This window comes from Methylobacterium sp. 142-1Y (assembly GCF_057747795.1).
Map to the genome: position 1 here is coordinate 4,130,576 of NZ_CM173224.1, position 113,985 is coordinate 4,244,560.

108 protein-coding genes and 1 tRNA gene (2 of these 109 only partly in view) are annotated in these 113,985 nt (G+C 69.7%); 61 read left to right on the top strand and 48 right to left on the bottom strand.

Annotated features, from left to right (window positions below; translation table 11 throughout):
- From tuf (AC3AOF_RS18840) to AC3AOF_RS19060, 45 genes are all read left to right on the top strand, one after another.
- A protein-coding gene (tuf, locus tag AC3AOF_RS18840; protein ID WP_048437545.1) for an elongation factor Tu crosses the window boundary here: on the top strand, positions 1-358 show its end. 833 nt of this gene lie to the left of the window's left edge; 358 of the gene's 1,191 nt are visible here — the last part of the coding sequence; the start codon falls outside the window, past its left edge; the stop codon is at positions 356-358.
- A 480-nt stretch (positions 359-838) separates the two neighbouring features.
- A tRNA-Trp gene (locus tag AC3AOF_RS18845) sits at positions 839-915 on the top strand.
- 208 nt (positions 916-1,123) lie between these two features.
- Positions 1,124-1,429, top strand: coding sequence for a preprotein translocase subunit SecE (gene secE, locus AC3AOF_RS18850; protein WP_236989409.1), 306 nt, complete (start codon positions 1,124-1,126; stop codon positions 1,427-1,429).
- Positions 1,430-1,495: 66 nt separating this feature from the next.
- Positions 1,496-2,029, top strand: coding sequence for a transcription termination/antitermination protein NusG (gene nusG, locus AC3AOF_RS18855; protein WP_109975431.1), 534 nt, complete (start codon positions 1,496-1,498; stop codon positions 2,027-2,029).
- Between the two features lie 182 nt (positions 2,030-2,211).
- On the top strand, positions 2,212-2,661 hold the full coding sequence (rplK, locus tag AC3AOF_RS18860) for a 50S ribosomal protein L11 (RefSeq protein ID WP_048430287.1): 450 nt from the start codon (positions 2,212-2,214) through the stop codon (positions 2,659-2,661).
- Positions 2,662-2,673: 12 nt separating this feature from the next.
- Positions 2,674-3,381: a 50S ribosomal protein L1 gene (gene rplA / locus AC3AOF_RS18865; RefSeq protein ID WP_048430286.1), complete on the top strand. Its 708-nt coding sequence runs from the start codon at positions 2,674-2,676 to the stop codon at positions 3,379-3,381.
- Positions 3,382-3,565: 184 nt separating this feature from the next.
- A complete protein-coding gene (locus AC3AOF_RS18870) occupies positions 3,566-5,179 on the top strand; it encodes a B12-binding domain-containing radical SAM protein (RefSeq protein WP_236989408.1) in 1,614 nt (537 codons plus the stop codon).
- Between the two features lie 584 nt (positions 5,180-5,763).
- Positions 5,764-6,297, top strand: a complete 534-nt coding sequence (rplJ, locus tag AC3AOF_RS18875) for a 50S ribosomal protein L10 (RefSeq protein ID WP_203157569.1) — start codon at positions 5,764-5,766, stop codon at positions 6,295-6,297.
- Positions 6,298-6,348: 51 nt separating this feature from the next.
- Positions 6,349-6,726 carry a 50S ribosomal protein L7/L12 gene (gene rplL / locus AC3AOF_RS18880; protein WP_236989407.1) on the top strand — a complete coding sequence of 126 codons (378 nt, stop codon included), beginning with the start codon at positions 6,349-6,351 and terminating at the stop codon, positions 6,724-6,726.
- A 355-nt stretch (positions 6,727-7,081) separates the two neighbouring features.
- Positions 7,082-11,206, top strand: coding sequence for a DNA-directed RNA polymerase subunit beta (gene rpoB, locus AC3AOF_RS18885; protein ID WP_236989406.1), 4,125 nt, complete (start codon positions 7,082-7,084; stop codon positions 11,204-11,206).
- A 135-nt stretch (positions 11,207-11,341) separates the two neighbouring features.
- A complete protein-coding gene (rpoC, locus tag AC3AOF_RS18890) occupies positions 11,342-15,547 on the top strand; it encodes a DNA-directed RNA polymerase subunit beta' (RefSeq protein WP_236989405.1) in 4,206 nt (1,401 codons plus the stop codon).
- 436 nt (positions 15,548-15,983) lie between these two features.
- Positions 15,984-16,355, top strand: a complete 372-nt coding sequence (gene rpsL / locus AC3AOF_RS18895; RefSeq protein WP_048429408.1) for a 30S ribosomal protein S12 — start codon at positions 15,984-15,986, stop codon at positions 16,353-16,355.
- Between the two features lie 119 nt (positions 16,356-16,474).
- Entirely contained in the window at positions 16,475-16,945 is a 471-nt protein-coding gene (gene rpsG / locus AC3AOF_RS18900) for a 30S ribosomal protein S7 (protein WP_048429407.1), read from the top strand.
- 58 nt (positions 16,946-17,003) lie between these two features.
- Positions 17,004-19,079 (top strand): elongation factor G, encoded by a 2,076-nt coding sequence (fusA, locus tag AC3AOF_RS18905; protein ID WP_236989404.1) that lies wholly within the window; start codon positions 17,004-17,006, stop codon positions 19,077-19,079.
- A 102-nt stretch (positions 19,080-19,181) separates the two neighbouring features.
- A complete protein-coding gene (tuf, locus tag AC3AOF_RS18910; RefSeq protein ID WP_048437545.1) occupies positions 19,182-20,372 on the top strand; it encodes an elongation factor Tu in 1,191 nt (396 codons plus the stop codon).
- Between the two features lie 80 nt (positions 20,373-20,452).
- Positions 20,453-20,761, top strand: coding sequence for a 30S ribosomal protein S10 (gene rpsJ / locus AC3AOF_RS18915; protein ID WP_048465591.1), 309 nt, complete (start codon positions 20,453-20,455; stop codon positions 20,759-20,761).
- 47 nt (positions 20,762-20,808) lie between these two features.
- Positions 20,809-21,561 (top strand): 50S ribosomal protein L3, encoded by a 753-nt coding sequence (rplC, locus tag AC3AOF_RS18920; protein WP_236989403.1) that lies wholly within the window; start codon positions 20,809-20,811, stop codon positions 21,559-21,561.
- Positions 21,561-22,181, top strand: coding sequence for a 50S ribosomal protein L4 (rplD, locus tag AC3AOF_RS18925; RefSeq protein ID WP_236989402.1), 621 nt, complete (start codon positions 21,561-21,563; stop codon positions 22,179-22,181). The genes rplC and rplD overlap by 1 nt, the downstream gene beginning before the upstream one ends.
- Positions 22,178-22,474, top strand: a complete 297-nt coding sequence (locus AC3AOF_RS18930) for a 50S ribosomal protein L23 (RefSeq protein WP_236989401.1) — start codon at positions 22,178-22,180, stop codon at positions 22,472-22,474. The genes rplD and AC3AOF_RS18930 overlap by 4 nt, the downstream gene beginning before the upstream one ends.
- 26 nt (positions 22,475-22,500) lie before the next feature.
- Positions 22,501-23,337 (top strand): 50S ribosomal protein L2, encoded by an 837-nt coding sequence (rplB, locus tag AC3AOF_RS18935; RefSeq protein ID WP_203157577.1) that lies wholly within the window; start codon positions 22,501-22,503, stop codon positions 23,335-23,337.
- A gap of 12 nt (positions 23,338-23,349) precedes the next feature.
- Positions 23,350-23,628, top strand: a complete 279-nt coding sequence (rpsS, locus tag AC3AOF_RS18940; protein ID WP_048425817.1) for a 30S ribosomal protein S19 — start codon at positions 23,350-23,352, stop codon at positions 23,626-23,628.
- Between the two features lies 1 nt (position 23,629).
- Positions 23,630-24,013, top strand: coding sequence for a 50S ribosomal protein L22 (gene rplV / locus AC3AOF_RS18945; RefSeq protein WP_048431916.1), 384 nt, complete (start codon positions 23,630-23,632; stop codon positions 24,011-24,013).
- 10 nt (positions 24,014-24,023) lie between these two features.
- Entirely contained in the window at positions 24,024-24,755 is a 732-nt protein-coding gene (gene rpsC, locus AC3AOF_RS18950) for a 30S ribosomal protein S3 (RefSeq protein WP_048431917.1), read from the top strand.
- A gap of 40 nt (positions 24,756-24,795) precedes the next feature.
- Positions 24,796-25,209 (top strand): 50S ribosomal protein L16, encoded by a 414-nt coding sequence (gene rplP / locus AC3AOF_RS18955; protein ID WP_139035992.1) that lies wholly within the window; start codon positions 24,796-24,798, stop codon positions 25,207-25,209.
- Between the two features lie 14 nt (positions 25,210-25,223).
- A complete protein-coding gene (gene rpmC / locus AC3AOF_RS18960; RefSeq protein ID WP_236989400.1) occupies positions 25,224-25,439 on the top strand; it encodes a 50S ribosomal protein L29 in 216 nt (71 codons plus the stop codon).
- Between the two features lie 14 nt (positions 25,440-25,453).
- Positions 25,454-25,708 (top strand): 30S ribosomal protein S17, encoded by a 255-nt coding sequence (gene rpsQ, locus AC3AOF_RS18965; RefSeq protein WP_139035991.1) that lies wholly within the window; start codon positions 25,454-25,456, stop codon positions 25,706-25,708.
- A 288-nt stretch (positions 25,709-25,996) separates the two neighbouring features.
- Positions 25,997-26,365 carry a 50S ribosomal protein L14 gene (gene rplN, locus AC3AOF_RS18970; protein WP_048425823.1) on the top strand — a complete coding sequence of 123 codons (369 nt, stop codon included), beginning with the start codon at positions 25,997-25,999 and terminating at the stop codon, positions 26,363-26,365.
- On the top strand, positions 26,365-26,682 hold the full coding sequence (gene rplX, locus AC3AOF_RS18975) for a 50S ribosomal protein L24 (RefSeq protein WP_236989399.1): 318 nt from the start codon (positions 26,365-26,367) through the stop codon (positions 26,680-26,682). Before rplN ends, rplX begins: the two co-directional genes overlap by 1 nt.
- Positions 26,675-27,241 (top strand): 50S ribosomal protein L5, encoded by a 567-nt coding sequence (gene rplE / locus AC3AOF_RS18980; RefSeq protein ID WP_139035990.1) that lies wholly within the window; start codon positions 26,675-26,677, stop codon positions 27,239-27,241. Before rplX ends, rplE begins: the two co-directional genes overlap by 8 nt.
- Positions 27,242-27,282: 41 nt before the next feature.
- Positions 27,283-27,588 (top strand): 30S ribosomal protein S14, encoded by a 306-nt coding sequence (gene rpsN / locus AC3AOF_RS18985; RefSeq protein ID WP_165085704.1) that lies wholly within the window; start codon positions 27,283-27,285, stop codon positions 27,586-27,588.
- A 16-nt stretch (positions 27,589-27,604) separates the two neighbouring features.
- Positions 27,605-28,000 (top strand): 30S ribosomal protein S8, encoded by a 396-nt coding sequence (gene rpsH, locus AC3AOF_RS18990; protein WP_048425827.1) that lies wholly within the window; start codon positions 27,605-27,607, stop codon positions 27,998-28,000.
- Between the two features lie 36 nt (positions 28,001-28,036).
- Positions 28,037-28,570, top strand: a complete 534-nt coding sequence (gene rplF / locus AC3AOF_RS18995) for a 50S ribosomal protein L6 (RefSeq protein WP_236989398.1) — start codon at positions 28,037-28,039, stop codon at positions 28,568-28,570.
- A 10-nt stretch (positions 28,571-28,580) separates the two neighbouring features.
- Complete coding sequence (rplR, locus tag AC3AOF_RS19000; RefSeq protein WP_048444838.1) at positions 28,581-28,943, top strand: 50S ribosomal protein L18; 363 nt, start codon at positions 28,581-28,583, stop codon at positions 28,941-28,943.
- A 156-nt stretch (positions 28,944-29,099) separates the two neighbouring features.
- Positions 29,100-29,681 (top strand): 30S ribosomal protein S5, encoded by a 582-nt coding sequence (gene rpsE / locus AC3AOF_RS19005; RefSeq protein ID WP_203157579.1) that lies wholly within the window; start codon positions 29,100-29,102, stop codon positions 29,679-29,681.
- A gap of 12 nt (positions 29,682-29,693) precedes the next feature.
- A complete protein-coding gene (gene rpmD, locus AC3AOF_RS19010; RefSeq protein WP_048431924.1) occupies positions 29,694-29,885 on the top strand; it encodes a 50S ribosomal protein L30 in 192 nt (63 codons plus the stop codon).
- 10 nt (positions 29,886-29,895) lie between these two features.
- A complete protein-coding gene (rplO, locus tag AC3AOF_RS19015) occupies positions 29,896-30,384 on the top strand; it encodes a 50S ribosomal protein L15 (protein ID WP_488346175.1) in 489 nt (162 codons plus the stop codon).
- Between the two features lie 132 nt (positions 30,385-30,516).
- Complete coding sequence (secY, locus tag AC3AOF_RS19020; protein ID WP_236989396.1) at positions 30,517-31,854, top strand: preprotein translocase subunit SecY; 1,338 nt, start codon at positions 30,517-30,519, stop codon at positions 31,852-31,854.
- A gap of 185 nt (positions 31,855-32,039) precedes the next feature.
- Positions 32,040-32,639 carry an adenylate kinase gene (locus tag AC3AOF_RS19025; RefSeq protein WP_236989395.1) on the top strand — a complete coding sequence of 200 codons (600 nt, stop codon included), beginning with the start codon at positions 32,040-32,042 and terminating at the stop codon, positions 32,637-32,639.
- A gap of 213 nt (positions 32,640-32,852) precedes the next feature.
- Positions 32,853-33,221: a 30S ribosomal protein S13 gene (gene rpsM, locus AC3AOF_RS19030; protein WP_236989394.1), complete on the top strand. Its 369-nt coding sequence runs from the start codon at positions 32,853-32,855 to the stop codon at positions 33,219-33,221.
- 141 nt (positions 33,222-33,362) lie between these two features.
- Complete coding sequence (gene rpsK, locus AC3AOF_RS19035) at positions 33,363-33,752, top strand: 30S ribosomal protein S11 (protein ID WP_015928609.1); 390 nt, start codon at positions 33,363-33,365, stop codon at positions 33,750-33,752.
- Between the two features lie 63 nt (positions 33,753-33,815).
- On the top strand, positions 33,816-34,700 hold the full coding sequence (locus AC3AOF_RS19040) for an MBL fold metallo-hydrolase (RefSeq protein ID WP_488346176.1): 885 nt from the start codon (positions 33,816-33,818) through the stop codon (positions 34,698-34,700).
- A gap of 101 nt (positions 34,701-34,801) precedes the next feature.
- A complete protein-coding gene (locus AC3AOF_RS19045; RefSeq protein ID WP_206289816.1) occupies positions 34,802-35,839 on the top strand; it encodes a DNA-directed RNA polymerase subunit alpha in 1,038 nt (345 codons plus the stop codon).
- Positions 35,840-35,982: 143 nt separating this feature from the next.
- A complete protein-coding gene (gene rplQ, locus AC3AOF_RS19050) occupies positions 35,983-36,405 on the top strand; it encodes a 50S ribosomal protein L17 (RefSeq protein WP_236989392.1) in 423 nt (140 codons plus the stop codon).
- A 129-nt stretch (positions 36,406-36,534) separates the two neighbouring features.
- Positions 36,535-36,798, top strand: a complete 264-nt coding sequence (locus AC3AOF_RS19055; protein ID WP_236989391.1) for a PepSY domain-containing protein — start codon at positions 36,535-36,537, stop codon at positions 36,796-36,798.
- Between the two features lie 98 nt (positions 36,799-36,896).
- Positions 36,897-38,168, top strand: a complete 1,272-nt coding sequence (locus AC3AOF_RS19060) for an aspartate aminotransferase type Ic (RefSeq protein WP_488346177.1) — start codon at positions 36,897-36,899, stop codon at positions 38,166-38,168.
- Between the two features lie 60 nt (positions 38,169-38,228).
- On the opposite strand, the gene AC3AOF_RS19065 is transcribed toward AC3AOF_RS19060, so the two are convergent.
- The 13 genes from AC3AOF_RS19065 to AC3AOF_RS19125 all read right to left on the bottom strand — a co-directional run bounded on the left by AC3AOF_RS19065 (position 38,229) and on the right by AC3AOF_RS19125 (position 56,670).
- On the bottom strand, positions 38,229-38,633 hold the full coding sequence (locus AC3AOF_RS19065) for a type II toxin-antitoxin system VapC family toxin (RefSeq protein ID WP_488346178.1): 405 nt from the start codon (positions 38,631-38,633) through the stop codon (positions 38,229-38,231).
- Positions 38,630-38,890 carry a prevent-host-death protein gene (locus AC3AOF_RS19070; RefSeq protein ID WP_488346179.1) on the bottom strand — a complete coding sequence of 87 codons (261 nt, stop codon included), beginning with the start codon at positions 38,888-38,890 and terminating at the stop codon, positions 38,630-38,632. Before AC3AOF_RS19070 ends, AC3AOF_RS19065 begins: the two co-directional genes overlap by 4 nt.
- Before the next feature lie 130 nt (positions 38,891-39,020).
- A complete protein-coding gene (locus AC3AOF_RS19075; RefSeq protein WP_488346180.1) occupies positions 39,021-39,959 on the bottom strand; it encodes a helix-turn-helix domain-containing protein in 939 nt (312 codons plus the stop codon).
- Between the two features lie 463 nt (positions 39,960-40,422).
- On the bottom strand, positions 40,423-43,590 hold the full coding sequence (locus tag AC3AOF_RS19080) for an efflux RND transporter permease subunit (protein ID WP_488346181.1): 3,168 nt from the start codon (positions 43,588-43,590) through the stop codon (positions 40,423-40,425).
- Positions 43,591-43,633: 43 nt separating this feature from the next.
- On the bottom strand, positions 43,634-44,827 hold the full coding sequence (locus AC3AOF_RS19085) for an efflux RND transporter periplasmic adaptor subunit (protein ID WP_488346182.1): 1,194 nt from the start codon (positions 44,825-44,827) through the stop codon (positions 43,634-43,636).
- 594 nt (positions 44,828-45,421) lie between these two features.
- Positions 45,422-47,344 carry a response regulator gene (locus tag AC3AOF_RS19090; protein WP_488346183.1) on the bottom strand — a complete coding sequence of 641 codons (1,923 nt, stop codon included), beginning with the start codon at positions 47,342-47,344 and terminating at the stop codon, positions 45,422-45,424.
- A gap of 8 nt (positions 47,345-47,352) precedes the next feature.
- Positions 47,353-49,092 (bottom strand): response regulator, encoded by a 1,740-nt coding sequence (locus AC3AOF_RS19095; RefSeq protein WP_488346184.1) that lies wholly within the window; start codon positions 49,090-49,092, stop codon positions 47,353-47,355.
- Positions 49,089-50,141, bottom strand: a complete 1,053-nt coding sequence (gene cheB / locus AC3AOF_RS19100; RefSeq protein ID WP_236992746.1) for a chemotaxis-specific protein-glutamate methyltransferase CheB — start codon at positions 50,139-50,141, stop codon at positions 49,089-49,091. The genes AC3AOF_RS19095 and cheB overlap by 4 nt, the downstream gene beginning before the upstream one ends.
- A gap of 17 nt (positions 50,142-50,158) precedes the next feature.
- Positions 50,159-52,426 carry a hybrid sensor histidine kinase/response regulator gene (locus AC3AOF_RS19105; RefSeq protein WP_488346185.1) on the bottom strand — a complete coding sequence of 756 codons (2,268 nt, stop codon included), beginning with the start codon at positions 52,424-52,426 and terminating at the stop codon, positions 50,159-50,161.
- Between the two features lie 25 nt (positions 52,427-52,451).
- Positions 52,452-54,128, bottom strand: a complete 1,677-nt coding sequence (locus tag AC3AOF_RS19110; RefSeq protein ID WP_236989381.1) for a methyl-accepting chemotaxis protein — start codon at positions 54,126-54,128, stop codon at positions 52,452-52,454.
- A gap of 31 nt (positions 54,129-54,159) precedes the next feature.
- A complete protein-coding gene (locus AC3AOF_RS19115) occupies positions 54,160-54,753 on the bottom strand; it encodes a chemotaxis protein CheW (RefSeq protein WP_488346186.1) in 594 nt (197 codons plus the stop codon).
- Positions 54,753-56,171: a CheR family methyltransferase gene (locus AC3AOF_RS19120; protein WP_488346187.1), complete on the bottom strand. Its 1,419-nt coding sequence runs from the start codon at positions 56,169-56,171 to the stop codon at positions 54,753-54,755. The genes AC3AOF_RS19115 and AC3AOF_RS19120 overlap by 1 nt, the downstream gene beginning before the upstream one ends.
- Positions 56,172-56,178: 7 nt before the next feature.
- Positions 56,179-56,670 (bottom strand): chemotaxis protein CheW, encoded by a 492-nt coding sequence (locus tag AC3AOF_RS19125; protein ID WP_488346188.1) that lies wholly within the window; start codon positions 56,668-56,670, stop codon positions 56,179-56,181.
- 228 nt (positions 56,671-56,898) lie between these two features.
- Between AC3AOF_RS19125 and AC3AOF_RS19130 the strand changes: the two genes are divergently transcribed.
- The 3 genes from AC3AOF_RS19130 to AC3AOF_RS19140 are packed head-to-tail and all read left to right on the top strand — an operon-like array spanning position 56,899 to position 58,755.
- Positions 56,899-57,573 (top strand): energy-coupling factor ABC transporter ATP-binding protein, encoded by a 675-nt coding sequence (locus AC3AOF_RS19130; RefSeq protein WP_488346189.1) that lies wholly within the window; start codon positions 56,899-56,901, stop codon positions 57,571-57,573.
- Entirely contained in the window at positions 57,570-58,178 is a 609-nt protein-coding gene (locus AC3AOF_RS19135; RefSeq protein ID WP_488346190.1) for an energy-coupling factor transporter transmembrane component T family protein, read from the top strand. Before AC3AOF_RS19130 ends, AC3AOF_RS19135 begins: the two co-directional genes overlap by 4 nt.
- A gap of 28 nt (positions 58,179-58,206) precedes the next feature.
- Positions 58,207-58,755 carry a biotin transporter BioY gene (locus AC3AOF_RS19140; RefSeq protein WP_488346191.1) on the top strand — a complete coding sequence of 183 codons (549 nt, stop codon included), beginning with the start codon at positions 58,207-58,209 and terminating at the stop codon, positions 58,753-58,755.
- 10 nt (positions 58,756-58,765) lie between these two features.
- On the opposite strand, the gene pyrE is transcribed toward AC3AOF_RS19140, so the two are convergent.
- The 4 genes from pyrE to tesB all read right to left on the bottom strand — a co-directional run bounded on the left by pyrE (position 58,766) and on the right by tesB (position 62,710).
- Entirely contained in the window at positions 58,766-59,356 is a 591-nt protein-coding gene (pyrE, locus tag AC3AOF_RS19145; RefSeq protein ID WP_488346192.1) for an orotate phosphoribosyltransferase, read from the bottom strand.
- 190 nt (positions 59,357-59,546) lie between these two features.
- Entirely contained in the window at positions 59,547-61,061 is a 1,515-nt protein-coding gene (locus tag AC3AOF_RS19150; protein ID WP_236989373.1) for an ammonium transporter, read from the bottom strand.
- Between the two features lie 177 nt (positions 61,062-61,238).
- Positions 61,239-61,577, bottom strand: a complete 339-nt coding sequence (locus AC3AOF_RS19155; protein ID WP_048450383.1) for a P-II family nitrogen regulator — start codon at positions 61,575-61,577, stop codon at positions 61,239-61,241.
- Between the two features lie 254 nt (positions 61,578-61,831).
- The gene (tesB, locus tag AC3AOF_RS19160; protein ID WP_488346193.1) at positions 61,832-62,710 is read right to left on the bottom strand and encodes an acyl-CoA thioesterase II; all 879 of its coding nucleotides are present in this window, start codon (positions 62,708-62,710) and stop codon (positions 61,832-61,834) included.
- 126 nt (positions 62,711-62,836) lie between these two features.
- Between tesB and AC3AOF_RS19165 the strand changes: the two genes are divergently transcribed.
- On the top strand, positions 62,837-64,117 hold the full coding sequence (locus AC3AOF_RS19165) for an FAD-dependent monooxygenase (protein WP_236989371.1): 1,281 nt from the start codon (positions 62,837-62,839) through the stop codon (positions 64,115-64,117).
- A 303-nt stretch (positions 64,118-64,420) separates the two neighbouring features.
- On the opposite strand, the gene AC3AOF_RS19170 is transcribed toward AC3AOF_RS19165, so the two are convergent.
- From AC3AOF_RS19170 to AC3AOF_RS19210, 9 genes are all read right to left on the bottom strand, one after another.
- Complete coding sequence (locus AC3AOF_RS19170; protein ID WP_488346194.1) at positions 64,421-65,137, bottom strand: hypothetical protein; 717 nt, start codon at positions 65,135-65,137, stop codon at positions 64,421-64,423.
- A 245-nt stretch (positions 65,138-65,382) separates the two neighbouring features.
- The gene (locus AC3AOF_RS19175; protein WP_236989370.1) at positions 65,383-66,018 is read right to left on the bottom strand and encodes a response regulator; all 636 of its coding nucleotides are present in this window, start codon (positions 66,016-66,018) and stop codon (positions 65,383-65,385) included.
- Entirely contained in the window at positions 66,015-67,463 is a 1,449-nt protein-coding gene (locus AC3AOF_RS19180; protein WP_488346195.1) for an ATP-binding protein, read from the bottom strand. The genes AC3AOF_RS19175 and AC3AOF_RS19180 overlap by 4 nt, the downstream gene beginning before the upstream one ends.
- A 184-nt stretch (positions 67,464-67,647) precedes the next feature.
- Complete coding sequence (locus AC3AOF_RS19185; RefSeq protein WP_488346196.1) at positions 67,648-70,104, bottom strand: TonB-dependent receptor; 2,457 nt, start codon at positions 70,102-70,104, stop codon at positions 67,648-67,650.
- 277 nt (positions 70,105-70,381) lie between these two features.
- Complete coding sequence (gene aat / locus AC3AOF_RS19190; RefSeq protein ID WP_488346197.1) at positions 70,382-71,044, bottom strand: leucyl/phenylalanyl-tRNA--protein transferase; 663 nt, start codon at positions 71,042-71,044, stop codon at positions 70,382-70,384.
- Between the two features lie 140 nt (positions 71,045-71,184).
- Positions 71,185-71,460 carry a hypothetical protein gene (locus AC3AOF_RS19195; RefSeq protein ID WP_236989366.1) on the bottom strand — a complete coding sequence of 92 codons (276 nt, stop codon included), beginning with the start codon at positions 71,458-71,460 and terminating at the stop codon, positions 71,185-71,187.
- 243 nt (positions 71,461-71,703) lie between these two features.
- Positions 71,704-73,059 carry an acetyl-CoA carboxylase biotin carboxylase subunit gene (gene accC, locus AC3AOF_RS19200; protein WP_236989365.1) on the bottom strand — a complete coding sequence of 452 codons (1,356 nt, stop codon included), beginning with the start codon at positions 73,057-73,059 and terminating at the stop codon, positions 71,704-71,706.
- 13 nt (positions 73,060-73,072) lie between these two features.
- Positions 73,073-73,558 (bottom strand): acetyl-CoA carboxylase biotin carboxyl carrier protein, encoded by a 486-nt coding sequence (gene accB, locus AC3AOF_RS19205; RefSeq protein WP_236989364.1) that lies wholly within the window; start codon positions 73,556-73,558, stop codon positions 73,073-73,075.
- A gap of 163 nt (positions 73,559-73,721) precedes the next feature.
- Complete coding sequence (locus AC3AOF_RS19210; protein WP_236992745.1) at positions 73,722-74,543, bottom strand: DsbA family protein; 822 nt, start codon at positions 74,541-74,543, stop codon at positions 73,722-73,724.
- 183 nt (positions 74,544-74,726) lie between these two features.
- Between AC3AOF_RS19210 and AC3AOF_RS19215 the strand changes: the two genes are divergently transcribed.
- Positions 74,727-75,893 carry an aminotransferase class I/II-fold pyridoxal phosphate-dependent enzyme gene (locus tag AC3AOF_RS19215; RefSeq protein WP_488346198.1) on the top strand — a complete coding sequence of 389 codons (1,167 nt, stop codon included), beginning with the start codon at positions 74,727-74,729 and terminating at the stop codon, positions 75,891-75,893.
- An 18-nt stretch (positions 75,894-75,911) separates the two neighbouring features.
- Entirely contained in the window at positions 75,912-76,682 is a 771-nt protein-coding gene (locus tag AC3AOF_RS19220; RefSeq protein WP_236989362.1) for a class I SAM-dependent methyltransferase, read from the top strand.
- 253 nt (positions 76,683-76,935) lie between these two features.
- Here the strand turns inward: AC3AOF_RS19220 and AC3AOF_RS19225 are convergent, their stop codons facing one another.
- The 7 genes from AC3AOF_RS19225 to AC3AOF_RS19255 all read right to left on the bottom strand — a co-directional run bounded on the left by AC3AOF_RS19225 (position 76,936) and on the right by AC3AOF_RS19255 (position 85,539).
- Positions 76,936-77,415: a VOC family protein gene (locus tag AC3AOF_RS19225; protein ID WP_488346199.1), complete on the bottom strand. Its 480-nt coding sequence runs from the start codon at positions 77,413-77,415 to the stop codon at positions 76,936-76,938.
- A gap of 62 nt (positions 77,416-77,477) precedes the next feature.
- Positions 77,478-77,942: an SRPBCC family protein gene (locus tag AC3AOF_RS19230; RefSeq protein ID WP_488346200.1), complete on the bottom strand. Its 465-nt coding sequence runs from the start codon at positions 77,940-77,942 to the stop codon at positions 77,478-77,480.
- Positions 77,943-77,996: 54 nt separating this feature from the next.
- Entirely contained in the window at positions 77,997-78,419 is a 423-nt protein-coding gene (locus AC3AOF_RS19235; RefSeq protein ID WP_236989359.1) for a VOC family protein, read from the bottom strand.
- Positions 78,420-78,528: 109 nt separating this feature from the next.
- Positions 78,529-79,800, bottom strand: coding sequence for an RNA polymerase sigma factor (locus AC3AOF_RS19240; protein WP_488346201.1), 1,272 nt, complete (start codon positions 79,798-79,800; stop codon positions 78,529-78,531).
- The gene (locus tag AC3AOF_RS19245; RefSeq protein WP_236989357.1) at positions 79,797-80,204 is read right to left on the bottom strand and encodes a YciI family protein; all 408 of its coding nucleotides are present in this window, start codon (positions 80,202-80,204) and stop codon (positions 79,797-79,799) included. Before AC3AOF_RS19245 ends, AC3AOF_RS19240 begins: the two co-directional genes overlap by 4 nt.
- 292 nt (positions 80,205-80,496) lie before the next feature.
- Complete coding sequence (locus AC3AOF_RS19250; protein ID WP_488346202.1) at positions 80,497-81,816, bottom strand: methyl-accepting chemotaxis protein; 1,320 nt, start codon at positions 81,814-81,816, stop codon at positions 80,497-80,499.
- Positions 81,817-82,167: 351 nt separating this feature from the next.
- Entirely contained in the window at positions 82,168-85,539 is a 3,372-nt protein-coding gene (locus AC3AOF_RS19255) for an Rne/Rng family ribonuclease (protein ID WP_488346203.1), read from the bottom strand.
- Between the two features lie 794 nt (positions 85,540-86,333).
- Between AC3AOF_RS19255 and AC3AOF_RS19260 the strand changes: the two genes are divergently transcribed.
- From AC3AOF_RS19260 to prfB, 5 genes are all read left to right on the top strand, one after another.
- Positions 86,334-87,659 (top strand): N-acetylmuramoyl-L-alanine amidase, encoded by a 1,326-nt coding sequence (locus AC3AOF_RS19260; RefSeq protein WP_488346204.1) that lies wholly within the window; start codon positions 86,334-86,336, stop codon positions 87,657-87,659.
- A gap of 205 nt (positions 87,660-87,864) precedes the next feature.
- Positions 87,865-90,294 (top strand): penicillin-binding protein 1A, encoded by a 2,430-nt coding sequence (locus tag AC3AOF_RS19265; protein WP_236989353.1) that lies wholly within the window; start codon positions 87,865-87,867, stop codon positions 90,292-90,294.
- A gap of 64 nt (positions 90,295-90,358) precedes the next feature.
- Positions 90,359-90,637, top strand: a complete 279-nt coding sequence (locus AC3AOF_RS19270; RefSeq protein WP_488346205.1) for an AbrB/MazE/SpoVT family DNA-binding domain-containing protein — start codon at positions 90,359-90,361, stop codon at positions 90,635-90,637.
- A gap of 74 nt (positions 90,638-90,711) precedes the next feature.
- Positions 90,712-91,008, top strand: coding sequence for a type II toxin-antitoxin system PemK/MazF family toxin (locus AC3AOF_RS19275; RefSeq protein WP_488346206.1), 297 nt, complete (start codon positions 90,712-90,714; stop codon positions 91,006-91,008).
- 78 nt (positions 91,009-91,086) lie between these two features.
- A protein-coding gene (prfB, locus tag AC3AOF_RS19280) for a peptide chain release factor 2 (RefSeq protein ID WP_236989350.1) occupies positions 91,087-92,215 on the top strand; the annotation gives its coding sequence in 2 pieces (ribosomal slippage) (positions 91,087-91,155 and positions 91,157-92,215; 1,128 coding nt in all).
- A 138-nt stretch (positions 92,216-92,353) separates the two neighbouring features.
- On the opposite strand, the gene AC3AOF_RS19285 is transcribed toward prfB, so the two are convergent.
- Positions 92,354-94,852 (bottom strand): caspase family protein, encoded by a 2,499-nt coding sequence (locus AC3AOF_RS19285; protein WP_488346207.1) that lies wholly within the window; start codon positions 94,850-94,852, stop codon positions 92,354-92,356.
- Positions 94,853-95,037: 185 nt separating this feature from the next.
- Between AC3AOF_RS19285 and AC3AOF_RS19290 the strand changes: the two genes are divergently transcribed.
- Positions 95,038-96,288 (top strand): NupC/NupG family nucleoside CNT transporter, encoded by a 1,251-nt coding sequence (locus AC3AOF_RS19290; protein ID WP_488346208.1) that lies wholly within the window; start codon positions 95,038-95,040, stop codon positions 96,286-96,288.
- Between the two features lie 162 nt (positions 96,289-96,450).
- On the opposite strand, the gene acmB is transcribed toward AC3AOF_RS19290, so the two are convergent.
- The 13 genes from acmB to AC3AOF_RS19355 form a co-directional block, all read right to left on the bottom strand.
- Positions 96,451-97,662, bottom strand: coding sequence for a methyl acetate hydrolase AcmB (gene acmB / locus AC3AOF_RS19295; protein WP_488346209.1), 1,212 nt, complete (start codon positions 97,660-97,662; stop codon positions 96,451-96,453).
- Positions 97,663-97,746: 84 nt separating this feature from the next.
- Positions 97,747-98,247 (bottom strand): hypothetical protein, encoded by a 501-nt coding sequence (locus AC3AOF_RS19300; protein ID WP_488346210.1) that lies wholly within the window; start codon positions 98,245-98,247, stop codon positions 97,747-97,749.
- Positions 98,247-98,459 carry a hypothetical protein gene (locus tag AC3AOF_RS19305; RefSeq protein ID WP_236989345.1) on the bottom strand — a complete coding sequence of 71 codons (213 nt, stop codon included), beginning with the start codon at positions 98,457-98,459 and terminating at the stop codon, positions 98,247-98,249. Before AC3AOF_RS19305 ends, AC3AOF_RS19300 begins: the two co-directional genes overlap by 1 nt.
- Before the next feature lie 21 nt (positions 98,460-98,480).
- Positions 98,481-99,482 carry a formate dehydrogenase subunit gamma gene (locus AC3AOF_RS19310; protein ID WP_488346211.1) on the bottom strand — a complete coding sequence of 334 codons (1,002 nt, stop codon included), beginning with the start codon at positions 99,480-99,482 and terminating at the stop codon, positions 98,481-98,483.
- A gap of 9 nt (positions 99,483-99,491) precedes the next feature.
- A complete protein-coding gene (gene fdh3B / locus AC3AOF_RS19315) occupies positions 99,492-100,088 on the bottom strand; it encodes a formate dehydrogenase FDH3 subunit beta (RefSeq protein WP_048465462.1) in 597 nt (198 codons plus the stop codon).
- 12 nt (positions 100,089-100,100) lie between these two features.
- The gene (locus AC3AOF_RS19320; RefSeq protein WP_488346212.1) at positions 100,101-103,043 is read right to left on the bottom strand and encodes a formate dehydrogenase subunit alpha; all 2,943 of its coding nucleotides are present in this window, start codon (positions 103,041-103,043) and stop codon (positions 100,101-100,103) included.
- Positions 103,044-103,051: 8 nt separating this feature from the next.
- On the bottom strand, positions 103,052-103,291 hold the full coding sequence (locus AC3AOF_RS19325) for a formate dehydrogenase (protein WP_488346213.1): 240 nt from the start codon (positions 103,289-103,291) through the stop codon (positions 103,052-103,054).
- Positions 103,292-103,343: 52 nt separating this feature from the next.
- Positions 103,344-103,940 carry a TorD/DmsD family molecular chaperone gene (locus AC3AOF_RS19330; protein WP_488346214.1) on the bottom strand — a complete coding sequence of 199 codons (597 nt, stop codon included), beginning with the start codon at positions 103,938-103,940 and terminating at the stop codon, positions 103,344-103,346.
- Between the two features lie 144 nt (positions 103,941-104,084).
- Complete coding sequence (locus AC3AOF_RS19335; protein ID WP_488346215.1) at positions 104,085-104,933, bottom strand: DUF3306 domain-containing protein; 849 nt, start codon at positions 104,931-104,933, stop codon at positions 104,085-104,087.
- Positions 104,930-105,439: a DUF3305 domain-containing protein gene (locus AC3AOF_RS19340; RefSeq protein WP_488346216.1), complete on the bottom strand. Its 510-nt coding sequence runs from the start codon at positions 105,437-105,439 to the stop codon at positions 104,930-104,932. The genes AC3AOF_RS19335 and AC3AOF_RS19340 overlap by 4 nt, the downstream gene beginning before the upstream one ends.
- Complete coding sequence (locus AC3AOF_RS19345; RefSeq protein ID WP_488346217.1) at positions 105,439-106,446, bottom strand: DUF6352 family protein; 1,008 nt, start codon at positions 106,444-106,446, stop codon at positions 105,439-105,441. The genes AC3AOF_RS19340 and AC3AOF_RS19345 overlap by 1 nt, the downstream gene beginning before the upstream one ends.
- 233 nt (positions 106,447-106,679) lie before the next feature.
- Positions 106,680-107,252: a DUF6505 family protein gene (locus AC3AOF_RS19350; RefSeq protein ID WP_488346218.1), complete on the bottom strand. Its 573-nt coding sequence runs from the start codon at positions 107,250-107,252 to the stop codon at positions 106,680-106,682.
- A complete protein-coding gene (locus tag AC3AOF_RS19355; protein WP_236989337.1) occupies positions 107,249-107,941 on the bottom strand; it encodes a biotin/lipoate--protein ligase family protein in 693 nt (230 codons plus the stop codon). Before AC3AOF_RS19355 ends, AC3AOF_RS19350 begins: the two co-directional genes overlap by 4 nt.
- A 186-nt stretch (positions 107,942-108,127) precedes the next feature.
- On the opposite strand from AC3AOF_RS19355, the gene AC3AOF_RS19360 reads away from it, so the two are divergent.
- Positions 108,128-110,107, top strand: a complete 1,980-nt coding sequence (locus AC3AOF_RS19360; RefSeq protein ID WP_488349018.1) for a 4Fe-4S binding protein — start codon at positions 108,128-108,130, stop codon at positions 110,105-110,107.
- 3 nt (positions 110,108-110,110) lie between these two features.
- On the opposite strand, the gene AC3AOF_RS19365 is transcribed toward AC3AOF_RS19360, so the two are convergent.
- The gene (locus AC3AOF_RS19365) at positions 110,111-111,385 is read right to left on the bottom strand and encodes a hypothetical protein (protein ID WP_488346219.1); all 1,275 of its coding nucleotides are present in this window, start codon (positions 111,383-111,385) and stop codon (positions 110,111-110,113) included.
- Between the two features lie 138 nt (positions 111,386-111,523).
- Here AC3AOF_RS19365 and AC3AOF_RS19370 point away from each other — a divergent pair, with 138 nt between their 5' ends.
- From AC3AOF_RS19370 to AC3AOF_RS19380, 3 genes are all read left to right on the top strand, one after another.
- Positions 111,524-112,786 (top strand): GTP-binding protein, encoded by a 1,263-nt coding sequence (locus AC3AOF_RS19370; RefSeq protein ID WP_488346220.1) that lies wholly within the window; start codon positions 111,524-111,526, stop codon positions 112,784-112,786.
- Positions 112,787-112,793: 7 nt separating this feature from the next.
- Positions 112,794-113,072, top strand: a complete 279-nt coding sequence (locus tag AC3AOF_RS19375; protein WP_236989334.1) for a hypothetical protein — start codon at positions 112,794-112,796, stop codon at positions 113,070-113,072.
- Between the two features lie 243 nt (positions 113,073-113,315).
- On the top strand, positions 113,316-113,985 hold the 5' portion of the coding sequence (locus tag AC3AOF_RS19380; RefSeq protein WP_488346221.1) for a molybdopterin-binding protein. Its footprint extends 515 nt past the window's final position; the window shows 670 of its 1,185 coding nt (coding positions 1-670); the start codon lies at positions 113,316-113,318; the stop codon falls past the right edge of the window.

A 113,985-nucleotide genomic window follows, 5' to 3' on the forward strand; every position in this document is an offset into this window, starting at 1 on the left:
CGTTCTCCTGCGCGGCACGAAGCGCGAGGACGTGGAGCGTGGGCAGGTGGTGTGCAAGCCGGGTTCGGTGAAGCCGCACACGAAGTTCAAGGCCGAGGCGTACATCCTGACGAAGGAGGAGGGCGGGCGCCACACACCGTTCTTCACCAACTACCGTCCTCAGTTCTACTTCCGGACGACGGACGTGACGGGCGTGTGCCAGCTTCCCGAGGGCACCGAGATGGTGATGCCGGGCGACAACGTGACGATGGACGTGACGCTGATCGTTCCGATCGCCATGGAGGAGAAGCTGCGCTTCGCCATCCGCGAGGGCGGCCGCACCGTCGGCGCCGGCGTCGTCGCCTCCATCACCGAGTAAGTCGACCGGTCCGGGGCTGCAAGGCGGCCTCGGGCTCTGAAGCGAAGGGGCGGGCGCCTGACCGGGCGCCCGCCCTTTTTCGTTGCTCGAATACGATTCGGCTCTTGGCACTTCACGTCATCTCACCCTGGATCTCATCCTGAGGTGTCAGCCCATCGAAGGTGGGCTGACCTCGAAGGAGGGCTCCAGGGATCGCAGCGGCTTCTGGAGCCCTCCTTCGAGGCCCACTGCGTGGGCACCTCAGGATGAGGTCGCTAATGGGAGACAGGTGCTGCAATCCCAGCCCGAGATGCCCGGCCAAGCCTGCTCGGGCTGTCAGGGCACCTGGCAGGCCCTGCAACGCAACCCTGCGACGCGATGGAGCCGGGCGGGACCGCGGCCACGCGCCGGGCGATCGAGCCGATGTCGCATCCTGTCGCGACATTCCGCTTGCATCGCCCCCGGCGATCCGGCTACAGAGCGGTCGCGCCGCGGCGCTGCAGGAGTGTAGCTCAACTGGTCAGAGCACCGGTCTCCAAAACCGGGGGTTGGGGGTTCGAGTCCCTCCACTCCTGCCAGAGACCGCGAGCCGACCGGAGCCTCCGCCATCACCGGCAGACCTCCGAATAACAATCCGTCCGGGACAGTCGACAAGCGCAGGCAACTGCGCTAGACGCTGCGCCCATCCCAGATCGAACAGGCGGCGAGGCGGGCCGGGGTGATCCTTCGGGTGATCCTGTAGCCCGCGTGCCGCCGTTGGTTTCGAGCGCATCGGTTGTCCGAGCCATGGCATCGAACGAAGCGACGAAGAAGATGGACCTCGGGCGCAACGCCTCCCGCAGCACCCCGCCGGCCCGCGGCGGCGCTTCTCCGACCCCGCCCGTGCGTCCGGCGCAGAAGCGCGTCGGTCCGTTCGAGTTCCTCCAGCAGGTGCGCGACGAGGGCCGGAAGGTCACCTGGCCGACCCGCAAGGAGACCCTGGTCACCACCCTGATGGTGTTCGTCATGGTGGTGGTGGCGAGCGTGTTCTTCACCGTCGTCGACCAGGTGCTGCGCTATGCGGTGACGCTGGTGCTGGGCATCGGGGCCTGATCGAGCAGAGATGACCCGGCAGATGCCGGCCCGCGACGGGGCCGCCGCCGGACTGGAGTGAACGCCGTGTCGAAGCGCTGGTACATCGTCCACGCCTATTCGAACTTCGAGAACAAGGTCGCGCAGTCGATCAAGGATCAGGCGGCGCAGCGCGGCCTGACGGAGAAGTTCGACGAGGTCATGGTCCCGACCGAGAAGGTCGTGGAGGTGCGCCGCGGCCGCAAGGTCGATGCCGAGCGCAAGTTCTTCCCCGGCTACGTGCTGGTGAAGTGCGACCTCACCGACGAGGTCTACCACCTCATCAAGAACACCCCGAAGGTCACGGGCTTCCTCGGCGCCGACAAGTCGAAGCCGGTGCCGATCCCGGATGCCGAGGCCGAGCGCATCAAGGGCCAGGTCCAGGAAGGCACCGAGCGCCCGAAGGCCTCGATCGCCTACGAGGTCGGCGAGCAGGTCCGCGTCGCGGACGGCCCCTTCGCGTCCTTCAACGGTGTCGTCGAGGAAGTCGACGAGAGCCGCTCCCGCCTCAAGGTGGCGGTCTCCATCTTCGGCCGGGCGACCCCGGTCGAGCTCGAATACGGTCAGGTCGAGAAGCTCTGATCGTACCCGGCGGATCGGTTCGGGAACCGTACGGGGCGCGGCAGCGCGCCTCGTCTTTTTACGTTCCCGAACGATCCGCCCCTCACCCGCGGAAGGCCCGCCCGGAAACGCCTCCGGGAGCCCGGGCCGCACCGCGACCTGCAACCGCCCTCATTGTTTAGGGCTATTCTGGGAGCAGTCCCATGGCGAAGAAGATCACGGGCTACGTGAAGCTTCAGGTCCCGGCCGGCGCCGCCAATCCGTCGCCGCCGATCGGTCCCGCGCTCGGTCAGCGCGGCCTCAACATCATGGAATTCTGCAAGGCCTTCAACGCGAAGACCGCGCAGATCGAGAAGGGCACCCCGATCCCGGTGATCATCACCGCGTATCAGGACCGCTCCTTCACCTTCGAGATGAAGCAGCCCCCGGTCTCCTTCTTCCTGAAGAAGGCCGCCGGCCTGAAGATCGGCAAGAAGCCGGCCTCCGGCTCGAAGACCCCCGGCAAGGGCGCGCCCGCCGGCAAGGTCTCCGAGGCGCAGATCCGCGAGATCGCCGAGAAGAAGATGCCCGACCTGAACTGCGATTCGGTCGATTCCGCCGTCGCCATGATCCGCGGCTCCGCCCGCGCGATGGGCCTCGAGATCACCGCGTAAGGGGAGGGCGACATGGCACAGACAGGCAAGCGCATCCGCGCCGCCCGCGAGGGCATCGCGGTCACCAAGCTCTATCCGCTCGACGAGGCGGTGAAGCTGATCAAGGAGCGGGCCAAGGCCAAGTTCGACGAGACCTTCGAGGTCTCGATGAATCTCGGCGTCGATCCCCGCCACGCCGACCAGATGGTCCGCGGCGTCTGCAACCTGCCGAACGGCTCCGGCCGGACCGTGCGGGTGGCGGTGTTCGCCCGCGGCCCGAAGGCCGACGAGGCGCGGGCCGCCGGTGCCGACATCGTCGGCGCCGAGGACCTGCTCGAGACGATCCAGGGCGGCACGATCGACTTCGATCGCTGCATCGCCACCCCGGACATGATGCCGCTGGTCGGCCGCCTCGGTAAGGTGCTGGGCCCGCGCGGCCTGATGCCGAACCCGAAGGTCGGCACCGTCACCATGGACGTGAAGGGCGCCGTCGCCGGCGCCAAGGGCGGCTCGGTCGAGTTCCGCGTCGAGAAGGCGGGCATCGTCCACGCCGGCATCGGCAAGGTCTCGTTCGACGAGCAGAAGATCGTCGAGAACATCCGTGCCTTCGCGGATGCCGTGGCCAAGGCGAAGCCCGCCGGTGCCAAGGGCACCTACATCCAGCGCATCGCCGTCTCCTCGACGATGGGCCCGGGCGTGAAGGTCGATCCCTCGAGCGTGCTGGTCTCCGCCGGCGCCTGAGCCGGCGCGACGGTCGCGACACCGATCTGAGGCGCCCGGTCCGGCAACGGACCGGGCGTTTCGCGTTGGGGCCGGCCCGGTCGTCTGACCCTGCGGCATCAGGGGGCCCGGCCGGCGGCCGCATTGCGCGAAAAGCTGACGCGCCGGGGCAGCCTTCCGGCGACGCTGTGCTAGATAAGGCCCCATGCGCAGCACCGTCCCGGTCTCCTCCTCGCGACGCATCCTCTGCGTCTTCCCCGCCTACACGCCCTCGTTCGGCACCTTCTCGCACGCCTATCCGCTGATGGGCGGCGTCAAGGCCTTCATGCCGCCGCAGGGGCTCCTGGTGATCGCCGCCTACATGCCGGAGGCATGGGAGGTGCGGTTCATCGACGAGAACATCGCTCGGGCCAGTCCCGAGGATTTCGCCTGGGCCGACGCGGTCTTCGTCTCGGGCATGCATATCCAGGAGGGCCAGATCCACGAGATCGGCCGCCGGGCCCATGCCGCCGGCAAGGTCGCGGTCCTCGGCGGCCCGTCCGTCTCCGGCGCGCCGGAGAAGTACCCGGATTTCGACTACCTCCATCTCGGCGAGATCGGCGACGCCACCGACCGGCTGATCCGGCGCCTCGACGAGACCGTGGCGGTGCCGGCAGAGCCCGAGCGCTTCGAGACCGCCGACCGGCTCGCGCTCTCCGACTTCCCGGCCCCGGCCTACGAGCGGGTGCCGCTCAAGCGCTACCTGATCGGCTCGCTGCAATTCTCGTCGGGCTGCCCCTATCGCTGCGAGTTCTGCGACATCCCGCAGCTCTACGGCCGCCAGCCGCGGTTGAAGACGCCCGAGCAGCTCTGCGCCGAACTCGACGCGATCGTGGCGCAGCCCGCTCACCCGGCGGTGGTCTACTTCGTCGACGACAACTTCATCGGCAACCGCAAGGCGACCCGAGAGATGCTGCCCCACCTCGTGGAGTGGCAGAAGCGGAACAACTATCCCCTGCAGTTCGCCTGCGAGGCGACGCTGAACATGGCCAAGCAGCCCGAGATCCTCGAGCTGATGCGCCAGGCCAACTTCATGACGGTGTTCGTCGGCATCGAGACCCCGGAGGCCGACGCGCTCAAGGGCATCGACAAGACCCACAACGCCGCCGTGCCGATGTACGAGGCGATCGAGACCCTGAACTCCTACGGGCTGGAGGTGACCTCGGGCATCATCCTCGGCCTCGACACCGACACCGACAAGTCCGAGCAGAACCTGATCGACTTCATCGACCGCTCGGCGATTCCGGTCCTCACCATCAACCTGCTCCAGGCCCTGCCCAAGACCCCGCTCTGGGACCGCCTGGAGCGCGAGGGCCGGCTCGTCCACGATGCCAGCCTCGAATCGAACGTGCTGTTCAAGCGACCGCACGACGACGTGGTGCGATCCTGGCGCCGGGCCATCGCCCATGCCTACTCGCCCGAGCAGCTGTTCGAGCGCTTCAAGCGCCAATGCGACGTCACCTACCCGAACCGGATCACCACGCCGACGGCCGGCAAGCTGACGCTGACCAACCTGCGCCGCGGCCTGATCCTCGGCTTCAACATCGTCACCCGGGTCGGCCTGTTCTCGGATTACCGCAAGCCGTTCTGGCGCGCGGCGGGATACGCCCTCAAGCGCGGGCAGATCGAGGCGGTGTTCAACATGGGCTTCGTCGCCCACCACCTGATCCGCTTCACCCGCGAGGCGCTGCGCGGCGAGCACAACGCCTCGTTCTACGCGGCACAGGACAAGGCCAAGGCGGAGGCCGCCGCGAGGGGAGGGGCCCGGCAGGCGGCGTGAGCCGCGACGACCACGAGTCTGGCGTGAGCCGCGAAGGTCGGGAATCCAACGGCATGACCTGGAGGGTCTGACGGGAAATCCGCCCCTGCGACCGAATTTCCTCGTGCCGGGCGAAATTTCCCCTGCCGGGGCACTTGGCAGGGCGTTTGCACGCCGCTATAGACCCGGCTCCACGTTTCCGAGATCGAAAGGATTCGGCCGACAGGCCGGTCCTGGAGAGAGGTCCCCGGGCGACCGGGTGACCAGAGTGGCCGGAAGGGCTCAGGGGGAAACCCCTCGCGCCCCGTCCGGCCATGTCCTGTCCGAGACTGCAGGCGCCGGCATCCGCCGGCTTAATCCGCAAAGCCTGCACAGACGGGGAAGACCGAGTTTCACCGCCCCCTGGCCTTACCCGGGTCAAGCGGGGCGTCGGTTTGAACCATCTCGCCCGAGGCGAGGGACCGCACGGTCCTTGGCATCGGGGGCAGGGCCGTGAAAGCGTCGTTCGGGACGCCGCGGTCTTCCTGTGAAGGCCCCGGCTCATCCTGGGCGGCAACTGCAACCGGCGGGGCCCATCCGGGTTCCGCCAACCGGAGAGAGCCAAGGTGGACAGAGCAGCAAAAGCTGATCTCGTCTCGACGCTCAACGGGGTGTTCACCAGCACCTCCGTCGTCGTCGTGGCCCACTACAAGGGCCTCACGGTCGCCGACATGCAGAAGCTGCGCTCGCAGATGAAGCAGGCCGGCGCCACCGTGAAGGTCGCGAAGAACCGCCTCGCCAACATCGCTCTCGAAGGCACGGACGTCGCCTCCATTCAGCCCCTCCTGAAGGGCCCGACCCTGCTCGCTTATTCGAGCGATCCGGTCGCGGCCGCCAAGGTGGCGGTGGACTTCGCCAAGGCCAACGAGAAGCTGGTCATCCTCGGCGGAGCCATGGGGACGACCGCCCTGAACCCGGACGGCGTGAAGGCCCTGGCCTCGCTGCCGTCCCTCGACGAACTGCGCGCCAAGATCGTGGGCCTGGTCCAGGCTCCCGCGACCAAGATCGCCCAGGTCGTCAACGCGCCGGCCGCCAAGCTCGCGCGCGTGTTCGGGGCCTATGCCAAGACCGGCGACGCCCAGACCGACGAAGCGGCCTAACGGGCTGTTCGAGACCAAACCGTTCAAACCGACAACATCAGGAAGTGAAAAATGGCTGATCTTGCCAAGCTCGTCGACGACCTGTCCTCGCTGACCGTTCTCGAGGCCGCCGAGCTCGCGAAGATGCTCGAGGAGAAGTGGGGCGTCTCGGCCGCTGCCGCCGTCGCCGTCGCTGCCGGCCCGGCCGGTGGCGCCGCTGCCGCCCCCGTCGAGGAGCAGACCGAGTTCACGGTCGTGCTCGCCGCCGCCGGCGACAAGAAGATCGAGGTCATCAAGGAGGTCCGCGCGATCACCGGCCTCGGCCTCAAGGAGGCCAAGGACCTGGTCGAGGGCGCTCCGAAGCCGATCAAGGAGGGCGTGTCCAAGGACGACGCCGCCAAGCTCAAGGCCCAGCTCGAGAAGGCCGGCGCCAAGGTCGAGCTCAAGTAAGTCGGTGGCGGGCCACCCGGCCCGCCGCGCGCTCCGGACCGGTCTCAGGCCGGTCCGGGGCCACCAGCCCGCGGGCCTCGCGCTCGCGGGCTATGGTCGCTTCAAGTGCTTCTCATGAAACTCCCGCTGCGCCGACGTGGCCACAAGCGAGCGACGACGGTGATCGGGAGTTTCATGAGAGACACTTGGCGCACCCCCTCGGGATCCGGGGTACGGATCACCATATAGGTTTTCAAGGGATGCGGGCGGCCGGTGCACGGGCGGTCCGCGCGGTGACGGCAGGTTGATGCGGGCTCGATTCGGCCAGCGTCCCACCGGGGCCGTATAAGCGGTGGATGAGGAGCGAGGTCAACCCATGGCCAACACGCTGGTCGGTCGCAAGCGCATTCGCAAGTTCTTCGGCAAGATTCGGGAAGTCGCCGAGATGCCGAACCTCATCGAGGTCCAGAAGGCGTCATACGACCAGTTCCTGATGGTGGACGAGCCCGAAGGCGGGCGCGCCGACGAGGGCCTGCAATCGGTCTTCAAGTCCGTCTTCCCGATCTCCGACTTCTCCTCGACCGCGCTCCTCGAGTTCGTCAAGTACACGTTCGAGCAGCCGAAATACGACGTCGACGAGTGCCGCCAGCGCGGCATCACCTTCGCCGCCCCGCTGAAGGTGACCCTGCGGCTGATTGTGTTCGATGTCGATCCCGATACCGGTGCCAAGTCGGTCAAGGACATCAAGGAGCAGGACGTCTACATGGGCGACATGCCCCTGATGACGGAGAACGGCACCTTCATCGTCAACGGCACCGAGCGCGTCATCGTCTCGCAGATGCACCGCTCGCCGGGCGTGTTCTTCGACCACGACAAGGGCAAGACCCACTCCTCGGGCAAGCTCCTGTTCGCGGCGCGCATCATCCCGTATCGCGGCTCCTGGCTCGACGTCGAATTCGACGCCAAGGACATCGTGCACGCCCGCATCGACCGCAAGCGCAAGATCCCCGTCACCTCGCTGCTCTTCGCGCTCGGCCTCGACGGTGAAGAGATCCTGTCGACCTTCTACAACCGCGTCACCTACGTGCGTGACGGGCACGATTGGCGCGTGCCCTACGATGCCGAGCGGCTGAAGGGCTTCAAGGCCTCGGCCGACCTGATCGACGCCGATTCGGGCGAGGTGGTGCTGGAGGCCGGCAAGAAGCTGACCGCCCGCAACGCCCGCCAGATCGCCGAGAAGGGCGTGAAGGCGCTGCGCGCCACCGACGAGGACCTGATCGGCCAGTACATCGCCGAGGACATGGTCAACTACAAGACCGGCGAGATCTACGCCGAGGCCGGCGACGAGATCAGCGAGAAGGTCCTCAAGGGCCTGACCGACGTCGGCATCGAGGAGATCCCGGTCCTCGACATCGACCACGTCAATATCGGCCCCTACATCCGCAACACGCTCGCCGTCGACAAGAACTCGGCCCGCGAGGGTGCGCTGTTCGACATCTACCGGGTGATGCGCCCGGGCGAGCCGCCGACGCTCGAGACCGCCGAGGCGATGTTCCATTCGCTGTTCTTCGACGCGGAGCGCTACGACCTCTCGGCCGTCGGCCGGGTGAAGATGAACATGCGCCTCGACCTCGACGCGGCCGACACCGTGCGGACGCTGCGGCGCGAGGACATGCTGGCGGTCGTCAAGGCGCTGGTGGATCTCCGCGACGGCAAGGGCGAGATCGACGACATCGACCATCTCGGCAACCGCCGGGTGCGTTCGGTCGGCGAGCTGATGGAGAACCAGTACCGTCTGGGTCTCCTGCGCATGGAGCGCGCCATCAAGGAGCGGATGTCGTCGGTCGACATCGACACCGTGATGCCGCAGGACCTGATCAACGCGAAGCCGGCGGCGGCCGCGGTGCGCGAGTTCTTCGGCTCGTCGCAGCTGTCGCAGTTCATGGATCAGACCAATCCGCTCTCCGAGGTGACGCACAAGCGCCGTCTCTCGGCGCTCGGCCCGGGCGGCCTGACCCGCGAGCGCGCCGGCTTCGAGGTGCGCGACGTGCACCCGACCCATTACGGCCGCATCTGCCCGATCGAGACGCCGGAAGGCCCCAACATCGGCCTGATCAACTCGCTCGCCACCTTCGCCCGGGTGAACAAGTACGGCTTCATCGAGACCCCGTTCCGCCGCGTGCGCGACGGCGTGGTCACCGACGAGGTCGCCTACCTCTCCGCCATGGAGGAGGCGAAGTACCACGTCGCCCAGGCCAACGCGCAGATGGACGAGAACCGCAAGCTCACGGAAGACCTGGTGGTCTGCCGGCGGGCGGGCGAGGTGATCGTCGTCGGCCCCGAGCGGGTCGACCTGATGGACGTGAGCCCCAAGCAGCTCGTGTCGGTCGCCGCGGCGCTGATCCCGTTCCTCGAGAACGACGACGCCAACCGCGCGCTGATGGGATCGAACATGCAGCGCCAGGCGGTGCCGCTTGTCCGCGCCGACGCGCCCTTCGTCGGCACCGGCATGGAGGCGGTGGTCGCGCGCGATTCGGGGGCCGCCATCGGCGCCCGGCGCGCCGGCGTCATCGATCAGGTCGACGCGACCCGTATCGTCATCCGCGCCACCGACGAGGCCGACGCCTCGAAGCCTGGCGTCGACATCTACCGGCTGCAGAAGTTCCAGCGCTCGAACCAGTCGACCTGCATCACCCAGAAGCCGCTCGTGCGCGTCGGCGACGTGGTGAAGAAGGGCGACATCATTGCCGACGGTCCCTCGACCGAGTTCGGCGAGCTGGCGCTCGGCCGCAACGTGCTCGTCGCGTTCATGCCGTGGAACGGCTACAACTTCGAGGACTCGATCCTGCTCTCCGAGCGGATCGTGAAGGATGACGTGTTCACCTCGATCCACATCGAGGAATTCGAGGTGATGGCCCGCGACACCAAGCTGGGTCCGGAAGAGATCACCCGCGACATCCCGAACGTCTCGGAAGAGGCGCTCAAGAACCTCGACGAGGCCGGCATCGTCTATATCGGCGCCGAGGTCCACGCGGGCGACATCCTGGTCGGCAAGATCACCCCGAAGGGCGAGAGCCCGATGACGCCGGAGGAGAAGCTCCTCCGCGCCATCTTCGGCGAGAAGGCCTCGGACGTGCGCGACACCTCGTTGCGGGTGCCGCCGGGCGTCACCGGCACGATCGTCGAGGTCCGGGTGTTCAACCGCCACGGCGTCGACAAGGACGAGCGCGCCCAGGCCATCGAGCGCGAGGAGATCGAGCGCCTCGCCAAGGACCGCGACGACGAGCAGGCGATCCTCGACCGCAACACCTATGCGCGTCTCGGCGATCTCCTGGTCGGCCAGTCGCCGGTCGCAGGCCCGAAGGGCTTCAAGAAGGAGACCCTGCTGACCCGCGAGCTGCTGGCCGACTACCCGCGCTCGCAATGGTGGCAGTTCGCCGTCGTCGAAGACCGTCTCATGACCGAGATGGAGGCGATGCAGAAGCAGTACGACGAGTCGAAGAAGCGCCTCGAGCAGCGCTTCCTCGACAAGGTCGAGAAGCTGCAGCGCGGCGACGAGCTGCCCCCCGGCGTCATGAAGATGGTCAAGGTCTTCGTGGCGGTGAAGCGCAAGATCCAGCCCGGCGACAAGATGGCGGGCCGGCACGGCAACAAGGGCGTCGTGTCGCGCATCGTCCCGATCGAGGACATGCCGTTCCTGGAGGACGGCACCCACGCCGACATCGTGCTCAACCCGCTCGGCGTGCCGAGCCGGATGAATGTCGGGCAGATCCTCGAGACCCATCTGGGCTGGGCCGCCGCGGGCCTCGGCCGTCAGGTCTCGCAGGCCGTGGATGCTTACTTGCGCACCCACGACATCGAGCCCCTGCGCGAGCGGATGAAGGCGATCTACAGCGAGTCCGAGCTGGCCGGCCTGACCGACCAGGATCTCGCCGAGGTCGGCAACAACCTGCGCCGCGGCGTCCCGATGGCCACCCCGGTGTTCAACGGCGCCAAGGAAGCCGACATCGAGACCATGCTGGAGATGGCCGGTCTCGACCGGTCGGGCCAGTCGACGCTCTATGACGGGCGCACCGGCGAGCCCTTCGACCGCAAGGTCACGGTCGGCTACATCTACATGCTGAAGCTGCACCACCTGGTGGACGACAAGATCCACGCGCGCTCGATCGGTCCGTACTCGCTCGTCACCCAGCAGCCCCTGGGCGGCAAGGCGCAGTTCGGCGGCCAGCGCTTCGGCGAGATGGAGGTGTGGGCGCTCGAGGCCTACGGCGCCGCCTACACGCTGCAGGAGATGCTGACGGTGAAGTCCGACGACGTCGCCGGCCGCACCAAGGTCTACGAGGCCATCGTGCGCGGCGACGACACCTTCGAGGCGGGCATCCCGGAGAGCTTCAACGTGCTGGTGAAGGAGATGCGGTCGCTCGGCCTCAACGTCGAGCTGCTGTCCTCCAAGCGCGCGGCGAACGACCAGCTCGAGGCGCCCCCGGAGGCGGCCGAGTAGGCTCGTCCCAAACCAACCAACTGACGACGGCGGCGGGGCCCTCTCCACGAGGGCCCCGGCCGCCGAAACCCGTTTCCCTCAGACGGCGGCCCCGGCCCGGCCCTTCGCGGCGCCCCGTCAGCCAAGGAGCAGATCATGAACCAAGAGGTCATGAATCTTTTCAACCAGCAGGCTCAGCCTCAGAGCTTCGACCAGATCAAGATCTCGATCTCGTCGCCTGAGAAGATCCTGTCCTGGTCCTACGGCGAGATCAAGAAGCCCGAGACCATCAACTATCGCACGTTCAAGCCCGAGCGTGACGGCTTGTTCTGTGCCCGGATCTTCGGGCCGATCAAGGATTACGAGTGCTTGTGCGGCAAGTACAAGCGCATGAAGTACAAGGGCGTGATCTGCGAGAAGTGCGGCGTCGAGGTCACCCTCGCGCGGGTCCGTCGCGACCGCATGGGCCATATCGAGCTCGCCGCGCCCGTCGCCCATATCTGGTTCCTGAAGTCGCTGCCGAGCCGCATCGGCCTGCTGCTCGACATGGCGCTCAAGGACCTCGAGCGCATCCTGTATTTCGAGTCCTACGTCACCATCGAGCCGGGCCTCACCCCGCTGAAGGAGCGTCAGCTCCTCTCGGAGGAGGAGTACCTGCGCGCGCAGGAGGAGTACGGCGAGGATAGCTTCACCGCCATGATCGGCGCGGAGGCGATCCGGCGCATCCTCCAGGAGCTCGACCTCGACAAGATCGCGGCCGACCTGCGCGAGGAGATCGCCACCACCACCTCCGAGCTGAAGCCCAAGAAGCTGCTGAAGCGCCTCAAGATCATCGAGGCGTTCCAGATGTCGGGCAACCGGCCCGAGTGGATGATCCTGACCGTCGTGCCGGTGATCCCGCCGGACCTGCGCCCGCTCGTCCCGCTCGACGGCGGCCGCTTCGCGACCTCGGACCTCAACGACCTCTACCGCCGCGTCATCAACCGCAACAACCGCCTCAAGCGGCTGATCGAGCTGCGCGCGCCCGACATCATCATCCGCAACGAGAAGCGGATGCTGCAGGAGGCGGTCGACGCGCTGTTCGACAACGGCCGTCGCGGCCGCGTCATCACGGGCGCCAACAAGCGCCCGCTGAAGTCGCTCGCCGATATGCTGAAGGGCAAGCAGGGCCGGTTCCGCCAGAACCTGCTCGGCAAGCGCGTCGATTATTCCGGCCGCTCGGTCATCGTGGTCGGCCCGGAGCTGAAGCTGCACCAGTGCGGGCTGCCGAAGAAGATGGCGCTCGAGCTGTTCAAGCCCTTCATCTACGCGCGCCTCGACGCCAAGGGCTTCTCGGCCACGGTGAAGCAGGCCAAGAAGCTCGTCGAGAAGGAGAAGCCGGAGGTCTGGGACATCCTGGACGAGGTGATCCGCGAGCATCCCGTGATGCTGAACCGGGCGCCGACCTTGCACCGCCTCGGTATCCAGGCGTTCGAGCCGAAGCTGATCGAGGGCAAGGCGATCCAGCTGCATCCGCTGGTCTGCGCCGCGTTCAACGCCGACTTCGACGGCGACCAGATGGCCGTGCACGTCCCGCTGTCGCTGGAGGCGCAGCTGGAAGCGCGCGTCCTGATGATGTCGACGAACAACATCCTGCATCCGGCCAACGGCGCGCCGATCATCGTGCCGTCGCAGGACATCGTGCTCGGCCTCTACTACCTGTCGATCGTCGCCGACGGCTCGCCGGGTGAGCACAAGCCGAACGATCCGAAGAACCCGATGAAGGGCGTCTTCGGCGATTTCGGGGAGCTCGAGCACGCGCTCGCGGCCCGCACGGTCACGCTGCACACCAAGATCAAGTGGCGCTGGCGCGGCCTCGATTCCGAGGGCAACGAGGTCAGCCGCATCTACGACACCACGCCGGGCCGCGTGATCCTGTCCAGCGTGCTGCCGCGCCACAAGCGCGTCCCCTTCGACGTCGTCAACAAGCTGATGACGAAGAAGGAGATCTCGGCGATGATCGACACCGTCTACCGCCATTGCGGTCAGAAGGAGTCGGTGATCTTCTGCGACCGCATCATGGGTCTCGGCTTCATCCACGCTTTCCGCGCCGGCATCTCGTTCGGCAAGGACGACATGGTGGTGCCGGACAACAAGTGGTCGATCGTCGACGAGACCCGCACGCTCGTGAAGGATTACGAGCAGCAGTACCAGGACGGTCTGATCACCCAGGGCGAGAAGTACAACAAGGTCGTGGACGCCTGGGCCAAGTGCTCCGACCGTCTCGCCGGCGAGATGATGAACCGCATCTCGTCCGTGCAGAAGGACGAGCACGGCGCCGACAAGCAGGTCAACTCGATCTACATGATGAGCCACTCGGGCGCCCGTGGCTCGCCGGCGCAGATGAAGCAACTCGCGGCGATGCGCGGTCTGATGGCCAAGCCCTCGGGCGAGATCATCGAGACCCCGATCATCTCGAACTTCAAGGAAGGCCTCGACGTTCTCGAGTACTTCAACTCGACGCACGGCGCCCGCAAGGGCCTCGCGGACACCGCGCTCAAGACCGCGAATTCCGGCTACCTGACCCGCCGCCTCGTCGACGTGGCCCAGGACGCGGTGATCCGCGAGGTGGATTGCGGCACCGAGAGCGGCATCCGGATGCGCGCGATCATCGATGCCGGCCAGGTCGTGGCCTCGCTGGCGACCCGCATCCTCGGCCGCGCCACGGCCGAGGACCTGATCGCCAATGACGGCTCGATCATCGTCGCCAAGGGTGAGACGATCGAGGAGAAGCACCTCGAGCCGATCACCAAGGCCGGCATCCAGGAGGTGAAGATCCGCTCGGTCCTGGTCTGCGCGACCCGGAACGGCGTCTGCGCCACCTGCTACGGGCGCGACCTCGCCCGCGGCACGCCCGTCAACATGGGTGAGGCCGTCGGCGTCATCGCGGCGCAGTCGATCGGCGAGCCGGGCACCCAGCTCACGATGCGCACCTTCCACATCGGCGGCGCGGCCCAGATCGCCGACTCGTCCTTCATCGAGTCGAGCTTCGAGGGCACGGTGCGGATCCGCAACCGCGGCCTCGCCCGCAACTCGGACGGCGACCTCGTCGCCATCGGCCGCAACGTGGCGGTGGTGATCGTCGGGCCGGACGGCACCGAGCGGGCGGTCCACCGTCTGCAATACGGCGCCCGCGTCCGTGTCGACGAGGGCGACGCGATCAAGCGCGGCCAGCGCATCGCCGAGTGGGATCCCTACACCCGGCCGATCCTGACCGAGATCGACGGGATCGTGGCCTACGAGGACCTGATCGACGGCCAGTCGATCACCGAGACGACCGACGAATCGACCGGCATCGCCAAGCGCGTCGTCATCGACTGGCGCGGCTCGGCGCGGACGGCGGACCTGCGTCCGGCGCTCGCGATCCACGACCAGAACGGCCGGGTGCAGAAGCTGCCGCGCGGCTCGGATGCCCGCTCGATCCTGCCGGTCGAGGCGATCATCGGCGTCGATCCGGGCACCCGGGTCAAGGCCGGCGACATCCTCGCCCGCGTCTCGACCGACAGCGCCAAGACCCGCGACATCACCGGCGGTCTGCCGCGGGTGGCGGAGCTGTTCGAGGCGCGCCGGCCGAAGGACGCGGCGATCATCGCCGAGAAGTCCGGCACGATCTCGTTCGGGCGCGACTACAAGAACAAGCGCCGCCTGAGCCTGACCCCGCATGACGGCTCCGAGCCGGTGGAGTACCTGATCCCGAAGGGCAAGCACATCCACCTGCAGGACGGCGACGTGGTCGAGCTCGGCGACTTCATCGTCGACGGCAACCCGGCGCCGCACGACATCCTGGCGATCAAGGGCGTGGAGGAGCTTGCAGCCTACCTCGTCAACGAAATCCAGGAGGTCTACCGGCTCCAGGGCGTGTCGATCAACGACAAGCACATCGAGGTCATCGTCCGGCAGATGCTGCAGAAGGTGGAGATCACCGACGGCGGCGATTCCGAGATCCTGACCGGCGACCAGATCGACCGAATGGAGCTGGCCGAGTTCAACGAGAAGCTGCTCGCCGAGGGCAAAAAGCCGATCCAGGGCGTCCCGGTCCTGCTCGGCATCACCAAGGCCTCGCTGCAGACCCGCTCGTTCATCTCGGCGGCCTCGTTCCAGGAGACCACCCGCGTCCTCACCGAGGCGGCGGTCAACGGCAAGGTCGACAACCTCGAGGGCCTGAAGGAGAACGTCATCGTCGGGTCGCTGATCCCGGCGGGCACCGGCGCAATGATCTCCGACATCAAGTCGATCGCGCGCCGCCGCGACGGGCTGATCATGGCCCAGAAGTCGGCCGAGAGCGGCGCGGCGGTCGCCGAGCACCTCCCCGCCGCCGAATAGGGCAGGGGAGTCCGGCGGGCGCCAGCGCCCGCCGACCCGACGACAAAAAAGGCCGGCGCTCCCTCGCGGGGGCGCCGGCCTTTTCGCGTAAGCAGCCAAGCTTTAAGGGAAAGTTTCTGCTTGACGATCGCGTGACGAGCCCGTAATAGCCCCTCCTACTGAACGGCTGGCCGTAGGCGACAGCTGATCGACGTGCCCCTCGTGCCTCGATCCAAGTCTCCTAAACGCGACCGAACTTCAAGCGACTGACACGTGTCAGACCGGCATGATCGCTGGGGCTCGTCCTCCGGTGGTCCTCTGCTCGCATGGCGCGCCAAAGGCTGGTTTCAGCCTGGGGCGCGATTTGCGTTGCGCTCCATTCCGGAGCGACGGTCGTTCAGACGAGATTTGAGAAACGACGGTCGCCAGGACGGCGACGCGTTGCGAGAGGAATGGCATGCCGACGATCAACCAGCTGATCGCCAATCCGCGGAAGGCGCAGAAGGCCCGCAACAAGGTGCCGGCTCTTGACGCCTGCCCGCAGAAGCGTGGCGTCTGCACCCGCGTCTACACCACGACCCCGAAGAAGCCGAACTCGGCGCTTCGTAAGGTCGCCAAGGTCCGCCTGACCAACGGCTTCGAGGTCATCGGCTACATCCCGGGCGAGGGTCACAACCTTCAGGAGCACTCCGTGGTGATGATCCGCGGCGGCCGCGTGAAGGATCTTCCGGGCGTGCGCTACCACATCCTGCGCGGCGTGCTCGATACCCAGGGCGTCAAGAACCGCAAGCAGCGTCGCTCGAAGTACGGCGCCAAGCGTCCGAAGTAAGACGACGACCGAGACGAACGATCGCCTGTCCCGCAAGGATGTCGCCGGCCCGTTGGGCTCCAGGCGGCCTGCGTTGGGGCACAACAGTTGATTTTTAGACCTTAGAGACGGAGCGAGCGATGTCCCGCCGCCACAGCGCCGAGAAGCGCGAGATCATCCCCGACGCCAAGTACGGCGACGTCGTCCTCACCAAGTTCATGAACTCGGTGATGTATGAGGGCAAGAAGTCGGTCGCCGAGACCATCGTGTACGGCGCGTTCGACATCATCGAGGCCCGCGCCAAGGCGAACCCGATCGAGGTGTTCCGCGCCGCCCTCGACAACGTCGCCCCGGCGATCGAGGTGCGTTCCCGCCGCGTCGGCGGCGCGACCTACCAGGTCCCGGTCGAGGTCCGCACCGAGCGCCGCCAGGCGCTGGCGATCCGCTGGCTGATCCAGGCCGCCCGCTCGCGCAACGACCGCACCATGGTCGAGCGCCTGTCGGCCGAGCTGCTCGACGCCGCCAACAACCGCGGCAACGCCGTAAAGAAGCGCGAGGACACCCACCGGATGGCCGAGGCCAACCGCGCGTTCTCGCACTACCGCTGGTAAAAGCCGCTTCGCCGCCGCCTTCTACAGCGCGGCGGCCCACTTCTTCAGGAGCCCCCCGATGCCCCGCACGCACGCGATCGAGGACTACCGCAACTTCGGCATCATGGCCCACATCGATGCCGGCAAGACCACGACGACCGAGCGGATCCTCTACTACACCGGCAAGTCCCACAAGATCGGCGAGGTCCATGAGGGCGCCGCCACCATGGACTGGATGGAGCAGGAGCAGGAGCGTGGCATCACGATCACCTCGGCTGCGACCACCTGCTTCTGGCGCGACAAGCGCCTGAACATCATCGACACCCCCGGCCACGTCGACTTCACCATCGAGGTGGAGCGCTCGCTCCGCGTGCTCGACGGCGCCGTCTGCGTGCTCGACGGCAACCAGGGCGTCGAGCCGCAGACCGAGACGGTGTGGCGCCAGGCCGACAAGTACGACGTGCCGCGCATCGTGTTCGTCAACAAGATGGACAAGATCGGCGCCGACTTCTTCAAGTGCGTGGCCGACATCATCGACCGCGTCGCCGGCAAGCCGGTGTGCCTGCAGCTGCCGATCGGCGCCGAGAGCTCGTTCAAGGGCGTCGTCGACCTGATCAAGATGAAGGCGATCGTGTGGTCGGGTGAGGCGCTCGGCGCCAACTACTCCGAGGAGGAGATCCCGGCTGACCTCGCCGACCAGGCTGCGGAGTACCGCACCAAGCTGGTCGAGGCTTGCGTCGAGATGGACGACGACGCCATGGCCGCCTACCTCGACGGCACCGAGCCGGACGAGGACACCATGCGCAAGCTGGTGCGGACGGCGGTGCAGCGCCGCGCCTTCCACCCGGTGATGTGCGGCTCGGCGTTCAAGAACAAGGGCGTGCAGCCCCTGCTCGACGGCGTCGTCGACTACCTGCCGTCTCCCGCCGACCGCGGCGAGATCAAGGGCATCGACTACAAGACCGAGGAAGAGGTGGTTCGCCGCCCGCTCGACTCCGATCCCTTCTCCATGCTCGCCTTCAAGATCATGGACGATCCCCACGTCGGCACGATCACCTTCTGCCGCGTGTATTCGGGTAAGGTCGATTCGGGCGCGAACGTCATCAACTCGACCCGCGACAAGAAGGAGCGGGTCGGCCGCATGCTCCTGATGCACGCGAACAACCGCGAGGACATCAAGGAGGCGTTCGCCGGTGACATCGTGGCGCTCGCGGGTCTCAAGGATACCCGCACCGGCGATACGCTGTGCGATCCGACCAAGGCCGTGATCCTCGAGAAGATGGAGTTCCCGGAGCCGGTCATCGAGATCGCCGTCGAGCCCAAGTCCAAGGCGGACCAGGAGAAGCTCGGCATCGCGCTCTCGAAGCTCGCCGCCGAGGATCCGTCCTTCCGGGTCTCCACCGACCAGGAATCGGGCCAGACCATCCTCAAGGGGATGGGCGAGCTTCACCTCGACATCAAGGTCGACATCCTGAAGCGCACCTACAAGGTCGAGGCCAATATCGGCCAGCCGCAGGTCGCGTACCGGGAGAAGCTGACGAAGCGCACCGAGATCGACTACACCCACAAGAAGCAGACCGGTGGTACCGGCCAGTTCGCGCGGGTGAAGTTCGTGGTCGAGCCGAACGAGCCGGGTGCCGGCTACGCGTTCGAGTCGAAGATCGTCGGCGGCTCGGTGCCCAAGGAGTACATCCCGGGCGTCGAGAAGGGCCTCAACAGCGTGCTGACCGCCGGTATTCTGGCGGGCTTCCCGGTGGTCGACATCAAGGTGGAGCTGGTCGACGGCGCCTACCACGAGGTCGACTCCTCGGCGCTGGCCTTCGAGATCGCTTCGCGGGCGGCGCTCCGCGAGGCCCTGCAGAAGGGCGGCTCGGTCCTGCTCGAGCCGGTGATGAAGGTCGAGGTCGTGACCCCGGAGGACTATACCGGTTCGGTCATCGGCGACCTGAATTCCCGCCGCGGCCAGATCCAGGGCCAGGACATGCGCGGCAACGCGAACGTCATCAACGCGATGGTGCCGCTCGCCAACATGTTCGGCTACGTGAACCAGCTGCGTTCCTTCACCCAAGGGCGCGCGAACTTCACGATGCAGTTCGACCACTACGAAGAGGTCCCGCGCGGCGAGGCCGAGAAGGTGGTTGCCAAGTACGCTTGATGAGTTGGGCCCGATATCGGGCTTGCTCCTAGCTTCGGTGCCCGCCATGGCGGGTGCCCCTCAAGACTAAACCGCACGCATTCGATCGACGGAGTTTTGGCGATGGCCAAGGAAAAGTTTTCGCGGACGAAGCCGCACTGCAACATCGGCACCATCGGTCACGTTGACCATGGCAAGACCTCGCTGACCGCGGCGATCACGAAGGTCCTGGCCGAGTCTGGCGGCGCGACGTTCACGGCGTACGACCAGATCGACAAGGCGCCGGAGGAGAAGGCGCGCGGCATCACGATCTCGACGGCGCACGTCGAGTACGAGACCCCGAACCGGCACTACGCGCACGTCGACTGCCCCGGGCACGCCGACTACGTGAAGAACATGATCACGGGTGCGGCGCAGATGGACGGCGCGATCCTGGTGGTGTCGGCGGCCGACGGCCCGATGCCGCAGACCCGCGAGCACATCCTTCTGGCGCGCCAGGTCGGCGTTCCTGCGCTGGTTGTGTTCATGAACAAGGTCGACATGGTCGACGATCCGGAGCTCCTCGAGCTGGTCGAGCTGGAGGTGCGCGAGCTTCTCTCGAAGTACGACTTCCCGGGCGACGACATCCCGATCACGAAGGGCTCGGCTTTGTGCGCGCTGGAGAACCGCGAGCCGAAGATCGGCCACGAGGCGATCCTCGAGCTGATGAAGACGGTGGACGCCTACATCCCGCAGCCTGAGCGTCCGATCGACCTGCCGTTCCTGATGCCGATCGAGGACGTGTTCTCGATTTCGGGCCGCGGCACGGTGGTGACGGGCCGGGTCGAGCGCGGGATCGTGAAGGTCGGCGAGTCGGTGGAGATCGTCGGCATCCGCCCGACGACGACGACGACGGTGACCGGCGTCGAGATGTTCCGCAAGCTGCTCGACCAGGGCCAGGCGGGCGACAACGTCGGCGTTCTCCTGCGCGGCACCAAGCGCGAGGACGTGGAGCGTGGGCAGGTTGTGTGCAAGCCGGGTTCGGTGAAGCCGCACACGAAGTTCAAGGCCGAGGCGTACATCCTGACGAAGGAGGAGGGCGGGCGCCACACGCCGTTCTTCACGAACTACCGTCCTCAGTTCTACTTCCGGACGACGGACGTGACGGGCGTGTGCCAGCTGCCCGAGGGCACCGAGATGGTGATGCCGGGCGACAACGTGACGATGGACGTGACGCTGATCGTTCCGATCGCCATGGAGGAGAAGCTGCGCTTCGCCATCCGCGAGGGCGGCCGCACCGTCGGCGCCGGCGTCGTCGCCTCCATCACCGAGTAAGCGTCCAGGCGCTTCCACGAGCGGACAGGTGACGGGGCGGGCCTCGTGCCCGCCCCATCCCGTCGCGAGGTAGACATCACATGAACGGCCAGAACATCCGTATTCGCCTGAAGGCGTTCGATCATCGCATCCTGGATTCGTCGACCCGCGAGATCGTCTCGACGGCGAAGCGGACCGGTGCCACCGTGCGCGGGCCGATCCCGCTGCCGACCCGGATCGAGCGCTTCACCGTCAACCGCTCGCCCCACATCGACAAGAAGTCGCGCGAGCAGTTCGAGATGCGCACCCATAAGCGCGTGCTCGACATCGTCGATCCGACGCCTCAGACCGTGGACGCGCTGATGAAGCTCGACCTCGCCGCCGGCGTCGACGTGGAGATCAAGCTCTGAGGACCTTCGGGTTCTTAGAGCTTCACTAGGCTGCGCGGGGGAGAACCATGCGCTCAGGAGTCATTGCACAGAAGGTCGGCATGACCCGCGTCTTCACGGACGCCGGCGAGCATGTTCCGGTCACGGTGCTCAAGGTCGATCAGTGCCAGGTGGTCGCCCACCGCACGGTCGAGAAGAACGGCTACGTCGCGCTCCAGGTGGGCGTCGGCAAGGCCAAGGTCAAGAACGTGACGAAGGCCCAGCGCGGCCATTTCGCCGTCGCGAAGGTCGAGCCGAAGCGGAAGCTGGCCGAGTTCCGCGTCACCGAGGACGCGATGATCCCGGTCGGTGCCGAGATCACTGCGGACCACTTCCTGGAGGGTCAGTTCGTCGACGTGACGGGCACGACCACCGGTAAGGGTTTCGCCGGCGGCATGAAGCGCTGGAACTTCGGCGGTCTGCGGGCCACCCACGGCGTGTCGATCTCGCACCGTTCGATCGGTTCGACCGGCGGCCGTCAGGACCCGGGCAAGACCTTCAAGAACAAGAAGATGCCGGGCCATCTCGGTGTCGAGCGGGTCACGACCCAGAACCTGCGCGTCGTGCGCACCGATGTCGAGCGCGGCTTGATCCTCGTCGAGGGCTCGGTCCCGGGTGTCGACGGCGGCTGGATCTTCGTCCGTGACGCCGTGAAGCGCAAGCTGCCGGCGGACGTGCCGATGCCGGGCAAGTTCCGCGAGCAGTCCGCGGCTCCGCAGGAGACCAACGGCGAGGCCCAGGTCGAGGCTCCCGCGGCTCCGGCCACCGAGGAGAACGCGTGATGAAGTTCGAGATCACCACGCTCGACGGTGCCGAGGCCGGCTCGCTCGAGCTCGACGAGGCCATCTTCGGCCTCGAGCCCCGCGCCGACCTGCTGCAGCGCTGCGTCCGCTGGCAGCTCGCCAAGCGCCAGGCTGGTACCCACCAGACCAAGCAGCGCGGCGAGATCGCCCGTACGACCAAGAAGCTGTACAAGCAGAAGGGCACCGGTAACGCCCGTCACGGCGCGGCCTCGGCCCCGCAGTTCCGCGGCGGCGCCCGCGCCCACGGTCCGGTCACCCGCTCGCACGCCCACGACCTGCCCAAGAAGGTCCGGGCGCTCGCGCTCCGCCACGCGCTCTCGGCCAAGGTCAAGAGCGCCGAGCTGATCGTCATGGACGATGCCCGCCTCGACGAGGGCAAGACCAAGGCGCTCAAGGAGCGGTTCGGCAAGCTGTCGCTCTCGAACGCCCTGATCATCGGCGGCGCCGAGCTCGACCAGAACTTCGCCCGTGCGGCCCGCAACCTGCCGCAGATCGACGTCCTGCCGGTGCAGGGCATCAACGTCTACGACATCCTGCGCCGCGAGAAGCTCGTGCTGACCCGCGCCGCCGTCGATGCGCTGGAGGCGCGATTCAAATGAGCGCTGATCCGCGCCACTACGACGTGATCGTCTCCCCGGTCATCACCGAGAAGGCGACGAACCTCTCGGAGCTCAACAAGGTTGTGTTCCGGGTGGCCCCGAAGGCGACGAAGCCGCAGATCAAGGAAGCGGTCGAGAAGCTGTTCGAGGTCAAGGTGAAGAGCGTCAACACGCTCGTCACCAAGGGCAAGGCCAAGATGTTCCGCGGTCAGCGCGGCCAGCGCTCGGACGTGAAGAAGGCGATCGTGACCCTCGAAGAGGGTCAGAGCATCGACGTCACGACCGGGCTCTGAGGGGAACGGCGTAAAGGAACAAGCCAATGGCTTTGAAGACATTCAAGCCGGTCACGCCGAGCCTTCGCCAGCTCGTGATCGTGGACCGTTCGGAACTCTACAAGGGCAAGCCGGTCAAGTCGCTGACGGTGGGCAAGTCGTCCACCGGCGGCCGCAACAACCTCGGCCGCATCACCGTCCGCTTTCGCGGCGGTGGTCACAAGCGGACCCTGCGCAACATCGACTTCAAGCGGCGTGAGCACGCCGGCAAGGTCGGCACCGTCGAGCGGATCGAGTACGATCCGAACCGTACGGCGTTCATCGCGCTGGTGTCCTACGAGGGTGGGGCGCAGAGCTACATCCTCGCGCCGCAGCGCGTGAAGGCCGGCGACAAGGTGGTGTCGGGCGAGCAGGTCGACATCAAGCCCGGCAACGCCATGCCGCTCGGCAACATGCCGGTCGGCACGATCGTGCACAACGTCGAGCTGAAGATCGGCAAGGGCGGGGCGATCGCCCGGTCCGCGGGCAACTACGCCCAGATCGTCGGCCGCGACCAGGGCTACGTCACGCTGCGCCTGAACTCGGGCGAGCAGCGCCTGGTGCACGGTCAGTGCTACGCCAGCGTGGGCGCGGTCTCGAACCCCGACCACATGAACATCTCGCTCGGCAAGGCCGGTCGGAATCGCTGGCTCGGCAAGCGCCCGCACAACCGCGGCGTCGCGATGAACCCGGTCGACCACCCGCACGGCGGCGGCGAGGGTCGTACGTCGGGCGGTCGTCATCCGGTCACGCCGTGGGGTGTCCCCACCAAGGGCAAGAAGACCCGCTCGAACAAGCGCACCGACACGTTCATCGTGTCGAGCCGCCACAACCGCAAGAAGTAAGGGCGTCGTCCCATGGCACGTTCAATCTGGAAGGGGCCGTTCATCGACGGCTACCTCCTCAAGAAGGCGGACGCCGCGCGCGGCGCGAGCCGCAACGAGGTGATCAAGATCTGGAGCCGTCGCTCCACGATCCTTCCGCATTTCGTTGGCCTGACCTTCGGGGTCTACAACGGGCAGAAGCACATTCCGGTCTACGTCTCCGAGGAAATGGTCGGTCACAAGTTCGGCGAGTTCTCGCCGACCCGCACCTTCCACGGTCACGCGGCCGACAAGAAGGCGAAGAGGCGCTAAGATGGGCAAGGCAGCAGCACCCCGCGCGCTCCCCGAGAACGAGGCCAAGGCCGTGGCGCGCATGCTGCGCGTCAGCCCGCAGAAGCTGAACCTCGTGGCTCAGCTCATCCGCGGCAAGAAGGTCTCGACCGCGCTCGCCGACCTGCAGTTCTCGCGCAAGCGGATCGCGGTCGACGTCCGCAAGTGCCTCGAGAGCGCCATCGCCAACGCCGAGAACAACCACGACCTGGACGTGGACGATCTCGTCGTGAAGGAGGCCTATGTCGGCAAGGCGCTCGTTCTGAAGCGCTTCCACGCCCGCGCCCGCGGCCGTGGCGCCCGCATCCTGAAGCCGTTCGCGAACCTCACCATCGTGGTGCGCGAAGTCCCGGCCGAAGCCGCCTGAGGAGGGATCGATGGGTCAGAAAGTCAATCCGATCGGTCTGCGTCTCGGCATCAACCGGACCTGGGACTCGCGCTGGTACGCCAACAAGGGCGAGTACGCGCGCCTGATGCACGAGGACGTCGCGATCCGCAAAGCGCTGCTCAAGCAGCTCAAGCAGGCCGCGGTCTCCAAGATCGTCATCGAGCGCCCGCACAAGAAGTGCCGCGTCACCATCCACTCGGGTCGCCCGGGTGTGGTGATCGGCAAGAAGGGTGCGGACATCGAGAAGCTGCGCAAGCTCGTCAACTCGATGACCAAGGCCGACGTGACGATCAACATCGTCGAGGTGCGCAAGCCCGAGATCGACGCCACTCTGGTGGCCGACTCGATCGCCCAGCAGCTCGAGCGTCGCGTCGCCTTCCGTCGCGCCATGAAGCGCGCCGTGCAGTCGGCGATGCGTCTGGGCGCCGAGGGCATCCGCATCAACTGCTCCGGTCGCCTCGGCGGCGCCGAGATCGCCCGGCTCGAATGGTACCGCGAGGGTCGCGTGCCCCTGCATACCCTGCGGGCCGACGTCGATTACGGCACGGCCACGGCGTTCACCACCTACGGGACCTGCGGCATCAAGGTGTGGGTGTTCAAGGGCGAGATCCTCGAACACGACCCGATGGCCCAGGACAAGCGCGCGCACGAGGAGGGCGGCCGTTCCGGCGGACGTCGTGACCGCGAGCGCGGCGAGCGCGGCGGACGGGACGCGGCCTAAGGGCCGCGCTTCCCCCGCCCTTCAGTTTTGAGAGGCTGCCATGCTGCAACCCAAGAAGACGAAGTTCCGCAAGCAGTTCAAGGGCCGCATCCACGGCTTCGCGAAGGGCGGAACCGATCTGAACTTCGGCTCCTACGGCCTCAAGGCCATGGAGCCGGAGCGGATCACCGCGCGTCAGATCGAGGCGGCCCGCCGCGCGATCACCCGCGAGATGAAGCGTCAGGGCCGGGTCTGGATCCGGATCTTCCCCGACGTCCCCGTGACCGCGAAGCCGACCGAGGTCCGCATGGGCTCCGGCAAGGGCGCGCCCGAGTATTGGGCCGCCCGCGTGCATCCGGGCCGCATCATGTTCGAGATCGACGGCGTGGCCGAGGACATCGCCCGCGAGGCTTTGCGCCTGGGTGCCGCCAAGCTGCCGGTCCGCACGCGCTTCATCCAGCGCATCGCCGACTGAGGAGAATATTCGAGATGAAGTCGAGCCAGAGGCTGTCTGACCTGAGCGCGCTGTCGCCGGATCAGCTCGGCGACGAGCTCCTGAACCTGAAGAAGGAGCAGTTCAACCTGCGCTTCCAGCGGGCCACGGGTCAGCTCGAGAACGTCGCCCGGGTGCGCGAAGTGCGCCGCGACATCGCCCGCGTCCGCACGCTGCAGCGCCAGAAGACGCTGCAGGCGGCACAGGGCTAAGGGAGTCTAGGACCATGCCGAAGCGCGTGCTGCAGGGCGTCGTCGTCAGCGACAAGCAGGACAAGACCGTCGTCGTGAAGGTGGAGCGTCGCTTCACCCATCCGGTGATGAAGAAGACCATCCGCCGGTCGAAGAACTACCACGCCCACGACGAGAACAACGTGGCCAAGGTCGGCCAGCAGGTGTTCATCGAGGAGTCGCGGCCCTATTCCAAGCTCAAGACCTGGAAGCTGGTCGAGGGCGAGGCCGTCGCGACCGCCGAGGCGTAAGACGGGGCGCCTCCTGGGCGCCCCTCTCGCCGGGCTCAGGACCGAGCGCCTTTCGGTGCCTCGGTGCCTTGCCATGAGAGCCGATCCGGTGTAATCGGCCGGCCTCCACCGAAACATGAAGGGCGTGTGACGCTCCTCATTGCGTTCGTTGACCGCGCCAGCGCGAGGCAATCGCGTTGCTGCGCGGTCTTTTAATGGACGGGGACGCGAGATCCCCATCAGGCTGCCGTCCGCCGGGCAATCGTGCCCGACGGAGACCTGCCTGAAACAAGGAAAGGGCGTTAGGCCGTGATCCAGATGCAGACGAATCTGGACGTCGCCGACAATTCCGGCGCACGTCGCGTGATGTGCATCAAGGTGCTCGGCGGTTCCAAGCGCAAGTATGCCGGCGTCGGCGACATCATCGTGGTGTCGGTGAAGGAGGCTATTCCGCGGGGCCGCGTGAAGAAGGGCGACGTCATGAAGGCGGTCGTCGTTCGCACCGCCAAGGACGTCCGTCGGGCCGACGGTTCGGTGATCCGCTTCGACCGCAACGCGGCCGTGCTGATCAACAACCAGAAGGAGCCGATCGGTACGCGTATCTTTGGACCCGTGCCGCGCGAGCTGCGTGCTCGCAACCACATGAAGATCATCTCGCTGGCGCCGGAGGTGCTGTAATGGCTGCGAAGGTGAAGAAGGGCGACAAGGTCGTCGTCCTGACCGGCCGCGACAAGGGTCGCACCGGCGAGGTCATCCAGGTGATGCCGAAGGAAGATCGGGCCCTGGTCCGGGGGATCAACATGGTCAAGCGCCACACGCGCCAGACCCAGACCTCCGAGGGCGGGATCATCTCCAAGGAGGCGGCGATCCACCTGTCGAACCTGGCGGTCGCCGACCCCAAGGACGGCATGCCCACCCGGGTTGGTTTTCGCATTCTGGAAGACGGGCGCAAGGTTCGCTTCGCGAAGCGCTCGGGAGATCTGATCGATGGCTGAGGATCTGAAGGACGGGTACACCCCGCGGCTCAAGAAGCACTACGAGGAAGTGGTGCGTCCGAAGCTGATCGAAGAGTTCGGCTACACCAACCCGATGCAGGTGCCGGCGATCGAGAAGATCGTCGTCAACATGGGCGTCGGCGAGTCGACCCAGGACTCCAAGAAGGCCACCGTGGCGGCCGAGGATCTCGGCCTGATCGTCGGCCAGAAGCCGGTCATCACCCGGGCCCGCAAGGCGATCGCGACCTTCAAGGTCCGCGAGAACATGCCGATCGGCTGCAAGGTCACGCTGCGCAAGCAACGGATGTACGAGTTCATGGACCGGCTGATCACCATCGCGCTGCCGCGCGTGCGTGACTTCCGCGGCCTGAACCCGAAGTCGTTCGACGGGCGCGGCAACTACGCCCTCGGGATCAAGGAGCACCTGGTGTTCCCCGAGATCAACTACGACAAGGCACAGAACACCTGGGGCATGGACATCGTCGTGGCGACCACCGCCAAGACCGATGCCGAGGCCCGGGCGCTCCTGAAGCACTTCAACTTCCCGTTCCGGCAGTGAGGGCTCACCGCCCCCATACGCGGACACTGGAGAGCTAGAACATGGCTAAGACGAGCAAGATCGAGAAGAACAAGCAGCGGCGGGAGCTCGTGAAGCGCTACGCGCCGAAGCGCGAGGCGCTGCTGGCGACCGCCAACGACGAGTCGCTGTCGATGGAGGAGCGCTTCGAGGCGCGCCTCAAGCTGGCGGAGCTGCCCCGCAACTCCAGCGCGACCCGCATCCGCAACCGCTGCGAGATGACCGGCCGTCCCCGGGCTTACTACCGCAAGCTCGGCATCTCCCGCGTCGCCCTGCGCGACCTGGGGTCTCGGGGTCTGATCCCCGGCCTGGTCAAGTCCAGCTGGTAAGGGGAGCGCGCCACAGATGATCAACGATCCCGTGGGCGATATGCTCACCCGCATCCGCAACGGCCAGATGCGTCGTCGCAATGTCGTGCAGACCCCCGGCTCCAAGCTGCGGGCCCGCGTCCTCGACGTGCTGAAGTCCGAGGGTTACATCCGCGACTACGCCACGACCGATTACGGCAACGGGCGCACCGAGTTCGCCATCGAGCTCAAGTACTTCGACGGCCAGCCGGTGATCCGCTCAATCGAGCGCGTCTCCAAGCCGGGCCGCCGGGTCTACTCGTCGGTCGATACCCTGCCGCGCGTCGCCGACGGCCTGGGCATCACCATCGTCTCCACCCCTCAGGGCGTCATGGCCGACCACGAGGCGCGCGAGCGCAACGTCGGCGGCGAGGTGCTCTGCAAGGTCTTCTGACCTGCAGACCCTGACAGCCGAAAAGGAAAGACGAGCATGTCCCGCGTAGGCAAGAAGCCCGTGACCGTCCCGGCCGGCGTGACCGCCACCGTCGACGGCCAGAACGTCAAGATCAAGGGCCAGAAGGGCGAGCTGAGCTTCCGCGTTCCCGACCAGGTGTCGGTGACCCAGGAGAACGGCGCGATCTCGGTCCAGCCCCGGTCGCAGACCAAGGAGGCCCGCGCGATGTGGGGCCTCTCCCGCGCCCAGGTGTCGAATCTGGTCGAGGGGGTGACCAAGGGCTACGAGAAGAAGCTGGAGATCAGCGGCGTCGGTTACCGCGCCGCCGTCGCCGGCAAGGTTCTCAAGCTGTCGCTCGGTTACAGCCACGACGTCGAGTACGCGATCCCCGAGGGGATCACGATCGCGACGCCGAAGCCGGTCGAGATCGTCGTCACCGGCATCGACAAGCAGCGCGTCGGCCAGGTCGCGGCGGAAATCCGCGACTATCGCGGCCCCGAGCCCTACAAGGGCAAGGGCGTGAAGTACGCCGGCGAGTTCATCTTCCGCAAGGAAGGCAAGAAGAAGTAAGGACCGCCGGATGTCTCGCAAAATCGAACTGCTCGATCGGCGCCGCGCGCGCGTCCGGCGGGCGATCCGCAAGGCGGCCAACGGTCGTCCGCGGCTCTCGGTGTTCCGCTCCTCCAAGCAGATCTACGTCCAGGTCATCGACGATGCGACCGGCCACACGCTGGCCGCCGCCTCGAGCCTCGACAAGGACCTGCGGGCCCGCCTCAAGACCGGCGCCGACAAGGCCGCCGCGACCGAGGTCGGCAAGCTGGTGGCGGAGCGCGCCAAGGCGGCCGGGGTCACCCAGGTGATCTTCGACCGCTCGGGCTACCTCTATCACGGCCGGGTCAAGGCCCTGGCCGACGCGGCCCGCGAGGGCGGCCTGGACTTCTGATCCGTAAGAGGGGGGGCGCTGGTTCAGCGCCGCCCCTTCGGGATCGGCACGATGTCCCATGAGGCGAGGGGGCCGATGAGGCTCCCTCTCTCATTCACGGCGGACGACACATTAGCGAGCGGGACCGCCGCCCGCGTCAGTCGATGGACACACAACATGGCACGTGAGCGTGAGGGTCGTCGCCGCGACGACCGCGAGGAGCGCGACAGCGAGTTCGTGGACAAGCTCGTCCACATCAACCGCGTCGCCAAGGTGGTGAAGGGCGGCCGTCGCTTCGGCTTCGCGGCCCTCGTCGTCGTCGGCGACCAGAAGGGTCGCGTCGGTTTCGGTCACGGCAAGGCCCGTGAGGTTCCCGAGGCCATCCGCAAGGCGACGGAAGCCGCCAAGCGCGGTCTCGTCCGCGTGGCGCTCCGCGAGGGCCGCACGCTGCACCACGACGTGCAGGGCCGTCACGGCGCCGGCAAGGTCATCCTGCGAGCCGCTCCGGCCGGTACCGGCATCATCGCCGGCGGCCCGATGCGCGCCGTCTTCGAGACCTTAGGGATGCAGGACGTCGTGGCGAAGTCGCTCGGCTCCTCGAACCCCTACAACCTCGTGCGCGCCACCTTCGACGCGCTCAAGAACGAGGATTCGCCCCGTTCGGTCGCGGCCCGCCGCGGTCTCAAGGTTTCGGCCCTGCAGGCCCGTCGTCGCGACGCCGATTCGGCCCCCTCGGCCGATTCCGCCGACGCAGCGTAAGGGAGGCACGAGATGGCTGAGAAGACCGTCCGCGTGCAGCAGATCGGCTCGCCGATCCGCCGCGAGGCCAGCCAGCGTCAGACGCTGATCGGCCTGAAGCTGAACAAGATGCACCGCATCGCCACGCTCGAGGACACCCCGTCTGTCCGCGGCATGATCGCGAAGGTGCATCACCTCGTGCGCGTTCTCGACGACGCGGCGTGAGGAGGGCATCATGAAGCTCAACGAAATCCGTGACAACGAAGGCGCAACCAAGAATCGGATGCGCGTCGGCCGTGGTATCGGCTCCGGCAAGGGCAAGACCGGCGGCCGCGGCGTGAAGGGTCAGAAGGCGCGCTCCGGCGTCGCCATCAAGGGCTTCGAGGGCGGCCAGATGCCGCTCCATCGTCGCCTGCCTAAGCGCGGCTTCAACAACCCGGGCGCGACCGATCTCAACGCGGTCAATATCGGGCGCATCCAGGAAGCCGTCGATGCCGGCCGTCTGGACGCCTCGGCGCCCGTGACCCTCGAGGCGCTGATCGCCGCCGGCGTGGTCTCCAAGGCCCGCGACGGCGTGAAGATCCTCGGCGTCGGCGAGCTGACCGCCAAGCTGACCTTCCAGGTTTCCCGCGCGTCCAAGTCGGCCGTCGAGGCGATCGAGAAGGCTGGCGGCTCGGTGACCCAGTCGCTCGCGACCGCCGACGAGGCTGTTGCGTCGGCGTAAGCCACACTTTAAGTCACCGATCATCGGCGGCGGCCCGTGCTTCCAGCGCGAGGCCGCCGCTCGTGTTTTGGGGGACGCTCCGCGCGTCCCCGACCGCGACGCCGCGGAACCCGACCCGAGGACACGTAACCCATGGCCTCTGCAGCCGAGCAGCTCGCCGCCAACCTCAATTTCGGCGCCATCGCCAAGGCCGAAGAACTCAAGAAGCGCATCTGGTTCACGCTTGGCGCCCTGATCGTCTACCGGCTCGGGACCTACATCCCGCTGCCCGGCATCGATCCCGACGCCTTGCGCCAGAGCTTCGCCAATGCCCAGGGCGGCGTGCTCGGCCTGTTCAACATGTTCTCCGGCGGTGCCGTCGAGCGCATGGCGATCTTCGCGCTCAACATCATGCCGTACATTTCGGCGTCGATCATCGTGCAGCTGCTCACCTCGGTGGTGCCGTCGCTCGAGGCGCTGAAGAAGGAGGGCGAGTCGGGCCGCAAGGTGCTCAACCAGTACACGCGCTACCTCACGGTGGTGCTGGCGATCTTCCAGGCCTGGGGCATAGCGGTCGGGTTGCAGAGCTCCGGCGGCATCGTTCAGGATCCCGGGCCGTTCTTCCTGGTCTCGACCGTCATCACGCTGACCGGCGGCACGCTGTTCCTGATGTGGATCGGCGAGCAGATCACCTCGCGCGGCATCGGCAACGGCTCCTCGCTCATCATCTTCGCGGGCATCGTCGCGCACCTGCCCCAGGCGATCGCCGGCACCCTCGAACTCGGCCGCCAGGGCGCCCTCTCGACCGTGGTGATCCTCGGCGTCGTGGTGATGGCCGCGGCCGTCGTCTACTTCATCGTGTTCATGGAGCGCGCCCAGCGCCGCCTCCTGATCAACTACCCCAAGCGCCAGGTCGGCAACCGGATGTACGAGGGTCAGACCTCGTTTCTGCCGCTCAAGCTCAACACCTCGGGCGTCATCCCTCCGATCTTCGCCTCGTCGCTGCTCCTGCTGCCGGCCACCGCCGCCAGCTTCCAGACCGATCCGAACGGCACCGGGATCATCGCCACCATGGCGACCTATCTCGGCCACGGCCGGCCGCTCTACATGCTGCTCTACGCCGCCCTGATCATCTTCTTCGCGTTCTTCTACACCGCCGTGGTGTTCAACCCGCAGGAGACGGCAGACAACCTGAAGAAGCATGGCGGCTTCATTCCGGGCATCCGGCCGGGCGAGCGCACCGCCGAGTTCATCGACAAGGTGCTGTCGCGGATCACGGTGATCGGCGCCGCGTACCTGACGGTGATCTGCCTCATCCCGGAAATCCTGGTCTCCTACGCGTCGCTGCCGTTCTACTTCGGCGGCACGTCGCTGCTGATCGTGGTCTCGGTGACCATGGACACGGTGGCGCAGGTCCACGGCCATCTGCTGGCGCACCAGTACGAGGGCCTGGTGAAGAAGGCGAAGCTGCGCGGCGCTCGCCGGCGCTGAGGACAACGCAAGCGATGTGCCAGCCGGGCCGGATACAACCGGCCCGGCGCCCTTGCGTCGGGGCAGGGCCTTGGCGCATGGTCGGATTCCGGCCGGACAGGGTCTCGGGCTACAACAAGCAGACAGAGGCCGCGCCCCGGGACGAAGGATCCCGTGTGGGATGCGGTGGAGGGGAGTGACAGGTTATGCGGATCATTCTGCTCGGCCCGCCCGGCGCCGGGAAAGGCACCCAATCGGCGCGGATCGTCGAGCGGTTCGGAATCCCGCAGCTCTCGACCGGCGACATGCTGCGGGCCGCGGTGGCGGCCGGCACGCCGGTCGGCCTCAAGGCCAAGGCCCTGATGGAGAGCGGCGCGCTCGTCTCCGACGACATCGTGATCGGCATCGTCGCCGACCGGATCGAGGAGAAGGACGCCCGCGGCGGCTTCATCCTCGACGGCTTCCCCCGCACGGTGGCCCAGGCCGTCGCCCTCGAGACGATGCTGGCCGAGAAGGGCTTGGCGCTCGACGCGGTGGTCGAGTTCAGGGTCGACGAGGACGCCCTCGTCGGGCGCATCGCCAAGCGTGCCGCAGAGACCGAGGCCCGCGGCGAGCCGGTGCGCAAGGACGACACGCCGGAGGTGTTCAAGACCCGGCTCGAAGCCTACCGCACCCAGACCGCGCCGCTCTCGGCGCATTATGCCGGTACCGGCCTGCTGCGCCAGGTCGACGGCATGGCGCCGATCGACGAGGTGACCAAGCAGCTCGAGACGCTGCTTGCCCCGTTCCAGACCGTGTCGGTTTGACGCCGGCTGCGAGTTGACAAGAGATTGCGCCCGCGCTAGTGGGCGCTCCTTCGTTCAGACCCGGACGGCCCGGCGTGCCTCTCTGGAGGCCGCTCCGGGCCGATTTGCCGTCGGGACGAGCGTGCAGGGGCCGGCCTCCACCGGACGCGCGCGACACCAGACGAACAGCCGTCCGGGCATGATGCCCTGGGCGCGATGGAGAGCAGGAACACCATGGCCCGTATCGCCGGCGTCAACATCCCGACCAACAAGCGCGTCGTCATCGCGCTCCAGTACATCCACGGCATCGGTGCCAAGAAGGCCGAGGAGATCACCGAGAAGGTCGGTATCCCGGCCGAGCGTCGCGTGAACCAGCTCACCGACGCCGAGGTGCTGCAGATCCGCGAGACGATCGACCGCGACTACGTCGTCGAGGGCGACCTGCGCCGCGAAGTCGCGATGAACATCAAGCGCCTGATGGATCTCGGCTGCTACCGCGGCCTGCGTCACCGTCGCGGCCTGCCGGTCCGCGGCCAGCGCACCCACACCAACGCCCGCACCCGCAAGGGCAAGGCAAAGCCGATCGCCGGCAAGAAGAAGTAAGCCGCGTCGGGTTAAGAGATCGGCGGGGCCGGTCTCCGGTCTCGCCCGACACCGGCGGCGCGCGAGCGCCGCCACAGCGACTCGTAAGAGACGTCCCGAGCGCCTGGCACCACGGGCGCGCCTGAAGGATCGAAAGACAGTATGGCCAAGGAAGCAACCCGCGTCCGTCGTCGCGAACGCAAGAACATCGTGTCGGGCGTCGCTCACGTGAACGCCTCGTTCAACAACACGATGATCACCATCACGGACGCCCAGGGCAACACGATCTCGTGGTCGTCCGCCGGCGCCATGGGCTTCAAGGGCTCCCGCAAGTCGACTCCCTACGCCGCTCAGGTCGCGGCCGAGGATGCCGGCCGCAAGGCCGCCGAGCACGGCATGCGCACCCTCGAGGTCGAGGTCTCGGGCCCCGGCTCGGGCCGCGAGTCGGCTCTGCGCGCGCTCCAGGCGGCGGGTTTCACGGTGACGTCGATCCGCGACGTGACCCCGATCCCGCATAACGGCTGCCGCCCGCGCAAGCGCCGCCGCGTCTGATCGTCCACCGGCCGGGAGGCTTCGCCAGAGGCCTCCCGGCCGACGGTCCGCGAAGAGGATTGCGTGTCGAACCCCTTCACCGCCGATAGCGTCCGGCCCGGCGTCCTCCCCTGGACGCTGGGCAATCGCGTTGTGGTCGCCCTCAACGACGGTCATCTCGACGCGTCGATCGGGCTGGTGCGGGGCATCCCCGCCGACGAGGCCGGCCGGCTCCAGGTCGAGGGCTTCCGTTCGCCGGACGCCCCGCGGATCACCGTCAATGCCTTCCTGATCTTCGGCGGACCGGCTCCGGTCCTGGTCGATGCCGGGATGGGCGCAGGCGGTCCCGCTTCGCTCGGGCATTTGCCGAAGGCCCTTGCCGCCTGCGGCGTGGCACCGGAGGCGATCGGTACCGTCCTGGTGACCCACCTGCATTCCGATCATATCGGTGGGCTGATGGGACCGGACGGCGCTGCGCTCTACTCGAATGCCGAGGTGGTGATCCCGGAGGACGAGGCGGCCTACTGGCTCGCCGACGGGGCCGAGGCGCGGGCGCCGGATTGGGCGAAGGCCGGCTTCCGCCGCGCCCACGCGCTCGTGGCGGCGTACGGCGACCGGATCCGCCGGGCGGGCGAAGGCGAGGTGCTGCCGGGAATCGAGGCGATCCTGGCGCCCGGCCACACGCCCGGCCACACCGCCTACCGGATCGAGTCGGGCGATACGAGCCTGCTGATCTGGGGCGACGTGGTGCACATGCCGGCGATCCAGTTCGCCAAGGCAGAGGCGACCCTGTCCTTCGACGTGGACGGCGCGATGGCAGCCGCCACGCGCAAGCGCATCCTCGACCGGGCGGCGGCCGACCGCCTCCTGGTCGCCGGGATGCATCTCGAGTTTCCGGCCCTCGGCAGGGTCCGGCGCGACGGCGCCGGCTTCGCCTGGGTCCCGGAGCAGTGGAGCGCGGCGTCCTGACCGCCCCTGCTTCGACCGTGTGAGAGATCAGGACGGCGGTGTCTCCCGGGCGCGGGAGAGACCGCGAGGGGAGGGGCCCTTCGGGGTTGCCCCGGTGTAAGTTGGCGAGAGGTGCGAACGTGGTCATTCAGAAGAACTGGCAAGAGCTGATCAAGCCGAACAAGCTCGAGGTCACCCCCGGGCACGACCCGAAGCGGATCGCCACCGTGGTGGCCGAGCCGCTGGAGCGCGGCTTCGGCACCACCCTCGGCAATTCCCTGCGCCGTGTGCTCCTCTCCTCGCTCCAGGGCGCGGCCGTCACCTCCGTGCATATCGACGGCGTGCTGCACGAGTTCTCGTCGATCCCTGGCGTGCGCGAGGACGTCACCGACATCGTCCTCAACATCAAGACGATCGCGATCCGCTCGTCGAGCGACACCCCGAAGCGCATGACCCTGCGCAAGACCGGCCCGGGCCTCGTCACCGCCGGCGACATCGCGACGGTCGGCGACGTGCAGATCCTCAACCCCGACCTGGTGCTCTGCACCCTGGACGACGGGGCCGAGATCCGCATGGAGTTCACCGTGTCGGCCGGCAAGGGCTACGTCCCGGCCGAGCGCAACCGGCCCGAGGATGCGCCGATCGGCCTGATCCCGGTCGACGCGCTGTTCTCGCCGGTCACCAAGGTGTCCTACCGCATCGAGAACACCCGCGAGGGCCAGGATCTCGACAAGGACAAGCTGACCATGACGGTCGAGACCAACGGTGCGGTCTCGCCCGAGGATGCGCTGGCGTACGCCGCCCGCATCATCCAGGACCAGCTCCAGATCTTCGTCAACTTCGAGGAGCCCCGCAAGGAAGAGGCCGCGCCGCTGGCGCCGCAGCTGCCCTTCAACCCGGCCCTGCTCAAGAAGGTCGACGAGCTCGAACTGTCGGTCCGCTCGGCCAACTGCCTCAAGAACGACAACATCGTCTATATCGGCGACCTCATCCAGAAGACCGAAGCGGAGATGCTGCGCACCCCGAACTTCGGCCGCAAGTCGCTCAACGAGATCAAGGAAGTGCTCGCCGCCATGGGCCTGCACCTCGGCATGGACGTGCCCGGCTGGCCGCCGGAGAACATCGAGGACCTGGCCAAGCGCTTCGAGGAGCACTACTAGGCCCAACCGGCGGCGCGGGGTTACTCGCGCCGCCACTCCCGATGCGCCCTCGATGATGGCGCATCGGGAGTGGCGGGAATCCGCACTCACCACAAAGGACGGCCGACCCGTGGCACGGCGGCCGAGAACCAAAGGAGAGAGCCATGCGTCACGGTTTCCGGGGTCGTCGCTTCAACCGTACCGTCGAGCATCGCAAGGCGATGTTCTCGAACATGTCGGCCGCGTTGATCAAGCACGAGCAGATCATCACCACCCTGCCGAAGGCCAAGGACCTGCGTCCCGTGGTCGAGAAGCTCATCACGCTGGGCAAGCGCGGCGACCTGCACGCCCGCCGTCAGGCGATCGCGGCGCTTCGCGGCGACGAGGTGATGGTCAAGAAGCTGTTCGACGTGCTCGGCCCCCGCTACGCCGGCCGTCCGGGCGGCTATTGCCGCATCATGAAGGCCGGCTTCCGCTACGGCGACAACGCCGCGATGGCGGTGATCGAGTTCGTCGACCGCGACGTCGACGCCCGCGGCAAGGATTCCGGCCCGGTCCAGGTCGCCGACGAGACCCCGGCGGAGTAATCCGCCCAAACCTCTCGATGCCTTCGAAGGCGGCCCTCGCGGGCCGCCTTTCCTTTTGCGCGGGAACCGCGCGAGCCGGTGCGCGATCTCCCAACGGCATCCGCCGCACGCGAAAGGAGACGTGGCTCTATGACCAAGCTGACCATCCCGGCTCTCGCCGCCCTGATCCTCGCCGGCACGGGTACGGCGGCTCTCGCCGACAAGGTCGGCGCCGACTGGATGCCGATCGGCCAGGTGATCCAGAAGGTCGAGGCCGCCGGCTATACCCAGATCTCCGAGATCGAGGCCGATGACGGCCACTGGGAAGGGGAGGGGATGAAGGACGGCAAGCCGATGAAGTTCAAGGCCGATCCCCGCACCGGCGCCATCCTGTCCGAGAAGGCCGGCAAGTAAGGGCATCTCGCCGGGCGATCGACGCGCGAAAGGCTGGATTCCGGCGGGCGGGAGGCGCAAAGGTGACGCGCCTCTCCGTCCACCAGCGATCTTGTCCGATGACCGCCATTCCTTCGCTCGCCGACCTCCAGGCCCGCTACGCCGCTCTGCAGGCGCGCGGCCTCAAGCTCGACATGACCCGGGGCAAGCCCTCGCCCGAGCAGCTCGACCTGTCGGAGGGCCTGGCGGCCCTCCCCGGCAACCGCGACCACCGCACGGAAGCCGGTGAGGATGCGCGCAATTACGGCGGCGTGCAGGGCCTGGCCGAGGTACGGGCCCTGTTCGCCCCGGTGCTCGGCGCCCCGCCGGAGCGGATCGCCGTCGGCAACAACTCGAGCCTCGCGCTCATGCACGATTGCATCGTCTATGCGCTGCTCAAGGGCGTGCCCGGTGGGACGCAACCCTGGTCGAAGGAGGAGGAGATCCGTTTCCTCTGCCCGGTGCCGGGCTACGACCGCCACTTCGCCCTGTGCGAGACCTACGGCATCGGCATGATCCCGGTCCCGATGAACGCCGACGGCCCGGATATGGACGTGGTGGAGCGGGAGGCCCGCGATCCCCGGGTGAAGGGGATGTGGGCGGTGCCGCAATATTCGAACCCGGGCGGTGAGACCTATTCCGACGCCACCGTCGAGCGGCTCGCCCGGATGGAGACCGGCGCGCCGGATTTCCGGCTGTTCTGGGACAATGCCTACGCGCTGCACCACCTGACCGAGCGACGCCCCAATCTCCGCAACGTCCTGGAGGCCTGCGCGGAAGCCGGCCATCCGGACCGGGCGACCGTCTTCGCCTCGACCTCGAAGGTGACCCTGGCGGGCGCGGGCCTCGCGATGCTGGCCTCGTCGGAGGCCAATATCCGCTGGTATCTGGCGAATGCCGGCAAGCGCAGCATCGGGCCGGACAAGCTCAACCAGCTCCGCCACATCCGCTTCCTGCGCGACCAGGCCGGGCTCGACGCCCTGATGGACGGCCATCGCCGGCTGCTGGCGCCGAAGTTCCGCGCCGTCACCGAGACCCTGAACCGCCATCTCGGCGGCACCGGCGTCGCGCGCTGGAGCGAGCCGGAGGGCGGCTACTTCATCCTGCTCGAAGTGCCGGAGGGCTGCGCCACCCGCGTGGTCAAGCTCGCTGCCGCCTGCGGGCTCGCGCTGACGCCGGCCGGCGCCACCCACCCCTATGGCCGCGACCCGCAGGACCGGCTGCTGCGCCTCGCCCCGTCCTACCCGAAGCCGGCGGAGGTCGAGGCGGCCGCCGAGGTGGTGGCGACCTGCGTGCTGCTGGCCGCCGCCGAGAGCCGGGAGAATGGCGGGAGCGGCCAGGTCGCGGCGTAAGCGCGGCCCGCCGGGTCTCGAACCGCTCCCCGTCCGGGGCGGTTCGGGGCCCGGGCCCGATCAGTCCTTGCGCCGGTCCGCGCACTGGATGAACCGCATCATCACGCGGGGCACGTCGGGATCGTCGGAGACCAGCGTCGCCTGCTCGGCCATGGCCTGGGCGATGAGCAGCGAGCCGAACGGCTCGCGGTCCTCCGCCCCCCGCGGCAGCTTGCGCAGCGCCCGACAATGCTCCGGGCGCAGGTCGAGCCAGGTGAAGCCGCCGTCCTCGACCGCCTGGAGGATCTCCCGGATATCGGCCGACAGGGTGCCGAGGCGGATCGCCTGGGTGATCTCCCAGAGCGAGACCGCGCTGACCAGCACCGTGTTGCGGGGATTCGCGATGCGGTCCCGGGCCCGCTCGCCGAGGCGGGGATCGTCGTTCAGCCACCAGAGCAGGGCGGGGGTTCCGAGGAGCAGCCTCACTCGTCGTCGCCCTGCCGCGCGGTGGATGCCTCGGCGACATCCTCGGCCATGCGGATCCTGTCCTTGAGCGCGCCCGGCCGGCGGCGCGGCGGTTCTGGAAGCGACGGGGGACGGAGTTCAGCGATGACGACGCCGTGCGAGGTGACGGCGAAGGACCGGCCCTGCCGGGCCTGGTCGAGATAAGCCTTCATCTGCGCCCGGAACGTCCGTAGGCCGACTCGCTCGAGCGGAGCGTCGTTCCGGTGCTGATCGGCCAAAGCGACATCTCCTGTTGCGTCATGGACGACCTCTCCACAAGGTCGCCCCTCAAGTCAGTCGAGACAAGGCAGTCTCGGGGCGAGCCGGCTGGCAGGGAGCGATATCGGTCGCGGTCCGGGCGGCTTTGGCTCAAGAGGTCCTGCCGGAGGCCGCCCGGTAGTCGCGCGGGGCCACGCCATAGACCTGACGGAACGCACGGCTGAGACGCGCGCCGTTGCCGAAGCCGTAGGCCTCTCCGATCTCGCCGATGGACCGCCGTTCGAGCGGATCGTCGAGCGCCGTCCGGATCGCCGCCAGCCGCTGACGCGCGAGAGTGCGCGCGATCCCGCCCTCCGGCTCGAACAGGCGGTAGAGCTGCGAGCGCGACATGCCGAGCGCCTTCGCCATCGCGTCGATCCGGAGCGGCGTGCCGAGGTGGCCGCGAAGGAACTGCTTCGCGCTTTTCAGCCGGACGGTATCGAGCGACGTGCTGGCACGGTCCGCCGCCTCCAGGCTCGGGCGCGCACAGGCCGCGACCATGTGGAGCGTGGCCTGGGCGACATGGGCCGCCTCCACGGTCGTGAGCCCGTGGCCGTTCGCGGCGAGGCTCCGCAGGTGATCGGCGAGGAGGCGCCCGGTCCCGCCCTGCAGGATCAGCCCGTGCAACGCCTCCTCGTCGGGCAGCACGGCGGCGACGGACGCACGCGGCAAGGCGAGGATCAGCGAGCCCGTTTCCGGCACCCGGCTGCGGCGATAGGGCTGCGACAGGTCGTTGAGGCTGACCGCGCCGGCCGGAACGTCCGTCGTGCCGTGCTCGGTCTCGACGCGGTAGGCGTGCCGACTCAGATGCAGGATGAAGCCGTCCTGGCCGTCGCGCCGGATCTGCGATCGGGAGCGGGACGGGCCTTGGGGCGCGGCGTTCATGACGCGCAGGGCCATCGCGCCCACCACGACCGTCTCGATGCTGCCCGAGAACCCGACCGGGTCGGCGTCGAGGTCGTGAGCCGAGAACAGGCTGCGCCAGGCCGCGAAACGGTCGCGCTCGGGGACGCTGTCCGTCGTGAAGAGGGACCGGGGAACGAGGGGCACGGCAGGTCCGCGGTGTTGCGATGCCGGACGATGTTAGCTCCTATCGCGCAGCCGGCCAGAATCATTCGGGCCACACTCGGCCATCATCTGCTCCCCAATCATTGTCCGACGACGCGGATACCGGCTCGCCGCAGACAACTTCGTACAATGAGGCCTGGATCGGCGCTCGATCGCAGTCCCACGTTGCACCAGATTCGCGCCAAGCCCGCTTCGATCGGCCTTTTCCCATCTGCGACCTCATCCTGAGGTGTCAGTTCATCGGAGATGGACTGACCTCGAAGGAGGGCTCCAGAGGACGCTGTGATCCCTGGAGCCCTCCTTCGAGGTCAGCCGATCTTTGATCGGCTAACACCTCAGGATGAGGTCGCAGATGGGACGACCTTGCGATACCGCCAGAAATCTCCGTCATGTGCTGTGTCGCGACGCGATCAGGCACCGATCGGGCGACGCGATCGCCTCCCATTCAATGTACCGCCGCCGAAGCCGGCACACCCGGCTCCGCCGGAACGTGGACCGGCGCCGGCCGCCGCCGGGAGAACAGCAGGATCAGGACCGGCAGGATGATCAGGATCAGGATCGGCGCCAGGCTCATGCCGCCGACCACCACCAGCGCCAGCGGCTTCTGCACCTGCGAGCCGACGCCGGCCGAGAAGGCGGCGGGCAGGAGGCCGACGCCGGCGACGACGCAGGTCATCACCACCGGGCGCATCTGGGTATAACAAGTCTTCAGCATCGCCTCTTCCAGCTCCTCGCCGCGCGCGATCAGGCCGTTGTAGTGGGTGAGCACGATGATGCCGTCCATCACCGCGATACCGAGCAGCGCGATGAAGCCGATCGCCGCCGAGACCGAGAACGGCGTCTCGGTGACGGCGAGCGCCACCACGCCGCCGGCCACCGCCATCGGGATCACCGAGAGCGCCAGCAGTGTGTCGACGAGGGATCCGAAATTCACGAACAGCAGCACGGCGATCAGCAGGATCGCCAGCGGCACCGTGACCGAGAGGCGAGCGAGCGCCCCCTGCATGTTGTTGAACTCGCCGACCAGCTCCAGCCGGTAGTCGGGCGGGAGCTTCACCTCCCGCGCCACCCGCTCCCGGGCCTCGATGATGGTGCTGCCGAGGTCGCGGTCGCGCACGCTGAACTTCACCGGCAGGTAGCGCTCCTGGCCCTCGCGGTAGATGTAGGCGGGGCCCGACACCAGCTCGACATCGGCGACGGCGTTCAGCGGGATCTGGACGTTGGCGCCGCTCTGGGTCTGGCCGGCGATGCGCAATTCGCGGATGGCCCGCACGCTCTGGCGGTACTGCGAGGCCAGCCGCACGATGATCGGATAGTGGCGCTCGCTGCCGGTATCGTAGAGCTCGCCCGCCGAATCGCCGCCGATCGCGGTGCGGACGGTCGTGTTGATGTCGCCCGGCGTCAGACCGTAGCGGGCGGCCCGGATGCGGTCGACGTTGATCTGCACCGTCGGCTGGCCGAGCGAGGTGAAGACGCCGAGATCGGTGACGCCGGGGACGCGCTTGAGGACCGCCTCGACCTCCCGCGCCACGTCGGTGAGCTTCTGCAGATCGGGCCCGAACACCTTGAACGAGTTCTCGCCCTTGATGCCCGACACCGCCTCGGCGACGTTGTCCTGAAGGTATTGCGACAGGTTGAACTCGACGCCCGGGAACTCGGTGCGCAGCCGTTCCAGCAGGGCGCCGGTCATCGCGTCCTTCGACATGCCCTCGCGCCATTGCTCGGCGGGCTTGAGCGGCGCGAAGAATTCGCCGTTGAAGAAGCCGGCGGCGTCGGTGCCGTCGTCGGGCCGCCCATGCTGCGACACCACCCGCTCGACCTCCGGCACCTCGGCGATGACCCGGCGGATGCGGTTGACGTAGAGGTTGCCTTCTTCCAGCGAGATCGTCGCCGGCATGGTGGCGCGGATCCAGAGGTTGCCTTCTTCCAGCTTGGGCAGGAATTCGAGGCCGAGATTGCGCCCCTCGACGGCAACGCCGGCGAAGATCAGGCCGGCGACGCCCAAGGTCAGGGTGCGGTGGGCCAGCGCCGCCCGGATCACCGGCCGGTAGGCCCGGTCGAGGGCGCGGACCAGGATCGTCTCGACCTCGTGGATATGGTCCGGCAGCAGGTAGGCCGAGAGGACCGGCGTCACCGTGAAGGTGGCGATGAGGCCGCCCAGGAGCGCATAGGCATAGGTCTGGGCCATCGGCCCGAAGATGTTGCCCTCGACGCCCGACAGGGTGAAGAGCGGCAGGAAGCCGGTAACGATGATCACCGCCGCGAAGACGATCGAGCGGCTGACGTCGGAGGAGGCGAGCGCGATCAGCCCGAGCTTCCTCGGCATGCCCTTGGCCCCGGCCAGCCCCGGCGAGAGCGGCGGCCCGTGGCCCGAGAGGCGGCGGAAGATCGCCTCGACCATGATGACCGTGCCGTCGACGATCAGGCCGAAATCGAGCGCGCCGACCGACAGCAGGTTGGCGGATTCGCCCCGCGCCACCAGGATGATGACGGCGAAGAACAGCGCGAAGGGGATCGTCGCCACGACGATCAAGGCGCTCCTCAGGTTGCCGAGGAAGAGCCACTGCACCACCAGGATCAGCAGGATGCCGACCAGCATGTTGTGCAGCACGGTGTGGGTGGTGACGGCGATGAGGTCGGCGCGGTCGTAGATGCGCTCGATCCTGACGCCCGGCGGCAGGATGCCGGCGGCCTCGATTCTGGCGACCTCGGCCTTCACCGCCTCGATCGACGGGGTCGAGCGCTCGCCCCGGCGCATCAGCACGATGCCCTGGACGATGTCGTCGTCCTCGTTCATCCCGGCGATGCCGAGCCGCGGCTGGTGGCCGATGGTGATGGTGGCCACGTCCTTCACCAGGACCGGCGCGCCGCCCGACTGCGCCAGCACCGTCTCGCCGATATCGTCGACGGAGCGGATCAGGCCGACGCCGCGCACCACCGCCGACTGGCTACCCAGGGTGATGCGGTTGCCGCCGACATTGAGGTTGCTGTCGTTGAGGGTCTTGACCACGCCCGAGAGGGTGAGGCCGTGGGCCATCAGCCGGTCGAGGTCGACGCCGATCTCGAAGGTCTTGGTCTTGCCGCCCCAGCCGATCACGTCGATGACGCCCGGCACGGCGCGGAAGCGCTTGCGCAGCACCCAGTCCTGGAGCGTCTTCAGGTCGAGCACGCTGTAGCCGTCCGGCGCGACGAGCTTGTAGCGGAAGATCTCGCCGATCGGGCTCACCGGCGAGATGGTCGGCTTGGCGCCGTTCGGCAGGGTGTCGAGCTGGGCCAGCCGGTTGAGTACCTGCTGCTCGGCCTCGCGGTAGCTGTTGGCGAAGCCGAATTGCAGCTTCACGTCGGACAGGCCGTAGAGCGAGACGGTGCGGACCTGCTTCAGGTCGGGCAGCCCCGAGGTGATGACCTCGATCGGTACCGTGATGTAGCGCTCGATCTCCTCGCCCGAGAGGCCCGGTGCCTGGGTGATGACGTTCACCATCGGCGGCGTCGGGTCGGGATAGGCCTCGATGTTGAGGCTCTGGAACGCCGCGAGTCCGCCGAGCATCAGGGCCACGAAGGCCAGGACGACGAGGGCGCGCTGGCGCAGGGCGAGGCCGACGATGCCGGTCATGGCCGTTGATCCGAAATGCTGAAGGGAGCGAGGGGAAAGAGCGTCAGCTCTGGGTCGACATCCGGTCGATGAAGAGCGAGCCGCGGGAGATCACCCGCTCGCCTTCCCGGAGGCCGTCGAGGATCTCGACGGTCGAGCCGTCGACGATGCCGGCCCGGACCGGCCGGCTCTCGACCGAGTTGTCGGCCCGCAGCACCCAGACGCTGGCCTTGTTGCCCTCCAGGATGACCGCGGCGCGGGGCACGGCGTGGGACAGGCTCTCGCGCTCGTTGATGATGCGGACGCTCGCATACATCTCGGGCTTGAGCAGGCCCTGGCGGTTGTCGATCTCGGCCCGCACGGTGATGCGCCGGGTCGCGGGGTCGACCGAGGTGCCGATGAAGTTGATCCGCCCCTCGAAGGTTTTCTCCGGGTGGGCCGGGACCCGGAAGGTGATCTTCTCGTCGATCTCGACCTTGGCGGCGTCGGCCTCGCGCAGCTGCGCGATGAGCCAGACCTTCGACAGATCGCCGATGATGTAGGACGGCTCGCCGCTCGAGCCGACATACTGGCCCGGGCCGATCTTGCGCTGGATGATCGTGCCGCTGAGCGGCGCGTTGATCGGCGTGTCGGGGTTGATCGCCGAGCCTCGCGAGAGGGCCGCCATCTCCTCGTCGCGAAGCCCCAGGATGCGCAGACGGTTGCGCACCGCCTCCAGGCCCACCTCGGCGGTGCGGTTGTCGTTGGTGGCCGACGTCAGGTCGTTCTGGGCCACCTGCAATTCGCGCAAGGTCGTGGCCCGGGTCTCGAACAGGTCGCGCTGGCGCTTCTCGGCGGCCTGCGCGAAGGTGAGCTGCGAGCGGCTCTTGTTCAGCACGTTGAGGGCGGCGAGGTAGTCGTTCTGCGCCTGCACCATCTCGTTGGCCTGGACCGAGAACAGCGGCTGGCCGCGCTTCACCTGCTCGCCGGTGCGGGCGAAGATCGCGATGACGCGGCCGGGATAGGGCGAGAAGACCGGCGTCGCCTGGTACTCATCGACCCCGATCTTGCCCTCGGTGGCGATCTCCTCGAAGAACTGGCGTTTGACCACCGGCTCGCTCGACACCGTGGCGAGCTGGGACGCGGTGAGGGTGAAGGCCTTGCCGGCGGGCAGCCGGGCCGGCACGTCCGCGAAGGCGGTGATCGGCTCCTGGCGGTGACTCGGGCGCAGGTAAGGGTAGGCGACGACCGCCCCGGCGGCCAGGACGGCCAGGATCACGACTTGGCTGATCGGTCTCAAGGTCCGGGACATGTCCGTCACGCTTCTTCGTCGGCGGGCTCAGGGCTGCGGCACGGCGGGGATGACCGTTCGGCAACTCGCACGCAACACTTAGCAAAAGTTGCTGACGCAAGCGTGAATGAATCGCAAGCCCGAACAGTTCCGGACCTGCTGTGCCGCCGGCGATACACTCGGCCGCATTAGTTCGACCGTACTAGATCGAAGGTGCGAGAGAAGATGAGGCGGCTAAAGCATTCTCCGACGACGCGGATGCCGGGTCGTCTCAGAAAATGCGGCAAAATCAAAGACTTGGATGAGCGCCCGATGGCATCGTCACGGCACGCGACAATGGTCGGAAACCTGCCGGCCATGGGCCTCACCCGCCCTCAACCTCATCCTGAGGTGTCAGTCCATCATCGATGGACTGACCTCGAAGGAGACTCCAGGGATCGCGCGGTCTCTGGAGCCCTCCTTCGAGGCTCACTCCGTTCGCACCTCAGGATGAGGTCGCGGGTAGGAGAGCCCTAAGACCGGCGAGCTTCAGGCCGGTGTCGTGTACCGTGCGACACCGTAATCGGGCACCGTTCTAAGAATTCAGCCCCCCGGCGCGAGCAGGCCCGCCACCCGCGCCGCCAGGTCGGCGGAGGGGAAGGGCTTTTCCAGCACCGAGAAATCCGCCGGGATCCGCGCCGCCTCGGCGTGGCCGGTGACGAGCAGGAACGGCAGGGCGGGCCAGTTCCGGCGCACCGCCTCGGCGAGGTCGAGGCCGCTCATGCCGGGCATCGCCAGGTCGGCGACGACGAGATCGAACCGCTCGGCCGCGAGCCGTTCGAGCGCCGCCTCGCCGCTCGGCACCGCGGTCTCGTCGTAGCCGAAGCCGTTGAGGAACGAGGCCGTGACGTGGCGGACCTGGGGATCGTCGTCGACCACCAGGATCCGGGCGCGGCGCGGCGCCGGGACCGGGGCGCTTGCCGCGATGGGGGCCGCCTCCACCACCTCGTGGGAGCGCGGCAGGTAGAGCAGCACCGTGGTGCCGTGCCCGACCTCGCTCTCGATCCGGATCGTACCGCCGGATTGCTGGACGAGGCCGAACACCATGGCAAGGCCGAGCCCCGTGCCCTGGCCGACGCCCTTGGTGGTGAAGAACGGCTCGAACACTCTCCCTAAAATTTCCGGCGGGATGCCGGTGCCGGTATCGCGGATCGCGATCACCGCGTAGTCGCCGGGCTTCAGGTTCGGATCGGAACTGGCCCGCACCGTCTCGTTGCGGGTCGAGAGGGCGACGATCCCGCCCTCGGGCATCGCGTCGCGGCCGTTGATGCAGAGGTTGAGGATCGCGAGTTCGAGCTGGTCGGGATCGACCTTCACCGGCCACAGATCGTCGCTCAAGGCGTGCTCGACCTGCACGAAGCCCCCCAAGCTGCGCCCGAGCAGGTCGTCCATGCCGCGGATCACCGCGTTGAGGTCGACGACGCGGGCCTGGAGGTCGCGGCGGTGGCTGAAGGTGAGGAGGCGCTTGGTCAGCGCCGCGCCGCGCTGCGCGGCTTGAGCGGCATTGGTCATCAGCCGCGTGAGGCGGGCATCCCCCGCCACCTTCGGCAGGGCGAGTTCGAGGCTGCCGAGGATCGCCGTGAGCAGGTTGTTGAAATCGTGCGCGACGCCGCCGGCCAGCGTGCCCAGCGCCTGCATCTTGTCGGCCTGGCGCAGGCGTCGTTCCAGCAGGCGCTGCTCGGTGATGTCGCGCGCGATTACCGCGAGATGGACCACCGCCCCGGCGGGATCGCGGATCGGCACCCGCGTCACCTGGTTCCAGGATTCCCGGGCCGGCGCCGACGCACCCTCCGGGCCGCCGCCCTTGACCACGATCTCGGTCGGCGCGCCGGCTTCGACCGCCGACCGGTCGGCGGCCTCGGCCGCCTCCGCCGCGGAGCTCAAGGCAGGGCCGAGGATCGCCGCCTCGGTGCGGCCGAGGCAGGCCTCGATCGAGGGGGCTCCCAGGCGTTCCGCCATGCGGGCGTTGAGGCGCAGGAAGCGACCGTCGGTGTCCTTGAAGGCGATCGCATCGCCCGAATGATCCAGGAGGCCGCGCAGCAGGGCGCGTTCGGTCGCGAGTTCCCGGGCGAGGCGGTGGCGCTCATAGGCGCTGCGCACCGCGTTGCGCAGCAGCGCCGGGTCCCACGGCTTGGTGATATAGCCGGTGATGCCGCCGCGATTGAGCGCCGAGACCACCGCCGAGATGTCGGCATAGCCCGTGAGCAGGATCGACTGCGCGTCCGAGATCTCCCGGGCCCGGGCCAGCAGGGCGTCGCCGGTCAGGCCCGGCATGCGCTGGTCGGAGAGAATGACGTCGATGTCGGGCTCGGCGGCGATCAGCTCCAGGGCCTCGGCCGGCCGGCTGGTGGTGATGACCCGGTACTCGTCCTCGAACAGGTCCTCGAGGGCGACCAGGATGTCCGGCTCGTCGTCGACCGCCAGGATGGTGCCGCGCAAAGTCGGCTTCGTCGCGCTGGTCGTCATGCCTACGCTCATGCGGCCCGCCTCGGAATGCTGATCACGAAGCAGGCCCCTCCCTCGGGCGACGATTCCACGGATAATTGTCCGCTATGCGCCTGCACGACGCTGTAGGCAATGGCGAGACCTAGCCCGGTGCCGGATCCGACCGGCTTCGTGGTGAAGAACGGCTCGAAGATACGCTCGCGCAGATCCTCCGGCACGCCCGGGCCGGTGTCGCAGATCCGGATCACGTCGTGGTCGTCGCGGATCGCGGTCTCGATCGTGATGGTGCCCTCATGGGGAATCGCGTCGGCGGCGTTGCCGAGGATGTTCATCACCACCTGGTTGAGCAGGGCCGGCGAGCACCGGATCTCGGGCGCGCCGGCGAACTCCTTGCGCACGGCGATGCGCGTGCCGAGCTTGTGCTGGATCAGCGCCAGCACGTTCTCGATCGCGTCCGGCACGTTGACGGTCTGCATCTCGCCCTCGTCGAGGCGCGAGAACTTGCGCAGGTTGACGACGAGATCCTGGATCCGGGACAGGCCGAGGCGCATCGACCCGACCCGGTCGCGGGCCTTGTCGAGGGCGCGCCGCGACGGATCGCCCTCCGGCACCGCGCCCGCCACCTCGCCGATCAGCCGCTCGACCGTGCCCTGATGGGCCAGGATGAAGGCCAGCGGATTGTTGATCTCGTGGGCGATGCCGGCGACCAACTCGCCGAGGGAGGCCATCTTGGCGGCCTGGACGAGCTTGGCCTGGGTGTCCTTGAGGCGGTGATTGGCCTGTTCGAGGTCGTGGTTGGCCTGCGCCAGGGCGCCGGCGAGAGCCGCCTTCGCCTCCGCCGCGGTGGCCTCGGCCTTGGCACGCTCGGCGGCGAGCGCGTGGCGGCGCACCTCGTCGGCGACCCGGCGATCGTCCTCCTCCAGGAGCTTACGGCGCACCAGCGTGCGCACCCGGATCGCCAGGAGATCGGCATCGGCTCCCCGCGGCGAGACGTCCTTCGTCACCACGTCGTCGGCGCCGGCCGAGAACGCCTCGACCAAGAGGTCCTTGCTGGAGGAGGCGGCCGAGCCGATCCCGACGAGGGAGAAGCCCGGCGCCCCGGCGCCGGTGGCGGCATGCCGGAGCGCGTCGATCCGGCGGCAGAGCGCGATGGCGTCGAATCCCGTGCCCAGCAGGTCCACCGTGACGCAGTCGAAGCCTTCACCCGCGGCCTCGAGCGCCGCCATCGCCTGGTCGGGCCCGTCGGCGGCGACGACCTCGTGCCCCTCCTGGCCGAGCAGCGCCGAGAGATAGGCCCGGAAGGTCGCCGAGCCGTCGACGACGAGAATGCGGGCGCGGCGGAAATTCGCCGTCCGGCCCGGCTCGTCCGCCGGCACGGCGGCGCGCTCACGTAGCAGCGCCCGGATGCGCAGCAGCAGGAGGTCGCGGTCGGCGGATTTCGGCACGTAGGCGTCGGCGCCGCTCTCCAGGCCCTGTCGCTCGATGTCCCGCCCGCTCGCCTCGGTCAGCATCAGCACCGGCGTCGCCCGGGTGCGCATGGCGAGCCGCATCTGACGCGTCAGCTCGTCGCCGTTCATCCCGGGCAGGTGGTAATCGGCCACCACCAGATCGGGCAGGCCGTGATTCATCGCCTCGAGCGCCGCTTCCGCCGTGGCGTGGCGCGTCACCGCAAAGCCGTTGCGCTCCAGGAAGAGGCGCAATTGCAGGGCCTGGGTCTCGGAATCCTCGACCAGCAGGATGCGGGACGAAGAAGCGGGCGAGCCCGTCACGCCGGGAAGCCCGGCTGGACGGCCCGCAGGATCCGCGGGGCGATCAGGTCGAGGGGGAGCACGCTGCCCGCCGCCTTGAGGCGCACCGCCGCTGCCGGCATCCCGTAGACCACGGCCGAGCTCTCGTGCTCGGCGATGGTGGCCGCTCCCGCCAGATGCATGTCGAGGAGGCCTTGGGCGCCGTCCTCGCCCATGCCGGTCAGCAGCACCCCGAAGCCACGCGGTCCGGCCGAGCGGGCGACGGAGCGGAACAGCACGGTGGCCGAAGGACGCTGGCCGCCGACCGGCGGTTCGTCGACGAGGGTCAGGAGACCGCCGGGCCCGAGCGCCAGGTGCCGGTCGCCGGGCGCGACGTAGACGTGGCCGGGTTGCGGCCGCACGCCCTCGGTGGCGATGACGACGGTGAGCGGCACGACGCCGTTCAGCCAGTCGGCGAAGCCCTCCATGAAGGCCGCGCCCATGTGCTGGACGAGAAGCACGGGGAGCGGGAAATCCGCCGGCAGGCCGCCGAGCAGCCTGGCGAAGGCGGGCGGTCCCCCCGTCGAGGCGGCGACCGCCAGCACGCTCGGCGCCTGGGTCGCGGGTATCGTGCCTCGAAAATCCTCCCGGGGTGCATCGCCGCGGGTGAGGCGTTCCGCGCCGATCGGCCGGCGCCGGATCACCGGCACCTGGCTCATGATGCGCAATTGCGTGCAGATCTGGTCGGCGATCGCCTCGTAGGCGCGGTGGCCGGTGCCGACCGGCTTCTCGACTACGCTGAGCGCGCCCGCCCGCAGGGCGTTCATCGAGATCTTGAGCGAGGAATCCTCGACCGCGTCGGCCACGACCACGATCGGGGTCGGGCGCTCGGCCATGATCCGCCGGGTGGTCTCCAGCCCGTCGATGCCCGGCAGGCGGATATCCATCGAGATCACGTCGGGCTGGACCCGGTGGATCTCGCGCAGGGCCTCCTCGCCGGAATCGACCGCGGCGACGAGGGCGAGCCGCGGGTCGCGGCTGACGATGTGGGCGAGGAGCTGGCGCACCACCAGCGAATCCTCCACCAGCATGACGCGGACGGGGGTGCTCACAGCAGCTGACCGATCGTGTCGAGAAGCTCGCGCTGGTCGAACTTCTGCTTGGTGATGTAGGCGTCGGCCCCGAGATCGAGGCCCCGGCGGATGTCGGCGGGATCGCCGCGGGAGGTCATCAGGATCACGGGCAGCCGCGTCAAGCCCGGATCGGCCTTGACCGCCTGGAGCAGGCCGAACCCGTCGAGGCGCGGCATCTCCACGTCGGCGACCACGAGGTCGACGTCCGCCCCATCCCGGCGCAGGCGGTCGAGGGCGTCCTGCCCGTCGACGCAGACGAAGACCCGGTAGCCGTGGGCCTCCAGGATGCTCTTCTCCAGGGTCCGGGTGGTGATCGAATCGTCGACCACCAGCACGGTCGGCACCCGCTTCGCGCGGCGCTCCGAGGTGCTCGCGGGGGCGGCGGCCACCAGCCCGCCGGTTCGCGCCCGGGCGCACACGCCGTCCGGATCGAGCACCAGGGCGGGCATCTCGTCGGCGAGCATGACGGTGCCGGACATCAGCTCGGGGTCGCCGCCGAAAGGCGGGGCCGGGCCGACGAGGAGCACCCGCACGTCGAGGAGCCGGTCGACGGCGACCGCACTGAGCGCGGGGCCGCAGCGCAGGAGGACGGCGCGGACGAGGCCGTCACGGAGGGGGAGGGGAGCGACACCGGATCCGAGGAGCGAGGCGAGGGGGACGAGAGGCACGACAACGTCCCGTCCCCCCTGCTTGATCCGTGCCGCCGGCTCGCCGGCGACGGACGCGAGGTCGCGCTCGGTGAGGCGCAGGAGGCCGGCGACCGCGCCGCTCGGCAGGCCGAAGGTCTGGGGCGCCTCGCCCGGCCTCAGGGCCGCCTCGACGAGCAGCACCGGCTGGCGCGCGGCGGAGAGCGGCACGGTGATGACCACGTCGGTGCCGGAGGGCTCCGCTGGCCGTAAGGAGGCCCGGCCGCGCAGGGACCGCGCGGCTTCCGCCACCACCGACAGGCCCATGCCGCGCCCGGCGATCCGGTCGACGGCGGTCGCGGTGGAGAAGCCCGGGGCGAAGACGAGGTCGAGGATCTCGTCCGGGCCGGGCTCAGGTCCCGGCGCCACCAGGCCCTGGCGCCGCCCGGTCTCGAGGATGCGGGCGAGGTCCGGGCCGCGGCCGTCGTCGCGGATCGTCACCACGAGCTGGCTGCCCTTCGAGGCGACCGACAGGGTGACGGACAACGCCTCGGGCTTCCCCGCCTTCCGCCTCGCCTCGGGACTTTCCGCTCCGTGGCTGATCGTGTTGCGCAGGGCGTGCAGCACCGGATCCTTCAGCGCTTGCAGCAACCCGCGATCGACCTGGAGGTCGAGGCCGTTGAGCCGCACCTCGATCGGCAATCCGGCCTCGCGGGCGATCTCCCGCACCATCCGGCCGTAGCCGCCGAACACCGTCTCGGCCGGGACCAGGAGCAGCCGGTCGGCATCGTCGCGCAGGCGCCGCAGGGCGGTGTCGACCGCGCCGGTGCTGCGGCTCTGCACCCGGGCGAGGCCCGAGATGCCGCGGATCACGGCCCGAAGGTCGCCGTCGAGGCGGCGCACCCGGTCGACGAAGCCGTCGAGCGCGATGCCCGCCGGGTCGCCGGCCTCGCGCAGGCGGCGGGCGAGCGCCACCATCTCGCCGGTGCGCCCCTGCACCGTGTCGACGCTGCGGCGCAAGGCGCGCGCGCCGGATTCGAGCCCCGTGACCGCCCCACCGATCGCCTCCTGGCCCTGGAGCACGGCGGTGAGGTCGTGCACCGCCTTCGACAGGCTCTCGACTTGGTCGCTGGCGATGCGCAGGTAGGAGATCGCGCCGTCATGGGGCTCGGGTGCCGGCTTCGGCTCGGGCCTGGGTTCCGGCTCGGGCCTGGATGCGGGCTCGGCGGACGGGACCGGCGCGCCGGACAGGCAGGCATCGAGCGCCGCGATGGCATCGGCGGGGGCCGCCGGCTCAGGGGTCTCGGCGAGGCCCGCGACCAGCCCCTCGATCCGGTCGAGGGCGAGCTCGACCACCCCGGCGGTGGCCCGGTCGAGGCCGGTACGGCCCTGCACCACCCGGTCGAACAGGGCCTCCAGCCGATGGGCGATCTCCTCCACCGCCGGCAGGTCGACGGCGCGGGCCGCCCCCTTCAGGCTGTGGGCGCGGCGGAAGACGTCGTTCCAGTCCGCCGGCCGACCCGCCTCGGCGGCGGCGAGGGCCGCCCGGATCGCCGCGAGGTGCTCGCGGTGCTCGGCGTCGAAGGCCGCGAGGAGGAGCTGGCGGATGTCGTCCATCGGGGCGTGGCGCTGTCTTCGTCGCTCAGAGCCGGTAGCGCTCGGCGAGTGCCAGGAGGGCGCTCGCGAGTTCGCTCAGGTTGGCGGCGGCGGCCTCGACCTGGCGGGTGCCGGCGGCGGTCTGCTGGCTCGCCTGGCGGATGTTCTGGAGCGCGCCCATCACCTGCTCGATGCCGAGCTGCTGCTGGTTGGTCGAGGCGACGATCTGCTGGAAGGTCTGCACGCTCTCCTGCACCCGGGCGGTGATCTCCTCGATCGTCGCATGGGTGGTGTCGGTGCGCTCCTTGCCGACCGCCACGCGCTTGACCGCCTCCTCCGTCAGCATCACCGAGGCGTTGATGCCGCGCTGGATGTCGCCGAGGATGGCCCGCACCTGGCCGGTCGCCTCCTTGGCCTGGTCGGCGAGCGCCTTCATCTCCGAGGCCACCACGGCGAAGCTGCGCCCGCTCTCGCCGGCCGCCGCCGCCTCGATGGCGGCGTTGAGCGCGAGCAGATGCGTGCGCTCCGAGACGTCGTTGACGGTCGCGATGATCTCGCCGATCGCCTGCGTCTTCTCGCTCAACGCCACGATGTTCTCGGCCACCGCCTCGCTCTGCTCGCGGATCGCGTCCATGGCCTTCGCCGTCTCGTCGACGGCGCGAAGCCCGGCGCTCGAGGTCTGGGCGGTGGCCTGGGCGGTCGCGATCACTTCCTGCGCGCGCTTGCCGATCTGGGCGCCGGCATGGGTGATCTCGTCGACGGTGGCGGCGGTCTCCTGCACGGCGGCGAACTGCTCCTCGACGCTCGCCGCCTGCTCCTGGGCCGAGGCGCGGATCTCGGCCGCCGCCGCGTTGAGGTTCGAGGTCGAGGCGCGGTTCTGGCTGGCGAGCTGGCGCAGGCCCTCGACCATCTGGTTGAGCACGCCCCCCAGGCGCCCGAGCTCGTCGCGGCTGGTCTCGGCGATGCGGCCGGTGAGGTCGCCGCTGCCGACCTTGCCGACGAAGACCATCACGGCGTCGAGGGGCTGCACCACCGAGCGGCGGATCAGCACCGTGATGACGACCGCCATGACGACGCAGATCGCGAGCGCCACCAAGGTCGAGAGCCGGCTCTCCTCGTAGATCGCCCCGACCCGGCGCTGGCCGGCGGTGATCGCCCCGTCGAGGGCGTCGCGCGCCGCCCCCATGGTGCGCACGAAATTCTCCCCGGACTGGTCGAGGGCGGTCTCGGACGCCTGGATGGCCGGGACGTCGTTGGCGTTGAGCGCCTCGAACTGGCGCTCGGTGGCGGTGCGGGTGGTGCGCAGCTCGGCCCCGGCCGCGACCAGCAGCTCGGCGATGCGCTGCCAGGCGGCGGCGCGGTCGGCCGAGAGCGACTGCGCCCGGTAGTCGTTGGCGGTGGTGATGGCGCCGGCGAGCGCCGTCTCGGCGGAGGCGGCGATGCGCCGCCAGGTCACCGTCGGCTCCTCCTTGGAAGTCAGCTCGCGGCCGAGCGCGCGGAGATAGTAGCGGGTGGCCGCCTCGTCGCGCAGGTCGCTCATCCGGCGCTGTGCCTCGCGGATGTTCTCGAGCTGGTGCATCACCGTCAGGTCGCGGGTGACGATGATGTCGGTGGCGTTGCGCACCTCGCCGATCTGCCCGACCGCGTAGACGCCGAGCGCCACGATCACCAGGACGACGGCGGAAAAGCCGAGGAGGATGCGGTTCCCGATCGAGAGCGACACGCGAGAGAGTCTCTTTGGCTGGATGGCGGGGTCAGGCCGGCCCGGGGGGCTCGGCCGCGAGGAGCGGCGCCAGGAGAGAGGCGAGGTCGATCACCGCGAAGCCGGATGCGTCGGCACCATGGTCGTCGGCGGTCAGCGCGGCGCGGGCATAGCCCGCCACCGCCCGCCTGCCCAGCCCTTCGGCCGAGGTCTCGACCACGGCCTCGGCCATGGACAGGACGCGATCGACCCTGAGGCCGATGCGGGGACCGTCGCGGCGCAGGAGCACGACGTGGCCGGCGGCGCCCTCCGGGGAGGCCGGCGCGGTCCCCAGCGCCACCGCGAGATCGACTACGCTGACCAGCACCCCGCCCCGCCCGGTGAGGCCGACGAGCGCGGCCGGCGCTCCCGGCACCTTCGTGCAGGGCCGGAACGGAAACACCTCGGCGACGCCGTCGAGGGGCAGGCCGATCGTCTCGGCGCCGGCCCGGCAGACGAGCAGCGACCGGGTCGGCCGCGCCTCCGGCGCCGTCCCGCGGGTGGCGAGGCTGCGGGTGCGCGAATCCAGGATCGCCTCGATCCGGGCGGCGGTCAGGGCGGACTCGCCGGGCAGGGCCGGCCCGGCGGGAAGGGCGGATTGCGGCATCAGGCGGCCTCGTCGCCGAGGAGCAGCCGGGCGGCGCCGGAGAGGTCGGCGGCCGTGAGCCCGTCGCCCTCGGGCAGGGTCGCCTCGGCCGGCAGGCTTGCTGCGAGCCGCAGGGCATTGGCCACGGCACGCCGCCCGGCCTCGCGGCGGCCGGCGGCGATCAGGGTGAGGCCGAGGTGGTAATGCGCCATCACGAAACCTTTATCGAGATAGAGCGCGCCGCGGAAGGCGCGTTCCGCCTCGTCCGGCCGGGCGCGGGCGCGGGCCAGCAATCCTTCGTAGTAGCGCAGGCGCGGATCGGTCGGGTCCTGCAGGAGGGCCGCCCGGCAGGCCTGCCAGCTCGCCTCCAGGTCGCCGGCATCGGCGAGCGCCCGGACCACCGCGACGGGGCCTTCCGGCACGGCGACCGGGGCGGGCGGGGGCATCGCCGGCACGAACCGGGCCGGCTCCGGGACCGGCCCCGTCGGGGGCAGGAGCGGCATCCAGCTTGTGTCCGGGACCGGCTCCGGCCAGGCGGGCAGGGGCGGGCCTATGTCCGGCGCCATCCTATCCTCCCGCCCTTCGTCCGGGCGGCGATAGGCGGCGGTGCCCGGCAGCGAGACGGCTTGCAGGAATTCCGCGAAGGCCGGGTTCGGCTCGGCATGGCCCAGCAGCAGCCAGCCGCCGGGCCGCAGGCGCTGCGCCAGGGCCCGCACCAGGGCCTGCACCACGTCCGGGTGGAAGTAGATCAGGACGTTGCGGCACAGGATGAGGTCGTAATCGGTCAGCGCCAGGGAGGCGGTGCCGTCCAGGAGGCTCATCAGGTTCTGCGGCTCGAACCGGGCGAGGCCGCGGAACTCAGGTTTCAGCGCAAAGGTGCCCTCCCGCGGGCCGGGCCGGAAATAGCGCTCGCGCTCCTCCGCCCCGAGGGTCCGCAGGGCCCAGGTGCCGTAGACCGCCCGCCGGGCGACTCCGAGCACGTCCCGATTGATGTCGGTGCCGGTCAGCCCGATCCGCCAGTCGGGCAGGCGCTCGCCGAGGAGTTCGTGCAGCACGATCCCGACCGAGTAGGTCTCGGGCCCGGTGGAGCAGCCCGCGCTCCAGATCCGGAGCCGCCGCTCGGCGCCCCGGGCGGCGATGCGCTCGGGCAGGATCGTGCCGCGCAGGGCCGCGAATTGCTCGGCGTAGCGGAAGAAGAACGTCTCGCCGATGGTGATCTCGGATTCGAGCGCCGCCCACTCGCCCTCCGATCCCTCCAGCACCGCCAGGTAGCCGGCCGGATCGGGCACGTCCCGGGCGCGCATGCGCCGGCCGACCCGCTCCCACAGGAGGTCGTCCTTGTCGGCGTAGTAATGGTGGCCGGTGCGGGCGACGAGGCGGCTCTTGAGTGCCGCGAAGGCCGGGTCTCCGGTCGGGGCCGCGCCCTTCAGGGGCCGCATGTCCGGTTCAGGCCGCCCACTCGGCGAGGCGCGCCTGCGCCTCCCGGGTCTGCGCCGCGACGCGGTCGCGCTCCTCGGCGAGGAGGATGCGGTCGACCGCGAGCCCGTGCACCAGCCGCTCGCCGATCCGGATCTCGGTGCAGACGCAGCCGTTCAGCGTCGCCGCGTCGGCGATCGGCCGCACCTGGGTCTGCTCGACCCGCACGACGTCCGCGACCCGGTCGACGAGCAGAGCCATGGGGGACTCGCTCTTGAGCAGGATCAGGTGGCGGTAGAGCGCCGCCCGGGCCGTCGCCGGCTGGCCGAGGCCGAACAGGACCGCGAGATCGACCACCGGCACGGCGCTGCCGGCGAGGTTGAGGAAGCCGGCGAGCGCCCCCGGCGCCCCCGGGGGCCGCCACAGCCGGGGCAGGGGCAGGATCTCCCGCACCGCCTCGCGCGGCAGGGCGCAGTCCGTCCCGGCGATCGCGACCAAGAGATAGGCCGTCCCGGTCGTCATCCTGTGTACCCCCGCGGGCCGATCCGCCCATGCGTCAGATAGGGGAGACGGTGACGGTTTCCAAACCGCCGGGAGTCGCCGCATCGCCTGAGCCTTGCGTCCTGTCGGCCAGCGCCGGAGGTGCTATGAGGCGCCGCCCGGCCCCGGGTCCCGACCCGTGAGGGGGCAGCGTCGTCCATGACCGAAAGATCGCCATGACCGAAAGATCGCCATGACCGAGAGGTCGCCATGATCGAGATCCGGCAGGTCACCCACGCTTTCGGCGAGCGCGTGGTGCTCCGCGACCTCACCCTCGACCTGACGGAACGGCGCATCGCGGTAGTGGGCGGCAACGGCAGCGGCAAGAGCACCTTCGCGCGCCTGCTCAACGGCCTGCTCCTGCCCTCGCAGGGGATCGTGCGGGTCGACGGGCTCGACACGCGCCGCGACGGCAGGGCGGTGCGCCGCAAGGTCGGCTTCGTGTTCCAGAACCCCGACAACCAGATCGTGCTGCCGGTGGTGGCGGAGGATCTCGCCTTCGGGCTGAAGAATCTCGGGCTGCCCAAGGACGAGATCGCCCGGCGGACCGAGGAGGCCCTGCGCCGCTACGACCTGTTCGCCTTGCGCGACCACCCGGCCCACCTGCTCAGCGGCGGCCAGAAGCAGCTCCTGGCGCTCGCCGGCGTGCTGGCGATGGCGCCCGACGTGATCGTGTTCGACGAGCCGACGACGCTGCTGGATCTGCGCAACAAGCGCCGGATCGCGCAGGCCATCGACGGGCTCGCCCAGCGGGCGATCGTGGTCTCGCACGATCTCGCCTTCCTTGAGCATTTCGACCGGGTGCTGGTGTTCGAGGACGGCCGCGTCGTGGTCGACGACCGCCCCGCGGTGGCGCTCCCGGCCTATGTCGCGAGGATGTCGTGACTCCCTATGTTCCGGGGGAGGGCCCTGTCCATCGCGTCCCGTCGGGGGCGAAGATCCTCGCGCTGATCGTCGCCGGCACTTGTCTGTTCGCCCTCCCGCGGGTCGATCTCGCCATCGCGGCGCTCGTCGTCACCGGGCTGCTCTACCGGCTCGCCGGCATCCCGGCCCGCCTCGTTCTGGCGCAGCTGCGGCCGTTGGCCTGGATGCTGGCCGTGCTGATCCTGGTCCAGCTCGCCCTCGACGGCTGGCTCGCCGGCCTGCTGGTGGCCGCCCGCCTCGCCGCCCTGGTCCTGCTCGCCGGCCTCGTGACGCTCACGACGCGCACCGCCGACCTGATCGAGGCGCTGCAACGCGGCCTGTCCTGGCTCGGGCCCCTGGGCGTCGATCCCGCCAAGGTGGGGCTCGCCATCGCGCTCACCTTGCGCTTCATCCCGGTGCTGGCCACCGTCACCGCCGAGGTGCGCGAGGCGCAGCGGGCGCGCGGCCTGGAGCGCAGCCTCGTGGCGCTCACCGTCCCGGTCGTCGTGCGGATGCTCAAGATGAGCGACGACATCGCGGCGGCGATCGATGCGCGCTCCTACGACCCGGACGGGGCCGGCCGCTGAACACCCCTCCCTCCCACCAAGGACTCCCATGTCGACCCGGGACATCGTCTTCGTCGCGCTCTTTGCTGCCCTCACGGCGGCGCTCGGACTGTTTCCGCCCGTCGTCCTGCCGGTCGTCGGCGTGCCGATCACCGCGCAATCGATGGGCGTGATGCTGGCCGGCGCGATCGCGGGGGCGACCCGGGGCGGGGCGGCGCTCGCCCTGTTCGTCGTCCTGGTCTGCGCCGGGCTGCCGCTGATGGCCGGTGGGCGGGGCGGGCTCGGCATCGTCATGGGCCCCGGCGGCGGCTTCGTGCTGATGTGGCCGGTCGCCGCGTTCGTGATCGGGTTCCTGTACGAGCGGTCCCTGCGCAGCCTCACGGTGTGGAAGGAGGCGCTGATCCTCGTCCTCGGCGGAATCGTCCTCACCTACGCGGTCGGCATCCCGTGGATCGCCGCGGTCGCCCGGGTCGATCTCGCCAAGGCGGCGATCGGCTCGGCCTGGTTCCTGCCGGGCGACGCCGTGAAGGTGGTCCTCGTTGTGTCGATCGCCCGGGCGGTGCGCCGGGCCTATCCGACGCTCCCGCCGCGGGCGTGAGAGGAGTGTGTCAGGCGCCCGGCAGGGCGCGGCTGCCGGGCTTGACCGCCGGGATCGCGGCGAGCTCCGGCGGCAGCTGGTCGGCCGGGTAGTTCGGGATGTCGAGGGTGACGAGGGCGACCAGCGGCAGGCCGAGATCGGCCTTGCCGCCCGAGCGGTCGATCAGGCAGGCGGCGCCCACCACCTCGCCGGGCTCGGAGGTCAGGGCCGACAGGCATTCGCGCGACGACAGGCCGGTGGTGACGATGTCCTCGACCATCACCGCGCGGGCGCCCTTCGGGATCTGGAAGCCGCGGCGCAGGGCGAACGGCTTGCCGGGATCGCGCTCGACGAAGATCGCCTTGGCGCCGAGCGCCCGGGCGGTCTCGTAGCCCGGCACGATGCCGCCGATCGCCGGCGAGACGACGTAATCGACCCGGCCGTAGCGCTCCTCGATCCGCTCGGCCAGCGCGCTGCAGACCCGCGCCGTGCGCACCGGATCGGTGAAGATCGCCATCTTCTGCAGGAACACCGCGCTGTGCAGCCCGGAGGAGAGCACGAAATGCCCCTCCAGCAGGGCACCGGCGGAGCGGAATTCGGCGAGGACGTCGTCGGGGGTCATGGTGGCCTTCAGTGGTCGTTGGGGCGTCACTGAATCGGGGCTTGTGGCAGCGCGCCCGCCCGGGTGCAATCCTGTCGGGCGCCGGCGATGGGCCTGCGCCTCCATGAAAAAAGCCCCGGCGCGACCGCACCGGGGCTCCTTTCGTCGTCGAGGCGAGCCGGGGCGATCGCCGCCCCGGCCCGCCCGATCCTCAGTAGTTGTAGGCCCGCTCGCCGTGATCGGCGAGGTCGAGGCCTTCGCGCTCCTCGTCCTGGGTCACCCGCAGGCCGACCACCACGTCGACGATCTTGTAGAGGATCGCCGAGCCGATGCCCGACCACAGGATGGTGAAGCCGACCGCCTTGGCCTGGGACAGGAAGGCCGGGCCGAACTCGTAGGCCGCGGCCACCAGCTCGCCGGGCTTCGTCGCGTAGTCGGGGGCGCCGACGCCGCCGAGCGCCGGGTTGACCAGGATGCCGGTGGCGAGCGCGCCCAGGATGCCGCCGACGCAGTGCACGCCGAAGACGTCGAGGGAGTCGTCGTAGCCGAGCGCGTTCTTGACGGTCGAGCACATCACGAAGCAGACGGCGCCGGCGACGAGGCCCAGCACGATCGAGCCCATCGGGCCGGCGAAGCCGCAGGCCGGGGTGACGGCGACGAGGCCGGCGACCGCGCCCGACAGCATGCCCAGCAGCGACGGCTTGCCCTTGGCGGCCCACTCGACGAGGAGCCAGGACAGGCCGGCCGCGGCGGTGGCCACGAAGGTGTTGATCATGGCAAGCGCCGCCGAGCCGTTGGCCTCCAGGTTGGAGCCGGCGTTGAAGCCGAACCAGCCGACCCACAGCAGCGAGGCGCCGATCATCGTCATGGTGAGCGAGTGCGGGGCGAGCAGGTCGCGGCCGTAGCCGATGCGCTTGCCGAGCATCAGGCAGCCGACGATGCCGGCGATGCCCGCGTTGATGTGCACCACGGTGCCGCCGGCGAAGTCGAGGGCGCCCCACTTGAACAGCAGGCCGGCATCGGCGTTGACGGCGTCGAGGGCGTCCTGGGCCGCCTTCTTGGAGGCCTCGTCGGTGGCCGCCGCCAGCGCCTTGGCGGCGTTGCCGACCGCATCCGGGCCGCCCCAGTACCAGACCATGTGGGCCATCGGGAAGTAGATGAAGATCAGCCACAGCGTGCTGAACAGCAGCAGGGCCGAGAACTTCATGCGCTCCGCGAAGGCGCCGACGATCAGCGCCGGGGTGATCATCGCGAACGTCATCTGGAAGCAGATATAGACGTATTCGGGGATGACGACGCCGTTCGAGAAGGTCGCTGCGACCGAGTTGGCGTCGACGCCGCGCAGGAACGCCTTCGAGAAGCCGCCGACGAAGTCGTTGAGGCCGCCGCCATTGGTGAAGGCGAGGCTGTAGCCGAAGAACACCCAGACGATGCAGGCGACGCAGACGATGGCGAAGACCTGGGTCAGCAGCGACAGCATGTTCTTGGTGCGCACCAGGCCGCCGTAGAACAGCGCCAGGCCCGGCACCGACATCATCAGCACCAGCGCGGACGAGATCAGCATCCAGGCGGTGTCGCCCTTGTTGGGCAACGGCGCCGCGGCCGCGGCGGCCGGCGCTGCCGTCGCCGCCTCGACGGTCGGCGTCTGCGCCAGGGACGGCTCCACCAGGAGGAGCGCCAGCGCGGCGCCTCCCAGGCCCAGAGCCAGGACGTTGCGAAGCTTCATGGAAGAGGAACTCCCGATGGAATCGAAGGCAATGGCGTGTAAGGAGTCGCGGGACACCGTAACGGCCCCGCGTGGAAGGCGATCTCGGCAGATTTGCGGTTCGCAACTCTGCCTATTGTCTTATTGTTTCCGCATCATGTTCATCGCCGAACCGGTGGGCGCCTCGGCAATTGCGACTTAGAGGGCGTCGACGTCGGTCTCGCCGGTGCGGATGCGCACGGCCTTCTCGAGCGGCATCACGAAGATCTTGCCGTCGCCGATCTGGCCGGTGCGGGCGGCCGCCGCGATGGTGTCGACGACGTTCGAGACCAGGTCGACGGCGACCGCCACCTCGATCTTGAGCTTGGGCAGGAAGCTGACGGCGTACTCGGCCCCGCGATAGATCTCGGTATGTCCCTTCTGCCGGCCGTAGCCCTTCACTTCGGTCACGGTCAGGCCGTGCACGCCGATGCTGGTGAGGGCGTCGCGGACCTCTTCCAGCTTGAACGGCTTGATGATGGCCATGACGATCTTCATGGGACGAGCCCCCTTTCGATTTGGCGTCTGACGCCCGGGCGGACCGGGGCGACGTGTGAACCGGCGTTCGAGGCGAACCCGTTGGCCCCCAGGCGCCGGTCTCGAAAGGCATCAATCAAGGAACGTGCCACGATCGGGCGACGGACCTACGGACAAGCTGCCCGGTTCCTGGGCCGATTGCGGATAATGAAGCCGCTCCGGATGGCAATGCCGGTGAAAGAAGCGGCAATTGCCCAAATCGTGGGCGTAGCGGATCAGGCTTCCGGCTCGGGGAGCACACGCTTCTCGCGGATCATGCCCTCCTGCGCGACCGAGGCCACGAGGGTACCGTCGCGGGTGAAGATCAGCCCGCGGGAGAAGCCGCAGCCGCCCGACGCACTCGGGCTGTCCTGGGCGTAGAGCAGCCACTCGTCGGCCCGGAACGGCCGGTGGAACCACAGGGCGTGGTCGAGGCTCGCCGGCTGGATCTCGCTCTCGAACACCGTGCGGCCGTGGGGCGCCAGCGAGGTGTCGAGCAGCGTCATGTCCGAGGCGTAGGCGAGCACCGCCTGGTGGATCGCCGGATCGTCCGGCAGGGGCGAGGTGGCGCGGATCCAGACGTGGAACCGCGCCGGGCCCGGCTCGCGCGAGCCGTAGCGGGCGAGCTCGACCGGGCGCAGTTCGATCGGCCGCTCGCGCTCGAAATAGGCCCGGACCGGCTCGGGCATCCGCGGCAGCATCGAGGCCTTGAGCGCGCCTTCGCCCGGCAGATCCTCCGGCATCGGCACCGCCGGCATCTCGGCCTGGTGGTCGAAGCCCGGTTCCTCGACGTGGTAGGAGGCCGACATCGAGAAGATTGGCCGTCCGTGCTGGATCGCCACCACCCGGCGGGTGGTGAAGCTGCGGCCGTCGCGGATGCGGTCGACCTCGTAGACGATCGGCACCTTCGGATCGCCGCCGAGCAGGAAATAGGCATGCAGCGAGTGCGGCCGGCGCTCGGGCGGCACCGTCCGGGTCGCGGCGACGAGGGCCTGGCCGATCACCTGGCCGCCATAGACCCGCTGCCAGCGATCCTTCGGCGAGCGGCCCCGGAAGAGGTTCTGCTCCAGCGGCTCCAGGTCGAGGATGTCGAGGAGGTCGGCGACCGCGTGCAAGGGCGTGTATCCGGGCTGGTGGAGGGGTGCGTAGCTGACGCAGGCCGATGCGCGCCGTCAAGCGACGCCAAGCGCTCGCCTTGTGCTATGAGGCGGCCCACCGGACGAGCAGCGGGCGAACGCGAGATGGCGCAGGGTGTGGGCGTGAGCGGGCGGCGGGGAGCGGCGCGGGAGATCGTGGTCGCGGGCGGAGGCTTGCCGGGTCTGGCCCTGGCCCTCGCCCTGCGCCAGGCCCTCGGCGAGGCCGTGCGGGTCACGGTCTGCGATCCGGCCTTCGGCCGAATGGGCACCCCGCGGGACCTGCGCGCCTACGCGGTGGCGGCCGCCGCCCGGCGGATGCTGGAACGCCTCGGCGTATGGGACACGGTCGCTTCCGGTGCCCAGCCGATCCGCGAGATGGTCATCACCGACAGCCGCCTCGCCGACCCGGTGCGGCCGACCTTCCTGACCTTCGAGGGCGAGGTCGCCGCGGGCGAGCCCTTCGCCCACATGATCGAAGGCGGCGGCCTGCTGAGCGCCCTGCGCGACGCCGCCGCCGCTGCCGGCGTGGTGCTGGAGGCGAGCCCCGTCTCGGCGGCCGTGCCGGAGACCGACAAAATCGGCGCGCGCCTGCCCGACGGTCGGACGATCCGGGCCGATCTCGTCGTGGCGGCGGACGGCGCCCGATCGCGCCTGCGCGAGGCCGCCGGCATCGGCTGGGTCGGCTGGTCCTATCCGCAATCGGGCATCGTCGCCACGGTGGCGCATGAGCGCGACCACGAGGGACGGGCGATCGAGCATTTCCTGCCCTCCGGCCCGTTCGCGGTGCTGCCGCTGCCGCAGAATGGCTCTCTTGGCGGGCCGCTCGGCCACCGCTCCTCGATCGTCTGGACCGAGCGGCAATCCGAGGTTCCTGCCCTTCTCGGCGGCGGTCCCGAGGAGACCCTGATGGAGGTCGAGCGGCGCTTCGGGCTTGCGCTCGGTCGGCTTGCCCTCGAATCGCCGCTCCGGGCCTATCCGCTCTCCTTCGGCATCGCCCGGCGCTTCGGCGCCCGGCGCCTGCTGCTGCTGGGAGACGCCGCCCACGTCATCCACCCGATCGCCGGCCAGGGCCTGAATCTGGGCCTGCGCAGCGCCGCCGCCCTGGCGGAGGCGCTGGCCGACACGATGCGCCTCGGCCTCGACCCGGGCGGTCCCGAGGCTCTGGAGACCTACGAGCGCAGCCGGCGCTTCGACACGCTGGCGATGGGCGCGGCCACCGACGGCCTCAACCGCCTGTTTTCCAACGATGCCCTGCCCGTCCGCCTCGCCCGCGACCTCGGCCTCGGCCTGGTCGATCGGCTTCCGGGCTTGAAGCGGCTGTTCATCCGCGAGGCGGCGGGGTTGCGGGGGCGGCAGCCGCGGTTGATGCGGGGGGAGGCGTTGTAAGGAGAGAATGCTGTTTGTATCGAGCGAGCTTGGAGACTACTTGCTAGTCGATCGTGAATCCGCATCCCTAGCCGGCTAGTCTACGGTTTGTTCCGCTTGCACTTTCGGCAAGAGGGCGAGGTCTAGCGATGTCTGCGGGATCGTAAGGGGCGCCGTTTGTTGGTCCCTCCGTATCGATGGATCTGGCATCTTCGGCCGCAGCGCGCCTGAGTCGCGCTACGCTTCGGCGAGTGGCAATAACCATCAGCACCGCGGCAACAATGCCTGCGAGCGGCGGCAGCAGGAGATATAGGTCCACCATCCTCATTGCTGCATGCTCCCGAGCAGCGTTCGCGCAGTCCAATGTATGCCCGTCGCAACGAAAGCCCAAACCCCTGCGGTGATGAGTGTGACTTGGCCGCTTGGCGGTGAGCTGGCAAGGGGGAAGCTAAGTGCGACGATCGGTAGCAAGGAGCCTCCCATGATGACTCCAGCGGATATCGTGTTAAGGAGATTGCAGCCGAGCTTCAGTCTCTCGTTGTGGATTGCATTGCGCAGATCTTTATCTAGCTTGATTTTCGCTGGATTTTTTCCAAGATTTATACTTTTAGGTAGATCATTGTTGCCCAGATAAAATTCATATATTCCTAATAATGCATTGTGGTCAGGCTCTATTTCTGAGATGGAAAGCAGAATATAAATCAATTCCTCCAGTAGCAATGTGAAATCATCGCGACTCCGCGCTTTTGCTCTATCGGACCAGCTTTTGATGATATTTGTATTTAATCTAAGATATTCCTTATTGTCTATTTTTTGATTTTCCTCATATCTCCGGAGCGTCCTAAATATCCCTTCGAGGGTCCCATCCAAGTGATAGAAATTACCTGTATCTATGTCCTTGACTAGAGCCAAGAAGAGCGGACTTCTGCAAGCCTTTATGGCATAGAGCGTTTTGCTCATAGCAAGTTTTGCAACTTGCAGTTCGATATTTTCTGTTTCCATGATGGCGCTTTGGCCTTCGGCAAGGCACTCGTTCGACATCGATAACAAAGCTTATTCAAAAAAGCATTAATGGTCGTGCCTAGCAATGATTGCCCCGTATCACTACCGGGCCGAAGATTTGACCTGACGGCTGATCCACAGGGTTTCCTCGCTGTTGATAAAAGCGAACGCGCAGGTGCGTGCAAGGCCGTCTCTCGAGCGAAGTCTCGGATATTTCAGGACTCGATATGGCCAGCCTTTACCGTGATTTGGTGATCACCTCACGGCTGCGCTGAAGCTGAGACTCACCGCAAATCCGCCACGTGCCGCACCGCAAAATGCGTCAGCTCGGTCAGCGTCGCCACCCCGAGGCGCTGGCGGAGCGCTGCACAGGAATTGGTCACCGTCTTGTAGCTGACCGACAGATCCTCGGCGATCGCCGCGTAGCCCCGTCCCTCCGCCAGCAGCGCCAGGATGCGGCGCTCGCGGGCGCTGAGCGCACCCAGCAGGGAGCGGCGCGGATCGGCCTGGAGCAGGGCGACCTCGGTGGCGAGCCGCCCGTCGAGATAGGGCCGCCCGGTCCGGACCTGCTCGTAGGCCCGCACCAGGTCACCGGCGGGCGCGTCCTTGAGCACGTAGCCGATAGCGCCGGCGGCGAGGGCCCGGGCGACGATCGCCGGGTCGGCATGCATGCTGAACACCAGCACCCGGGTGGCCGGCACCCGCTTGCGCACCCGGCCGATCAGGGCGAGGCCGGCCAGATCCCGGCCCGGGAAGGCGAGGTCGATCACCGCCACCTCGGGCCGGCGGCGCAGGATCGCGCGGTAGCCCTGCGCGAGGCAGGCCGCGCCCCGCACCTCGGCGCCCGCATCCTCGAACAGGCGCCGGGCGCCCTGGAGCACGATCGGGTGATCGTCGACGATGACGACGGTGCGGGTCACGGAGCCTCCTCCTCGGGCGTGCCGGCCGGGAGCACGATCCGCAGGGAGGTGCCCGGCGCGCGCGGCTCCAGCGCGAGCCGGCCGCCCAGGGCCTCGACCCGCTCGCGCATCCCGGCGAGTCCCCGTCCTTCGCGTCCCACGCCCCCTGCAACGCCGGGATCGTCGGCCAGGCCGCTCCCGTCGTCGTCGACGCTGAGGCGCAGGCTGTCCGCCTCGTCGGCGACCGCCACCGTCACCCGCGACGCCCCGGCATGGCGGAGCGCGTTGGTCAGCCCCTCCTGCACGCAGCGATAGATCGTCAGGTCGACGAGGTCGCCGTAGCCGGCCTTCAGCCCGGCGAAGCGGCCCTCGACCGCGATCTCGGGATGGTGCCGGGCCGCCTCGCGCACCAGGAGTTCGAGGCAACGGGCGAGCGGCACCTGACCGAGGCCGGCCGGGCGCAGGCGGTTGAGCAGCGCCCGGTTGATGGTCTGCACCCGCGTGACGATCGCCGCGATGTCGTCGGTGCGCTGGATCAGGCGGCTGCGGGCCGGCTCGTCGAGGGTTCCGGCGATGCGGGCGATCGAGGAGGAATTGGCCTCCATCGCGAACAGGCAGGGGCCGAACTCGTCGTGGAGTTCGAGCGCCGTGCGCCGCCGCTCGTCCTCCTCGGCGGTCATGACGCGGCGATGGAGCCGGAGGTTGGCCGCCCGCGCCGCGCCGAGCGCCTCGGCGAGGCGGTTGAACCGGGTCGCGATCACGGCGAGCTCGCGGGTGTCGGGCCGGCCGACCCGGGCGTCGTAATCCTGCTGCTCGAGCCGCGTCAGCCCGGCGGCGAGCTGGGCCAGCGGGCTCAGGATCCGCCCGAAGGCGACATGGAGAATCACCAGCATGGCGAGGCTCAAGGAGAGGCCGGTGAGGCCGAGCGCCAGGGCGTAGCCCCAGACCTCGTCGATCTCGTCCGAGGGCTCGGCGGTGACGAGCGCGGTGCCGATGCGGGCACCGCGGAGCACCAGCGGCACCTCGTGACGTTGCGCCGGCGGGGCGATCAGGGCGGCGAACCAGCGGGGCGCGCGCCGCGTGCCCTCCCGCCGCGGGCTGGCGGCCACCGGATGGTTGGCGGCGTCGAGCAGGGTCACCCGGACGTGGCGCAGGCCCTGGAAGCGGTAGGACAGGGTCCGGAACAGGCCGGGCAGCGGCGCATCCTGCCAGGTCTGCAGGGTGTCGGCCTGAAGGGTCTCGGCCACCAGCGGCTCGACCACCGCCAGCGAGGCCGCGGTCTCGACCTCGGTGGCGGTTCGGGCCTTGTGGATGATGACCGCGCCCGAGATCGCCGCCGCCACCAGGTTGATGAGGACGACGACCACCATCAGCCGCGCCCGCATCGGGCGGCCGGACCAGAGGGCGGGCAGGCGCCGGCGGGGGGCGGCGTCGGGCTCGGTGGTGGGGAGCGGGGTCGGGCGCAACGGGCTCTCGGGGGAGCGAGGGAAAGCCGCGATACGGCAGGCCGCGGGAGACTGGAAAAGCGCGGGACCCCCTCTCCCACACGGGAGAGGGGGTCCCGCGCCATTCCGGTCCCTGAATGTTTCCGGACCGGCCCGGCATGACACGAGCCCGCCGGCGGGCCCGCTGTCAATCTGATCGGCTGGCCTACCAGGTCATTCGCACGCCGCCATAGACCGACAGCGGCTGCACCAGGGTGGTGGTGCGGGGATCGTTCAGCACGTAGCGGCCGGCGAAGTCGTCGCTGCGCTCCAGGAAGGTGCCGAAATTGGCGTAGCGGTTGTTGAACAGGTTGGTCACCAGGCCGAAGATCTGGACGGTCGGCGTCAGCTGGAAGCTGGTGTTGAGGTTGGCGGTGAAATAGGCCGGCAGCTTGCGGTTGAGGTTCGACTCGTCGCCGCGGAAATAGGACGACGAGAACGCCTGCATGTTCATGCCGAAGCGCCATTGCGGCGTGATCGCGTAGTCGAAACCGGCCTTGAACTGGTGCTCGGGCACCAGCGGCAGCTTGTTGCCCGGGCGCACGGTGATGAGCCCGTCATCGGCGAGCGGGTTGTTGGGCGAGGACAGGTCGCCGCGGAACTGGAAGGTGGCGTCGATCAGCGCGTAATTGGCATAGAGGCTCAGCCGCTCGGTGACGTACTCGGCCGCGACCTCGATGCCCTGGCGCTGGGTCGCCGGCACGTTGACGTAATAGCCGCGCGCCGCGTTGCCCGGCACGGCGATCTGCAGGACGTCGTTGGTCAGGTCGGTGCGGAAGGCGCCGAGCTTGTAGTTGAGCAGGCCGCCCTCGTAGAAGTTCGGCACCGCGCCGCGGAAGCCCACCTCGTAGGTGCGCGCCACGACCTGCTTGAGCGGCGGGTCGGCGACCAGCGAGTTCGGCAGCAGGCACGGCCGGTCCGGGTTGGCGCAGGCGAGCTCCAGCGGCGTCGGCGCGCGGTTCGACTCGGAATAGCCGCCGTACAGGGTCAGCCAGTCGTAGAAGCGGTAGGTCAGCCCGGCGACCGGATTGATCCGGCTGAAGTAGTGTGTGCCGGTGACGTCGGGCGAGAAGCCGGTCTGGTCCTGGGTCGAGATGCGGGCGAAGTTCAGCCGCGCGCCGGCGGTGAGCGAGAGCCGGTCGGTGACGTCGAACGTGTCGAGGGCGTAAAGGCCCATATAGAGGTTCGAGCCGGTGACCTGGCTCGGCGCGATGCCGAGCGCCCCGGCGGTGCGGATCGGGCCGATGCCGAGGCCGGGAATATTGCCGTAGGTCGGGTTGTTCGGGTCCGTCGTGATGCTCAGGTCGGGGTTGATCACCCCGAGCGTGCTCGCCGACTTGAAGGTGTAGTTCGCGACGTCGATGCTGCCGCCGACGATGAAGGTGTTGCCGTGGTCGAGGATGCGGTCGCGGTTGGTCGCCTGCAGGCTGCCGCCATAGCCGGTCGCCTCGTTCCGGACGGTGTCGATCGTGCCGTAGGGCACGCCGGCCCGGAACGGGATCTGTTGGTTGCGCGGACCCAGGATCAGGAACTGGTTGGCGAACTGCGCCCGGGTCTGGCCCGGCGCGATCGAGAAGCCGTCATCCTCGAAGCACAAGGAGCCGCGGAAGTTCGAGCGCGACGAGCAATTCTCGAAATTGCCGTCGTTGCCGTCGATGTAGGATTGGCTGAAGCGGCGGACATAGGCGTTGCCCGACAGGTCCCAGGTCGGCGAGATGTTGACCTTGCCGGTGACCTGGATCTGGCCGACCTCGGTGGTGGTGGTCTGCGGATAGGTGAAGATCGCCCGCGGGTCGACATGGGTGAAGTCGACCGGGGTCGCGGCGGCGGCGCCGAAGAAGGTCCGGGCGCCCGACGCGATGACGTGGAACTCGGAATCGAGGCTGCGGTGGCCGATATCGGCGTAGAGGCGACCGATCTCGGACGGCGACTTGTAGCGCCAGCCGGCATCGCGCAGGCCCTCGCCGGCGAAGTAGAAGCTCCAGGGGCCGATCACCTCGCCGTATTGCAGGGTCCCGAGGATGCGGCCGTTCGAGCCGCCCATCACCGAGACTTCCTTGCCCTGCCAGGTGAAGCCGTTCTTCATCTCGATGTTGACCGCGCCGCCGAGCGCGTTGAGGCCGAAGATCGGGTTGCCGGTGACGATGTCGATGCGGTTGATCGCGACCTGGGGAATCAGGTCCCAGTTCACCACGTCGCCGAAGGCCTCGTTGATGCGGGTGCCGTTCTGGTAGACGGCGAGCCCCTGCGGCGCGCCCTGGAGCGGCGAGGCGTCGAAGCCGCGATAGGTCAGGGTCTGGCGGAAGCTGTTGCCCTGGCCGTCGGAGAGGTTCACGCCGGGCGTCGTGCGGGCGAGGGTGAAGGTCGGGTCGAGGGTGGCGCGGTCCTGCTCGAGCTTCCTGGCCGTCACGGTCTCGACGGTGAAGGGCACCTTGGCGAGCGGCAGGGCGCCGCCCTCGATCCGCTCGCCGGCGCTGCGGGTGCCGCCCGCGCCGCCGACCGGCGTCACCGGCACGACGTCGATCGTCTCGAGGGCGATGGTGCCTTGCGCCACGGCCGGCGCGACCAGCGCGGCGGAGACGAGAGCGGTCGTGACCAGAAGTCCCCAGCGCGACGCCACCATGTCCGACACACTCCCCCGACCCGAATCGTCTGTGCGGCGCCGCACGGCGCCTCGCTTGGGTAGGAGAGATAGCGAGCTTCACCATTCTGCCGCAATCCCGCCGGTGGGGGCATTGCACATTCCAGTGGTTCCGAGGCAGAGTTGCCGCCTGTCCGTGGCTTGCCGTGACCTGACGGCAACAATCTGAGAATGCGATAAGACTTTGTTCGGGAAGATTCGGCAATCGAATCTGCTGGATATTCCCGGGTGATCGACTTACCCGTATGGCCCCCCCGTGTCAGGGCTGGATGAGCGTCGCCACCGCCTCGGCCCCGGTGAGGGCGGCGCTGTCCCACTGCGCCGGCCGGTCGATCGCCGCACGCAGCATCGCCTTGTAGACGTGGCGCGGCACCTCCTCGGCACCGAACTGGGCGAGATGGCTGGTGACGAACTGGGCGTCGAGCAGGGTATAGCCGCCGCGCTTCAGCCGGGCGGCGAGGTGGACGAGCGCCACCTTCGAGGCGTCCCGGGCGGTGTGGAACATGCTCTCGCCGAAGAAGGCCGCGCCGAGGGAGACGCCGTAGAGCCCGCCGACCAGGGTCCGGGGCTCGCCGGCATAGACCTCGACGGTGTGGCAATGGCCGAGATCGAACAGCTCGCCGTAGAGGGCGCGGATGCGGGCGTTGATCCAGGTGCGGTCGCTGTCGCGGCGCGGCGCGGCGCAGCCCTCGATCACCGCGTCGAAGTCGTGGTCGGTCACCACTTCGAAGCCGCCGTTGCGCACCGTGCGGGCGAGGCGGCTGCCGAGATGGAAGCGGTCGAGGGGCAGGATGCCCCGCTCCTTCGGCTCGACCCAGTACAGGGTCGGATCGTCCGCATCCTCCGCCATCGGGAAGATGCCGGCCGCATAGGCCTTGAGCAGGATCTCGGCGGTGATCTCGACGTTCAGGCTGCCGTGCATCGACGAGGGTTCCGGGCGCGGACGGGCGGCCACTCTCCACCCGGTTCAGGCTCCGGCAAAGATAGGGCATCGGGCCTCACGCGACGAGGCGCGGCCCGCGGCTCTGGGCCACGGGCCGTCCCCGACCGTGACGGTCTGGCTCAGTTCGACGGGCCGCCCGCCGTGTTGCCGAGGTTCGGGTTCATGCGGCTCGGCATCGCGGCATTGCCACCCTTGGCCGAGTCGACCACGGTCTCGACGGTATTGCGGCCGACGCCGCCGACGGGGGCCGGGCGCTCAGGGTTCACCACGCTGCCGGTGGTGAGGGGGCCGACCACCGGGGCGGCCGGGTTCGGCGCCAGCGGGGCCTGGGTCACCTGGGCGAGGGCGGGGGTGGCCAGCAGGACGGCCACGGCGGCGAGCTTGATCACACGCATCGACAATCTCTTTCGGATAAGATTTGTTCCGGTGCGGCCTCGACTGTTCATGATCGCTGGATAACCAAGAGATCATGAGGTCTGTTCTGGCCGCTGTCGCCAGTAGAACTGGCGAGGCGCCTCGCCGTTCCGCGGCGCCGCAAAAATTTTGCGCACCAACGATTGTTGCAACGCCGCATCCGAAAACGCGAAGGGGCGCCTCGCGGCGCCCCTTCGGAACGAGGGATCCGATCGAGACGGTCCTCAGGCGATCTCGAGCCCGCCGGTCTTGAGGAATTCCTCGAGCCAGTGGATGTCGTAGAGGCCGTTCTGGATGTCGGAATTGCGCACGAGCGTGCGGAACAGCGGCAGCGTCGTGTCGACGCCCGCGACCACGAACTCGTCGAGCGCCCGGCGCAGGCGCATCAGGCACTCGTTGCGGGTGCGGCCGTGCACGATGAGCTTGCCCATCAGCGAATCGTAGTGCGGGGGGATGCGGTAGCCCTGGAAGGCGGCCGAATCGACCCGCACGCCCAAGCCTCCCGGCGGATGGAAATAGGTGATCGTGCCGGGCGAAGGCCGGAAGGTCGCCGGGTGCTCGGCATTGATCCGGCACTCGATGGCGTGACCCTCGACCCGCACGTCCTCCTGGCGCACCGACAGGGGCGCGCCCGCCGCCACCCGGATCTGCTCGTTGACGAGGTCGATCCCGGTGATCATCTCGGTGACAGGGTGCTCCACTTGAATACGAGTGTTCATCTCGATGAAGTAGAACTGCCCGTCCTCGTAGAGGAACTCGATCGTGCCGGCGCCGAGATAGCCCAGCTCCTGCATCGCCCGGGCGACCGTGCCGCCGATCTGCTCGCGCATCTCGGCGTTCAGCGCCGGGGAGGGGCCTTCCTCCCACACCTTCTGGTGCCGGCGCTGGAGCGAGCAATCGCGCTCGGCGAGGTGGATGGCGTTGCCGCGGCCGTCGCCGAGCACCTGCACCTCGATGTGGCGCGGCTTCTCGAGATACTTCTCGATGTAGACCGCGTCGTCGCCGAAGGCGGCCTTCGCCTCGGTGCGGGCGGTCATCAGCGCGTTCTCGATGTCGGCCTCGCTGCGGGCGACCTTCATGCCGCGGCCGCCGCCGCCGGAGGCCGCCTTGATCAGCACCGGATAGCCGATGTCGGCGGCGATGCGCTTGGCCTCGTCAGTGTCGGTGACGCCACCCTCGGAGCCCGGCACGCACGGGATGCCGAGGCGCTTGGCGGTGCGCTTGGCCTCGATCTTATCGCCCATGATCCGGATGTGCTCGGCCTTCGGGCCGATGAAGCCGATGCCGTGGTGGTTCAGCACCTCGGCAAAGCGCGCATTCTCCGACAGGAAGCCGTAGCCCGGATGCACCGCGTCGGCGCCGGTGATCTCGCAGGCGGCGATGATCGACGGGATGTTGAGGTAGCTGTCGCGGGCCGGCGGCGGCCCGATGCACACGCTCTCGTCGGCGAGCCGCACGTGCATGGCGTCGGCATCGGCGGTGGAATGCACCGCCACCGTCGCGATGCCGAGCTCCTTGGCGGCCCGCAGGATCCGGAGCGCGATCTCGCCCCGGTTCGCGATCAGGATCTTGTCGAACATGGGGGCCTTAAACTTATTCGATCAGCAGGAGGGGCTCGCCGAACTCGACCGGCTGACCGTCCTCGATGAAGATCGCCGTCACGGTGCCGGCGCGCGGCGCCACGATGTCGTTGAAGGTCTTCATCGCCTCGACGAGCAGCACCCGGGCGCCGCTCTCGACCCGCGAGCCGACCTCGACGAAGGTCTTGGCCTCCGGCGAGGGCTTGCGGTAGGCGGTGCCGACCATCGGCGAGAGCACCGCGCCCGGATGGGCGGCGAGCGCCTTCGGGTCGGACTCGGCGGTGAGGACCGGGGCGGCGGGGATCGCGGCGGCGGGCAGGGGCGGGGCGGCGGCCGCCACCGGGACCTGCACCTGCTGCACGGCGCGCTCGCGGGCGACGCGGATGCGCAGGTCGCCCTTCTCGACCTCGATCTCGCTGAGATCGGTCTCGGCGATCAGGGTCGCGAGTTCGCGGACGAGCTCGGGGTCGAAGGGGTCATGCTTGTTGTTGGAGGGCACGGGCGGGTCTTCGGCAATCGTGAAAGGGGGCGGGGGCGGGCCCGCCGGGGCGACGCGCGGACGACACGGGGGCGTCTTCCTGTCCGGCGGGCGATCGGCGGGCCTCATAGACCATGCGGCCGGCGCGCGATAGTGGCGCCGGCGCGACGGGCAAGCGGGAACCTCAGCAGGTGGCGTGGCCGCACTGGCGCACGCCGGCCACCGTCTTGCGGATCGGCTCGACGCCGACGGCGCCCGGGATGATCTCGTCGCCGATGATGAAGGCCGGGGTGCCCGACAGGCCGAGCTTGTCGCCCAGCCCCACATTCTCCTGCAGGGCCGCCTGGATGTCGGGGGCCTGCATGTCCTTCTGCAGCTTGGCGATGTCGAGGCCCATCTCCTTGGCCACCGCGATCGCCCGCTCGCCGTTCACCCGGCCGCGGCTCTCCAGCAGGCGGGTGTGGTAGTCGAACAGCTTGTCGCCCTTGAGCTGCTGCTTCGCCGCGAGCGCGACCTTGCTGGCCTCGAGCGAATCGGGTCCGAGCACGGGGAAGTCGCGCAGGACCACCTTCAGCTTCGGGTCGCCCTTGATCAGGGTCTGGAGGTCGTTGAGCGCCCGCTTGCAGTAGCCGCAATTGTAATCGAAGAACTCGACCAGGGTGACGTCGCCGTTCGGGTTGCCGGCGACGAAGCCGTGCGGCGAGTTGTGCAGGGTATCGCGGGTTTCCTTCAGGGCGCTGGCCTGGGCGACCTTCTGGGCCTCCTGCTGGCGCTTCTCCAGCTCGGCCATCGCCTCCTGGAGGATTTCCGGGTTCTTCATCAGGTAGTCGCGCACCACGCCCTCGATCGCCTGGCGCTGGGCGTCGCTCATCGGGCTCGACGCCGCCGGAGCTTGGGCCGCCGGTGCCGCCGGGGTGGTGGTCGGCGATTGCGCCTGCGTCGGGGCAACCGCGGCGACGAGGCCCGCGAGGGCGAGGGCGGGCAGAAGGCGGGGCAGGGGCAGCATCGTCGTCCTCATCGGGGTCGTCCACCGTCGGTGGCGCGCGAACATGGCACGCTCCTTGACCCCTCGGTTAGGCGGTTTCGCGGCGGCCTTGTCAAATCACGCTTGGCGCTGGTGGCGGGGCGCAATCTCCGGCAAATCCCGCTATGTGCGGGGGCGCACCCGTTGCCGTACCCAAGGCCCGTCATGTCCGATCCCGCCGCTCTCGTGTCCCGCCGCGCCGCCCGCGTCGCGCCCTTCCTGGCGATGGACGTGCTCGCCGCCGCGGCGCGGCGCGAGCGGCAGGGCGACAGCGTGGTGCATATGGAGGTGGGCCAGCCCTCGGCCCCGGCGCCGAAATCCGCCATCGCGGCGGCGCAAGCCGCGCTGGCTTCGGGCCGCATCCCCTATACCGAGGCGCTCGGCCTCGCCCCCTTGCGCGAGCGCATCGCCCGCCACTACGCCGAGGCCTACGGGGTCTCGGTGGCGCCCGAGCGGGTCGTCGTCACCACCGGCTCCTCGGCGGGCTTCGTGCTCGCCTTCCTGAGCCTGTTCGATGCCGGCGGGCGCGTCGCCATCGCGGCGCCCGGATACCCGGCCTATCGTTCGGTGCTCCAGGCCGTCGACCTCGAACCGGTGGGGCTCACCTTGCGTGCCGAGGACGGCTTCGTGCCGACCGCTGCCTCGTTACGGGCCGCCCATGCCGCTGCGCCGCTCTCGGGGTTGCTGGTGATGAGCCCGGCCAACCCCTCGGGCACGATGATCGACGAGGCGGGTCTTCGGTCCCTGGCCGAGGCCTGCCGCGCGATGAACCTGCGCTTCATCTCCGACGAGATCTATCACGGCCTGACCTACGGCGTGCCGGCCGCGACGGCGCTCGCCGTCGATCCCGAGGCCATCGTGATCAACTCGTTCTCGAAATACTATTGCATGACCGGCTGGCGCATCGGCTGGATGGTGGTGCCGGACGCCCTGGTGCGGCCGATCGAGCGGCTGGCGCAGAACCTCTACATCTCGGCGCCCTACCTGTCGCAGGTGGCCGCTCTCGCCGCCTTCGAGGCCACCGAGGAGCTGGAACTGGTCAAGGCCGACTACGCCCGCGCGCGGTCGCTGCTCCTCAACGAGTTGCCGTCGATCGGCCTCGGCGACGTGCATCCGGCGGACGGGGCCTTCTATCTCTATGCCGACGTCGCCCGGCTCACCAACGACTCGATCGGATTCTGCCGCCGCATGCTCGACGAGGCCGGCGTCGCGGCGACGCCCGGCCTCGATTTCGACCCGGAGGCCGGCGCCCACCACCTGCGCCTGTCGTTTGCCGGCGGCGAGGCCGAGGCGCAGGAGGCGGTGCGGCGGCTCAGGGGCTGGCTTCGGTGATCGGAGGAGGACCCGAGCATGAGTGATCTGCACCCGGCGGCCGCAGGCGGGTTTTCCGCCGGTGCCGAGACCTATGCCCGCGGCCGGCCGGACTATCCGGCAGCCCTGAGCGCCTGGCTGCGCGAGACCCTGCGTCTCGAGCCCGGCCGGAGCGTCGCGGATCTCGGCGCCGGTACCGGCAAGTTCACCCGCCTGCTGGCGACGACCGGCGCCGACGTGACGGCGATCGAGCCGGTCGACGCGATGCGGGCGCAGCTCGCCGCCTCGCTTCCCGGCGTGACGGCGCGTCCCGGCTCCGCCGAGGCGATGCCGCTGGCAGATGCCAGCCTCGACGCGCTCGTCTGCGCCCAGGCCTTCCACTGGTTCTCGACGAAGGCGGCGCTCGCCGAGATCCGCCGGGTTCTCAAGGTCGGGGGCCGCTTCGGCCTGGTCTGGAACGTCCGCGACGACGGCACACCCTGGGTGGCGGAGCTGACCACGATCATGAACGCCCACGAGGGTGACGCGCCGCGCTACCACACGGGGGTCTGGCGGGGGCTGTTTCCGGCCGAGGGCTTCGGGCCCCTGCACGAGGCGTCGTTTCCGCACGGCCATACCGGCACGCCCGAGCAGGTGATCCTCGACCGCACCCTGTCGGTGAGCTTCATTGCGGCGTTGCCGGAGGCGGAGCGGGCAAAGGTGGCGCAGAGCGTGCGCGACCTCATCGCCCGGACGCCGGAACTGGCCGGTCGTGACGCGGTGACGTTTCCGTACCGGACGTTCGTCTATTGGTGCGAGCGGGTTTGCTGAGATTTTATTTGATCGAGACGATCGGGTTCAAACCCTCCATCGTCATCCCGGGGCCGCGCGGCGGAACCCGGGATCCATAATCGCTGACAGTGCAGGATGAGGCGGAACGCTAAACGCCTTGTCCGGCATCGTCATTATTTATGGATCTCGGGTTCTCGACTTCGTCGAGCCCTGGGATGACGCGGAAAGGTGTCAGCGGCTCTGCCAGATCGACTGGGCTGGACAATCAACGATTTCCCAGGAGAGGCGAACGTCACTCCCCGGCCGCCGCCCGCTCCAACGCCGCCACGTCGATCCGGACCATGCCCTGCATCGCGGCAAACACCCGGGCGGCGACGGCGGGGTCCGGGTCGGCGAGCAGCCGCGGCAGGATCTCGGGGAAAATCTGCCAGGGCACGCCCCAGCGGTCGCGCAGCCAGCCGCACTGGATTTCGCTGCCGCCGCCACTCAGAAGCCCGTCCCACAGGTGGTCGACCGCTTCCTGATCCGGGCAGGCGACGGCGATCGAGGCGGCGGTGCCGTACTCGGCCTTCATGCCGCCGTTCAGGGCCTGGAAGCTCTGCCCGCCGAGGGTGAAGCTCACCAGGATCGCGGCGCCGGGCTCGCCCCCGGGCCAGGGACCCGGGGCACGCAGGATCGGCCCGAGCTGCGAACCCGGGACGAGGGCGACGTAGGTGCGCACCGCCTCCTCGGCGTCGCGCGCGAACCACAAGCAGGTGCTGACAGCGGCCATGGTCGTGTCTCCCGTCATACGCTTTCCGATTGATCGCTTCGCGATGCGGAACGCGGCTTCGCTCAGAGCCGCGCGGCGAGGGCGGCAAGCTGGTCGGCGCATCGGCCCCAGCCATCGTGAAAACCCATCGCCTCGTGGGCGGCGCGATCCTCCGCATTCCAGTGGCGGGCGAGCGCGGTGTAGCGGGTGGCCCCGCCCTCGGGCGCGAAGGTGATGATGCCGGTGAAGAACGGCTTTTCCGCCGGCTCCCAGGCGCGGGTATAGGCGTCGGTGAAGACGATGCGGGCATTCTCGACCAGCTCGAGATAGACGCCGCTGCTCGCGAACTCGCTGCCGTCCGGGCCCCGCATGACGATGCGGGTCGCGCCGCCGGGACGAAGCTCCGTCTCGGCCGCGGCGACCGTGAAGGGCTTGGGGGCGAACCACTGCCTGATCAGGTCCGGCTCGGTCCAGGCGCGGTAGAGCGCGGCCGCCGGGGCCGGGATCAGGCGGGTGAGGACGAGGTCGCGTCCGGTCGGATCGGTCATGGGCGTGCTCGGCAGTCGGGGAGGGGGGACCAAGGGCCCGGTCCCGGCGCGGCATCAGCGTTTCTGCTGGTTCATCGCCCAGACCACCCCGAAGGGATCGCGCAGCTGGCCGTAGCGGTCGCCCCAGAACATCTCGGCCGGCGGCATCAGCGCGGTGGCGCCGGCCTCGACCGCGTGGGCGTAGCGGGCGTCGATATCCTCCACCATCAATGTCAGGGTGAAGGCCTGCGGCGCTGCCAGGGCGCAGCCCTGTTCCGGAAAGGCGTCGCTCAGCATCAGCGACGAGCCGTTGACGTGAAGGTGCACGTGCGGCGTCCGCCCCTGCGGATCGGCCGGCATCGCCGCCACGATCTCGGCTCCGAAGGCGCGGACGTAGAACTCGGCCGCCCTCCGAGCGCCGTCCAGCATCAGGTAGGTGACGAGGCCGCCCTTCACCGGGGCCATCTTGGGGGTTTCTTTGGGGGTTGCGTCGCTCATGGGTCCTCTCCTCGGATGGGCCGGTCGTCGATGCTGCCTCGCTTGGCGGCCTCGCTTGGCGGCCTCGCTGCAAGGACGGGCGGCAGGGCCGCGTCCCGACAGCCCGGCTTCAGATTTTTTCGGGGGCCGCGGATTCGTCCCCGGCCAGCCGGTCGAGCTGGCGGCGGATATGCGCGGCCTCGGCCGGAGTGCCGGCGAGCGCGATCGCCCGGCCCATCGCCTCCCGCGCCTCGTCGTTGCGGCCGAGCTGCATCAGCAGGGCGCCGCGCAGGCCGTGGAAGTGGAAATAGCCCTGGAGCGGCCCGGCCAGGGGCTCGACGAGGGCGAGCCCGGCCGCCGGGCCGGCGACCTTGGTGGTCGCCACCGCACGGTTGAGCGTCACGACCGGCGAGGGCTGCATCCGCTCCAGCGCCGCATAGAGCGCGTCGATCCCGGCCCAGTCGGTCGCCTGCGGCTGCGCGGCGCGGGCATGCAGGGCGGCGATCGCCGCCTGGACCTGGTAGGGGCCGGGGCCGCGGTGGCGCATCGCCTTGTCGACGAGGGCCAGTCCCTCGGCGATCATGGGCTTGCGCCAGAGCCCACGATCCTGCTCCTCCAGCAGGATGATCTCGCCGTCGGCATCGAAGCGGGCCGGCGAGCGGGCGTGCTGGAGCAGCATCAGGGCAAGCAGCCCCATCACCTCCGGGTCGGTGGAAAACAGCCGCAGGAGCAGGCGGCCGAGGCGGATCGCCTCGTCGCAGAGGACGGCCCGCTCCGAGCCGGTCGCCGCCGAGTAGCCGGCATTGAAGACGAGATAGAGCATCGCCGCGACGGCCGCGAGCCGCTCCGCCCGCTCGGCCGGTCCCGGCGCCCCATACGGCACCGGGCTCCTGGCGATGCGGGCCTTGGCGCGGGTGAGGCGCTGCTCCATCGCCGCCTCCGAGACCAGGAAGGCGCGGGCGATGCGTGCGACGGGAAGCCCCGAGACGATGCGGAGCGCCAGCGCGACCTGCTGCGTCGCCGGCAGGTCCGGATGGCAGCAGATGAACAGGAGCCGCAGGATGTCGTCCCGGTAGGCCTGCGCGTCGATCGCCTCGGCGAGCGGCGTCTCGGCGTCGTCGAGATCGGACACGGCTTCCTCCGCCGGCAGCGGCGCCTGGCGGGCGCGGCGGCGCGTGCCGTCGAGGGCGCAGTTGCGCCCGACCAGGATCAGCCAGGCCGCCACGTCCCGCGGCGGGCCGGTGCGGGGCCAGGTGCGCAGGGCCCGCAGGCTCGCCTCTTGGAAGGCCTCCTCGGCAATGTCGAGATCGCGAAACACCCGCAGCAGGGCCGAGACCACCCGCGGCCGCGCCGCCGCGAGGGCGCAAGCCAGCCACGCGGGGTCGGGCGACGCCTCGCTCAACGTTCCGCCCGGCGCGGATCGGGCGAGGATGCGGCACTCGGGCGTGGATCGGGGTTGTAGAGCAGGACCGGGCGCAATTCGTAGGCGCCGCCCGGATTGGCGCTCGCGAGGTCGCGGGCGACTTCCAACGCCTCATCGAGGTCGGCGACGTCGACGACGTAGAAGCCGAGCAACTGCTCCTTGGTCTCGGCGAAGGGACCGTCGATCACGAGCGGCGGCTCGCTCGCCTTGCGCAAGGTCGTGGCGGCAGTGGTCGGCAGGAGCCGCAAGGACGGGCCGAGCTTGCCCCGGCGCTCCAGCGTCTCGTGCACCCGGCCGAGCCGCTCCATCACCGCCTCGTCCTCCGCGGCGCTCCAGGCGGCAACGACGTCCTCGTCCTTGTAGCACAGGATGGCGTAGAGCATGGTCGATCCTCCCTCGTTTCAAGGACGCATGACGCGGCCCGGATCCGACAAGGATCGCTCAGAATTCCCGATCTGCGAAATGGCCCGGACCAGAGCATTTTCCGACGAAGTGGATGCCGGTTCGTCGCAGAAAATGCGGCAAAATCAAAGGCCTAGAGAGCTTCGCGATTGCAATGCGATCTTGAAGTGCTCTAGAGGATTTTCCGACGAAGTGGATGCCGGTTCGCCGAAGAAGATGCGGCAAGACGAAGACTTGGAGCAATTCGCGATTGCAGCGCGATCGCGAATTGCTCTAGCGCCGGGCGCCCTCGGCGGCGTTCACCATCCCCTTGGCGGCGGTCTCGAAGGCCTGGAAGGCCGGTATGGCGGTGCCCCAGTCGCCACGTCCCAGGGCCTCGGCCATGGCGGCGGCATGACGATGCGCCTCGGCGCCGGCCGCGACGAGCCGCGCGGCGGCGGGATCGGCAGGGTCGAGCCCGAGATCCGCCGCGGCATCGCGGAAGGGCGGCACGGCCGCGGAGACCTGTCCGAGCCCGACCAGGGCCGCCGCGAGGCGGCGCTTCCACATCGCCATATCGGCCGGCAGGCGCACCAGGGCGTACGCCGGTAGGCCGCGGGCGGCGCCGGTCTTGAGGGCTTCCTGCGCCGCGGTCTCGGCCCGCACCAGGATCGTCATCAGCCCGGTGATCTCGGTGCTGGTCTTCTGCGCCTTGCCGGCGACCTGCTGCACGCTGGAGGAGATCTCGGCGGTCGCCGCCTCCTGCTGGCCCAGCACCTCGGCGAGCGCCCGGATGCCTTCCGCCGAGCGGGCCACGGCCTGGCCTTCCTGCGCCACCCGCGCCTCGACCCGGGCGACCGCGGCCGTGCCGCCCGCCACGGCCTGCCGGCTCTCGGCCACGGCGGCCTGGATCGCCGCGAGTTCCTGGAGCAGCACCGCCAGGCGGCCGCGGATCTGCTCGGTGGCCCGGGCGGTCTGGCCGGAGAGCTGCTTGACCTCGGCCGCCACCACGGCGAAGCCGCGGCCGGCCTCGCCGGCCCGGGCCGCCTCGATCGTCGCGTTGAGGGCGAGAAGGTTGGTCTGGCTCGAGATCGCCTCGATCGTGCCGGCCATCTCCTGGATCTGGAGGGCGGCGCCCTCGAAGCCGGTCAGGCGCTGCTCGATCTGCCCGGCATGGGTCTCGATCGCCGCCATGGTGCGGCTCGCCTCGCGCATGTCCGCCGCGCAGGCCGCGATCCCGCCCGTCGCCTGCTCGGCGACGTCGGCGCTGGCCTGCGAGCGGCCGGCGAGTTCCCGGGTCGAGGCCGCCACCTCCTCGACGGCCGCCGCCATGGCGCGGGTCTGCCCGGCGATCTCGCTGGCGTCGTGCGTCATCCAGCCCAGTACCGTGGCGGCCTCCGAGGCCTCCGCGGCCACGCGGGCGGTGCTGCCGAGATCGGCCGCGGCGGCCTCGCGCGTCTGGGCGACGAGGCGCGCCAGCGCGGTCGCGAGCCGCCCGTTCCCCAGCTCGGTGCCGGCCGTACCGGCCCGGTCGACCATGCCGGCGAGTCGATCCTCGATCATCTCGGGCGTCTCGACGGGGGCGGGCGTGGCGGCCTTACGGGAGCGGAACATGGCAGACATCCAGGGGAGCACGACACGATCTCTCGCCGATCTCCGTATCGTTTTCGTTAACGCCCACATCAGGTCATGAAGTAGCATGTTAGTTGACCTTCAGTCCTCCATTTTTGGATGCGCTGTCGTGGTATCCATATACCCGCTGGTATTGTGTTTGCATGCGATGGTTGTGAGGTCTCGCGACGCCGCATTGCATAAAGTGCCGCATTCACCGGTCGGTTGCCCCAGGCCATTCGCCGTAGATTCGATGCCCCGACGAACGACGCGGGCCGCGCTCCTTCTGGAGCGCGGCCCGCGTCGTTCGTTGGCAAATGGTGGGGACGGGCCTCATGCCCGTCCCGGGATCGGTTACTCGCCGCCGATCGCCGCCTTGGTGCGGGACCACCAGCCGGCCCGCTTCGGGCGGTCCGGATCGGGCGGGGTGAGCACGACCGCCACAGGCTCGGGTTCGGGCTCCGACGCGGGAGCCGGCACCTCGGGCTCGGGCGCCGGCGCGGTTCCGGAGCCGTGAACGGACTCACCGGCCGGGGCGGGGGCCTCGATCGCCTCGGCGGTCAGGGCCTCGCGCTCGACTGCCGGGAGATCGGGCGCCGCGACCGGGCTGCCGACCGCCTCGGGCGTCGGCCCGGCGATCTCGTCGAGGGCGACGATCTCCTCGGCCAGCGAATCCTGCACCAGGCTGGCGCCGGTCTCACCCGGCTCGGCCCCGGCCACGACCTCGTCGCCGATCGTGCCGACGCTCTCCTCGGCGCGGTCGCGCCCGCGCCCACCCCGGCGTCCGCGCCGGCGGCGGCGGCTCAGGGCCTCCTCGCGGCTCTCGCGCTCGGGGGCCGCGCCGTCCTCGGTGATCGGGATCGACACGGCCTGGGACCCTTGCTCGGAATCCGGCTCGGCCGAAGCCCGGACCGGCTCGTCGCCGGCCTCGTCCGCCTCGTGACCCTCGGCCTCGCCGCGCTCGCCCCGGCCGCGCCGACGGCGGCGGCGACGGCGACGCTTGCCCCCGCCCTCGTCCTCGCCGGCCGCGCCCTCGGCGGTCTCCGCCTCGGCCTCGCCCTCGGCCTCGGCGTCCACGTCGGCCTCACCCTCGGCCTCACCCTCGGCCTCGGCCTCCTCGACGATCTCGTCCTCGTCCTCGTCGTCCTCCTCCAGCGGCGGCGGCAGCACCGCCTCGGCCCGGATGCTGGTGACGGGGCGCGGCTCGACCCGCTGGGCGATGTCGCCGCGCTCGAGGTGGAAGGCCGAGGTCGCGGCCAGCCGCTCGTCGGCCGCGATGATGATCGCGACGCCGAACCGCGCCTCGAGCTCGTGCAGGTGGGCCCGCTTCTGGTTGAGGATGTAGAGCGCCACCTCGGTCCGGGTGCGCAGGATCAGGTTGTGGCTGCTCGACTTGATCAGCGCTTCCTCGATCGCCCGCAGGATCAAGAGGGCCACCGAGGCGGTCGCCCGCACGAAGCCAGAGCCGCCGCAATGCGGGCAGGGCACCGACGAGGATTCGAGCACGCCGGTGCGGATGCGCTGGCGCGACATCTCGAGCAGGCCGAAGGGCGAGATCCGGCCGACCTGGATGCGGGCGCGGTCGTTCTTCAGGCACTCGTTCAGCTTCTTCTCGACGGCGCGGTTGTTCCGCTTCTCCTCCATGTCGATGAAGTCGATGACGATGAGGCCGGCGAGGTCGCGCAGGCGCAGCTGGCGCGCCACCTCCTCGGCGGCCTCCAGGTTCGTCTTGAACGCGGTGTCCTCGATGTCGTGCTCGCGGGTGGCTCTCCCGGAGTTCACGTCGATCGAGACCAGGGCCTCGGTCGGGTTGATGACGAGGTAGCCGCCCGAGCGCAGGGAGACGTGGCTGGAGAACATCGCGTCGAGCTGCTGCTCGACCCCGAAGCGGGCGAAGACCGGCGTCGGGTCGCGGTAGGGCTTCACCACCTTCGACTGCGTCGGCATCAGCATCCGCATGAAGTCCTTGGCCTCGCGGTAGGCGTCCTCGCCCGCGACCAGAACCTCGTCGATATCCTTGTTGTAGAGGTCGCGGATGGCGCGCTTGATCAGCGAGCCCTCCTCGTAGACGAGCGCCGGCGCGGCCGACGACAGCGTCAGCTCGCGCACGCTCTCCCACAGCCGCATCAGGTACTCGAAGTCGCGCTTGATCTCCGGCTTGGTGCGCGAGGCGCCGGCCGTGCGCAGGATGACGCCCATCCCCTCGGGCACTTCGAGGTCGGTGGCGATCTCCTTCAGGCGCTTGCGGTCGGCCGCGCTGGTGATCTTGCGCGAGATGCCGCCGCCCCGGCCGGTATTGGGCATCAGCACCGAGTAGCGGCCGGCCAGCGACAGGTAAGTGGTGAGCGCCGCGCCCTTGGTGCCGCGCTCCTCCTTGACGACCTGGACCAGGATGACCTGCCGGCGCTTGATCACCTCCTGGATCTTGTAGTGCCGGCGCGGGGTGCGGGGGCGCTCGGGGATTTCGGCCAGCGCGTCGCCGCGGCCGCCGACCTGCTCGACGACCGCTTCCTCGTGGTCCTCGTCCTCGTCGTCGTCCTCGTCTTCCCCGTCCTCGTCCTCGTCATCCTCGTCGTCGGACTCGTCCTCGTGGTCCTCGTCCGAATCGTCGTCTTCGTCCGCATCCTCGTCGGCCTCGACCTCCGCCTCGGCGGCGTCGACCGGCTGCGAGGCGGCGACGGGCTGGGGCAGGACGGCGTCGTCGACGGGCGAAGCGGCCTCGGCGGTCTCGGTCGCGGCGGGTGCGGCCGCGGTCTCCGCGACGGGGGCGGGCTCCGCCGACACGGCGGCGACGATCGCCGCCGGGATCTCGGATCCGGCCTCGCCCTGCATCGGGGCGGCCTCGTCGGCGGCAGCCTCGACCGCGTGGTCCTCGGCGGCGGGCGCCTGCGAGGCTGCACCGTCTTCGGCCAGGTTGGCGTGAGCCGAGTTGTCCTGCGCGACCGCATCGCCGGCCTGGGCGTGGCCCTGGGCCTCGACGGACGACACGTGCGACTCGGGTTCGCCGGCCGGGGCGGTGTCCTGCGCCGGATGCTCGCGACCCTCGGGCCGGACATCCTCCTGGTGCGGGGCGTCCGGAGCCGGGTTCTCCTGCGCCGAAATCTCCTGCGCCGGAGCGTCCTGGGCGACCGTCACTTGGGCGACCGTCTCCTGGGCGAAGGTCTCCTGCGCCAGCGTCTCCCGGGGATGGGCGTCCTGCCAGTCGGTCGTCTCGGCGCGGGTCTCCGGCGCGGCGCCGTCCTGCCCGGCAGCCTCCTGCGAGTCCTGGGCGGGAGCGCTCACCACGGCGTCGGCCGGGCGCGACGAGGCCTCCGCCCGGCGGCCGCGGCGGCGCCGGCGGCGCGGCTGGTCGCTGCGCTCCGAGCGGTCTCCGCGCTCCGGACGCTCGCTGCGCTCTTGGCGCTCCTGGCGCTCGGGACGCTCCTCGTGCTCGCGCTCGGCCCGCGCCTCCTCCTCGAGGAGCGCCATCCGGTCGGCGATCGGGATCTGGTAATAGTCGGGGTGGATCTCGCTGAAGGCGAGGAAGCCGTGGCGGTTGCCCCCGTACTCGACGAAGGCGGCCTGCAGCGACGGCTCGACCCGCGTGACCTTGGCGAGATAGATGTTGCCGCGCAGCTGGCGGCGGCTAGCGGATTCGAAGTCGAATTCCTCGACCTTCGAACCCTTGACCGTCACCACCCGGGTCTCTTCCGGGTGGGCGGCATCGATGAGCATCTTGTTGGCCATGACGAACTTTCGGCATGGCGACCGACGGCAGCGCCGCTGGACGGGGGCATCCGGGAACGGATCGCGAGGCGGAAACCCTCGGGGATCCTGGCCGGATGCGGGAGGACGAGCCTCCGTAATCCGGTGCCGCCCCGGGCGCGGAAACCTGCGCCGGGAGGGCTCTCCCGTGCCGTGCCCGGTCGGGCGCGGCGGATGATGTCGTGCGGATCATGCCGTCAATCGCCGCTGCGCGCATCCACGCGCGCGAGGGGTTGACGATGGCCGGGGGCAGGGGGCGCGGACGGGCGCGACGCCGGACGCGTGCGCCGGGGACGGCAGCTTCGAGATCCGAGGCTGTGCGTCCACGCATTCTCCCACCGACCTTTCGAATCGAGGCGCCGGGACGCGAGGGTCCGGCCGCCGGTAAAACAGGGCGACGACGTTCACGAACGCCGTCGCGGATCGAAAGACACCTGCCCGGCTCGCGAGATCGTCGGACGATCCGCCGGCGGCCGGCCAGCGCCGAAGCCGCTTCAGGAGCGTCCGGGCGAGCCCGTGGTCCGCGGCGAAAAGCCGGCGGCAACGGGCAGGGGTCACCATCATTACAGAGTGTCCGGCGGAATTTGCAAGCATCATCACGGGGCTCGGGCCCGATGGCCCGTCATTCCCTGTGACCCACGCGGCGACGACCGCGTCCCGCCCTGTGTACCCCCGCGGCCACAGCCGCTCGCCGGCGATCCGAAGGCCTTTGCGATGCGTTAACCATGGCGCGGTTATCGCGTAACCGGGATGCCGCCTGAGGTCGCCGCGAGACCATGTCGACACGCGCACGTCCGATCCGCCTGCTCGTCCGCGCCGCCCTCGTGGCCACGGGCTTGTTCCTGCCGGCCGCCGCTGGCGCCACCCCGCCGGCGCCCGACCGCGCGGCGGAGCGGCCTGCCGCCGAGCGATCCGCCGCGGACCGTCCCGCGGTGGCGATCGCCGCCGAGACGGCGGTGATCCCTGAAGGCGGCACCCGCCTGACCGTGGTGCTGTCGCGGCCGGTCGAGGCCCGGGCCTTCGTGATGGAGCGGCCGGACCGGGCGATCGTCGACCTGCCCGAGGTCAATTTCCAGCTGCCCCCCGAGGCCGGCCGCAAGCGCGAGGGCCTCGTCGCCTCCTATCGCTACGGCCTGTTCGCCCCCGGGCGCTCGCGCATCGTCATCGACCTGGCGCAGACCGCCACCGTGGCGCGGGTCGCGACCACGACCCGCCCGCGGGACGGGGCGACCCTGCTGACCATCGATCTCGCCCGCAGCGACCGCGAGGCCTTCCGCCGCGCCGCGCAACCCCCCGAGCCGCCCCGCGCGGCGGGCCCGCCCGCCCGCGAGGGCGTCGATTCGCGTCCCCTCGTCATCATCGATGCCGGCCATGGCGGGATCGATCCGGGCGCCATCGCGGGCAACGGGGTCTACGAGAAGGACATCGTGTTCGGGGTGGCCCAAGGGCTGGTCCAGCGCCTGGAGGCCGGCGGCCGGATCCGGGTGCAGATGACCCGCGACCGCGACGTGTTCGTGCCGCTGAACGAGCGGGTGCGCATCGCCCGCGACGCCCGCGCCGACCTGTTCGTGTCGATCCACGCCGATTCGATCTCGGCCGCCCCGCAGGTGCGCGGCGCCACCATCTATACCGGCTCGGAGAAGGCCACCGACGCCGAATCGGCGCGGCTCGCCGACCGCGAGAACAAGGCCGACGCGGCGGCCGGCGCCGACCAGGGCGAGGGCCCGGGCGACGTCGCCGACATCCTGCAGGAACTCACCCTGCGCGAGACCCGCGGCTTCTCCGCCCGCTTCGCCAAGGGATTGTTCACCCGCCTGTCCGGCGTGATGGAGATGAGCGCCAAGCCCCACCGCGAGGCCGGGTTCCGGGTGCTGCGTTCCCCCGACGTGCCCTCGGTGCTGGTCGAGCTCGGCTACCTGTCGAGCAAGCGCGACCTCGACCTCCTGCTCTCCGACGAATGGCGGGCCACCGTCACCGGCCAGATGGCCGAGGCGATCGAGGCGTTCTTCGCCGCCCGCCTGCCGCCGGCCCTCGCCCGCGGGACCGAGGCGCCGCGTCTCGGCAAGGCCGCCCAGATCGCACCCGCCCCAGTTTCACCATAGATAACGTGTCGATAGGGACCCGTCGGCCCCTCGCTGTCCTGGCTTTCGCGAGCCGCTTCCGCTAAGCGCGGGAGCGGTGTCGCGCGCCGCCACGGCTGTCGCGTTTCCGTGAGGAGCCGTGCCCGGGCGTGGCTTCAGCCGCCGCTCCGGGCTCATGGTCAAGGCCCTCTCGGGCCGCGCGGCATCATCGACGGATCGGGTTTCGATGCGCTTCATCCTCCGCTTCTTCGGCTTCCTGTTCAGCATCGGCGCGATGGCGGTCGTCGTCGGCGCCGCGGCGGGCGGCTACTTCTTCTGGAAGTACTCGCGCGACCTGCCGGACCACGCGGCGCTCGCCAATTACGAGCCGCCGGTGATGACCCGCGTCCACGCCGCCGACGGCAGCCTGCTCGCGGAATATGCCCGCGAGCGCCGGCTCTACCTGCCGATCCAGGCGATGCCGAAGATCGTCATCGCGGCCTTCCTGTCGGCCGAGGACAAGAACTTCTACAAGCACGGCGGCATCGATCCGGAGGGCATCGTCCGTGCGATCCTGACCAATGCCTCGAGCGGCAAGAAGCAGGGCGCCTCGACCATCACCCAGCAGGTCGCCAAGAACTTCCTGCTCTCGTCCGAGCAGACCTTCGACCGCAAGATCCGCGAGGCGCTAATCGCGCTGCGCATCGAGTCGACCTACTCGAAGGACAAGATCCTCGAGCTCTACCTCAACGAGATCTTCCTCGGCACGATCGTGCCGGGCCGCAACCTGCACGGCATCGCGGCCGCCGCCCTCGACTATTTCGGCAAGTCGGTCCACGAGCTGACGATCCACGAGGCGGCCTATCTCGCGGCTCTGCCCAAGGGCCCGAACAACTACCATCCCTATCGCCGCACCCAGCAGGCGCTGGCGCGCCGCAACGAGATCATCGGGTTGATGGCCCAGAACGGGTACATCACCAAGGAGGAGGCCGAATCGGAGCGCAAGCTGCCGCTCGGCGTCAACCCGCGCACCATCTCGCCCAACACCGCCAACGCGAACTACTTCGCCGAGGAGGTCCGCCGCGAGATCTCCGAGCGCTACGGCGAGAAGAAGCTCTACGAGGGCGGCCTGTCGGTGCGCACCACCCTCGACCCGAAGATGCAGGCGATGGCCCGCAAGTCCCTCGTCGACGGCCTGGTGCGCTACGATCAGGCGCGCGGCTGGCGCGGGCCGAAGAGCCGGGTCGAGCTCGCCGGCCGCGACTGGGGCATGGCGGTGGCCGAGGTGCCGGCGCTCGGCGACGTGCAGCCCTGGCGCCTGGCGGTGGTGCTCGACACCTCCGGCGGCCGCGCCACGATCGGCCTGCAGCCGAAGCGCGAGAGCTCGGGGCAGGTCTCGAAGGACCGCGAGACCGGGATCATCTCGGCCGAGGGCGTGCGCTGGACCGGCCGCAGCGTCGCGGCGGCGCTGAACACCGGCGACGTCGTTTATGTCGAGCGCATGGACGGTCCCGGCAACGCCTACCGCCTGCGCCAGATCCCGGAGGTGTCCGGCGCCATCGTCGCCATGGATCCCTATACCGGTCGCGTCCACGCGATGGTCGGCGGCTTCTCCTACGACGAGAGCGAGTTCAACCGCGCCACCCAGGCGATGCGCCAGCCCGGCTCGTCGTTCAAGCCGATCGTCTACTCTGCGGCGCTCGACAACGGCTACACCCCGGCCTCGATGGTGCTCGACACCCCGATCACCATCGAGGCGGGCCCCGGCCAGGAGGCCTGGACCCCGACGAACTACGGCGGCAAGGCCGGCGGCGGCCCCCACACCCTGCGCTACGGCATCGAGCATTCGAAGAACCTGATGACGGTGCGGCTGGCCAAGGATGTCGGTATGCCGCTGATCGCCGAGTATGCCCGCCGCTTCGGCGTCTACGACGACATGCTGCCGGTGCTGCCGATGTCGCTCGGAGCCGGCGAGACCACCGTGATGCGGATGGTCACCGCCTACTCCATGCTCGACAATGGCGGCCGGCGCATCCGCCCGACGCTGATCGACCGGATCCAGGACCGCAACGGCGAGACCATCTACCGCCACGACACCCGCAAGTGCATCGGCTGCGACGCCGAGAAGTGGTCGGGCCAGGACGAGCCGAAGCTGGTCGACGATTCCGAGCAGGTCCTCGACCCGCTCACCGCCTACCAGATCGTCTCGATCATGGAGGGCGTGGTCCAGCGCGGCACCGCCACGATCCTCAAGGAGATCGGCAAGCCGCTCGCCGGCAAGACCGGTACCACCAACGACTCCAAGGACGCCTGGTTCGTCGGCTTCTCGCCGGACCTCGCGGTCGGCATCTATATCGGCTACGACAAGCCCCGCTCGCTGGGCGACAGCGCCACCGGCGGCGGGCTCGCCGCCCCGATCGCCCGCGACTTCCTGAAGGCCGCCCTGAAGGACAAGCCGCCGACGCCGTTCCGCGTGCCCCCGGGCATCAAGCTGATCCGCATCAACGCGGCCAGCGGCACCCGCGCCGGCGGCTCGGAGGGCGGGCTGCTCGAGGCCTTCAAGCCCGGCACCGCCCCGCCGGACAGCTACTCGGCTCCGGCCAGCGCCCAGCCGGCGGCGCCTGCGGCGGTGCCGCCGGACGCGGACAGGGCGGCCCAGGCGGGCGGGTTGTACTGAGGCCTTCACTCACCCCACGTTCCCGATTGTGCTACGATGCGTGGCAGAGTCGGGAACAGGGTCGATGTCGATCATCGCGAAAATTCGCGAGCAGGACGGCGCACGCGTCGTGACCCTGCCGGGAGAGCTTCTGGAGAGCATCGGCGCCAGTGTCGGTACGGCACTCGCGCTGGAGGTAAAGGACGGTGCGATCGTCGCAGTGCCGATCCCTGAGACCGCGCCTCAGAGGCAACGACGCTACACGATGGCCGAACTGCTCGTCGGCGCCGAGCATTTGCCCGAGATCTATGAAGGAATCGCCGGGGCGCTCGATGGTGATCCAGTCGGACGCGAGCTGGGCTGATGGGGCCTCGCCCGAGGGCTCCGAAGCGCGGTGAGATTTACTCCGTCGACCCGAACCCTGTCGTCGGACGTGAGATGCGCGACCGACATTACTGGATCGTCCTGACGCCTGAGGCTGTGAACGTCCACGGCGTCGCAGTGGCTGTCGTCGTGACCACCGGCGCGGTCGGAGCCCGTGCTGCCGGGCTCACCGTACCGGTGAACGGAGACGGTGTGACGGGTGTTGCCGTCTGTACGCATCTCCGCAGCTTCGACCTGCGGGCGCGCTTGGCGGATGGCACGGCACGTCTCGCTGGCGTCGTCGATCCCTCGACCGTCGAGGAGATCGCATCGCGGGTGGCAAGCCTTGTCGACCCTGAGCCAGGCGCCTGAGAGCGCCCCGCCGTTTACACCCGCGCCCCCCGGCGCTATCACCCTGCACCCCACCTCACGTGAGTGAACCCACACCAGATGCGCGCCGAGATCGAGCAACTCTCGGATGCCGCCAAGCAGTCGATCGGACTGCTGAGGAGGCATCTTTGACTGGGATACCGTTGACAAGCGCCTCGCGGAGCTGAACGCCCGCTCGGAGGACCCCTCGCTCTGGAACGATCCGGAGGAGGCCCAGAAGGTCATGCGCGAGCGTACGCAGCTCGACGACGCGGCCACGGCGATCCGCCGCCTGGAGCAGGGGCTGGAGGACGGCGCGACGCTGATCGAACTCGGCGAGATGGAGGGCGACGCCGCCAGCATCCGCGAGGGCGAGGAGCAGATCCGCGCCGTGCAGGTCGATGCCGCGCGCCGCCAGATCGAGACCCTGCTCTCGGGCGAGGCGGACGGCAACGACACCTACGTCGAGGTCCATGCCGGCGCCGGCGGCACCGAGAGCCAGGACTGGGCCAACATGCTCCAGCGCATGTATTCCCGCTGGGCCGAGCGCCGGAAGTACAAGGTCGAGATCGTCGAGTGGTCGGACGGCGAGGAGGCCGGGATCAAGGGGGCGACGCTCCTGATCAAGGGCCACAACGCCTATGGCTGGCTGAAGACCGAATCGGGCGTCCACCGCCTGGTGCGGATCTCGCCCTACGATTCCAACGCCCGGCGGCACACGAGCTTTGCCAGCGTCTGGGTCTATCCGGTCATCGACGACCGGATCACGATCGAGATCAAGGAATCCGACTGCCGGATCGACACCTACCGCTCGTCCGGGGCCGGCGGCCAGCACGTCAACACCACCGACTCGGCGGTGCGCATCACCCACAACCCGACCGGGATCGTGGTGGCGTGCCAGCAGGAGCGCTCGCAGCACAAGAACCGGGCCACCGCCTGGAACATGCTGCGCGCCCGCCTCTACGAGCTCGAGCTGAAGAAGCGCGAGGAGAAGGCCAATGCCGAGGCGGCCTCGAAGACCGATATCGGCTGGGGCCACCAGATCCGCTCCTACGTGCTCCAGCCGTATCAGCTGGTGAAGGACCTGCGCACCGGCGCCCAGTCGACCAGCCCCGACGACGTCCTCGACGGCGACATCGACGACCTGATCGAGGCGTCGCTGGCCCACCGGGTCTATGGCGGGGCCGACGCGGTCGAGGATATCGACTGAGGTTTCAGGGCTTCGGACGACGACAGGGGCGCGGTGCCTCCTCCGGACCGGGGGAGGGGCCGCGCCCCTTCTTTCTGGGTCGCGGCCCCGGAACACGAGGAGGGTATTGGTAACGTCGTGCGATCGACGTAGGCCTGACTATCGACAGGGCGGCCCACCGGGATGCCCGCAGCCGTGCCCCGGCGGAACATGGGGCGCCGGGCGCGGACCGGCCTGCGGCGGGCGCATCTGCGGCGGAGCCATCGGCTGTGGTCGCGGCGCCATCATCTGCGGCTGACGCAGCGCCTGAGCCTGCTGGCGTCGCATCGCGTCCTGCATCTGCTGCTGCTGGTTCTGCATCATCCGCTGCGCCTCGAAGCGCTGGCGGGCCTGGGCCTGACCCTGGGCCTGCTGCGCCTGGAGAGCCTGCTGCCGCTGCATCGCCTGCTGACGTACGGCCTGCTCCATCCGCAGCCGCTGCAACCCGTCATCCGGCCGCATTGCGCGGGCGGGGGCAGCCATGCGGGGCGGCGGGGCCGCCAGCGGGCGCAAAGCCTGGCGCGGTGCCGGAGCGGGCGCCGGCCGCATCGGCTGCACGGCGCGCAGCGGCGTGACCGGAGGCCGCACGCCCTGGGGCTGGAGGCCCTGTGGCGGCGCGGCGGCAGCCGATCCCTGCGGCGGGCGGGCGGCGAGAGGGGGCGGTCCCGTCCGGCCCGCGGTCGGAGCCCCGGGTTGCGCGGTGGCTTGCGGGTTTTGGCCGGGGACTTGCCCTTGTATCTGCCCTGAAGTGGCTTGGTGTGGCGGATCTTGGCCTGAAATCTGCCCGAGCCCGACCGGTCGGCCAACCGGCGTCTGGCCGGCAGGCGCACCGGGCCGGCCGGCGATGGCCGGCAGCGGCGTTCCGCCCGTGCCGGGCAGAGCCTGCGCGGGGTTCGGACGCGGTCCGGCCGGGCCCTGAGACGGGATCTGCCCCGGCAGGCTCGGCCGCAGGGCGGTCGCTCCCGGAGATGGTCCTCCGATCGGGCCACCGGCGCGCGGGATCTGGCCCGGCGCCCCTTGCGGGTCCGGCCGCAACGCCGCCTTCCGGGCGATGGCCGGCGGCAGGGCGACCCGGGACGCGGCGGCTCCAATGGCCGCTCCCGCGATGGCGCCGGCCACCGGCGCGAGGCGGGATGCCCCATGCGGCGCCGGCTCGGCGGCGTGCTCGTTCACGACCGTGATGGTCTGAACGTGGAGGTTCTGGAACAGCACCGGGTTCGGCGGCGGCACCACCGCCGGGGGTGCCACCACGTAGGTGGGCACCGGGACGTAAGCGGGCACCGGCAGGATGTAGGCCTCGCCAGGGGGAGGGGGCGGGGCGAGCTCCACCAGCACGGTCGGCCGCGGCGGCAGGAAGGCGATGGGCGGCGGCGGTAGGGCGTAGACCGGATCGTCGAGGAACAGCGCCGGCCGCTCGACGTAGATCACCTCCTCGGGCGGCGGCGGCGGTACGTCGTAGGCGAGCATGCGATAATCCGGCGGCGGCGCGACGGCGGCGGCCAGCGCCGAGAGGCGCCGCCGGGCGTCCCAGGCATGCGGCCCGCGCGGATAGCGGCCGAGATAGGACCAGTACGCCTCCGGCGTATCGGCGAGCGCGCTGCGGCGCCAGGTCATGGCCTCGCGCCTTGCCGCGATGATCGCCCGGACGCGCTGGCTGAGCGGGTCGCGCGGATAGGCGCCGACGAACTCCTCGTATCCCGCCAGGGTGTCGCGGCCGAGGCAGGCGGCGTAGGCCTCCCGCGCGCCGATCTCGCCGAGCGGCTTTGCCGGCGGCTCGAATCCGGCGAGCGTGGGCGCTCCGGCCGCCCGCTCCAGGAATATGAACGGCGCGTCGATACGCGAAGCGCTCCACGGCACCTCTCCGCCGCGGGTCGCCTCCGCGACCCGCAGGCGCACCCGCTCGAACAGGGCGGCCGGTGCCAGCCCGCCCTCGCGGATCATCTCGACGAGGGCGAGCGCATAGGACCCGTAAGCGCCGGTCTCGGCCGGGCCGACGGTGCCGGGCGCCGCATTGGTCGCGATCAGACTGCCGGGCTCGGCCTCGACCAGGGGCAGGCCGCCCGCCAGCGGATCGCCCTTGAGCCGGAACGGTGTGCTCCGCGCGGCGTCGAGTACCACGAAGCGCGCCTTGAGCGGCAGGGCGGCGAGGCGCTTGACGTAGTCCGACACCCGCAGGGTTCTGAGCGGCAGGTCGGAGGCGGTCTCGATCCGGGCATCGACCGGGGCGAAATAGGCCTCGTTCTCGAGCTGCAGGCCGTAGCCGGAGAGGTACACGAAGGCCACCGCGTCGGGCCCCGCCGCCGCGGCCTTGTCGGTGAAGTCGCGCAAGGTCCGCCGCAGCGAATCCTCGTCGAGGTCGCGGGCGCCGACCACGTCGAACCCCGCCGCCTGCAGGGTCTGGGCGACGAGGCCGGCATCGTTGGCGGCGGTCGGGATCGGGCCGGCCGGGTAGGCGCCGTTGCCGATCACGAGGGCGATCCGCCGCTCGGCCGGAGCCGCGGACGAGGGGAGGGCGGTGGCGACGAGGCCCGCCAGGGCGACGAGGGCCAGGACTGCGGGGGCCAGGACCGCGGGGGCCAGGACCGCGGGGGCGAGGAGCAGATGTCGGAGCGGCGGCATGGCGTTGCCCTCCCGTGACGGTGGCGGTCGGGATGCCGGATTCGTGGGCATCCCTGGTTTCCACGGTGCATCGTCGCTTTTCTGGGCAGCACGATGACCCGCCCCATCTCGAACCGTCGCGCTTGAACCGGCACTGAACGATGCGGCATCAGGCTTGCTGGGACCTGACGATGGGGAAGAGCTGAATGCCGGACCGCCTGATCCACGCCAGCGCCAGCATCGCGTTCCTGCTCGCGGTCGCCGTGCTGTTCTCGACCAACCGCCGGGCGATCCGACCGCGAGTCGTGCTGTCGGCGCTCGCCGTCCAGATCGGGATCGGCGCCCTGGTGCTGTTCTGGCCCTCCGGGCGCGGGGTCCTGGGGGCCGTTGCCGACGCGGTGCAGGCCGTCCTGTCCTACGGCGACAAGGGCACGGCGTTCCTGTTCGGCGGCCTCGTCGAGCCGAAGATGTTCGAATTGTTCGGCGGCGGCGGCTTCGTGCTGGCGCTCCGGGTCCTGCCGCAGATCATCTACGTCTCGGCGCTGATCGCGGTCCTGTATCATTTCGGGGTGATGCAGGCGCTCGCCCGGGGCCTGGGGGCGGCGTTGCAGCGGGTGCTCGGCACTTCGCGCATCGAGACCTTCTCGGCGGTCATCACCATCTTCATCGGCCAGAGCGAGATCGCCGTGGCGCTCCGCCCCTTCCTGGCGCTCCTCACCGGGGCCGAATTGTTCGCCGTGATGACGAGCGGGGCGGCCTCCACCGCCGGCTCGATCCTCGCCGGCTATGCCGGCCTCGGCGTGCCGATGCCGTATCTGCTGGCCGCCTCGTTCATGGCGATCCCCGGCGGGCTCCTCTACGCCAAGATCCTGGTCCCTTCGACCGAGCCGAGCCGGGTCAAGACCATGCGGGTCACCTTCGGCGAGACCCGGGCCGTCAACGTGATCGAGGCCGCCGCCGACGGCACCCAGAAGGGCCTCGCGGTCGCGGTGGCGGTCGGCGCGATGCTGATCGCCTTCGTGGGGCTGATCGCGCTCGTCAACGGCGTCGTGGCCTATGCGGGCGGCCTCGTCGGGATGCCGGGCGCCTCGATCGAGGGGCTGCTCGGGACGGCTTTGGCGCCGCTCGCCTGGCTCTTGGGCGTGCCGTGGGACCAGGCGACCCTGGTCGGCGGCGCCATCGGCCAGAAGCTCGCCTTCAACGAGTTCCTGGCCTACGCCAACCTCTCGCCGGTCCTGAAGAGCGGCGAGCTCGGCCCCCGCAGCACCGCCATCCTGTGCTTTGCACTCTGCGGCTTCGCCAACCTGTCGTCGATCGCGATCCAGCTCGCGAGCTTCGGCAGCCTGGTGCCCGAGCGCCGGGCGGAGGTCGCCTCCTACGGGCTCCGGGCGATCCTGGCCGGGACATTGTCGAATTTGACCAGTGCGGCGATCGCCGGGGTGTTCATCGGGGCGTGAGGAATCTTGGTTCTCTCCGGAACCCACTCCATCCAACCCGCGACCTCATCCTGAGGTGCGACCAGAGGGAGCCTCGAAGGAGGGCTCCAGAGATCACAGCGATCCCTGGAGCCCTCCTTCGAGGTCAGTCGATCTCTGATCGACTAACACCTCAGGATGAGGTCATGGTTGGGAGGATCGGTGATCCTGCGAGATTCGGGACAAACTCTTGTACACCGCCGTCTCAAACTCCAAAAAATTCTCCACCGCCGCCGGATCGGCGAAGGGAAACAGCTGCGTGCCCCAGAACCCGCCGACCCCCACATTCCGATCGATCCAGAAATAGAGGTTGGCGAGCCCCGCCCAGGCCAGCGAGCCGGCCGAGCGCCCGGTCGGGGCCGGCTCGTCGTTGATCATGAAGCTCAGACCCCAGGATTTCGGCATGCCGGGGAAGAACTCGGCATCGTGCGAGAGGTGGCGCTTCACCCCCGGGAGCGCACGGATCTTGAGCGAGGGCCCGAGGCCATTGGTGGCTGCCATGGCGACCGTTTCCGGCCGCAGCACCGGCCCGTTCGGCGAGGCGCCGTCGTTGAGCCACATCCGGATGAAGCGCAGGTAATCCTCGGCGGTCGAGTAGAGGCCGTGGCCGCCCATCTCGACCTCCGGCTCCTGCGGCAGCTCGAAGCCGGAGAGGACCTTCAGCGAACCGTCCTCGTTGCGCTGGTGCATCCGGGCGAGGCGGGAGCGCATCTCCGGCGTCAGCGCGAAACCGGTCGAGTCCATGCCGAGCGGTGCAAAGACGCGCTCCCGCATCACCGCTCCGAGGCGCTGCCCCGTCACCGCCTCGACCACCTGCCCGGCCCAGTCGATGTTGCTGCCGTATTCCCAGGACTCGCCCGGATCGAACAGCAACGGCGTCATCAGCGAGGCGCGGGTGCCGCTGGTCACGCTCGACCGCTTGGTCTCGCGCAGGAGGCGGGCATACGATTCGTTGAAGATGTCGTAGCCGAAGCCGGCCGTGTGCAGCAGCAGCATCCGGGTGGTGACCGGACGGGCCGGCGGGCGCAGGCGCGGGGCGCCGTCGTCGCCGAAGCCCTCGAGCACCTGGATCTCGCCCAGGGCCGGCACGTAGGCGGAGGCCGGCGCGTCGAGGTCGAGCCGCCCCTCTTCGGCCAATTGCAGAACGGCCGTCCCGGTGACCGCCTTGGTGGTGGAGAAGATCGCCAGGACCGTGTCGGGGGTCATCGGCGCGGTCTCGTCCCGCGGCCCGGCGGCGCCGGCATAGAGCGTGCGGTCCCGGTCGGTCGCCATCGCGACGAGGCCGGGCAGGCCCGGACTCCCCTCGACCCCGCGCTGCAGGATCGCGTCGGCCGCGCCCTTGAGATCGTCGCCCATGCCGTCCTCCCGATTGGTGTCGGGAGGTAGCGTAGCGCGGCGGGCGGTGCGGTGTCAGGCCCGTACGGGAGGGGCAGGGTGGCGCTACTGCGCCGCAAAAAACTTCGGATCGAGCGCCGAGAGTGCGAGAAGCGGCGCGGGCATCACCACCCCGGCGCGCCGGATCGCCTGCGCAGCGGCGCGGCAGGCCTGGATGTCGTTGGCGCCCGCCGCCGCATCGACCTGCGCGATCTGCTCGGGGCTGGGTTTCTTCTGCGCCGGTGCCCCGGCCGGGGCGGGAGCGGCCTGGGACGGGGCCTGGGCCTGTCCTTGCGGACCGGAGGCGCCTGGCCCGGTCTGGGCCACCGGGCCGCTCAGGCCCGATTTCTGCTGCGTCTCGCCGGCGCCGGCGCTCGGCTGCTGCGCGGCGCCGCGATCGGGCGCCTGGACGGCCGCGGTCGCGGGCTGGGGGGCACTGGCGGGCGCGTCCGGCGCCTTCGGGTGCACGAAGGCGACGAGTTCCTGGCACAGGTTGGCCGGCGGGCCGGCGGCCTGGGCCGCGCTCACGGTCACGGCGAGGGCGGCGAGGATGACGACGTTGCGCATCACGAGCCCGGCTCCATCGTATGACGAGCCGCAGCCGACTCCTTGATGTCGCCGGTCCAGCGCGGGCCGACGAGGTTGGTGCCCGGATCCGAGACCCGCGCGCCGGAGGTGGCGAAGGCCTGGTAGGCGAAGCGCTGGTTCTCGCCGAGCAGGAAGCTCGCGGCGGTGGCGAGCACCAGGGCCGCCGCCACGGCGACCAGGAAGGCTTTCATCGCTGCTCTCTCCGTCCCGCTCTATTCCGCCGGCACCTGGCCACGGCCGAGCTGCGGCCCGCTCGCGGTCTTGGCCTGCTGCTCTTTCACCCAGAGATCGTGGTGGACCTTGGCCCAGGCCAGGTCGACCTCGCCGCTGCCCATGGCGTCGTAGGCGCCCTCCATGCCGAGCGACCCGATATAGATGTGGGCCAGGATGCCGGCGATGAACACCACGCCGATCAGCGAGTGGATCACCTGCATGATCTGCATCCCGTTGATGTCGGTGAACGCGAACGGGAAGATCATCATCAGGCCGGTGGCGCCCATGGCGAAGCCGAAGCCGACCACCATCCAGAACACCATCTTCTGGCCGGCATTGAAGCGCCCGGCGCTCGGATGCGCGTCGCCCAAGAGGCCGCCGCCCTGCTTGAGCCAGATCCAGTCGATCTTGCCCGGGATGTTGTCACGCACCCAGAGCACCAGCATGAACAGCACGCCGAGCATGAACGGCCAGGCGAGATAGATGTGGGCGTACTTGCCGTACTGGGCCAGGGTCGCGAACGCCTCCGGCCCGATCAGCGGCATCAGCAGGCGCTTGCCGAAGATGTAGTTCAGTCCCGACAGCGACAGAACGATGAAGCAGCTCGCCGTCATCCAGTGCGAGAAGCGCTCGAAGCTGTTGAAGCGCAGGATCTTGCGTCCCGACTCCTCGCTGTGCTCGAGGCGGATGCGGCCGCGGGTGAAGTAGAACAGGCCGAGCGCGGCGATCATGCCGAGCACCACCAGCGCCCCGATCCACGGCATCCAGGATTCGCGGAACGCCCGCCATTCCCGACCCTGCGGCTGGATCAGGTTGGCGGCGGTCTGGTTCGGGATCGAGATCCGGCCGTGGATCTTCGGGTCCTGCTTGAACAGCATCTCCTCGTTGACCGAGGAGGCGGTCGGGTTGGGGGCGCCGTCGGGGGCGCGCACCTGGGCGACGGCCGGGGCCGTCAGCGCCAGGGTCGCCGCCAGGAGGAGGAGGGAGGTCAGCCTGCGCATCGGTTCACCTCAGATCGCGATCGTCTCGCGGTAGGCCGTCTTCCAGCCCCAGGCGCCCGAACCGTAGCCGCGCTTGATCACCCGCTCCTTGTAGATCTGGGCGATCATCTCGCCGTCGCCGGCGAGCAGCGACTTGGTCGAGCACATCTCGGCGCAGAGCGGCAGCTTGCCTTCCGCCAGGCGGTTCGAGCCGTATTTCTCGTACTCGGCGACCGACAGGTCGGGCTCCGGTCCGCCCGAGCAATAGGTGCACTTGTCCATCTTACCGCGGGAGCCGAAATTCCCGACGCGGGGATATTGCGGCGCCCCGAACGGGCAGGCGTAGAAGCAGTAGCCGCAGCCGATGCACAGGTCCTTGGAATGCAGCACCACGGCGTCGGCCGTGGTGTAGAAGCAGTTCACCGGGCACACCGCCGCGCAGGGCGCGTCGGTGCAGTGCATGCAGGCCATCGAGACCGAGCGCTCGCCGGGCTTGCCGTCGTTGAGGGTGATGACCCGGCGACGGTTGATGCCCCACGGCACCTCGTGCTCGTTCTTGCAGGCGGTGACGCAGGCGTTGCACTCGATGCAGCGGTCGGCGTCGCAGAGGAACTTCATTCTGGCCATGAGGATCCCCCCTTACGCCGCGCTGATCTGACAGAGGGTCACCTTGGTCTCCTGCATGCCCGTGACGGGATCGAAGCCGTAGGTGGTGACGGTGTTGACGCTCTCGCCCAGCACCACGGGGTCGGCGCCCTTCGGGTAGAAGTCGCGCATGTCCTTGCCCTGGTACCAGCCCGAGAAGTGGAACGGCATCCAGGCCACGCCCTTGGCGACGCGATCCGTCACGAGTGCCTTCACCTTGGCCTTGGAGGAATTCTCCGGGCCGTAGACCCAGACGAACTGGCCGTCCTTGATGCCGCGCTCGGCGGCGTCCGCCGTGTTGACCTCGACGAACATGTCCTGCTGCAACTCGGCGAGCCAGGGATTCGAGCGGGTCTCCTCGCCGCCGCCCTCGTATTCGACGAGGCGGCCCGACGACAGGATGATCGGGAACTGCTTGGCGATGCCGCGATCGACCGCCGCCTTCTGCACCGAGAAGCCGACATTCGGCATCCGGAACTGCCGCTCGTCGGGCCGCGTCGGGTATTTGGCGACGAGGTCGGGGCGCGGCGAATAGACCGGCTCGCGGTGGACCGGCACCGGATCGGGCAGGTTCCAGGCATTGGCCCGGGCCTTGCCGTTGCCGAACGGGATCACGCCGTGATCGAGGCAGACCCGCTGGATACCGCCCGACAGATCGGTGGCCCAGCTGACCGCATCCGGGTTGTTGCCGCCGATCCGCTGGATCGTGGCGAGTTCGTCCGCCGTCAGGTCCTTGTCCCAGCCGAGCTTGCGGAACACCCCGAAGGTGAATTCCGGGTAGCCGTCGGTGAGGTCCGAGCCCTGGGAGAAGGAATCTTCCGCCAGCAGCGTCGCGCCGTTGCGCTCGGTGCCGAACCGGGCCCGGAAGGTGCCGCCACCCTCCTTCACGTGCAGCGACGTGTTGTAGAGGATGTGGGTGCCGGGATGCCTGATCTCGGGCTTGCCCCAGCACGGCCAGGGCAGGCCGTAATAGTCGCCGCCGACCTCAGGATCGTCCTTCGGCGCGCGCAACGTGACGAGGTCGAACTTGTGCTGGTTCTTCATGTGCGCCTTCAGGCGCTCGGGGCTCTGGCCGCAATAGCCCGTCGACCAGCCGCCGCGGTTGATCTCCCGCAACAGGTCCTCGGCGACCGGGATGCCGTCCACCACCTTGACGTTCTTGAACAGGCTGTCGGCGAAGCCGAGTTTCTGGGCCATCCGATAGATGACCTCGTAGTCGGTCTTCGATTCGAAGGCCGGCTTCACGATCTGCTCGCCCCATTGCAGCGAGCGGTTCGAGGCGGTGCGCGACCCGTCCATCTCCAGCGAGGTGCAGATCGGCAGCAGGTAGGTGTTGTCCTTGCGGGCATCCATCGCCGCGAAGGTGGTCGGATGCGGGTCGGCGACGACGAGCAGTTCCAGCTCCGCCATGCCCTTCACCGCCTCGGGCATCCGGGTCACGGTGTTGCCGCCATGGCCGAACACCATCATGGCCTTCAAGGGCGTGCGCTGGTCGACCTGGTCGGCCGGCAGGCTCACGGCGTCGAACCACCGGGTCGAGGTGAGACCGGGGGTCTCCATGTTCTCCTTGCGCGAGCGGGCCTTGCGGCCGGCGCTGGCAGGGACTTCATCGAAGCGCGATTGCAGCCAGTCGTACTCGACCTCCCAGACCCGGGCCCAGTGCTTCCAGCCGCCCTCGACGAGGCCGTAATAGAGCGGCAGCGTCGTGACATCGAGGCCGAGATCGGTGGCGCCCTGGACGTTGGTGTGGCCGCGGAAGATGTTGGCGCCGGTCCCCGGCTTGCCGACGTTGCCGGTGGCGAGGCACAGGATGCAGAGCGCCCGCACGTTGGCGGTGCCGACCGTGTGCTGGGTCGCGCCCATGCACCAGATCAGGGTCGCGGGCTTCTCCTTGGCGAAGAGCTCGGCGACGCGCTTCAGCTGCTCGCCCGGCACGCCCGACACCCGCTCGACCTCGTCGGGCGTCCACTTGGCGACTTCCTTGCGCACGTCGTCCATCGCGTAGACGCGCTGCTCGATGAAGGCCTTGTCCTCCCAGCCGTTCTGGAAGATGTGCCAGAGGATGCCCCAGATCACCGGGATGTCGGTGCCCGAGCGGATGCGGACGTACTCGGTCGCGTGCGCGGCGGTCCGGGTGAAGCGCGGATCGATGACGATCATGTTGGCGCGGTTGATCTCCTTGCCCGACAGCACGTGCTGCATGGAGATCGGGTGCGCCTCGGCGGGGTTGCCGCCGAGGATGATCATCGTCTTGGCGTTGCGGATGTCGTTGTAGGAATTGGTCTGGGCGCCGTAGCCCCAGGTGTTGGCCACACCCGCCACCGTGGTCGAGTGGCAGATGCGCGCTTGGTGATCGACGTTGTTGGTGCCCCAATAGGCCGCGAACTTGCGGAACAGATACGAGGCCTCGTTGGTAAACTTGGCCGAGCCGAGCCAGTAGACCGAATCCGCACCGTTCTTGTTGCGGATCGCCTGGAGCTTGTCGGTGATCTCGGTGATCGCCTGGTCCCAGGAGATGCGCTGCCACTCGCCATTCGCGATCTTCATCGGGTAGCGCAGGCGGCGGTCGCTGTGGACCAGCTCGCGGATCGCCGCGCCCTTGGCGCAATGCGCCCCGCGGTTGATCGGGCTGCCCCAGGACGGCTCCTGGCCGACCCAGACGCCGTTGACGACTTCCGCGGTCACGGTGCAGCCGACCGAGCAGTGGGTGCAGACGTTCTTGCGGATCACGGCCTGCGCCGGATCGGCGGACGAGCCGGCGGCCTCAGCCTGACGCACCGCGCCGAGCCGCAACGAGCCGAGGGCCGCGAGGCCGCCGGCGGCCAGTCCCGATTTCCGCAGGAAGCCGCGGCGATCGAGGGTGGGGGCGGTCAGGCCCGCGGCGAGGGCCTGGTGGCTGCCGCGGCCCGCAACGCCGCTCCTGCGCTTGGTCAGCATCGCCGGTCTCACTTCTTGAGCGTCTCGTAGCCGTTGGTGCGGTAGAAGGCCTTGACGTGGTCGGTCTCGCGGTAGCGCGACCGGGTCTCGGCATTGCCGGGGTCGTAGGCCTGGGCCTCGGTGGGCGTGAGCGGCACGGAGGCGATGGCGGCCGCCGCCGCGGCGGTGCCTCCGCCGAGCGCGCGGAAGAATTGCCGCCGCCCGAGGCCGGTCTCGCCGTCCTTGCGGGTCTCGTTCTCTTGCCGCATCGCGGCTCTCCTCTTCGTATCCGCGTCCCGGTTCACGTCGTCTTGGCTCACGTCACGCTTCCATCGCGAAGGCCTCGGCCTCGATCGTCGTGAATACCTCGCCGAGTTCGCCGACCGCACGGTAGAACGGGGTGCTGGCTTGCGCCGCAACGTCGGTGAAGAAACGCCCGATCCACGGCTTCAGATGCCGCTCGAAGAAGCGATGATCGGCGCCGGGCTCCGCCGGCAGGCGCCTTGCTGCGAGATTGGCCATCACCTCGAGCAGGGTGGCGGCATGGTCCTCCGGCTCGCTCGACGTCGGATCGCACTCCAGCCCAAGCTCCGCGAAATCCTGCCGGACCCGGGCGAGCGGCCGCTCGTTGAGGAAGCCGGTGAGGTAATAGGAGGCGTAGGGCATGATCAGTCCGCGCCCGACGCCGACGAACAGGGCGAAGTAGTCGCGGCCGATCTCGCGGGGCGCGGCCTCGCGGGCCGCGCGGCCGAGGGCGGCGTGGGCCTGGCCGAGGGGCGTCGCGTCGCCGTCGAGGCCCTGCAGGGCCGCCAGCAGATCCGGGCCCGGCGCGCGACCGAGGACCGCCGCCAGGAGATCGTATTCCTGCGCGCGCAGAGCGTCGATCTCGTCGACCGGATCGGGGCCCTGGTTCACCATCACCTCGTGCAACGCGACTTCACGATCGGGACCTGCATCGGGGCCTGCCGGCCCTCGAGCCTCTCCTTCGTTTGGAGGATGCAACGTCCCGTTGCCGGCACCATAGCGGGGATTCGATCGAGCGCAATTCGACTTTCTAACGCTTCAAATCGGCAGGGCCCCGCCATGGCGTCGCAGGCGGGGTGGGGAGGGGGACTCGGAGCGGTCCGATGCGGGACGAGGGGCCTCCTCCATCGGGTTAGCCATTGCCTGGCGGCTGCGCACGTTGCTGCTCTCCGCAGGCGCAGGGCTGTTCGTGGAGAGGGAAAGGCGCGGGAACTCCCCTCTCCCCGCGGGCGGGGAGAGGCTTTCGCCCCCCTCGCCGGGGGCGAAAGGAGCGCAGGCGGAGCCGGAGCGAGGGTGAGGGGGGCGTGCCGGAGGAGTCTCAGCCGGCGGCACCCCCTCACCCTCGCGGCGAACCTGCGGTTCTCTGCTCGCTTCACCCCCGGCAAGGGGGGTGAAGCCCTCTCCCCGCCCGCGGGGAGAGGGGAGAGGCGCGCCATTTTCGGAAATGCCCGCTTCGCCGGAATCGGCGCAGGGAGGCGTCTCTTCCACCCCCCCGAACACCTTCTCGACCATCGCCCGCACGTCCTCGGCCGAGATCGCGCCGCCGGTGCCCGGTACCCCGCCGGGGGTGTTCCAGTCATAGGCGTATTCCCGCGCCTCGCTGACGAAGTCGCGGATCGCCGGGTCGACCGACCACATCCGGCGCAACGCCGCGTTGCGCAGGGCCCGCGGCACCCCGGCGCGCAGGAAGGGGGTCAGGTCGGTCGCGGCGGTGAGCGCGTCGAGCGATGGGAGTTGCGCCAGTTCTTCGGGGCTGAGGGAGGCTTCGTCCTCAGCCGGCGCCCCGGCCGGCATTGCGGTTTCCGGCGCGACGGTGGGAATATCCGTGGGCCGGCGCGCCTCGTCGCGCTTGCGCCGCGACCAGCGGGCGAGGAAGCCGTCGCTCACGGCTCCTCCGGCCGGCGCCGCGCGCCGCCTCCCTGGCGGGCGAGCGCCTCCGGGTCGGCCCGGTCGCGCTTGCGCTTGTGGAAGACCCGCTCGACGTGGAAGGCCCGGTAGAAGGCGCCGACCTCGGCCTGGATCTCGGGCGGCATCGGCACCGCCTCGACGATCTCGCCGATGCCCTCCGCCAGGGATTCGCCCTCGTAGGGATCGGCCGTCACTGTGGCGACGGCGTAGGTGTCGGGTCCGGTCTCGCGCAGGGCCACCCAGAGCGAGGGCTGCGCCGCCGCGAGGTTGTCGCCGTAATGCGCCGTCTCGGCCGGGTGCAGCTCGATCTCGTAGGCACCGGCATAGAACGTCTCCTCGTCCTCCGAGGCCGTGAGGCGGGTCCAGGGCGCGGTGCCGGGCTGTCCCGGCAGCACCGCCACGGGCAACCAGGCATGGCTCGCCCACGGCCCCTTCAGCTTGCGCCTGGCGACGACGACCCCGACGGCGATCAGCTGGGTGCTCATCAGGCCTCTCCCGTCACGACAACCGGCAGGCCGGCGATCAGGTTCTGCGGCTTCAGCGTCACGGTCCGGTCCGGCGCCATGGCGAGCAGCAGGTAGACCGGCCGGTCGCCGACCCGCGGATCGGCCCGGGTCGGATCGAGGATCGTCAGACGGAACAGGGCGATCACCCGCTCACCGGCGGCGGCATCGACGGGCTCGCCGCGCCACAGCGCGTTGCCGATCCGCGTGCCCTCCTGGTCGAGCCCGACGAACCAGCGCCAGTCCTTGTCCTCGATCGCGGGAATCGGCGCCACCGCCACCTCGACCGCCAGCAGGTGGCGGACGAAGGCTTCGATCGCCCGGGCCAGCCCCTCGCGGCTCTTCGGATCGGAGCCGAGGTTGAGCGCCATGCTGAAGGCGTCGGACCGGCTCCAGTAGGTCCAGGCATTCTCGGCCGTCAGCACGTCGAGCTCGGAGACCGGCTCGCGCCCCAGCATCGCCACGAGGGGGGATTGCCCGCGCGCGCCCTCCGCCTCGTCGATCAGCTCGGCATCGGCCAGGAGCAGCGACCCGTCGGTGACCGAGGCCCGTTGCGGCCGGAAGAACAGCTCGGCGGCGCGCAAGGTATAGGGGTCGTCGCACGCATCGAGCGCATTGCGCAAGGTCAGGTGGACGAGCTGGTTGAGGAAGAGCGGCGGCGTGCCCGAGACGCCCCGCCGCACGAGATCGAGATAGGCCGCCTCGACGGAGCGGGCGGCGAGCAGGCGGTCGCGGAAGGCGAGGATGACCTCCCAGTTTTCCCGCGCATCCGCGTCGGTGATCGCCGCGATCTCGGCCGGCGCGACCGGGCGGCGGGGATGGCCGAGGAGCGCGGCGTGAAGCGCCTGCTCGGCGTCGCAGGCCTCGTCCGGCGGCACCAGTTCGGGGCGCGCGAGATAGGCCAGCAGCAACTCGTCGGTGACGACGAGTCCGCCGCCCGCGTCGCGCCGGGTGAGGTGATGGCCGCTCGAGACCCAGAATTCAGGCATGGTGGGGATTCGGAGCCGGTTCGAGGAGGGGTTCTAAAGATGACCTAGGAGACCGGGTATCCCATCCGTGACCTCATCCTGAGGTGCGACCAACGGGAGCCTCGAAGGAGGGCTCCAGGGATCTCAGCGAGTTCTGGAGCCCTCCTTCGAGGTCAGTCCATCTTCGATGGACTAACACCTCAGGATGAGGTCGTGGAAGGGATGACGTCCACTCACCCGCGCCGAACCGGCCATCATCGCGGATCGCCGTCCGGCTTGCCGGCGAGCAATCCCGCCAGATCGACCCGCTCCTCCGGCTCGTCGTCGGTCTCGTAGAAGTCGAAGGCGCGAGCGTAGGCGTGGCGCCGGTCGGAGCCGGGCACGGCCCCCTCCCGCGGGCGCAAAGCCCGGAAGCGCTCGCGGATCTCACCCTCCTCCAGCGTCCGGTGCAGCGCCAGCACCGTGCCGACCGGCGGACCGCAGAGCGATTCGGCCACCGCGATCTCCTCCCGGGCCGCCGCGAGCGCGCTCGTCCGGTCCGGCGCGCCGAGGCGGGCCTGGAACTGGGTCGCCAGCGCCTCGGTCGCGGCGTCGCGCTCGGCCGCGCTCGCTGCGCTCACCACCACCAGGGTCGAGAAGCCGAAGGAATCGATGCCGACGAAGCCGGCCCGGAACGCCGCCCGCTCCTTGCCGGCGAGGGCGATGGGATCCCCGTCGAGGAACAGGAAGCTGCCGGTCACCGCCCATTCGCCGGGCGGCGCGGCACGGGGAAAGACCAGGGTGTCGGAGGGGTCGAGCCGCAGGGTGCGGGGAAGCTTGAAGCTCACAGGCGCGGGCCCCCCCGGGCGGGATCGAACCAGCCGCTCCCGTCGAGGCGGAGCGTCGCGGGATCGGCGTCGAGATGGTCCCGCGCCCGCGCGAGCGCGGCGTCGGGCCCGTCCTCGGCCCAGAGCGAGAGCCCGCGCAGCAGGTGTCGGGCGAAGCTCTCGACCAGCGCGTCGGGACCGGCCTCGAACCCCTCCTCCTCCAGCGAGGTCGAATCGGGCGTGTGGCCGGGATCGCCCGCCTCGCGCTTCGAGGCGATCAGCATCCAGGAGAAGACCAGCCAGTCCGGTACCGCGTCGTCGGGACAATCCCGGGACCAGGCCAGGCGCCCGCCGCCGAGGCGGGCGCGGTCGAAGAACAGGGTGCCGGCCGCGTCCAGCGTCACCGGCTTGTCGGGCGGGGCGTGGCTGCCGACCGCCTCGGCGAGCGCGACGAGGCCGACGAGCCCGACCCGTCGGGCGGCCGCCAGCGGCTCCTCGGGCGCCAGCACCACCGCCACCGCCACGGTGCCGGGCCGGGCGCCGAGCACGAGGGTGCCGGCGGCCCCGTCGTCGCCCGCCGCGAGAGCGCAGGCCCGGTCATGCGCCGTCCCGGCCGCCGCCGGCAGGCGCAGCGGCCGGAAGGAAGGGGGCAGCATCAGGCCGGGGGAATCGACGAAACTCATGATGGAGAAGGCGTTGCCTGCGCGCACGTGTCGGGTCGTTCTTTTGAACGGCTCGTATATAGCGCTGGAGCGGTGAACAAGGGGCATGACGCCCCAGGGCCTAAGCGTCCGGTTCCCATCGGCCCCGGTTCCCGGAGCCTGGGGGCGCGTGCCCGGTCGGAGAATCCTGTGGTGTCGGATCGGATCGTGATCGCCTGTTCCTGCGAGGGCAGCATGCCCCTCGATGCGGCGGCGATCGGCAAGGCCTGCGGCGGGCGGCTGGAGACGGGCGACCAGCTCTGCGGCCGCGAACTGGAACGGGTGCGGACGGCGATGGCCTCGGGCGCTCCCGTCACCGTGTCCTGCACCCTCAAGGCGCCGCTCTTCCGCGAGGTGGCGGAGGAACTGGGCGCCGAGGACCGCGTCGCCTTCGCCAATATCCGCGAGACGGCCGGCTGGTCGGCGGACGGGCACCGGGCGGCCCCCAAGATGGCGGCCCTGCTGGCGGCGGCCGCCGAGCCGATGCCGACGCCTTCGAGCGTGAGCTTCGAGAGCCGGGGCGTGGCATTGGTCTATGGCCGCGACGAGGTCGCGATCGAGGCCGGAACGCGGCTCTCGGACCACCTCGACGTGACGGTGCTACTGTCCCGGCCGGGCGAGGTGGCGCCGCCGCGCTCCGGCGAGATCCCGGTCCTGAAGGGCACCGTGCGGGCCGCCACCGGCCATCTCGGTGCCTTCTCGTTGCGGGTCGACGACACCGCCCTGCCGCTGCCCTCCTCGCGGCGGACACTCGCCTTCGGGCCGGCCCGGGACGGGGCGAGCTCGACCTGCGACATCGTCGTCGATCTCACCGGCGGCACGCCGCTCTTCCCGGCCCACGAGCTGCGCAGCGGCTACCTGCGCGCCGATCCGCGCGACGCGGCGGCGGTCGAGCGGGCGCTGTTCGAGGCCTCCCACCTCGTCGGTACGTTCGACAAGACCCGCTTCGTCGATTTCCACGCCGACCTCTGCGCCCATTCGCGCTCGCGCATCACCGGCTGCACCCGCTGCCTCGACGTCTGCCCGACCGGCGCCATCCTGCCGGCCGGCGACCACGTGGCGATCGACCCGCATGTCTGCGCCGGCTGCGGCTCCTGCGCCTCCGTCTGCCCGACCGGGGCCGCGGCCTATGCCGTGCCGCCGGCCGACGCGCTGATGCGGCGCCTGCGCACCCTGCTCGTCGCCTTCCACAAGGCCGGCGGCACGGCCCCGGTGCTGCTGGTCCACGACGAGGCCCATGGCGCGCCCCTGATCGACGCGCTCGCCCGCTTCGGCGATGGGCTGCCGGCCGACGTGCTGCCGTTTCCGGTCAACGAGGTGACCCAGGTCGGGCCCGAGACGATCGCGGCGGCCTTCGCCTACGGCGCGAGCGCCGTGCGGTTCCTCGGCCGGGCCAGGCCGAAGCACGACATCGCGGCGCTCGTCCGCAACGCCGCCCGGTTCGACGCGGTGGCCCAGGCCCTCGGCTACGGGGCGGAGGCGGGCGGCACGGTCGTCTCGCTGATCGAGACCGACGACCCGGACGCGCTGGGGGAGGCCCTGGCCGCTGGTGCCCGCGGCACGCCCGCACCCGCACCGTCGGGCTTCATGCCGGATGGCGACGTGCGGGGCGTCCTGCGCTTCGCGGTCTCGGAGCTGCACCACGCCGCGCCGCGTCCCGTCGACCGGGTGCCGCTCGATGCCGGCGCGCCCTTCGGCGGCCTCGCCTTCAAGGCGGAAGCCTGCACGCTGTGCCACGCCTGCGTCGGCGCCTGCCCGACGGGAGCGCTCGCCGACGATCCCGACCGCCCGCGCCTGACCTTCGCGGAGAGCGCCTGCGTGCAATGCGGCCTGTGCGCCGCGACCTGCCCGGAGGACGCGATCGGCCTCGTGCCGCAGCTCGACTTCGCCGCCTGGGCGGCGCCGCGCCGGGTCCTCAAGGAGGAGGAGCCGTTCGACTGCATCGCGTGCGGCAAGGCGTTCGGCACCCGCAGCACCGTCGAGCGGGTAGTCGGCCGCCTGCGTGATCGCCACTGGATGTTCGCCGGTCCGGCCGGCGAGGAGCGGATCAAGGCGCTGATGATGTGCGACACCTGCCGGGTCTCGCACGTCCTCGACGAGGGCTTCGACCCGCACGCGGCGGCGGAGAACCGGCCGCGGACCTCGGAGGATTACATCCGGGCGCGGCAGGGCTGAGGCTCACCGCGTCGCCCGCTCCAGGAACCGCACCAGGGCCGCCCGGTCCTCCGCCGCGCCGATCGTCTGCTCGGGCATCTTGGTGCCGGGGGTGAAGCGGGCGGGGCCGATCTCGAACAGGCGGGCGACGGTCTCGGGCGTCCACACGATGTCGAGCCGCCGGAAGGCCGGGGAATAGGGATAGTCCGGCACCGTCGCGATGCGGCGGCCGAACACGCCGTACAAGGTTGGTCCGGCGCGGTTGCCGCCGTCGGGCGTCAGGGTGTGGCAGGCCTCGCAGGCGCGAAACACCGCGGCGCCCCGGTCGCCCGCGAAGGCCGCCAGCGGATCCGCCGGGCGGGCCATGGCGAGCGGGCCGATCGGCTCGCCCGTGCGGAGGTCCCAGCGGCGCACCAGCCGGTCGCCGCCGCCGGTGACGAGCTCGTCCGGACCGCGGAAGGCCAGCGACCAGACCGGCAGGCCGGGCCCGACCAGGGTGAGGCGCACCCGCGCCTCCGCCCGGTCGACGATCGCCACCGCGCCGCCGACCGTCGCGGCGGCGAGCCGGCGCCCGTCGGGCGAGAGCGCCAGGGCCACCAGAGGCCGGGGGCCGATCTCTACGCCCGCCCGGATGCCGCCATCGGACCGTATCAGGCGCAGCGTCCCGTCGGCGCCCGCCGCCGCGATCTCGCCGTCGGGGGCGGCCACGACCGCGCTGACCGGTGATTCGAGCTGGACCGTGAGCGGCGCCCCGGTCTCCGGCCAGATCCGGACCGTGGCGTCGTAGCCCGCGGTGACGAGGCGCCCGTCGGGCAGGAAGGCGACGCCGTTGACGTTGCCCTTGTGGCCCTCCCGCACCAGGGCGGGAGAACCGTCGAGGGGCGTGATCCGGGCGGTGCCGTCCCAGGAGGACGACGCGACCTGGCGCCCATCCGGCGCCACGGCGAGGCCGGAGACCGGGCCGGCATGGGTGGCGACGATCCGCTCCGGTTCGGCGCCCTCGCGCCACAGGGCGATCCGCCCGTCCTCGCCCCCGGTGACGAGCCCGCCATCGGGCAGGAGCGCCACCGCGTTCACCGCCCCGTCATGGGCCCGCAGCACCCGGAGCGCCGCGCCATCCTCGATCGACCACAGGATCGCCGAGGAATCGAAGCTGCCCGATAGCGCCTGGCGGCCATCCTCCGTCACGGCCAGCGCCCGCACCGGCCCGCCATGGCCGCGCATCGGCGCCTCGGCGCGGGCGGTGACGGCGAGAAGGCAGGCGAGGGCGGCGAGGGCGAGGCGGGGCGGGAGGAACATGCGGGAGAGGGTCCGGAGAGGGCGGGACGGGTCTACGCGCCCGGATCCCCGGCCGGGAAGGCGCCCGAACGCCACGGCACCCGCCGGCTTGACAGAACGAGTGATGTTATATTGTTACAACCTTGGAGGTGCCCATCCATGCTCGACCATTCGACCGCCGCTCGGCCGCGAGATTCCCGCCCGCAAGATCCCCGCTCGCAAGATCCCCGCCTGCCCGTCACCGTCCTGTCCGGCTTCCTCGGGGCGGGCAAGACGACGCTCCTCAACCACGTACTCGCCAACCGCGAGGGGCGCCGGGTCGCGGTCATCGTGAACGACATGAGCGAGGTGAACATCGACGCCGACCTCGTCCGGGCGGGTGAGGCCGGCCTGTCGCGGACCGACGAGCGCCTGGTCGAGCTGACCAACGGCTGCATCTGCTGCACCCTGCGCGACGACCTGATGCGGGAGGTGCGGCGCCTCGCCGAGGAGGGCCGCTTCGATGCCCTCTTGATCGAGAGCACCGGCATCTCCGAGCCGCTGCCGGTCGCCAGCACCTTCTCGTTCCGGGCCGAGGACGGGGCGTCCCTGTCGGACATCGCCCGCCTCGACGCCATGGTCACGGTGGTCGATGCGGTGAACCTGCTGCGCGATTACGGCTCGCACGATTTCCTGCGCGACCGCGGCGAGACGGCCGGCGAGGAGGATACCCGCACGTTGGTCGACCTGCTCGTCGAGCAGATCGAGTTCGCCGACGTGGTGGTGATCAACAAGGCCGGCGACGTCTCGGCGGAGCAGCGCGACCTCGTGCGCAAGGTGGTGCGCGGCCTCAACGGCGATGCCCGGATCGTCGAGGCCGGGTTCGGCCGGGTGCCGCTCGGCACCGTTCTGGAGACCGGCCTGTTCAGCGAGGAGCGGGCGCAGACCCATCCGCTCTGGTTCAAGGAACTCTACGGGGCCGCCGAGCATGTGCCCGAAACCGAGGAATACGGCATCCACTCCTTCGTCTACCGGGCGCGCCGGCCGTTCCACCCGGCACGGTTCGACGCCTTCACCAAGGAGACCTGGCCGGGGCTGATCCGGGCCAAGGGCCATCTCTGGTTCGCGACCCGGCCGGACTGGGTCGGGGAATTCTCGCTCGCCGGCGCGGCCGCGCGGGTGACGCCGCTCGGCCGCTGGTGGGCCGCGGTGCCCCGCTCGCGCTGGCCCGAGCATCCCGAGTCGCGAGAGATGCTCGCACGACACTGGAGCGACGTGTGGGGCGACCGGCGCCAGGAACTCGTCTTCATCGGCACCGGGTTCGACGAGGCGGCGATCCGGCACGCCCTCGATGCCTGCCTCGTCGGCCCGGAGCACGGACCGGTGAGAGCGGACCACACCTTGCCGGATCCGTTCCCGGCCTGGGGCGCGAGCGCGGCCTGAGCCGGCCTTGTTCCAGAGCCTCAAGGCCCTGCGCCTCCGGGCCCGGGAGCAGGCCTCGGCGCGCCACGCGCTCGCCGAGCGGGCGCGCCGGATCCTGGCCCTCGCGGAGGAGGACGCGCTCTCGGTCAACGAGATCGCCTGCGCCGATCCCGGCTGCCCGGACACCGAGACGGTAATCCTGCTGATGTGCGTCGGGCAGCCGACCCGGGCGCTCAAGATCGGCAAGCCGATCGAGGCGGTGACCGATGCCGATATCGGGGCGGCGGAGCGGGCCGCTCCTTCGTAGTCGCTGCAAGTCGTTGCGCTCGTGACGCCGGAGCATTCTCGAGTGTGCCGGGACGATCCTGCGGAGGGACGCGGCCTTCCGCGACATTTTCTCCGTCTGGTCCTCCGCCCGGCGACGAAACCTTGATCCCGGCCGGCGCTTGGCCCATCGGCTCGGCCCTCCGTCCCGGGACCAGGACAGCCGCATGGCCTCACTCCACCAGGGCACCCGCCGGTGATCCCGCGGGCGTCCACGACCGCCTTGATGCCCGTCGCGGAGGCGGTGGCGGCGCTCGCCGCCCTCGCGCGCCCGGTCGCGCCCGTGACCGCGAGCCCGGACGAGGCCGTCGGCGCCGCGGCGGCCCGGGACGTCGTGGTCGAGGCCGGCCGGCCGGCTGAGCGGATCGCGCTCCGCGACGGCTGGGCGGTGAGCGCGGCGGAGACCACCGGCGCCTCGCCCTACGCGCCGGTGCGGCTGGCGCGGCTCCCCGCCTGGGTCGAGGCCGGCGACGCGCTTCCTCCCGGCGCCGACGCGCTGCTGCCGCCGGAGGCGCTGAGTGCCGACTTGCTGGCAAACGCGGCGCTGAGTGCCGACTTGCTGGCAAACGCGGCGCTGAGTGCCGACTTGCTGGCAAACGCGGCGCTGAGTGCCGACTTGCTGGCAAACGCGGCGCTGAGCGCGGACCTGCGGGAAATCGAGGCCGAGGCCGTGGCCGGGGAGGGGACGCGGGCCCCCGGCGCCGAACTCCCGCCGGGGACCCGGATCCTCGCCGCGGGCGAGCGGGTGACCGTGCTCCACGCCTTCGCCCTGGCGGCCGATGGCTTCGGTCAGGTGGCCGTGCGCCGCCCGCACTGGCGGCTTCTCGTCGCCGAGCCCGACACCCTGGCGCCGGTCCTGCGCGCCTGGATCGCCGCCCGGGGCGGCAGCGCCGAAA

Coding starts and splice junctions, on each gene's coding strand:
- secE (WP_236989409.1), top strand. CDS start 1,124: ATGGCATCGAACGAAGCGACGAAGAAGATGGACCTCGGGCGCAACGCC.
- rplK (WP_048430287.1), top strand. CDS start 2,212: ATGGCGAAGAAGATCACGGGCTACGTGAAGCTTCAGGTCCCGGCCGGC.
- rplA (WP_048430286.1), top strand. CDS start 2,674: ATGGCACAGACAGGCAAGCGCATCCGCGCCGCCCGCGAGGGCATCGCG.
- AC3AOF_RS18870 (WP_236989408.1), top strand. CDS start 3,566: ATGCGCAGCACCGTCCCGGTCTCCTCCTCGCGACGCATCCTCTGCGTC.
- rplL (WP_236989407.1), top strand. CDS start 6,349: ATGGCTGATCTTGCCAAGCTCGTCGACGACCTGTCCTCGCTGACCGTT.
- rpoB (WP_236989406.1), top strand. CDS start 7,082: ATGGCCAACACGCTGGTCGGTCGCAAGCGCATTCGCAAGTTCTTCGGC.
- rpoC (WP_236989405.1), top strand. CDS start 11,342: ATGAACCAAGAGGTCATGAATCTTTTCAACCAGCAGGCTCAGCCTCAG.
- rpsL (WP_048429408.1), top strand. CDS start 15,984: ATGCCGACGATCAACCAGCTGATCGCCAATCCGCGGAAGGCGCAGAAG.
- rpsG (WP_048429407.1), top strand. CDS start 16,475: ATGTCCCGCCGCCACAGCGCCGAGAAGCGCGAGATCATCCCCGACGCC.
- fusA (WP_236989404.1), top strand. CDS start 17,004: ATGCCCCGCACGCACGCGATCGAGGACTACCGCAACTTCGGCATCATG.
- tuf (WP_048437545.1), top strand. CDS start 19,182: ATGGCCAAGGAAAAGTTTTCGCGGACGAAGCCGCACTGCAACATCGGC.
- rpsJ (WP_048465591.1), top strand. CDS start 20,453: ATGAACGGCCAGAACATCCGTATTCGCCTGAAGGCGTTCGATCATCGC.
- rplC (WP_236989403.1), top strand. CDS start 20,809: ATGCGCTCAGGAGTCATTGCACAGAAGGTCGGCATGACCCGCGTCTTC.
- rplD (WP_236989402.1), top strand. CDS start 21,561: ATGAAGTTCGAGATCACCACGCTCGACGGTGCCGAGGCCGGCTCGCTC.
- AC3AOF_RS18930 (WP_236989401.1), top strand. CDS start 22,178: ATGAGCGCTGATCCGCGCCACTACGACGTGATCGTCTCCCCGGTCATC.
- rplB (WP_203157577.1), top strand. CDS start 22,501: ATGGCTTTGAAGACATTCAAGCCGGTCACGCCGAGCCTTCGCCAGCTC.
- rpsS (WP_048425817.1), top strand. CDS start 23,350: ATGGCACGTTCAATCTGGAAGGGGCCGTTCATCGACGGCTACCTCCTC.
- rplV (WP_048431916.1), top strand. CDS start 23,630: ATGGGCAAGGCAGCAGCACCCCGCGCGCTCCCCGAGAACGAGGCCAAG.
- rpsC (WP_048431917.1), top strand. CDS start 24,024: ATGGGTCAGAAAGTCAATCCGATCGGTCTGCGTCTCGGCATCAACCGG.
- rplP (WP_139035992.1), top strand. CDS start 24,796: ATGCTGCAACCCAAGAAGACGAAGTTCCGCAAGCAGTTCAAGGGCCGC.
- rpmC (WP_236989400.1), top strand. CDS start 25,224: ATGAAGTCGAGCCAGAGGCTGTCTGACCTGAGCGCGCTGTCGCCGGAT.
- rpsQ (WP_139035991.1), top strand. CDS start 25,454: ATGCCGAAGCGCGTGCTGCAGGGCGTCGTCGTCAGCGACAAGCAGGAC.
- rplX (WP_236989399.1), top strand. CDS start 26,365: ATGGCTGCGAAGGTGAAGAAGGGCGACAAGGTCGTCGTCCTGACCGGC.
- rplE (WP_139035990.1), top strand. CDS start 26,675: ATGGCTGAGGATCTGAAGGACGGGTACACCCCGCGGCTCAAGAAGCAC.
- rpsN (WP_165085704.1), top strand. CDS start 27,283: ATGGCTAAGACGAGCAAGATCGAGAAGAACAAGCAGCGGCGGGAGCTC.
- rpsH (WP_048425827.1), top strand. CDS start 27,605: ATGATCAACGATCCCGTGGGCGATATGCTCACCCGCATCCGCAACGGC.
- rplF (WP_236989398.1), top strand. CDS start 28,037: ATGTCCCGCGTAGGCAAGAAGCCCGTGACCGTCCCGGCCGGCGTGACC.
- rplR (WP_048444838.1), top strand. CDS start 28,581: ATGTCTCGCAAAATCGAACTGCTCGATCGGCGCCGCGCGCGCGTCCGG.
- rpsE (WP_203157579.1), top strand. CDS start 29,100: ATGGCACGTGAGCGTGAGGGTCGTCGCCGCGACGACCGCGAGGAGCGC.
- rpmD (WP_048431924.1), top strand. CDS start 29,694: ATGGCTGAGAAGACCGTCCGCGTGCAGCAGATCGGCTCGCCGATCCGC.
- rplO (WP_488346175.1), top strand. CDS start 29,896: ATGAAGCTCAACGAAATCCGTGACAACGAAGGCGCAACCAAGAATCGG.
- secY (WP_236989396.1), top strand. CDS start 30,517: ATGGCCTCTGCAGCCGAGCAGCTCGCCGCCAACCTCAATTTCGGCGCC.
- AC3AOF_RS19025 (WP_236989395.1), top strand. CDS start 32,040: ATGCGGATCATTCTGCTCGGCCCGCCCGGCGCCGGGAAAGGCACCCAA.
- rpsM (WP_236989394.1), top strand. CDS start 32,853: ATGGCCCGTATCGCCGGCGTCAACATCCCGACCAACAAGCGCGTCGTC.
- rpsK (WP_015928609.1), top strand. CDS start 33,363: ATGGCCAAGGAAGCAACCCGCGTCCGTCGTCGCGAACGCAAGAACATC.
- rplQ (WP_236989392.1), top strand. CDS start 35,983: ATGCGTCACGGTTTCCGGGGTCGTCGCTTCAACCGTACCGTCGAGCAT.
- AC3AOF_RS19055 (WP_236989391.1), top strand. CDS start 36,535: ATGACCAAGCTGACCATCCCGGCTCTCGCCGCCCTGATCCTCGCCGGC.
- AC3AOF_RS19060 (WP_488346177.1), top strand. CDS start 36,897: ATGACCGCCATTCCTTCGCTCGCCGACCTCCAGGCCCGCTACGCCGCT.
- AC3AOF_RS19080 (WP_488346181.1), bottom strand. CDS start 43,590: ATGACCGGCATCGTCGGCCTCGCCCTGCGCCAGCGCGCCCTCGTCGTC.
- AC3AOF_RS19090 (WP_488346183.1), bottom strand. CDS start 47,344: ATGACGACCAGCGCGACGAAGCCGACTTTGCGCGGCACCATCCTGGCG.
- cheB (WP_236992746.1), bottom strand. CDS start 50,141: ATGCTGGTGGAGGATTCGCTGGTGGTGCGCCAGCTCCTCGCCCACATC.
- AC3AOF_RS19105 (WP_488346185.1), bottom strand. CDS start 52,426: ATGGACGACATCCGCCAGCTCCTCCTCGCGGCCTTCGACGCCGAGCAC.
- AC3AOF_RS19115 (WP_488346186.1), bottom strand. CDS start 54,753: ATGCCGCAATCCGCCCTTCCCGCCGGGCCGGCCCTGCCCGGCGAGTCC.
- AC3AOF_RS19120 (WP_488346187.1), bottom strand. CDS start 56,171: ATGCGGCCCCTGAAGGGCGCGGCCCCGACCGGAGACCCGGCCTTCGCG.
- AC3AOF_RS19125 (WP_488346188.1), bottom strand. CDS start 56,670: ATGACGACCGGGACGGCCTATCTCTTGGTCGCGATCGCCGGGACGGAC.
- AC3AOF_RS19130 (WP_488346189.1), top strand. CDS start 56,899: ATGATCGAGATCCGGCAGGTCACCCACGCTTTCGGCGAGCGCGTGGTG.
- AC3AOF_RS19140 (WP_488346191.1), top strand. CDS start 58,207: ATGTCGACCCGGGACATCGTCTTCGTCGCGCTCTTTGCTGCCCTCACG.
- pyrE (WP_488346192.1), bottom strand. CDS start 59,356: ATGACCCCCGACGACGTCCTCGCCGAATTCCGCTCCGCCGGTGCCCTG.
- AC3AOF_RS19150 (WP_236989373.1), bottom strand. CDS start 61,061: ATGAAGCTTCGCAACGTCCTGGCTCTGGGCCTGGGAGGCGCCGCGCTG.
- AC3AOF_RS19155 (WP_048450383.1), bottom strand. CDS start 61,577: ATGAAGATCGTCATGGCCATCATCAAGCCGTTCAAGCTGGAAGAGGTC.
- AC3AOF_RS19165 (WP_236989371.1), top strand. CDS start 62,837: ATGGCGCAGGGTGTGGGCGTGAGCGGGCGGCGGGGAGCGGCGCGGGAG.
- AC3AOF_RS19170 (WP_488346194.1), bottom strand. CDS start 65,137: ATGTCGAACGAGTGCCTTGCCGAAGGCCAAAGCGCCATCATGGAAACA.
- AC3AOF_RS19185 (WP_488346196.1), bottom strand. CDS start 70,104: ATGGTGGCGTCGCGCTGGGGACTTCTGGTCACGACCGCTCTCGTCTCC.
- aat (WP_488346197.1), bottom strand. CDS start 71,044: ATGCACGGCAGCCTGAACGTCGAGATCACCGCCGAGATCCTGCTCAAG.
- AC3AOF_RS19195 (WP_236989366.1), bottom strand. CDS start 71,460: ATGCGTGTGATCAAGCTCGCCGCCGTGGCCGTCCTGCTGGCCACCCCC.
- accC (WP_236989365.1), bottom strand. CDS start 73,059: ATGTTCGACAAGATCCTGATCGCGAACCGGGGCGAGATCGCGCTCCGG.
- AC3AOF_RS19210 (WP_236992745.1), bottom strand. CDS start 74,543: ATGCTGCCCCTGCCCCGCCTTCTGCCCGCCCTCGCCCTCGCGGGCCTC.
- AC3AOF_RS19215 (WP_488346198.1), top strand. CDS start 74,727: ATGTCCGATCCCGCCGCTCTCGTGTCCCGCCGCGCCGCCCGCGTCGCG.
- AC3AOF_RS19220 (WP_236989362.1), top strand. CDS start 75,912: ATGAGTGATCTGCACCCGGCGGCCGCAGGCGGGTTTTCCGCCGGTGCC.
- AC3AOF_RS19225 (WP_488346199.1), bottom strand. CDS start 77,415: ATGGCCGCTGTCAGCACCTGCTTGTGGTTCGCGCGCGACGCCGAGGAG.
- AC3AOF_RS19230 (WP_488346200.1), bottom strand. CDS start 77,942: ATGACCGATCCGACCGGACGCGACCTCGTCCTCACCCGCCTGATCCCG.
- AC3AOF_RS19235 (WP_236989359.1), bottom strand. CDS start 78,419: ATGAGCGACGCAACCCCCAAAGAAACCCCCAAGATGGCCCCGGTGAAG.
- AC3AOF_RS19245 (WP_236989357.1), bottom strand. CDS start 80,204: ATGCTCTACGCCATCCTGTGCTACAAGGACGAGGACGTCGTTGCCGCC.
- AC3AOF_RS19250 (WP_488346202.1), bottom strand. CDS start 81,816: ATGTTCCGCTCCCGTAAGGCCGCCACGCCCGCCCCCGTCGAGACGCCC.
- AC3AOF_RS19255 (WP_488346203.1), bottom strand. CDS start 85,539: ATGGCCAACAAGATGCTCATCGATGCCGCCCACCCGGAAGAGACCCGG.
- AC3AOF_RS19260 (WP_488346204.1), top strand. CDS start 86,334: ATGTCGACACGCGCACGTCCGATCCGCCTGCTCGTCCGCGCCGCCCTC.
- AC3AOF_RS19265 (WP_236989353.1), top strand. CDS start 87,865: ATGCGCTTCATCCTCCGCTTCTTCGGCTTCCTGTTCAGCATCGGCGCG.
- AC3AOF_RS19270 (WP_488346205.1), top strand. CDS start 90,359: ATGTCGATCATCGCGAAAATTCGCGAGCAGGACGGCGCACGCGTCGTG.
- AC3AOF_RS19275 (WP_488346206.1), top strand. CDS start 90,712: ATGCGCGACCGACATTACTGGATCGTCCTGACGCCTGAGGCTGTGAAC.
- AC3AOF_RS19285 (WP_488346207.1), bottom strand. CDS start 94,852: ATGCCGCCGCTCCGACATCTGCTCCTCGCCCCCGCGGTCCTGGCCCCC.
- AC3AOF_RS19290 (WP_488346208.1), top strand. CDS start 95,038: ATGCCGGACCGCCTGATCCACGCCAGCGCCAGCATCGCGTTCCTGCTC.
- acmB (WP_488346209.1), bottom strand. CDS start 97,662: ATGGGCGACGATCTCAAGGGCGCGGCCGACGCGATCCTGCAGCGCGGG.
- AC3AOF_RS19300 (WP_488346210.1), bottom strand. CDS start 98,247: ATGCGCAACGTCGTCATCCTCGCCGCCCTCGCCGTGACCGTGAGCGCG.
- AC3AOF_RS19305 (WP_236989345.1), bottom strand. CDS start 98,459: ATGAAAGCCTTCCTGGTCGCCGTGGCGGCGGCCCTGGTGCTCGCCACC.
- AC3AOF_RS19310 (WP_488346211.1), bottom strand. CDS start 99,482: ATGCGCAGGCTGACCTCCCTCCTCCTCCTGGCGGCGACCCTGGCGCTG.
- fdh3B (WP_048465462.1), bottom strand. CDS start 100,088: ATGGCCAGAATGAAGTTCCTCTGCGACGCCGACCGCTGCATCGAGTGC.
- AC3AOF_RS19320 (WP_488346212.1), bottom strand. CDS start 103,043: ATGCTGACCAAGCGCAGGAGCGGCGTTGCGGGCCGCGGCAGCCACCAG.
- AC3AOF_RS19325 (WP_488346213.1), bottom strand. CDS start 103,291: ATGCGGCAAGAGAACGAGACCCGCAAGGACGGCGAGACCGGCCTCGGG.
- AC3AOF_RS19330 (WP_488346214.1), bottom strand. CDS start 103,940: ATGGTGAACCAGGGCCCCGATCCGGTCGACGAGATCGACGCTCTGCGC.
- AC3AOF_RS19340 (WP_488346216.1), bottom strand. CDS start 105,439: ATGAGCACCCAGCTGATCGCCGTCGGGGTCGTCGTCGCCAGGCGCAAG.
- AC3AOF_RS19345 (WP_488346217.1), bottom strand. CDS start 106,446: ATGCCTGAATTCTGGGTCTCGAGCGGCCATCACCTCACCCGGCGCGAC.
- AC3AOF_RS19360 (WP_488349018.1), top strand. CDS start 108,128: ATGCCCCTCGATGCGGCGGCGATCGGCAAGGCCTGCGGCGGGCGGCTG.
- AC3AOF_RS19365 (WP_488346219.1), bottom strand. CDS start 111,385: ATGTTCCTCCCGCCCCGCCTCGCCCTCGCCGCCCTCGCCTGCCTTCTC.
- AC3AOF_RS19370 (WP_488346220.1), top strand. CDS start 111,524: ATGCTCGACCATTCGACCGCCGCTCGGCCGCGAGATTCCCGCCCGCAA.